The organism is Streptomyces avidinii (assembly GCF_045161815.1).
In the GTDB taxonomy this organism is placed as follows: domain Bacteria; phylum Actinomycetota; class Actinomycetes; order Streptomycetales; family Streptomycetaceae; genus Streptomyces; species Streptomyces avidinii.
The window spans coordinates 8691154-8806165 of the sequence record NZ_CP108863.1 but is presented as its reverse complement, the minus strand read 5'-3'; the positions used below and the strand labels follow the sequence as shown (position 1 = coordinate 8806165).

The following is a 115012-nucleotide window of genomic DNA, read 5'->3' as shown; positions in this document are numbered from 1 at the left end:
GTCAGCCAGGCACGTCCCCAGCTGGCCGAACTGGCCGTCGTCGACGTCCGCACCCCGGGCGAGTTCGCGTCCGGCCACCTCCCGCACGCCGTGAACGTCCCCCTCGACCGGCTCTCACGGAGCCTGCACGAGCTGCGGCAGGCCTCCGAGGCCAAGCCCCTGCTCATCGTGTGCGCGTCCGGTGCCCGTTCCGAGAACGCGGTGGCGACGCTGGCCTCGCACGGCATTCCCGCGTCGAGCCTGACGGGCGGGACCGTGGCCTGGGCGGCCGGCGGTCACGATCTCCATTACCCGGGCAACGGCACCCGGCCGCGGGCGGTGTGGGCGATGGAACGGCAGGTTCGCCTCGGCGCCGGCTCCCTGGTGCTGCTCGGCCTGGTGCTCGGGCTGCTGCTCCACCCGGCCTTCTCGCTGCTGGCCGCGGCGATCGGGGGCGGTCTGGTGTTCTCCGCCCTCACCAACACCTGCGGGATGGCGCTCGTACTCGGGAGGTTGCCGTTCAACCGGCGCGGTGCGGCGGCTTCTTCGGCTTCTTCCTGAGTGTGAGAGCGCCCCTGTCGGCGCGGCCCGACCGGGGCGCGTCTCAGCTCGGCTTGGGCGCGTGCGCCGCCTGGAGGGTGCGCAGGAGGTCGAAGGCGGGCCGGTCCACCGGACGTTGGGTGTTGCCCAGGGCAATGACGGCCAGTTGCTTCTCCGGGTCGAAGCCCGCGAAGGAGGAGAAGCCGCCGGTTCCTCCGTTGTGCCAGATCTGGAGGTGGCCGCCCTGCCGCGCGTGGAGGCGGTGCGCCATCCAGCCGAGGTGCACCCAGGCGAAGGGGCTCGTACGGTGCTCCACGCTCCGGCTCAGACGGATCGCCTCGGCGAGCTCCGCGGGGACGGGACCGGTGTCGAGCTGGGCCCGTACGAAGGCCACCAGGTCGGTCGCGGTCGACCGCAGGGCGCCCGCTCCGGCCAGGTCTGCGAGGTTCCAGGGCGTGGTGGGCCGCCCGCGGCGGTCGTGGCCCTGGGCCGAGCGTTGCGAGCGTTCCGAGCCCGGGTCGTCCACGGTGACGACGGTGTCCATCATGCCCAACGGGGCGCAGATCTCCCGGGTGATGAGGGTCTCGTAGTCCGTTCCGGCCCGGCGGGCGAGGGCCAGCCCGAGCAGTCCGGCCCCGAGGTTGGAGTAGCGGAATCGCTTCCCGGGCGCGGCACCCAGACGCGTACGGGCCAGCCCGGTCAGCAGCACGTCGGCCGTGCAGCCGACGTAGGGGTCCGGCGTCGACGGGCGCAACAGGAACCGGAGCAGCATGCCCCTGGGCAGTCGCGGCAGGCCGGAGGTGTGGGTGGCGAGATGCTGCAGGGAGATCTGCCGGCCGTCCCGTGACGGTACGTGCGTCCCGTCGGGCAGCAGATCACCGAGCGGCTCGTCCAGTCCCACCGCGCCGGCGGACGCCAGACGTGCCAGGGCCAGGGCGGTGAACGTCTTGGTCACCGAGCCGATTTCGAAGAGTGTGTCGGGGCCGGGCACGGTACGTCCGTGGTCCGCCCCGGTGCTGCCCGCGCCCCGGATCTCGACGACGTCTCCCGCCACCACGGCCACCACCGCGCCGACGCCCTGCTCGGCCAGCCGGTCCGCGGTCTGCTGGGCGAGGGTTCCGAGTTCCTGCGGTTGTGCTTGTGCATGTGCCATGACCGACATCCTGCTGGCGCTCTGCCCTCTGCCCGTGCGCCCTGATGATGATTTCCGGCTCCCGCCACTGCGACCTGAGCGGTACGGGACGCCACCGGCCAGGTGGACGCATCGGCCGGTGGCGGCCGCCCGGCGCTCTCGGCCAGGGCGACGGCACCGAAACGTCAGGACCCCCGGGGCAGCGGGAGCAGCGCCCGGGCGAGCTCCGGAGCATGGGCGGCGAAGGGGCCGAGGTCGGTGGCGCGGGCGTAGGCAGGGTGGTCTCGATAGGTGTCGAGCCGGTCCAGGGCGCGCAGGCCGTAGTACGCGGACGGTTCCGCCGCCGCAGCGCGTGCCGGGTGGGCGGTTCCGGCGGCGACGGCCGGGAGGATCTGCTCGAAGAGCGCCTGGCAGGCGCGGATCCCGCGGAGCATGACCTGGTGGTAGCGGTCCTCGGGCCCGATGGGGAAGCGGTGTTCGGCCAGGACCTGACCGGTGTCGATGCCGGCGTCGACCTCGTGCGCGGTGGCGCCGTACTCCGTGTCGCCGTGCAGCAGCGCGAACAGGACGGCTACGGAGGGCAGTCCGCGATGTCGCGGCAGCAGACCGTTGTGGATGTTGACAATGCGCAGGCCGTCGGCGCGGAGCAGGGGCTCCCGGAAGATCTGCCGGTTGTTGAGGGACCAGACGATGCCGTCGGTGCAGGCCCGGGCCAGCGCGGCGGCGTGTGCGTTGATGTCCGCCGCCGCGAGGTGGGGTGCGTCGGCGGCCGCGGCGTCCAGCGGGTCGGCGGAGCAGACCAGGTCGACCGGGTGGCCGCGGGTGGCCGCGTGGGTGACGGCGCGGCGGAGCAGGGCTCCCTCTCCTACGAAGATCATGCGGCGGCCTCCTCGCGGGCGGTGGTCAGGTGTTCGCAGACCTGTTCGAGCGTCAGGTTTCTTACGAGGCAGTCGAGACGGCCTGTGAACCGCTGGGCCTGGCCGGGGGTCAGCAGGTCCGAGGAGACGGCGGTGAGCATCTCGACGAGGGCCAGGGAATCGCCGCCGAGGGCGTGGAAGTCGGAGTCCGCCGACAGCAGCGCGCCGTCGACGCCGAGGATCTCCGCCCAGTGGTGCCTCACCCGCGCCTCCAGGGTGACGGGGAGGGCCGCGACCGGCGCGCTGTGGGCGAAGGGGTCCGGAAGGGCGTCGAGATCGGCCTTGCCGCTGACCGTGCTGGGCAGCGTGTCCATCACGAGGACATGGGAGGGAACGAGGTAGGCGGGGAGTGTGCGGGTCAGCTCGGTGCGCAGGCTGCGGGCCAGATCCGCGCGCACCGCGGGGTCGACGGCGGCGTCCGGCAGTACGTATGCGCAGAGCACGGCCGCCGTGGAGTGCGGGCGGCGACGGGGCACGACGACGGCGCGGTGGACGGTTGCGTCGGCTTCGAGGGCGGCGACGACCTCCGCCGGGTCGACGCGGTGCCCGGCGATCTTCACCTGCTCGTCGATGCGCCCGGCGAACTCGACGGCGCCGTCGGCCAGTCGGCGTCCGAGGTCACCGGTGCGATAGGCGCGCACGCCGTCGGGGCCGGTGGCGAAGGGTGAGGGACGGCCGTCGGACGGCCCGAGGTAGCCGCGGGCCACCTGGACCCCGCGTACGACGATCTCGCCGGTGCGGCCGGTGTCGCCCGGTCCGGTACCGATGCATTCGCCGTCGTCGGCTACGAGGTCGACCCGGGCGTACGGGCCGGGCAGGCCGATCGGGACGGTGGCGCCGGACTCGCCGCCGTCCACAGTGTGGGCGAGCACGGCGACGGTCGCCTCGGTGGGCCCGTACGCGTTGATCACCCGGCAGTCCGCCCCGAAGGCGGCGTGTGCGGACCGTACGGCGGTGGGGGTGAGGGGCTCGCCGCCGAGCAGCAGGGTGTGCAGGCGCTGCGTGGACGGTCCACCGCTGCCTGCGGCGCCGAGCAGGGCGAGGTGGGAGGGCGTGAGGGCGAGGGTGTCCGCGCCGTGCTCGGCGACGAGCTCGCGCAGGGCGGCGGGTGAGGGTGCGCCGGGGGCGAGGACGACCGTACCGCCGGCCAGCAGCGGCAGGAAGAGGGGGAAGCACGAGATGTCGAATGCGTAGGAGGAGGCGAAGCCGAAGCGCGTACGACCGGTGACCCGGCAGACACCGGTCATCCAGCGGACGAATCCCATGAGGCTTCCGTGCTCGATCTGCACGCCCTTGGGGCGGCCGGTGGAGCCGGAGGTGTGGATGACGTACGCGAGGTCCTCGGGCCGTACCTCTGCTGCTGCGGCGGTTCCGGCAGCACGGGTCTCGCGGGCGTCCTCCGCATCGGTGTCCTGGCCGGGGCCAGGACCGTCGAGGAGGTCTTCGACCGCGAGCAGGGTCCCGGGCACGAAGGGGGCGAGCTCCCCGGCCAGGTGTCGCCCGGTCAGGCAGAGAGCGACGCCGGATCCCTGGAGGATCTCGCTGATCCGTGCGCCGGGATGGCCGGGGTCGAGCGGCACGTAGGCGGCGCCCGCCTTGAGGATGCCCCACAGGGCGCACACTCCGGCGGACGTGCGGTCGACGACCAGCCCCACCAGGTCCTCGCGCCCTACGCCGCGCCGCGCGAGCCGGGCGGCGACGGCGTCGGAGCGCCGGTCGAGTTCGGCGTACGTGACCACGCCCTCGGGCCCGTCCAGCGCGGGCGCGTCGGGGGTGCGGGCGGCCTGGGCGCGGAAGGCGTCCACGACGGTGAGTCCGGCGACCGCCGGCCCCGGGACGGCCGCGGGAATCGGGTCCGGGACGGCCGGATCCGGCTGCGCCGCCTGGGGTGCGGTACCCGTGGCGGAGGCGTCCGCTCCGACGGGACCGTGCGCCGGAATCGGCGCCGACGCGACCGCGGGTGCGGTCGCCGGAGCGGCCGCCCGGCCGTCGGCACGGGTGGCAGTGGCGGTGGCGGTGCCCGTGCGGAGCAGCGCCGGCGTCGCAGACCGGGCTTCGTACGACACCCCGAGCACGCCGCCCGCTTCGGCGTCCGGCCCGGCCCGGCGGGCCCCGGCGGCCGTGTCCTCGGGTTCGAAGCCGGCCAGGACCGTGTCCAGCAGCTCCGCGGCGCGGGCGGCGAGGTCCCGGCCCCCGCCGCGGACCCCGAGGGTGATCTCGGTCGCCGTGCCGCTCTCGGCGGCGACCAGGGAGAGCGGGACCAGCGGGGCATGCACCGGCAGCGCATAGACCGTGGACGCCGTGAATCCGCCGCCGGAGAATTCCGCCAGGTCCAGGCGGCCGAGGTGGGAGACGACGGCCGAAGCGAGGTGCCGGTCGGTACGTGACGCCACGGCCTGGGCGGTCCGCAGCAGACCGGCGGTCACGGGCAGCGGCAGGGGCGCGAGGGCCGTCTCGAAACCGGCGGCGAGTTCGCGGCGCTCGGCCAGGGCGCTCAGCAGGCGGGTGTGCGCGGTCGTCCAGTCCGTCCCCGGGCGCAGGTCCAGGAACAGCGGCAGGCTCAGGTTGCCCGTGGCCGCGATCCCCGGGCGGTGGCGGCGCAGGTCGACGGGGACCATGACACGGGTGTCGAGCCGTGCGGCGTCGGTCAGTGCCTGGGCGAGGCGGGCGGTGAGCGCGGGATGGCGGCCGGGCAGGGTGCGGCGCAGCCACAGCGACCGGAGCGGGCGGCGGTCGCCGCTGCCCGTGCCGAGCGGGGAGCGGCGGGGAGGACTCGGCGTGGGCCGCGGCCCGGCGCTGCCGAGCCGGCGCAGCAGCCCGGCGTCGGTGTCCGCGTCGAGCGCGGGCCGGGCGGGCTCGCCGCGCAGGGCCCGGAAGACCTCCCGTACCCAGGTCAGGGCGCCGTGACCGTCCATCAGGGCGTGCGAGGCGCTGAACACGACGGTGGTGGGCGCCTTCCCCTCCACGCCGGGCACGATCAGCACCTCGCAGCCCGGCGGTTCCGCTCGCCGCGACGGCCCGGCGGGCAGCTCGACCGTCCCGGGCGCCGAGTCGGCGTACGCACCGGCGCGCGGTACGTCGTACCGCACCTGCGGCAAGGGCCCTTGGGCGCTCCACATCGACCCGGCGCGCACGAGCCGCGACCCCGGGCAGGACGCGGCGGCCCGGACCAGGGCTGCCTGGATGTGCTCGGGGTCGGGTACGCCGTCGCCCTCGACGACGATGCGCAGGGCCATGGCCCCGCGGGCGTCACCGGCGGCGAGGTAGAGGCGTTCGGTGGGCGATACCTGACGCCGGTAGCGGGCGTCGGTACCCGCCCGGGTGTCGGCACGGATGTCGGCACCGGCACGGGTGTCGGTACGGATGTCGGCACCGGCCTGATCGGATGTCATGACTGCGTGCTCCCTTGTTCGGTGTGGTCGGGTGCGGGTCCGGCCGATGCGGTGGTGCCGGTCCAGGCGGCCGGGCCGGCGGTCCAGGCCCCGACGCCGCCCACCGTCGTCACCCACTCCTGCAGTCCTCGCAGCCCGTCGGCCCGGGTGCGCGGAGCCGCGTAGCCGAGGTCGCGCCGGGCGGCACCGGTGTCGTACGTCGCCGAGCGGGTCAGCAGCGCCATCATGTAGCGGCTCAGGGGCGGAGCCTCGTCCGTACCGCCTCCGCCTCCGCCGGCACTGCCGCTGTCCGCGGACCGGCGGCGCAGGTGCCAGCCCGTCTCGACCGCCGCGGCCATCGCGCGGCCGAGGACGAGCGGGATGCGCGGGGCGGGCGGCGGGCAGTCGAAGAGGGCCCCGACCCGGGCCAGGAACGGCCACAGGTCCGTCTCCTCGCGGTCCACGACGAAGTAGGCCTTGCCGCCGACCCGCCCGGCGGGCGCGACCGCGGCCCGCATGCAGGCGTCCACCGCGTTGTCGACGTGGCAGAGCGAGACCAGCACCCGTTTGCCGCCCGACAGGTCGGGCAACCGGCCCGCGTGCATGGCGTCGACCATGCGCGGCAGGAATCCGGCGTGGTCGCGCGGCCCCCAGATGCCACGCGGCCGTACGGCGCAGGTGGTGAACTCCGGCCCGTCGGCCGCCCGTACGTACTGTTCGGCGATCGCCTTCGTCTCGCAGTAGTGGTTGAACCACCGCTCCGGGTACGGGGTGCTCTCGTCGATGCCGAGGCGGTCGCCCTCCCGTACCCGCATCAGCGCGCTCGGGCTGGAGACGAACACGAACCGCCGTGCGCCCGCCGACCGCGCTGCCGCCAGCAGCCGCTGCGTGCCGGTGACGTTGGCGGCCTCGAACTGTGCACGGCTGCCGTGGTCGACGACCCGGGCCGCGCTGTGCAGGACGGTCTCGCAGCCCCGTGCCGCCCGCCCGAGCGAACCGTCGTCGGTGAGGTCGCCGGTGACGACCTCGACGCCGGGCAGGGAGCGCAGCCGTACGGCATCGCTGCCGGGCCGGACGAGGGCGCGGACCCGATGGCCCTGGCGCAGCGCGCCGTCGACCAGGTGCCCGCCCAGGAATCCGGATGCTCCGGTGACCAGGATCATCACAGTGCCCGCCACCAGGTCGCGCCGTACAGCATGGTGCGCCCGACCACGGAGGCGGTCCCGTGTCCGGCCGCCCGGCCGCGCGGCAGCGCGAGCGGGATCTGCGCGGCGTGCACGCCGATGCTGAGGAACGCGTCGACCCACCACAGCCACCGCAGTACCGGGAGGTCGGGGACTCCCGCGGTCGCGGCCCATACGGCCCCGCCGACGAGGTACGCCCATCCGGCGAGCGGCACGAGCCGGGCCGCACGCCGACCGGGGGACGACGCGGACCGGGCCTGCTGCCGCTCGGCCCAGCGGGCCAGCTCCTCGCGGCCGATCTTGGCGTTGTGCCGGATGTCCACGGGGAAGGCGGGGTGGTGCAGGAACTCCTGGAGGCCGGTGGTCGCACCATGCGCCTCGGCCATCGTGCGCAGCTCGGCCACGAGCTCCGTCCACGCGGTGTCGTCGAGCGCCGCCCCGCCCTCCCCGGGCTCGGTCTCCACGCAGATGACGGGCCGTTGCGCGCCGGACGGCCCGATGCCGACCAGGGCGGTGCGCCGGACCTGGGGATGCGCGTTGAAGACTCCTTCGCAGCGCACGGTGTGGAGGTCCCGGTAGCCGGTACGTACCCGCTGCGCGGCGCGGCCGCAGAACCACAGCCGTCCTTCGGCGTCGAGGTGGCCGACGTCTCCGGTCCGGTGCCAGATGCGGGAGGCTTCGCCGCCCGGGCGTTCCTCGGTCACCTTGTGCGCGGCGTCCGACTGGGGTGCTCGGTGGTAGCGGCTGCTGACGGATTCGCCCTGGACCAGGATCTCCCCGACGCGCCCGGTCGGCAGGCTCGTTGTGGAGTCCAGGCGGGCGAGCGGGCCGTCGGTGACGGGGACGATGGTCACACGGGTGCCGGGGACGGGCCGGCCGACGCAGGTCCCTTCACCCGCGGCGGCGCGGGCCACCGTACCGCCGTCGGCTCGGTCGATGTCGACGTCGTCGCTGCCGTCGCCGTCGTCGCCGAGGATCTCGGCCGCCTCGATCGAGGTGATCGGCAGTACCTCTGTGGCCCCGTACGTCACATGGATCTTCGCCTTCTCGTCGAGTACCCGGCGCAGCGCGGCCACGACCGCATCGGGCACCGGGGCCCCGCCGGAGACGACGCAGCGCAGGTCGGGCAGCGGGTGGTGGCCGCCGGCGGGTCCGGTGAGGTGACCGGCCAGGTTTCGCAGCAGGGCGGGCGAGGCGAACATCGTGGTGACGCGGAATCGTTCCAGCGCGTCCACGAGCAGCTCCGGGTCCGCCTGGGCGACCCGGGCGGGAGCCAGCGGCGCGAGGACCAGGGTGGATCCGTAGACGAGGTCGAGCACTCCGTAGAAGGGCAGCGTGACCAGGGATACGTCGTCGCGGGTACGGCCGTGGACGGCTTCTATCTGGCGGGCGATGGACAACGCCATGCGGTGGGTGTACTCGACTCCCTTGGCGGGGCCCGTGCTTCCGGTCGTGAAGCCGATCATCAGCAGGTCGTCCCCGCCGGTCAGTGCCGTCTCGTCCGCGTGCCTCCCGGTTGCGGGGGTGGTGCGCAGCGCGGAGAGGGTGTGGCCGCGGCCGAGCCTGCGTCGTCCCAGGGTGACGGGCACGCGTACCCCGGCGAAGGTACGGCGGCCCAGGACGCGCACGAGCTGCGCGAGGGGCGGCCCGATGAACGCCTCGGCGCCCACGGCCCGGTAGCAGTGGAGCATGCGCCGTACGCCCATGCCGGGATCCACGACGACGGGCACGGCCCCGACCCGGAACAGCGCGAAGCAGAGGGCGAACAGTTCCGGCCCGGGCGGGGCCATCAGCACCGTCCTGGTGCCTCGGGTGATCCCGGCGCTCAGGAATCCGCGGGCCAGTTCCTCGACCGTCTGCTGCAACTCGCCGTAGGTGATGGTGGTGTAGCTTCCGGACCCACCGGAACTGCCGGAGCTGCCGGAGCTGCGTCCGTCGGGGTGGATGACGGCCGGCTTGTCGGGAAAGGCGCGGGCGTTTCGCTCGAGCCACCCGGCCACGCTGTCCATGTCGGTGGCCGGTCGCTCCACGGCGGCTCCGCCGCCGGTCGGCCTCGTCCGCGGCACGGAGCTCACCACCCCTCGGGCCGGTAGAGGACACAGGCCGCGCTGGGGCCGGCGCCGACCGATACGAACAGGAACTGCTCGTAGTCGTCGCGGTGTACGCCGTCCAACGCCCGGAGGTAGCCGAGGACCGGCGCCGCGGTGTGCGGCTCGCCCTTCACCCCGGCGCCCTCGGCGGTCGCGGACGGGCCGATCACCAGCGTCCGGTCGAGGTCGATGCCGATCTCCTGCGCGTAGTCGGCGGCGGCACTCGCCGCGAACTCGCTCAGCCGCTCCGCGTGGCCCGGCTCGCGCCGGACGGTGATCGTGGTCCGCCCGTGCCGGCCCATGGTGTCGGTGTCGAGGTAGCCCTCGACATCGGTGGACCGGTCGGCGGTGTAGTGGCGTACCGGCCCGAACCCGGCGTGGGGGTCGGCGCTGCGCTCCAGCAGGAGGGCGCCGGCCAGGTCCGCGTACGGGTAGCCGGTGTCGCGGTCCGCGTCGCCGCCGGGGTGGACATCGGCAGCGGTGATCAGCAGCCGCTCGGTGCTTCCCGTCTCCAGCAGGGCCTGGCCCACCTGGACGGCATTGAGTACGCCGCAGGCTCCGTTCATCAGGTCGAAGGAGAAGCCGGCGGCCGGTTCGGGGTCGGCGATGTAGTCGAGGTTGATGCCGACCTCCTTCTGGACCAGGGCCGACATGGCCGGTTCGAAGGTGTTGTGCTCGCGGTAGACGCCGACGTTGATGAGCACGCCGATCGAGGATGCCGACACCCGTGCCCGGGCGAGGGCGCCGCGGGCGGCCCGGCCTGCGAGGTCCACGACGGAAGTCGGGGAGGACGTGTCGGGCAGGGCGGTACCGGCTGCTGTGATGACCATGCCCATGGCTCAGACCCCCACGTTCGTGAGCGTCGCGGACAGGGCACCGGTGACCACACCGGAGGCGGCCGGCACCAGCAGGTACTTGGCCCCGGGGCGGGCGCTGCCCGCCCTGAGGTGCTCGCACAACGTCAGAAAGTGCGAGGTCGTGGCGGTGTTTCCGTACCGCTCGACCACAGCGAGGGACTCGGGCATGGGGGCGCCGAATTCGGCCTCGGCCGTCTGGTTGACGTAGTCGATGAAGCGGGTGCCGACCTGGTGCTGGATGACGTAGTCGAACTCCTCACCGGCGAACGTCCGCCCCCTCTTGGCCAGGAAGTCCCCGTGGAACCTCGGCCACAGCTTGAGCCGGTCGCGGTTGTGCATCTTCTTGTTGTCCGTGTAGAGGGCGATGCCCGGGGTGCGGTCGCTGGGCATGCCCATGCACAGGTGGGAGTACTCGGAGCAGGTCATCAGCTCGATGTAGTGGATACGGTCGGCGTCGTCGGCGGAGACGTCGAGGACGACTGCGGACGCCGAATCCCCGACGGAGAGCGAGGCGAACTGCGGGTCGTAGGAGTCGGTCATCTCGCGTGCGGCGGTCTGCGCGACGCGGGTGGCCTGCTCGCCGCTGACAACCAGGCCGCGCCGCACGGCACCGGAGCGGATCATGCGATCCAGCAGCCACACGCCGGTCATCATTCCGGCGCAGGCGTTGGAGACGTCGAAGTGGATGGCGGAGCGGGCGCCCAGCTCCCTGGCCAGCATCGCGGCGAAGGACGGTTCGAAGGTGAAGCGGTTGCCGTCCTTGAAGCGGGTGATCGAGGCGGAGATGACGATGTCGAGGTCTTCGGCCCGGTAGCGGGAGGACTCCAGCGCGTCCCGGGCGGCGGACAGGGCCATCCCGAACGAGTCCTCGCCGGCCGCCGGTTCCGGGTCGTGGACCCGTCGCTCGGCGATGCCGGTGATCTTCTCGATGTCCACCTCCCCCAGCCCCTGGACCAGGGCGGCGAGTTGGGGGGTGGTCTGGACTGCTGCCGGAAGGTAGACGCCTAAGGCTTCTATTCGGCTGTATGCGGTGGCGCTCATGTGTGGTGTTCTCCGTAGTCGGGCCACCGAGGACATGGGAGTGCCAGGGCGGTGGTTGACCGAGGGATTCAAGGGATGCCCGGGGAATAACGGACAGTCAAGTTACCGTAGCGTACGGAGATGTCGCCGAGATGTCAGGGCTTCGCAAATCCGGAACATACGGTCGAATATCGGCCACCCGTCCGTCAGCCTGACATCAAGCAGAACCAGAGCCTCCGACCCGCTCAATGGCACCCACACCCTCGAAAACCTGTCCGGAACCACTCGGTCCACTCGTCGGCGCAGCCGGGCGGAGCTCACCGCCAGCGCGCGCAGCGGAGGACCGCACTGCGAGAATGCGCACGCCGACCAGGCGATCTGAGTACGCGCACCCATGCGGACCGGGCGCGCCGGGCGGTGCAATGGGGCCATGAACACGCCGCCTCCTCTCGTACCTCCGGCAACACGCCCCTCGGACCTGCCGTGGTGGCCGGTGCCGGCCCTGTTCAGCGTGCTGGCGGTACTGGGCGGTGCGTGGGGCTATCACTCCTCGCCGATCGTCCACGGCCCGGCCTGGCTGGCCCTGCCGTACGCCGTTCCGTTGGCCCTGCTGGCAGCCTCCTGGCTGCCGCCGTCCCGCCCGGGCACACGGGTCCGCAGCCTGGTCCTCGGCGGGTTCGGCGCTCTCATGGCCCTGACCTGTGCGCACCTGACGACCGTTGTGCTGTACACGGTTGCCTTCGTCCTGTGGGCCTTCCAGGGAGGTGGCTGAGGCTCCCCGGAGCAGCGTCGGCACCCCGCTCCGGGCGAGGGACCGACGGACCGGTCCGGATCACTCGGGTGGGTCCTGCCGTGCCCTCGCTCCCCTGGTCCCGCCTCCCTACCTAAATGACTGGCACGCATCATCCGGCAGCGGGATGATCCCGGAACGTCCAGGCCGTCGAAGGAAGAGCCGTGATGACCGTTGCCGCGTCCGAGCCGTCCGAGCCGTCCGAATCCGAGCCCGAGGTCCGCGTGGCGGGCGGGGCGCTGCGCGGTGGCCGCGAGGCGGGGGTCGCGGTCTTCCGTGGCATCCCGTTCGCCGAGCCGCCGGTCGGCGCGCTGCGTTTCGCCGCGCCGCGGCCCGTGCGGGGATGGGACGGGGTGCGCCCTGCGGTGTCGTACGGCCCGCCGCCCCCTCAGGGCGGCCATTTCGGCATGGACGCGCTGGCGCGGGACGCGGCGGGCCACGACTGGCTGACGGTCAACGTCTGGTCGCCCGAACCGAGCCCCGGCGCAGGGCTGCCGGTGATGGTGTGGATCCAGGGTGGTGCCTACTCGATCGGCATGTCCGGTCTACCCGAGTACGACGGCGGCCGCCTGTCGCGTGACGGCGGTGTCGTCGTGGTGACGTTCAACTACCGTGTGGGGCTGGAGGGTTTCGGGCAGATCGAGGGGGCGCCCGCCAACCGGGGCCTGCTGGACCAGGTGGCGGCCCTGGAATGGGTGCGCGCCAACATCCGGGCCTTCGGCGGTGACCCGGACCGGGTCACGGTCTTCGGCCAGTCGGCGGGAGCCGGATCGGTCGCCGCGCTGCTGGCGATGCCGCGCGCGGCCGGGCTCTTCGGCCGGGCCGTGGCACAGAGCGTGCAGGGAACGTACTTCTCGCCGGAGCTCGCCGCCGACATCGCCGCCGCCTGTGCCGCCGAGCTGGGGATGGGGGCCACGGTGGCCGACCTGTCCGGGGTGGACCCCGTCCGGCTGTCAGCCGCCGGTGATGCAGTCGGCGCCAAGATGGACCGGTGGGCGGATCGCTGGGGGCCGGTCGCGCACCGGGCGATCCCGTTCTCGCCGGTCGTCGACGGGGACGTCCTGCCGGTCACGCCATGGCAGGCCCTGGCCGACGGAGCCGGCCGGGACGTCCAACTCCTCGTCGGCCACACCCGCGACGAAACACGGCTGCTCGCCGCGCTCGACGGGCTGCTCGGCCAGGTCACTCCCGAGCAGGCGGAGAGCGCCCTGGATGTCTTCGGCCCCGGCCGGGACGCCGCACGCCGCTACCGCGACGCGTTTCCCACCGCGGGCCCGGACGAGCTGTACGAGCTGGTCACCTCCGACTGGCTGTTCCGCATGCCGTCCCTCCACCTCGCCCGGGCCCGGACCGCTGCCGGCGGCCGTGCCCACCTCTATGAGCTGACCTGGTCCGCCCCGGGCATGGGCGGCGCCCTCGGTGCCTGCCACGGCCTCGACGTGCCTCTGGTCTTCGGCAACCTGGACCGCGGCCAGCCCGCCGTGCTGATCGGCGAAAGCCCGTTCCCCGAGGCGGAAGAGCTGTCCGCACGGATGCGGGCCGCCTGGACGGCGTTCGCCGCCCACGGCGACCCCGGCTGGCCCGCGTACGACACGGAGCAGCGCCTCGTACGGCTCTTCGACACCCGGCCGGCCCTCGCCGCCTACCCGGAGGAGGCGTCCCGCCTGATCTGGCAGGACCACACGTTCCCGGCCCTGCCGCTGCTCGGCAGGTAGCAGCGGCCGTGGGGCCCCTCGCCTCGAATCAACCTGCATAGAATGCCCGTGTGATCTTCATTGTGGTGAAATTCCCCGTCAAGCCCGAATACGCCGACGCGTGGCCCGACAAGGTCGCGCCGTTCACCCGCGCCACCCGCGCCGAACCCGGGAACCTTTGGTTCGAGTGGTCACGCAGCCTGGAGGAGCCGAACACCTACGTCCTGGTCGAAGCCTTCCAGGACGACGCTGCCGAGGCGCACGTCTCCTCCGACCATTTCGCCGCCGCGCTGGAGACCATGCGACCGATGGTGACCCGTACCCCCGAGATCGTCAGCACCACCATCGAGGGCGCGACCGGCTGGAGTCGGATGGGCGAGCTCCAGGTCGACTGACGGGTCGCCGGCGGCGCGCACGGTCCGACGGTGGGCGCGCAGGGGCGCGGACCGAGGTCGTGCTGCGCCGCCCCTTCGACGAACCGAGCTCCCGCCCTCCACTCAGCGGGAGCCTGATGGGCTGCGGTATCCGGGTGCGCGACCATCACGTCGATGGGCATCTGCTGAGAGTGGTCGGGAACGGTCCACTGTGGCGGCCGGAAGTCGTGGACTCGTTGGAATGCCAACGACCGCTCGGTCAGTGGACTTGGATACCGGCGCCGTACGGCTTGCCACCGCTGTGGCAGATCGCCGTGCTCGTGGTGCCCACCCGCCGCCACGTCGGGTCGTAGACCGTGTAGTCCCTTGCGAGGGGCCTGTCGCACCGGGTGTAGACGCGGAACTCCCCGGTTCCGTTGGTGCAGGTTCCTGCCGCGGTGGTGCTGGATTGGTACCAAGTGCGGCAGTCGTACGGATCGGCGGCCGCCGGGGTGGCACCCGCGACCGCCAGGCCGATGCCCACAACCATGGAACTGATCAGTGACAGAACGCGTTTCATCCTGGCTCGTCCCTCCCCATGACCGGTCTCTTCGAGTTCCGGGTCCGCTCTCCACTATCGGGGAACGCACAGCCCGCCTTCAACCTCCGGGAGCGGCCGAACGGCGCCGTACCTGTACGTGACCCAGCAGCGCCGACGGGCTTCGCGCGGCTCGACCCTCGCCGCTCACGGGGCGGACAGGCGGCGGGCCGTGAGTTTGCCGTCGGGGGTGAGGGTGAAGACGGTGGGCTGCATCATGCCGGTCGCCCGGGCCGTCTTCCCGTAGGCATGCAGGGTGAGGTCCTCGGCCTTGCCGAAGTGGATCTCGGCCTGGGCCGCGTCGCCCCAGGTGTTGACCCGTACGTGCGTCGACCAGGCTTCGATCCGCGTGGCAGTCCAGGGACCCCAACTGCGCTCGGGGAGGAGGCCGGCCGCGCGGCCCTCCCGGACAGCGACCACGGCCCCGGCCCCCAGCAGCACCACGAGGGCGACGGCGAGGGTGCCGGCGAGGCGGAGTGCGCGGGCGGAAGCGCGGGGGCGGCGGGACAGAGGCGGCACGGCGGGGTTCTCCTGTCGGAAGGCCGGTCGGGACCGCCGGGGACGGTCTTCGCCCGGGAAGAGGCGGACGGCAGCGGAGGCGTTCCCTCCGCCGCGCCCCTCCCTCGCTGCCCGGGCCCGCGTCCACGCGCCCGCTGCGACCTCCCGCGTCCCAGCCGGGACGGGTATGCCGCGGCGGGCGTCGCGTACCGAAGGGCTGCCGCACGAACGGAAAACCGCAGGTGGGTGCCTCACCGGGCGCTCCCTGACGGAAGACACACTCCCGCGCCGCCTTCGAGCACCCGTTGACAGTAGGGTGGCCCAGGTGAACATTTCCTCGAACCCGCGTTCCTTCCGGCTGCTCGTGACGGGCGGGGGGACCGGCGGTCACACCTATCCGGCTCTGACGGCGGTCCGTACCCTGCAGGCCCGTCTCGCGGCAACCGGCAGCACACTGGATGTCCTGTGGATCGGGACTGCGGACGGCCTTGAGGCGCGTGTCGCTCCGGCGGAGGGCATCGCGTTCAGGACGGTGGCGACGGGGAAGATCCGCCGCTCGTCGAACCCGCTCAAGATGCTGTCCGCGGCGAACGTGAAGGACATGGCGCGGGTACCGCTCGGTGTGGCGCAGGCGCGGGCGATCGTGTCGGAGTTCCAGCCGGATGTCGTGCTCGCGACGGGCGGGTACGTGGCGGTGCCGGCCGGGCTGGCCGCGCGGCTGTGCCGGCGTCCGCTGGTCCTGCACGAGCAGACGGTCCGGCTGGGTCTGGCCAACCGGAAGCTGGCGAGTTCGGCGACGCGGATCGCCGTGTCCTCCGACTCGTCGCTGCCCCTGCTGCCCGCCGAGGTACGGGACCGGGCGGTCGTCACGGGGAACCCGGTACGGCCGGAGGTCCTGACCGGCCACCCGGACAAAGCGATCGAGGCGCTGGCCCTGCACGGGTTCGACCGGCGGCTGCCGACGGTCTACGTCACCGGCGGCGCGCAGGGTGCCCAGCAGATCAACGGCGTGGTCCGGGACGTGCTGCCCTGGCTGCTGAGCCACGCGAACGTGATCCACCAGTGCGGCCCGGCGAACGTGGACGAGCTCCGCAACGCCGCCGCCGCTCTGGATCCGGTCCTGGCCGGGCGGTATCACCTGACCGGTTTCGTGGGGCCGGAGCTGCCGGACGTGCTCGCGCTGGCCGATGTGGTGCTGTCGAGGAGCGGGGCCGGAACCTTGGCGGAGCTGACGGCGCTGGGGAAGCCGGCCGTGTTCGTGCCGCTCGCCACGTCGGCGGGGAACGAGCAGGCGCACAACGCCCGGCACCTGGCGGACGCGGGAGCTGCGGTGGCCCTGCTCGGCGAGGTCACGGCCCAGGCCCTTGGAGATGCGCTCGGCCCGCTCCTGACCGATCCCGGTCGGCGGGCGACGATGGCGGAGCGGGCCCGGGCGTACGGGAGGCCGGACGCCGCTGACCGGCTGGTGGACGTCCTGCTGTCCGCGGCGAACGGCTGACCGACCGGGAGACCGAGCCCAGCAGCGCGACGTCCGCGTACTCGGCGACCTCGACGCCCCTCGGCGAAGGCCTGCGGGACGTGCGGCGAGCACGGTCAGCAGCCCGGCTCGGGACGGGCGCTCGCGGAGGGGACGGTGCCTGCAACCTGTCGCCGCTTTGTCCAAGGCAGGCACTTTTCCGGACAGCCTTGGACAGGGTGCGGCCACCCGGTTGGCGGTCGCCTGTCGCGACCACTGACGAGGGGCAACAGGGGCATGCGCATCATCGAGGGAACACCACAGGAGATCGTGGACTTCGAGCGCCTTGCCGGCACCGGCTCCCAGATCGCACCCGTGGTGGACGCCGCGCCCTCCCCCGAAGAGGCCGGGTCAGAGACGGAAGGCGCTACGGCCACGCTCAGCGGAGCGGCGCCTCTGGCGGCGGCGGATCACGTTGCTCTGATGAAGTTCATCTATGGACGCGCGGGCGACGACCACGAACGCACGGTTCAGACCGAACGGTTCATCATGCGGCTGCTTGCGGAGGAGAAGGTCATCGTGGCCTTCGGCCGCTCCTCCAAAACGCTGGACGGCCTCGCCGACTACCTGATGATCCGCGACAACGGCCCTCAGCGCTACGGAGCGGTCGCCTACCTGCGACCCGGCAACGGGGGCATGACGGTACGCCTCGGCCCCGACGACCTCGAGAGCCTCGGCTTGGGCGAGCACGCCGAGCGCCACATCCAGCCCCGCAACGTCGCCGCGTCCGACCCGTACAAGCTCAACTGCCCTCTCGCCGACGCCGGGGCCGCCGCCGTCGCCCTCAGGCTCGTCCGCGCCGCGCTGGAAGCCGTGCGCAGCGAATGACCCCGGTTGCCGGCGTCCATGGACCGACCGGCCGTCAATGCCGGCCGACCGGCTTCCTGGGCAGGGAGCCGGTGACGCGGGCCCGGTCGGGGAGGCCTCTGTCACCCGCCGGTCCTCGCCCTCGGTTCGACGTGGAGAATGCCACGGTATGAACTCTCAGTCACTGTGGGCCCCTTGGGCCGGACCACTGCGCGTCGTGCGGGGGTACCCGCGCCGTGCGCCGCTGACCCTCGCCTATGTCTGCCTGCTCCTGGTAGGCCACGCCTGGGTCATGTACGGGTTGTCCACCGATCGGGCGGACAGTGTGTTGGGCTACGTCAGCACCAACCTGGACAATCTGCAGGACCATCCGTTGTCCGCGCTGCTCGGCAGCGTGCTGTTCTTCGACGGTACGCTCACGGATGTCGCCTCGACCGACTTCATCGGTACGTTCATCACCCTGGGCCTCGGTGTCTGCTGCTTCCTGGCCTGGGCGGAGCACCGGTGGGGAGCGCCGCGCGCCGTAGCCGTGTTCCTCGGCGGGCATGTCGCGGCCACCCTGCTCACCGCTCTCGTCATCACCGTCGCGCTGCAGCACGGCTGGTATCCGGCGGACGTGCGGCAGGCCTTGGACTTCGGGGTCAGTTACGGCGCCCAGACAGTGCTGGCGATCGGCACACTCGCCCTGCCGCGCCTGGGCCGCCTCCCTTGGGCCGCCTTCGTCCTCGCGTGGCCTCTCGGCGGTGCCGAATGGACGACCGGGCCGCTGCCGGACTTCACCACGATCGGCCATCTCACAGCAGCGGTCCTCGGCTTCGGGTTGTTGGGTGTTCCGGCCTTCAGGCGGCAACGGGTCCGCGCCGCCCGGCTGCCGTCCGCCGTGAGCGACACCGAGCCGCACCGAGGCTCCGTTGCGGAACCGGCATCACCGGCAGCCGGAGCAGACGCACCTCCATCGGCCTGAGCACCGGCTGGAGGCTCCACGGCCGTCGATGCCCGTCCCGACGTCGTTGACGACCACCCGGGCGCCGCGCGCCGCGAGGAGCAGCGCGTATTCCCGACCCGGCCCGCGGCCCGCGCCGGTCACCACCGCCACCCGGCCCTCGTAACGAAGTGAGTCCTTCGAGTCCATCGTCAACCCTCCCCCCGGAACGCACAGTCAGGGCCGCCGCCGGGCGAGCAGCCACCCGGCCGTCGCACGGCGGCCTCCAGTGGCAACGTCCGCGTCCGACCCGCACGAGTGCCGCGTCAGCCGCATCGTTTCTCCCGATCACCGATCACCGACCACCACCCTGCCGTCCGCATCCGGCCCCCGACAGGGAGCGCGGACACTCACCCGACGCACCCGCGCACACCACGCGTGCCACCGAACGCCCAGCACGCGCTGTTGCTCCCCCGACAACGCAGCACGGCGGGACCACTCGAAACCACTCGGGACGTCCGTGGTGACGGCCGTCGCGTGCGCCGGGCGTGCTGTTGTCCTTCCGAGCCGGACCGTGGTGCGCCGGGTGAGAAGTGCGCTGCCGTTTCCGGGCGTGGCCGGTTTCGTTTGGTGGGGTGTTGATCAACCCGTTCACCTCGGAGATTCCTTTTCCTCTCTCGTCCCCGCAGATCCGCCCGCCGAGCTGGTGGCGGCCCGGCTGCGTGACCCGTACCCGTATTTCGCGTGGCTGCGCCGCTGCGCGCCCGCCCATGTCGAACGGCGCGTGGGCCGGCCCGCGCTGTGGCAGGTCTCCCGCTATGACGACGTACGGGCCCTGCTGACCGATGCCTGCCTGAGCAAGCACCCGGGCCGCGTCCCCGGATACGTGCCGGGGCCGGCGGGGCTGAACCGGCACCTGGTGCACGCCGATCCGCCGGACCACGCCCGGCTTCGGGCGCTGGTGAACTCGGCGTTCGTACCGCGCCGGATCGCCTTGCTGGAACCTTTCATCACTCGGGTCGCGCACCGGTTGCTGGACCGGGTCGAGCACAGCGTGCACGTGGACCTGATCGCGGACTTCGCGGCGCCGCTGACGTTCCGGATGATCTGCGCGATTCTCGGAGTCCCCGACCGTCTCGATACGGCGGCGACCCGGGAGACCCTCATGTCCACGATCGCCCCCGGCGCGTCCACGGACGCAGCTCGCGCGGAACGGGACCTGCACGCCCTGCTCGACGCCCTGATCGACGGGAAGCGGTCCGGGGGCGAAGGCAGCGGGGTCGATCTGCTGGGCGCTCTGGTGCGGGCGGGCGACGAGAGTGGGGCGATGAGTGAGGAGGAGCTGCGCTCGACGGCCTACCTCCTGCTGCTGGTCGGCGACGACACCACGATGAACCTGATCGGGAACGGGATGCTCGCCCTGCTGGGCCATCCCGAGCAGGCCGCGCGGCTTGGCGCGCCGGACCCCGGTCCGGGATTCGTCGCCACCGCGGTCGACATGATGAACACGCATTCCACGGATCCGGTGCTGACCTCGTCGCGCGACGGCGTCCTGGTCATCACCCTCAACCGGCCCCACGTCCGCAACGCCATCGACCAGGCCCTCGCCGACGCCGTCGATGCCGCGCTCAGGATGCTGGAGGACGACCCGCGATGGGAGGTCGGCGTGCTGACCGGGGCCGGCGGCCACTTCTGCTCCGGCATGGACCTCAAGGCCTTCCCCACCGAGGGCGTCCCGCGGGTGGCCGACCGGGGACTGGCCGGACTGACCCGCGCCCACCGGTCCAAGCCGGTCATCGCCGCCGTCGAAGGGGCCGCGGTCGCGGGCGGCTTTGAACTCGTCCTCGCCTGCGACCTCATCACCGCAGCCGACGCGGCGTTCTTCGCACTGCCCGAAGTCGCCCGCGGGCTCGTCGCCTCCGAGGGCGGAGCGATCCGTCTTCCCGGCCGCGTCCCCCATCACCTGGCCATGGAAATGCTCCTGACGGCCTCCCCGCTGACGGCTCCGGAGGCCGCCCGTCACGGGCTCGTCAACCACCTCACGGGCGAAGGCAAGGCTCTGGACGGCGCGCTCGCCCTCGCCGGACGGATCCGCGCCAACTCCCCGCAAGCGGTCCGCACCACGCGGCAGGTCGTCCGGGTCACGCGGGACCTCGACGACCACTGCGCGTTCACCGCCCAGGACCCGCTCACCGGCCCCGTCTTCCACACCGACGCGGCAACCGAAGGCGCCCGGGCGTTCTGCGAGAAACGAACCCCCGACCGGACGCCCTGACCCGGTCCTCGTCAGCGCGCGGCGGCGCGGGCTCCGGCCTGGGCCCCGGCCCGTGCCTGGGCCTCGGCCTCGGCCTCGGACTTGAGGTCGTGCAGCCACGCCTCCAGACCTTCGCGGAGGAGCCGGGTCGCGACGGGGACGTTCGCCTCGACCTGGGCGCCGGTGTGGGTCTCCTCGGTCCGCACGAGGACACCGCCCCTGACCCTGGTGAAGGTCCATACGTGGACGCCTTCGATACGCAGTCCTTCGCCGACCGCGGGACCGGTCCAGCGAAGGCACGCGTCACGCTCGATCTGACGGACGGTCGACGTGATCTCCAGGCTGGTGGCGGGAGTTGACGGGTTGGGAGGGATCGGCATCGTCCACCGGAACGCCGAGCCCTTACGGAGGGGGCCGTGGTCGAGCCGCTGCACGGACTCGACGGGGGTCTGCCAGGACGGCCAGCGCTCCACATCGGTCTGGATCTTCCAGACCGTGCGCAGCGGGGCAGCGATGACGACCTCGGTCCGGTGGCGGACGAGGGCGTCCGGGTCGACTCCCCGGCCACGACAGGTGAGGGGCGTGTCCGGACGGGAGGCATGCGGGGCCGGGGAGTTGGCGGCCCCGGCGGCCCCGGCGGGCGCGGCGGCGGCACACAGGAGGCCGAGCACGAGCGGGACGGATAACGCAGCGGTGCGGGCGCGGGACATGTAGTTCTCCTCGGTCGGTTGCGTGACCGTCACTCGATTGAGAGAGAGTCATGTTCTCGTTAGAAGTTGTAACGCTCCTGCGAGTGACGCGTCAACAGGTGCGTGATGACTTCTCACCAATTCGTGAGGGTGTAGCCAAATGGGTGAGGTGGGGGCAGGCCATGGTCACGACAGGCACGAGGGCTTCGCGGGATCGCTAACGGGCCCAGGTCACGGCCGAGATCACGGGCGCGCCCGGCCGGCCGCCCTCGCCCACGCCCTGCGGGACTGAGCCATGACGGATCCTCAGCCGTACTGCCCGGTCTCCGGCACGCGCCCGTCCCGGGCCGCCGCGCGCCCGAGGACGCCGCTGCCGTCCCTTTCGGGGGGACCTTCAGCCGACCCGCTCACGTACACAGGACTCGGTGAGGACCTCGCAGGTGCACCAGCCACCGGTGCACGGGGGCCGTACTCCGCGCCGTAGGGGGCCGAGTACGGCCATGCGGTCGAGGATCTCGGCGGACCGGGCCGATGCGGGTCGACGCGGCGCGGCGCCGGTGGGCGAAACCACGGCCGAACCTCTGCGGCTCCTCAAGTCCCTTGCTGTGCACGGAACACGACGGCCACGATGACCCGTATGACTGGATTCCTGCGCATGAGCACCGAGCACAATTTCGTCCTGCTGATCCGTGATGCGGACACGATCGCGGCATCCCTGCACCAGGCGCTGAACGACGCCTCACCCGAAGAGCGCCCGGGCCTGGAACGCGCAGCCGCACTTGTCGAGGCCGCCGCCACCGCCGGCGAGACCCAGCTGCGCGCCCGCTGGGTCCGGTCCCGGCTGGCCGCCGTCGGATTCACGGGAGACATCGGTTCGGTCGCCGCGGTGAAGGCGTTGCGGAAGGCGGAGCCGAAGCTGAGCCTGCTGGCCGCCGTGGAACTGCAGAAGGACGCGGTGGCTCATCCCGAGTGACGGCGGGAGTTGACGTTTCGCTGCACGGGAACCAGAAGCCGTGCCGCGACCGGCTCCCACCGGGGTAGCTCGCCGCCCTCCTTCCGCGGACGCCGTCACGTGGTCCCGTCCGGGCGGCTCTCCCCCGCCGCGGCCCGTTGACACGCCCTGGGCACAAGCGTGGAACCTGCCCGCCGACCGTCCCCGCGGCGAACAGCGCCCGCACCGCGTCATGCCGCATCCCGGACCGGCCGCCACCACGCCCGGAGCGGCCGGTCCCGCCGGGGCCAGCCGCTGCGGGCTCAGCTACGGACGGGGCGAGGCAGGCCGGACTCCTCCCACGCCGAGAGTCGCGCCCGCGCCAGCTCCAGATAGCGCGGATCCAGCCCGGGCAGCACCCTCAGCACGGCCACGAGTTCCACCCCCACCTCCACCACCGCTTCCCTCTGCGCCAGCCGCGTCCAGCAGTACAGGGCGCCTGCCGCCGCCGCGAGCACCTCCGGCTCATCCCCGCCCCGCCCCGCCAGCCGAACCCGGCACGCCCCCATCCACAACCGCGCCGCCGGCCCGAAATCGCCGGCCATCCGCGCCAGATCCGCACGGATCTCCACCCACTCCACCGCCTGCGACGAGGACCCTCCGTACACCCCCCGCACGTACTCCTCCCAGGCCCCTGCCAGAGCAGCCGCCTCACCGTGCCGGCCCTCCGACGCCAACGCGTGGATGTAAGGCCGCGGATCCCCTCCCGGCGCCACCGCCGGGACCACGGCGGGATCCCCGACCGGAGTCGCGCCCGGAACGACGTCCGGGGCCGGACCGGCATCCGAAACCCGGACAGGGGCGGAGCCGGGGTGGGAAGCGGGGTACGGGACGGGCCGGGTCTGCCGGTACTCCCCCTCCTGCGACCGCAACTCCTCCTGCTGTCGCAGTGGTTGTGACATCGGCCGCTGCTGCTGCGGTGGCGGGCCGGGACGCATGCCCAGCTCGCGGGCGGTCGGCAGGACCAACGCACCCGGCGGCAACCCCGCGGCCCCCGCCGCGAGCGCATGCAGCTGCACATCCGAGGGCCGCACCGGAGAACGCCGCAACTGATCGATCCACTGACGCGTGTAGCCGCTCACCAATCCGTCACCCGCCGCGAACCCCGGCGGGCACACCACCCCGTACACGTCCGCACCCGGCGAAACCGGCAGACTGCCGGACTCCCGCAGCAACGGCCACGCGTCCCGGTCCGCAGCGAGATCCAGGAGCACCGTGGTCAGACCCGCCGGACGCGCCCGCAGCTCACCGCCCAACCACTCCCAGGGCACCGCCGTATAGCGCACGGCCGAGGCCGTGGTCCCCGCCAACGCGAAGTACAGACGGCGCCCCCGCCGATCCGCCGTCAGCCGGCCCGACAGATACACCAGCAGCGGACCCGGGGCAGCAGCCGCCGAACGCAGCCGCGCCAGAACCGTGTTCGGATCACGCGACCCGTCCAGGCACACCGTGTCGGTCGGCACCTCACTACCCAGCAACACCGAAGCCGGCACCATCGCCAACGCCGCCAGATTCGCGCTGGGAACCAGCTGCACCGCCCGACGGCGCGCCGCCACATCCCCCGCTATCAGCAGAACATGCCCTCGCCGCCGCCCCGGCCCATTCAGATCCATGAACAGACCGTATCCACTTCACACCCCACCCCGGGAACACCACCGCCCCCAATCCCCCCGCCCCGCACCAGGAGACGGAACCGGCCCGGACCGAAGCCGTGTGCGTCGGGCCGGAGAACGCCGCTCATCCGGCGGGCCCGGCGGCTGGGAATGTGACCATCCCATGATTCACTCGTTGTCCGCATCGTGGGACTACGAAAAGGATCCAGGGCCTCCGTGCGGCAGGCCGAGGCCGTCATCGTCGAGCGTTACCCCCAACTCGTGCGTCTGGCCTACCTCTCGCTGCCCACCTCCCTCGACCGGCACTCGCGTGTGCTGCGCGCCCATCGGGCCGTCCAGCAGGCCCTGCGCTCCGCCGGCCGCGGCAGCCACGGCGTCGGCACCGGCGCCGGTGCCGGCCCCGGTGGTGAGGACCGGCTCGACACCCTGACGGCCGTACGGGCCGAAGTGGTCCGGCGTGTCAGTGGGCCGGGGAGCCTGCCCCTGCCGTTGCCGCCGTGGGTGTGGGGGCTGCGGATGTGGCCCGCGGCGGAGGGCCTCGACGAGGTCGCCCGTACCCTGGCCGCGCTGGCCCCGCCCGCCCGGGCAGCCCACGTACTGTGCCGGCTCGACGGGCTGGACGAACCCGGCGCGGTACGCGTACTGGAGCACGCCGGCATCCGTGACGCGGCGGCCTCTGTCCGCGAAGCCCTCCGAGTCCCGGCCGGCCCCGTCGACGTCACGGCTCGCGCCGGAGAAGCGGGCCCGTACGCGGCCCTCCCCCACCCCACCGCGCTCGATGCCACTGCGGTCAACACCCGCCCCTCGGACCTGCTCCGCCGCCGCAACCGGGTCCGCGCCGCCTGGGCGGCAACCGGCGTGCTGGTCCTCGGCGCCGTCCTCGGCCGGGCAGCAGCCGACGAAGGTCCCGATCCGACCGCCTCCGGGCCCTACACGGGCTCCCCCGCCGCCCGGACCGCCCTGGACCCCGGCAGACTGGTCCGTGTCCCCGCCCAGGCCTGGTCCGACACGGGCAGGGTGGACTTCACCGCGTGGCCGGCCCGGGGCTCCCGTACGGACGACAGCACCCTCCTCACCCGTGCCCTCGGCACCTGGGCCGCGCCACCCAAGGGCACTGCGGTGACCGTCTCCCCCGCGACCCCGGCCGAACCTCCCGTGCGCCCACCGCACCTGCTGTACGCGGGAGATGCCGACGGCTCCGCAGGGGCCAGGGGCGGGGCCTCCGTCGTCGTCCTCCTCGACGCAGACCGCATCGTCCGGTACACCGAACACGACGGCCGCCGCCGATCCCTCGACGTCTCCCGGGTGGACGACGCCGGCGTCACCACCGCCGCCGCGCTCACTCTCGGCCGAACCGGCGACACGGCGCGGCAGTTGCTCGCCCCCTGGATCACGACCGCCGCCGAACGGGACCTGGCCGCTCCCGCCGGGCCCACCCGCACGCTGCCGATCGACCGCGACGGCACGGTCCTCGCCCGTGTGCCCCGCGCGGACGGACCATGCGGCAGCCGGCCCGTACTGGAGGTCGCCTCCTCGGCGCGGATCGTGGAGAAGCACTCCTTCCTCCTCGCCGACCTCGGCGGCCTGCTCCCGGTCCACCTCACGTACACGCCGCTCGCGGAGGGCGCCGACGCCGTGCCCGCCCGGCAGCCCCGGGAGGCCACGGGGCCCGCCGCCCTGGAACGCTGGGCGCAGGAGGCCTGCACACTGCAGGGGGTGGACGCTCGCGCCGTACGGTCGGTGAACCTGTGGGACTTCGCCACGGCCGACCTCCCCGAGAACGCCGGACGGGCCGTCTGGTCGTGCAGCCGCGCCACGCACTGGACGGGGCAGGGCGATGTCGAGGTACGCCTGCGCCCGGCCGCCGGGCCGTCGGTGTCCGTGACACGGGCCCGTGCCACCGCCGCCTGCGGCCGCTTCGGGCAGCACGTCCTCGCGGGCACGGTGTGGCGCGCGCCGTCGGGCCGCCCCTACCTGCTCGCCGCGGGCAGCCGCGAGGTCGCGGAGATCACCGCCATCGGTCCCGTCCCCGCCCGAGCCTCCGGCCGCTCCCTGACCACACCCGCACCTGCGACCCAGGCCACCCTGACGGCGCGGCTGCACAGCGGAGCCGTCATCACAGCCCTGGACAGCGCCGGCGGCGGCCGGGACTGACGAGCTCGTGCATGGTTGGCCGCGTCGTGACGCCACCGCACCGCAAGTTCAAGAAGAACCCCCCGGACTGGTGCGCCGGTCTGAGCACCCAGGCCCCGATGGCCGGCGTCAGCGAGAACCTCCACGGTCGGGCCATTGACCAGTCCTCCCCCGCCGCGTCCTCGGCCAGGACCAACCACGGATCATCAAGCCGGAACCGGCGGGTACTGTGCCCGCCGCCGACCACCACCAGCGAGTCCGGCGGCACCCCTGTGAGCCCCGCCGTCGTCGCACAGGCTCCAGCGGCGCGTCCAGGGTCGTGGTGGTCAGTTGCTCGGCCGTCTCGGCCAGGAGTGCTTCCAGCTGTTCGGGTAGCGGGCCCGGCCGCGTGCCGGCCCGGCGAAGACTTGTCGTCAGGCCGGATTCTCGTGCGGCTGGCCTTCCCCCAGGGTCTCGTCGAACAAGCTGACGCCTTTCTCGGCGGCAAGGGCTTGGAGCTTCTCGACGTCGTCGGCGGGGACGCACACGAACGCCCTCGGGCCGCCGTCGCCGCGGCGCAGGATGTAGCTGGCGAGACTGTCGGTCATCCGGTTGCCGTCCTGGTCGTAGAAGAGCCATCGGACGCGCACGAGGTAGATCGTGGCGCTGAGCTGTTCATGGCTCAGGCGCTCGAATCCGACGGAGGCCAGGCCGAGCCTGCGGTAGAGGGCGTAGGACTGTTCCAGCCCTCTGGCCATGGCTTCCCGGGATTCGAGAACGCCCGCGCCCTGCTCGTCGTTGAGGATCATGCCGGGACTTCCCCACAGAGCGGCGGCCGCCTGGGCGTCGTAGGAGGTGAGGGTGCCGGCGTAGCGGTCGAGGTAGTCGTCGATCTCGGCTGCGATGTCGTCCATGACACCCACGCCAGGCGCGGACGCCGTCACGGCCGGGACGGTGCTGTGAGGCGTCCTGCCCGTCCCCGGAAACTGCCTCGAGACGATCGTGGTCGAACGGCCGCCGGTACCGGCACCAGCACTGTCCCCCTGCACCCTCAGTCGGCAGGTTCAGCTGCGGGGGGGGGGGGCACTCGACGGCGGTGACCAAGGGCTGTGCGGCGTACCTCGATGGAAGCGTCGTCGGCTTGCCTGGCCGCGGCGGCGCCGATCTCCGGCCGACCGGCCCAGGTATCGGCAATCTCGTCGATCAGCGCGAGAACGTCGACCGGATCCCGGGCCGGACCGAGCAAGCCGGTGCGCTGTGCTTCCCGAGCTGGTCGATCCTGCCGGGGATGGTGGCCTGCAGGTGGTGCCCCGGGCCCGGGAAGTGCGGTGCGGGGCCGTCGGTGGGGCAGCGGGTCAGGTGCGGCGGGGTTCGATGGTGACCCCGGGTGAGGCGGATCGTACGGCGCTGGCAGCGGGCACGATGCTGCTGCCCATGCAGACGCTCGCGGCGATGACCGAGTGCCGGCCCACGGCGATACCGGGGCCGAGGGTGATCATGCTGCCGGTCTGGACGTGGTCCCCGATCAGGCCTCCGAATCGGGGCGTTGGGCACCGGTAGGGCGGTTCGTCGCCGGTGCCGTGAAGGACGATCTCCTTGACGGGTACGCGCATGTCGTAGTTCCACAGGCTGATCGCCGCGATCACGAGGTTCGCGGACAGGTGGGCTTCGGTCCCGATGATGGAGTGCCCGATGCCGACCTGGTGGCCGAGAACGGTGTTCTCCCCGACGAAGGAGTGGGTGACTTCGCATCCGAAACCGACCGAGACTCCGGCTGCAAGGACGGAGCGCTTGCGGACGGTCGAGAACTCGTGGACGCGGACTCCGGGCCCGATGATGGAGTCTTCACCGATGATGGCGGTGGGGTGGATCCGTGCGGTGGGGTGGATTCGCTCGGGCAGGACCTGCAGGGCGTCGTCGTGGAGGGCCTCCCAGCGGGTGAGGAAGTCGGAGAGCTCGAAGTCGCCGATCTTGGCGTAGCCGGTGGTGTCCAGCCCGGATGCTGCGGGGCTGTGGACGTAGTCACCGATGAGGATGGATTCGGGCATCTGGTTCGCCTCCTGGTCGTCGTCGGGGCGGGCGCAATTCAGGCCGCTTCGGCGGCCTCTCGGCGCAGGAAGTCGGGCAGGGCGGCGGGGGTGTTGTCGAGCCAGGCGACGTAGCGGGCCACGCCCTCGGTCACCGTGATGCGAGGTTCCCAGTCCAGGGCGGCGGTCATGCGGGCCGTGCAGGCCGTTCCGCCGAGCGGGTCGCCTGCGGGAAGCGGGCGGTCCTGGAACTCGGCGTCGGGGTAGTGGTTGCGGATGAGGTGGGCCACGTCGGCGATGGACGTGGCCTGGCCGGTGCCGATGTTGAGGGTCTGGCGGTCTGCGCCGCGGGCGAGCATGGCCCCGATGGTGGCGGCGGCGATGTCTTCGACGTGGACGAAGTCGCGAACCTGTCGGCCGCCTCCGTTCAGGTACAGGGGAAGGCCGAGCTTCGCGCGCATCGCCATCCAGGCGACCACCCAGGAGTGTGATCCCTCCTTGACGGTCTGGGGTTCGCCGTAGACGGAGAAGTAGCGGACCGAGGTGTGAGAGACGTTGGCCTGGCCCAGCACGAGTGCGGTCTGTGCCTCGCCCCAGGCTTTCGTGTTCGCGTACACCGACAGCGGGGCCAGGGGCAGGTCTTCTTGCCAGCGCTGCACGTCGTGGCGCCCCGGGTCGCCGTTGCCGTAGACGGCCGCCGAGGAGACGAACACGAACCGGCGCACGCGGGCGTTGCAACGGCGGACCGCGTCCAGGAGGACCTGGGTACCGGTGACGTTGGTCTCGATCGCGGCCATCGGGTTGCGGGTGCAGGCGGCCACGTCGGCGACGGCGGCGGCATGGATCACGTAGTCCGCTTTCCTGACGATGTGGTCCATGAGCGTGGGGTCGGCGATGTCGCCGACGATGGTGTCGCGGTCGGTGGTGTGGACGTCGAACAGGTCGGCGTAGACGGTGGCGGGGTAGGCGTCGAGCTTGCCCACGGCGAGGACGCGGGCACCGGCCGCGCGAAGCCGGGCGGTGATGCGGGAGCCGACCAGGCCCCCGCCCCCGGTGACCACCACGGTCGAACCGGCAAGGGCAGCGGACAGGTCGGCGTCGGTCAGGCTCACGGTGATCTCCTCGGATGCAGCGGAAGGCCGGGTTGCGGGGAGGGTGCGAACCGGGCCGGCTCGGGACCGCCTCCCCGGCGGGCGCCGCCCGGGGCAGGGGTGGGCTCCATCGGACGGACCGGTGGCGCAGCCCCCGGGCGGCGTGATGAACAGTCAACTCGCCAGCACCGAAAGTGAGTACCGTGGGCGAAGCGGCAACCCGTTCAACCCGTTCAAGATCGATTCCGAGGGGGCCCGACGTTGGCAGAGGACCGGACGCCGAACCGCGCGTTGGCGGATGTGATCGCCGAGTCCGGGGCCACGTACTACGCGCTGGCCAGGGAGATCCGCTCGGTGGCGGCCGAGGCCGGCCAGCGGTTGAGTACCGGGCCGTCGGCCGTCGCGTACTGGGTCGCCGGGGGTACACCGTCCGGCCGGACGCCGTTCTACATCGCCGAGGCCCTGACGAGAAGGACGAAGCGGCGGGTGACGGTGGCCGAGATCGGTTTAGGCTGCGAAGTCGGCGGGGCCATGGAAGGAGATCCACTGGCCGCCATCGCCGATCTCGGGAGATCCGTCATGCAACGTCGCCGCGACTTCCTCGGTGCCGCGTTCACTGCCGCCGTCGTCGGCCTGCCGCTGGCCTACGACCACGAAGCGGTCGCCGCGACGCTCAGGGCGGCCGAGACCGGCAAAAGCGTCGGCCCGACCGAGGTGACAACGGTCCAGCAGCTGACCGAGACGTTCCGCAGCGTGGACGAACGCATGGGCGGCGGCCACGGCCTGACCACTGTCACCGCCTACCTGACCGACACCGTCGCACCGATGCTGACCGCCCGGTTCCCCTCCACCACGGTCCGCTCCGAGGCGTTCGGGGCTGCGGCCCAGCTGGCCTGCCTGGTCGGCTGGAAACACCACGACCTCGGGCGGGAGGGCGCCGCCCAGCACTACTACCTGCTGGGCTACCAACTCGCCTGCGAGGCCGACCCGAACGGCCACGCCGCGTGGATGATGCGAGCCCTCACCCACCAGGCCCTGGACCTGGGCCACCCCGGCTCGTGCCCCGAGCTGGCCGAAGCCGCGCTGCACCGAGCTGCGGGGAAGGTCGACCGGCAGACCGAGGCGCTGCTGTTGGTGACGTGCGCCAGGGCGTACGGGGCCAGCGGCCAGGCAGCGAAGGCGGCCCGTGCACTGCTGGCGGCCGAGGACGCCGTGACGGACACCCGCGACCCGGTCCCGGCCTACGCCGCCGCCTCGGGGCCGGTGGCGGCCACGGTCGCCTCGCACATGGGCAGGACCCTGACCGCGATGAAGGACCACACGGCGGCCGAACGCCACTACCGGCGGGCCCTGGCGGGCCGCACGCCCGGCACGTACCAGCTCAAGCACGGGCTGACCATGGCCAACCTGGGGAAGTCCGTGGCCGGGCAGTACCGGCACGAGGAAGCCGTCGGCCTGTGGGCCCGGTCGCTGGACTTCATGGGCGGCGTGGTCTCCGACCGCAACCGACAGGCGGTCAGGGAAATGCAGGCGGCTGCGGCCCGGTACCGCAAGCGGGGTGTGGCCGGCGCGGCCGGCCTGAGCCGGCGTGCCACCGAACTCCTCAGCAATCAGGTGTGAAAGGAACAGACAGCAGAATGCCGAAGATCGGGGTTGTGGTCCTGACCATGGGCGACCGGCCCGCGGAACTGGGAGCCCTGCTGGCCTCCGTGACCGCTCAAGAAGGCGATCCTGCAACCGTCGTGGTGCTCGGCCAGGGCGTGAAACTCCCACCCCTCCCGGACGATGTCGACGGTGTGGAGCTGCCGGAGAATCTGGGCATCCCCGGCGGCCGGAACGCCGGCGTGGACCGGCTGCGCAAGCTGGGCGGCGTGGACGTCGTGGTGGTCCTGGACGACGACGGCCTGCTCCCCCGCACCGACACCTTCCAACTCATCCGGGAAGCCTTCGCCGACAGGCCGCGCCTGGGTGTCGCGGGCTTCCGCATCGCGGACGAGACCGGAGCGAGCCAGCGCAGGCACGTCCCCCGTCTGGGTGGCAAGAACCCGCTGGTGTCCGGGCCGGTGACCACCTTCCTCGGCGGCGGCCACGCCATCCGCATGAGCGTCATCGACGAGGTCGGCGACTTCCCCACCCAATTCTTCTACGCCCACGAGGAGACCGATTTCGCCTGGCGGGCCCTGGACGCCGACTGGGAGATCGACTACCGGGCGGACATGGTGCTGCAACACCCCCGCACCGAGGCATCCCGGCACACGGTGTACTACCGCAACACCGCCCGCAACCGCGTCTGGCTGGCCAAACGCCACCTGCCCGCCATCCTGATCCCGGTCTACCTCGCAACCTGGGCCGCGTACACGCTGGTGCAGCGGCCCCCGCTGTCCGGCCTCACGGCCTGGTGGGCCGGCTTCATCGAAGGCCTCCGGGTGCCGTGCCCGCCGAGGCGGCCCATGCGGTGGCGGACGGTATGGAAGATGACCCGACTGGGCCGCCCTCCGGTGATCTGACACCACGACCGCCACCCGTTGTTCTGTGCTCCCCGCGCCCTCAGGCTGTCACTCCGTCCCTCCCATGGCCGGGCCCAGCTGGATCTCACACCACTGTGCCGAGCGGCTGCGGGGGATCACCCGAAATCTCGGAGCGCTTCACGCAGAGCCAGATGGAACAGTTCCCATTCGTGTCTACCAGGGCTTTGATCTCACCGCTTTTCCCCATGCTCGGCAGCTTCGGAGAGGAAGTAACCGCATCGAATTTCACCCTATGTGGATTCAGTCGAATCTGGCCAGCCCTCTTCGACTCGAATACAGCGGCACTCGTCTTATTGGCTTTCGTGGTCGCGGTGAGACCGTGGCCTTGGAGGCGCACGAAAACACCACCCGCTCCAGTGGACGAGCTGGCCGTGGCAGTCAGCCCAGGTCCCAAGGATCCGCCTTCGAATACACCGCCTGCTCCCGAAGAGCTTTTGCCGAACACACCAGGTGCTCCGCCGTCGAACGTGTCGGGAGGCTCTCCTGCACCTGAAATCCCTTCGATGGCGATTCCGTTGCCCGTCACGCCCCTGACCGCTGGGCCTTCCGCGACCTCGACATTCACTGGGCCGTCAGACATAGGTGTGACCCTTCCCCATTCGCATGACTCAGCGACTCAAGTACCGCACCCCTGCACCGGAGTGGCAATCCAGCGTCAGCCATACCAGCACAGTGCCGGCCTGCTGGCCGCCGGGATCAGAGAGTCTCGGAATTGGTGACGGCCGCTTGCTGCAGCGGAGGACAAGACCGCCGCTGCCGGCCCGGGTGGCGCGCTGTCTCCCGGCTGCGTCGGAGGCGGCAAGGTGGGACGGTGGAAAGGCGGTCGCCGTCGGGCGTACCGAACCGCCGGGGGAGTTGGTACAGCCTTGGACGCCCCCCTGTGAGGATATTTGGGGTGTCGCTTCGGGCAGTGGCCTGACTCGCGATACGACTGGCCCTGGTGCCTTGAGTTCGATCTGTCGGCCACTGCTCGAGGTGGTACTCGCTGCTGCCGGGCAGGGGCCGTGTCCCGATAGGGGCCGTCGCGACAGGCACCGTCACAGTCTTGACCGCTCCCGGCCCGGCGACGGCCACCGGTTCCCGAGGCGATCAGGAGACAGGCGACCTTGACCAGCAATCACGCAGTCCACCGCCCCGTGTCACGTTCCGGCGGACACCGAGGACGTCCTGCTCGGCGTGGATACGCATCAAAGACGTCCACGCCGCAGCCGGCATCACTGTGCTCTGCGCCGCCGTGGGCGGTCGCAGCTTCCCCGCGACCGCCCACGGCTACCGGCAACTCCGCGACTGGGAACGGCCATTCGGCGTCCTGCGGCGGGCCGGCGTCGAGTGCACCGGCTCTTACGGAGCCGCTCTGACCAGTCACCTGCGTGCCGAGGGCATCGAGGTGACCGAGGTCAACCAGCCGACAAGGCCGCCCGACGCCGTCACGGCAAGACCGATGCCATCGACACCGAGGCCGCAGCCCGCCCGTGCTGACTGATCAAGTCCAGGACCCAGGTGATCAACCAGCTCAAGAGCATCCTGGTCTCAGCGGACTCGGCCCTCCGCGAGTCGTTCGCCGGGCTGAGCAACCCGCACCTGTTCAAGCGGTGCGCCAACCTCGACCCCTCATGTGAGGGGGCCGGCCGGGGCCGCTCGTCACACCTTGCGGCTGCTGGCCCGCCGCATCCGGCACCTGCCCGAGGAGATCGACGACCTCAACAAGCGGATAGCCGAGGCCGTCGAAGTCAGTACGCCCGCCCTGCTGGAAGTCCGCGGAGTCTCAGCCGTCTGCGCTGGGACGACCGCACCCGCGACTACCTGCAACGACGTCTGACCGAGGGCAAGACACGCCGCGAGATCATCCGCTGCCTCAAACGCTACGTCGCACGAGAGATCTACCGACTTCTCGTCTCCGCGCCCACTCCGGCTGACCAGACAGGAACCGCCGGCGCCGCTACTTGACGTCCATAGGGACATCAAGCTCGCCGTCCGCTATGAGGCGACCGTCCTGGTCGCAGTCCTTACGAATGGCTTTGACCGGAGCCGGCCTTCCCGTCCTCGTTCACCAGTCCCGGCCGGCGGTCAGCTCCTCCCCATCCGCGTTCGTGAACCCGTATGCCGACGCGACGAGACGGAACTCGTCACAGATCCACTCACGCGCAACCGTCTCGATCCCGCTCCCGGCCGCCACGAACTCCCTGTCCAGCAGGTTGAACTCCTCCGTCGCAGCCTGGGTGAGTGCATACACGCTCGCCAGGTCCGACGGCTGCTCTGCCTCAATGCACTCGCACAGCCGCAACAGGATCGCCTCCCCCTGGCCGACCAGGTGATCAGGGAAGTACGAGTCGTCGTACAACTCCCTCAGGAACGCGTGTCCCGCTACCTGCTGGTTTGTGATCGGCATGGCACTTCCCTACCTCCGCGAAAGCTGACGCGCCGATCATGCACAGCACCACTGACAACGCCCCCCATGAATGCCAGACCCCACGCGACCATGACTTTCACAACAGGCCCTAATACTCCAGCCTTAGATCGCGATTTTGCTGGTTGAGAGCGTCTCGGGCATGCGACGGCCACCAGTGATCATCGGCCCCGCGCGACTTGTCCGGTCGGGCGGGCCGTCTCACGTCCCGGGTTGGTCCGATTGGTCGGATCTGCCGGTGGGTCGTGCCGGGGCGTCCCGGGCGGCGGCAGAGCCGAGGCTATGAATGAAATCGCATGACCGTTTCATCACCGGACCCTCCATGAGCGTCAACATCAGGAGCCACACGATGCGCCCCATCAGATCGGCCTGTCTCGGAACGGCCACTGCGCTGGTCACCCTCCTCGCCTGCGCCCCTCTCGCGGCCGCCGCGACGGACAACGATTCCGCTCGTGACAAGGGCAAACACCAGGTCATCACACTCATCGGCCGGCTCGCGGAGCAGACGCGCTTCCCCGTCAACCCCGGCGGTCCGGCCGCCCAGGGTGACCGGACCGTCGTCCGCTCGATCCTCTCCGACCAGGCCGGCAACCAGGTCGGCGAGACCGGCGGCTTCTGCACCACCACCCGGGCGGCGCTGCCGGGGGACAGCGGCGGAGCGGAGGAGTGCGTCGTGACCTACACCCTCCCGGACGGCCAGCTCACCGTGCAGGGGATGTACTTCGGCATCCTCAACCCGGGCCCTCCCCCCTCCTTCGACAACGCGATCACCGGCGGCACCGGGAAATACGACCGGGCTCGTGGCTCGGTCCACGCCGACACGATCGGTACGGGCACGAGGCGCTTCACGATCGACCTCTACCTCTGACCGACCCTGCCCCCGCCCGGTGAGAAGGCCGGACCGTCCACGGAACGGCCCACCAGCTCGATCGGTCCCACTGGCGACGCTGCCACCAGGCTCGTTCCCGGGGGCGGTGCTCGCTCACGCCTTGCAGGGAGGCGGGGTCGGGGTCAGTCCGTCGAGTGCCGCGGCCGACGGGACTCGGCCCCGGCCGCCACCGCACGATGCCGGAACGCAGGAATACCGCCTGGCGTCGGGTCGGGTTTCCTTGCGGCACTTCGTTCGACGGCGATCACGCCGGCCGGACAGCGATGCGGTGTCCGGCAGCCCGTGGGCGGCGCGGGTGATGAAGGTGCGGGTGTGCTCCGGGCTCAGGGCCCCGGCTCCGCAGGTGGTCGAACAGGGCGCCGTAGTGCCAAACGTCGGATCGTTTCGCCAGGTAGAGGTCACTGGTGAAGCGCTCCAGATACACCATCCCCGTTGGGCTCCCGCACTGTGCGGGAGCGCCTGCACGGTGATGTGCGGCTGCTCGCCGAGGCGGTTCAGGTGGTCGAGTTGTTCGCGCATGATCTCGCGGCTGCCGACCACACTGCGCAGTGCCGATTCGTCCAGCACGACCCAAAAGCGGAAAGGCCGGGCCGGGTGGTGGACGCGAGACTGGCGACCCAGCCGCACTACGGCCGGACGTACGGCCTGCGGCGGGCTGCCACACGGCGCTTGGGCTCGTCGGGGGCAGGCCTTGGTTCCCGGCGTGGCCGCCCTTCGTACCGGCGCTAACGTGGCGCCGCGTACTCACCGCCGCCCCCGCCGCCCCCCGCGACTCGGCGCCTGACCTGGTCCTCCTGGGCGAGACGCCGCAGCAGCTCGAACACCGGGGCGCAGATCGCGAGGACGACGACCGCCCGCTCGGCCAGCGACACCGGGTCGTCGATGTCGGCCGCGCGCTCCAGGTCCAGCAGAGCCACCTGCTCTGCCAGCCGCGCGTAGGCGGCGAGCTCCCCCGGGGCGTACTGCGCGTCCAGCCTCCGCAATTCCTTCAGCGCCGTCGTCAGCGCCTTCACGTGCGGTGACGTACCCGGCGCCTGCCAGTCCAGGGCCGCGAGCAGCTCCGCCACCTCGGCTCCGGCGGCCGCCTCACCCTCGGCCTCCTCGCCAGGGTCTGCGTCGTGCAGGGACGCGACCGGCACCGGGAGCGCGTAGCTGACCGCGCCGAGGGCGCCCTCGGCGCTGTGGGCCTGGTCGACGGCCCCGAGCACGTCGCGGGTAGCGGCGATGGACAGGCCGCCGAGCGTGGTCAGCGCCTTGATGAGCCGCAGCCGCTGCACGTGCTCCTCCCCGTACTCGGCCAGGGTCGCGGCCGTCGCCCGCCCTGCGGGCAGGAGACCCTGCCGCAGGAAGTACTTGATGCTGGCGACCGGCACGCCGGTCCGCCGGCTGAGCTCCGAGATCTTCATGCGGCTTCCCTCCCGGTCGTACGGCCCGGTACTCGGCATCGACGATTGGACACCACAACAAGATACTGCCACTATCCAGTAGCTGGATACTTCAAGTATCCAGTTTCACGAATGCAGCCGCACCGGAGAATCGATGCCTCAGCCCACGCCGCCCCCCTCCGTGCTCCGCCGACCTCAGCTGTGGATCGGAACGGGGCTCATCGCCGCAGTGGTCTCGATGCTGTTCGCCCTGCTCTACGTCGGCGGCAACGTCAACCCCAGGGGCAACCTGCGCGACCTGCCCGTGGCCGTGGTCAACGCCGACCGCGGCGCCGACGCGGGCGGCCGCCATGTCAACATCGGCGAGCAGGTCGTCTCCGGGATCCAGCAGGCGGCCAAGGGCGACAGGAGCATCGACTGGCAGTTCGTGAACCGCGAGGAAGCCGACAAGCGGTTGGGCAAGGGCAAGGTCTTCGGCGCCCTCGTCATCCCCGACGACTTCTCGGCCACGGTGACCGGGCTCGCCGCCCCGCAGCCCGCCCCCCAGGGCAAGGCAACCCAGCCGACCCTGACCGTGCTGACCAACCAGGCCGCCGGCAGCATCGGTTCCTCCATGGCATCGCAGGCCGCGCAGAAGGCCGCCCACGCTGCCTCCGCCAAGCTCGGCCAGGAACTGCTCAAGCAGGCCGGAGCCCAGAAGACCCCCCTCCCGACGGCCGCCCAGCTCAAGCTGGCCGACCCGGTGACCGTTTCCGTCGCCGACGGCCACCCCGTCGGACCCCGCAGCGCCATGGGCCTGAGCGCCTTCTACTACGCGCTGGTCCTGGTCGTCTGCGGCATGCTCGGCGCCAACGTGGTCAACTCCCAGGTCGACACCGCGCTCGGCTACCTGCACACCGACTTCGGTCCCTTCCGCAAGCGCGAACCCGTCCAGCACACCAGCCGCGTCCGCACTCTGGCCATCGGCATGGCGCTCATGCTCGGTCTGTCACTGGTCATGGGCACCCTGGTCGAGGTCGCCACGGTCGGCATCCTCGACATGGACGCCTCCCACCTGGACCAGCTGTGGCTCTACTCGGTCGCCACCATCGCGGTCGTCGGCATCGGCAGCCTGGCCCTGTTCGCCGCCTTCGGCACCCCCGGCATGCTGCTCGCCACCATCGTCTTCGTCGCGATGGCCGTCCCCTCCTCCGGCGCCACCGTGCCCGTCCAGGCACTGCCCGGGTTCTTCCGCGCCCTCGCCCAGTTCGAACCGCTGCGCCAGATCACCGAGGGGCTCCGCTCCCTGCTCTACTACGGGGCCCAGGCCGACGCGGGCCTGACCCGGGCGTGGGCATCGATGGGCGTCGCCCTCGTCGCAGCGCTGATCTTCGGCTTCACGATCACCCACCTCTACGACCGCAGGGGGCTGCACCGCATCCCCCGTCCCGAGGCCGAGATCGAGGTCGAGATCCCCGCCCGGACCCCGGAGGCCCCCGAGAGCCCTGCGCCGGCCACAGCCTGAGCCCCCTCGGCCCGCCCGCTCTCGCCGTCTGCGCCCTGCCCGCTCCTCTCCCCCGCACCGACAGCACACTCCGCGCCCGCAGGGCCAGTCCGTAACTGCCGGGCGTGGGTAATGTCGGCACAGCTTGCCGGATGGGCCGGACCACAGAACAGGCTCCTGCCGCTGGCGTCGGTAAGAACCATGGCCTTGACGGCGTTCTGCTTGTTCTTGCCGGAGATGAACTTCTCCCGGTCCTTGCAGCCGACGGCGGGCCTGAGAACCCGGATCTCGGTGCCGTCGATGATGTCGGCCGCGATGGTGCAGCCGCGGGTTTCGAGCAGTGGCCGCACGTCGCCGATCGCCCGGGTGATCGTGGAACGGTCGACGCCGAACCAGCACGCCGGCTCGTCGTGAGTGACACCGTGGCGAAGGTGGACGAGCGTGGCCAGGAGCCGGTCGATGAAGGCCAAGGACGGTCGACGTGACCGTCTGGTCGAAGCAGAAGTTGGCCGCGATCTTGGCCCACCGCAGCGAAGCTGCACGGGAACGGTCCCTTCCCCGAATCCTGGCCCGCCTGTCAGCCCCGGCACGGGAGTCGATCAACGCGCCGGAGTTCTACACCCGTCTCGATGCCGCGCCTGGGCCCGTTGGACAGCGACAGCTCACCGTGTGACATGCCACCGGGGCACCTCTGATCAATGGGCCGGTGCACCGGAGTTGCTCCCCGCCGACGCGCCTGCTGCCCTGGCTGCCGCGATCGTCCGTGCGAAGCTGGGGTGCTCCGCAGTCAGGGCTGGGTCAGGCATATCCCCGTGGTCCGGGTGATCGCGGGGAGATCACCCGGGACCTCGCCGCGACCGTTCCCCTGCCGGACAGCGCGCCTGACCGCTACGGTGGTGGCATGGCTCGGGAAATCCGTATTGAGATCAGCGACGAGAAGTACGCGCAGCTGGAGCGTGCCGCGGCGGAGAAGCGGCTGCCGGCCGAGGCGTACGTCGGCGAGGTGCTGGACGCCGACCTGACCCGAGGCCGTTTCGTGGAGGGCGCGCGGTCCTTCATCGGCCAGCACGCAGAGGGCTTTGCCCAGCACTTCGGCGGCCCGGCCGACCACAGCGCCACTGCGGCCTGAGCCCGCGGCATGGGCATGTTCCTGCAGATCGATCTGGCCTGGCTGCTCGACATCGCGCATCAGGAGCTCCCCGGCGACCCTGAGGTCGTGGACTGGGGAGCCCTTGAAGCCGCCCGGGCACGGCACGGCTTCCGTGTAATGGACACACAGCCGGTCTACGGCCAGCCCCACCACCGGGCTGCTGCGCTGCTGCAGCAGCTCGTACGCGTCCCGGCGCTGGAGCACTCTAACGAGCTGTTCGCGGCGGCGGTGGCTGCTGCGTATCTGAATGCTTCCGGGCTGCCGGTCAACGTGACGACCAAGGAGGCCGTCGACCTCGTCGAGCGGGTGGCTGGCGGCCAGGTCGATGTCCGGGAGATCGCGTCTTCCCTTAAGAACTGGACGCGCTAGGCCGTCTCTTTCGGATCTTGTCGGCCGAGCCCGCGGCGTCCAGTGCCGTGGATCGCAAGGCGGAGGGTCGTCCTTGTACTGGACGTACCGGGGCGGGCCCGACAACGCGGCGAGGTGCGGTGCCGGGCGTCGCGGGCCCGGCAAGATCCGAAAGAGACGGCCTAGTGCCCTGACCACATGGGTTCGCCCCGTTGAGCCCTCGCGGGATGATCGCGTCATGAGTGACATCGTGTTGATGTCTGACCTGAAGGTCACCGCCATGCCCGTTTCGGAGTGCGGTGAGCGTCTCGTGGACGTTCGCGCCGCCGGTTCGCCAGTGGTCGATGCACCACCGCCGTCAGCAGAGCCGTCTTGCGCGGTTCCGGTGCCTGCTCGATGGTCGGCGCCTTGCTCGGCTGCCCGCACCGGGCCAGCGTGTTCAGCCGGTTCACCGGCACCCGCGACAGGTTCACCCTGCCCAGGCGGAACGCGGAGACGTACAGTCGCCGCTCCGCCTCGTGCGGCCTCCGGCACCTGCCGGGCCAGACCGCGACGCCCGGCAGCAGCACCTGGTGCCGGCGCAGCCGCGTCACCGCGTGGTTGAACAACGCCACCGGCCCCTCGGCGTGCGTCCACGCCCTGCCGTACAGGTACGTCCTGAACTCCCGCGGTCCGGTCGCCGTACTCCCGGTACCCGAACCGCCAACGGATCTCCTGCGCGTGGTCGTAGGGCGTCATCCGCCGCTCCGGGTACGACTTCACCTACGTGGTGTCCTCGGTGCCGAGCTGCCCGGCCAGGTAGTCCACGACCTCTCACGGCACCGGCCGGCGGATCGTCCCCGAGGAACGTGTCGATGTAGGGGACGGTGCCGATCTGCAACGCCATCCCGGCCGATGCCCGTCCGACCGTCGCAACGCGACCAGATCCCGGCAGTCGTCGTCCAGGAAGAAGAACCGCTACAACTCCGGGCGCGTGGGCACCTCGCCGAAGGCCCTGTAGGCAGCGGCTTGCTCGTCACTCAGAAATTCCACCGGCACAGCCGGACCGTGGCGAGCCCCCCGCACATCGAGCTTCTCCGAAGGCTCCCGCCAGGGCATTCCCTCTGGTAGCAGCCATGATCATTCTCAACGCCACCTGTACCGCACGTACTCACACCCGCTCTCCCGGCCCAGCTCCTCGGCGCGGTCCTCGGGCATGTCCTCGCGGGCCAGGTCGGCGGTCAGCCGGAAGGGCCTGACGTGGACGTTGGAGCGGCACGTGCTCTCCACGCGCGGAGCGGCACAGGTGCAGCGCCGGCGTCCTCCCGGCCGCCGGGCGTGGCCGGCATCAGGAGTTCGGGGCGGAGGTGCACTCCCCCCTCCTGCGCCCGCTCCCACCACCTCCACGCGCCGAGGCCCGGCGCGCGGGTACCTGGGCGTTGCGGAGGATACGGACACCGCCGCGGCATAGGCGGCCGCGGCCCCGCAGGGCTCTCACCGGGCCCGCACGACGGCAACGCGGAGGGGAGCGGGGCGATCGATTGCCCTGCCTGAATGGCGCTGTGTGCGGCGGAACTTCCCGAAACGCGGGCCTGGCGCGGGCCGGGTGTCGTGCGCAAGGATCACGGCCGCACCCCGCCCTTCCGTGTCTCTTCCCCGGCACGACGCGTCCCTCACAGGAGGATATCCATGTCCCGCCGCACACCCCGCGGTCTGAACGCCGTGGCCACCGCCACGGCCACCGCCGCCCTGACCCTGGTCGCCCTGACCGGACCGGCCTCGGCGTCCGGGTCCGCGCCGGCAGCAGCGCTGCCCCAGGCCCGCATCTTCATGGTCAACCCCGTTCAGTCCTCGGGGGATCAGACTTTGACCGACGCCAAGGACTCTGCCGACGGCGTGCCCGCCTCGGCCTACACCACGGCCGTGCTGCGCAACCTGGACGCCAGCGGCCGGCTGTCGGGCAAGTGGGCGTACGTCAGATCGGACACCGGCGCCTCGGCGAAACCCGCGGACGCGACCGCATACAACCGCACCGACGACCAGTTCGAGCAGGTCATGGCCTACTTCTGGGTCAATGAGACCCAGGAGTACCTGCAAGGGCTGGGCTTCGGCACCGAACTGCCCGGGGTCAACGACCGGGCCCAGCCGGTCCGCATCAACCAGTGGGGCGCGGACAATTCCTTCTTCTCGGACAAGAAGAGCGAGATCCGCTTCGGCAAGGGCGGTGTCGACGACGCCGAGGACGCGGAGGTGATCATCCACGAGTACGGCCACGCGGTGCACAACGCGCAGGTCCCCGGCTTCGGCACCTCTCCCGAGGCCGGCGCGATAGGCGAGGCCTTCGGTGACTACCTCGCCGTCGAGGTCGGCGCCCACGCGGACGCCGTGTACGGCTGGCCGCGGCGGGCCGATCTGGCCTGCGTCGCCGACTGGGACGCGGCCTCCTACAGCGACGCCCCGCACTGCCTGCGCCGCATCGACGGGAACAAGGTGTACGCCGACCTGGAGGGCGAGGTCCACGCGGACGGGGAGATCTGGTCCCGCGCCCTCTTCGACATCCGCAACGCCCTGGGCGCCCGGACCGCCGACCGCATCATCGTCAACGCCCAGTTCGGTTTCGCGCCGGACACGTCCTTCAAGGATGCGGCTCTGACGACGGTTTCGACCGCCCAGCGGATGTACGGCGCGAGCGCCGCGGACGCGGTGCGCGCCGCGTTCAAGGCCCGGCAGATCCCCGGTATCCAGTAACGGCGGGCCGCTTCCCCGGACTCGGTGAACACCGCGTCCGGGGAAGCGGAATGTTCCATTTTTGGTCGCTCAGCGAACATCGCTCCCCTCTCTCCGGACAACAGCTGGTCAAATTCTTGTTGCATACCTGTCAATCCACCGCTCCTTCCTGGCAATCTCAACCGCCTGCCCCCCACGGCAATTGAAGGAGCACGAGTGACCCTCCCCACATCCTCATCCCGCGCCCCCCGCAGCCGCACCCGAGTGCTGCGCGCCGCCGCCGTCGTCGCCTCGGCGGCTATGGTCGCGATCTCCGTCCAGAGCGGATCCGCCAACGCCTCGGCCGAGCGCGAGGCAGGAGCCACCGCTCTCGCCCTCACCGCCGACGCGCGCGTCCAGGCGATCACCGCGGCCCAGAACACGGCGGCCGACACCGCGCGGGCCATCGGCCTGGCCGACGAGGAGCGCCTCGTGGCCCGCGATGTGATCAAGGACGCCGACGGCACGGTGCACACCCGCTACGAGCGCACGTACGCCGGGCTGCCGGTCCTCGGCGGAGATCTGGTGGTCCACCAGAAGAAGGACGGCAGCCGCAGGACCACCAAGGGCATCGAGGCCCGAATAGCCCCGGCCGCCGCCCGCTCCTCCCTCAAGGCCGCGCCCGCCGGTGCCCGCCAGGTCGTGTGGGCCGCGAGCGGCAAGCCGGTCTTCGCCTACGAGGCCGTCGTCACCGGCACCCAGCACGACGGAACCCCCAGCGAGCGCCACGTGATCACGGACGCCGCCACCGGCGCCGAGCTGTACTCCTACGAGGCCATCGACACCGGCACCGGCACGAGCCAGTACTCCGGCTCCGTCACGCTGGACACCACGCAGAGCGGGGCGTCCTACAGCCTGACCGACGGCGTCCGCGGCGGCCACAAGACCTACGACCTGAACGGCGGCACCACCGGCACCGGAAGCCTGTTCACCGACGCCGACGACAAGTGGGGCGACGGGCTGCCGTCGAACCGCCAGACGGCCGCCGCCGACGCCCACTACGGCGCTGCGGTGACCTGGGACTTCTACAAGTCCGAATTCGGCCGCAACGGCATCGCCGGGGACGGCAAGGCCGCCTACTCCCGCGTCCACTACGGCAACGCCTACGTCAACGCCTTCTGGTCCGACGCCTGCTTCTGCATGACCTACGGCGACGGCGCCGCCAACCAGAAGCCGCTCACCTCCCTGGACGTCGCCGGCCACGAGATGAGCCACGGCCTGACCGCCGCCACGGCCAAGCTGAACTACAGCCGCGAGTCGGGTGGCCTCAACGAGGCCACCAGCGACATCTTCGGCACGTCGGTGGAGTTCTTCGCCAACAACTCGGCCGACGTCGGCGACTACCTCATCGGCGAGAAGATCGACATCCGCGGCAACGGCACGCCGCTGCGCTACATGGACAAGCCCAGCAAGGACGGCGCCTCGGCCGACTACTGGTCCAAGACCGTGGGCCGGCTCGACGTGCACAACTCCTCGGGCGTGGCCAACCACTTCTTCTACCTGCTCTCTGAGGGCAGCGGCGCGAAGACGGTCAACGGGGTCTCGTACGACTCGCCCACCTACGACGGTTCGACGGTGACCGGGATCGGCCGGACCAAGGCCTACAAGATCTGGTACAAGGCGCTCTCGACCTACATGACGTCGACCACCAACTACGCGGGGGCGCGCACCGCGACCCTGCAGGCGACGGCCGACCTGTACGGATCGACCAGCGTGGAGTACCAGCAGGTGGCGGCCGCCTGGAAGGCCGTCAACGTCAACGGCTGAGCCGGCTCCTGAGCGGTACCTCGCCCCGGTCGTGCCGGCCAGCGGGACCGCGATCACGGCCGCCGCACCGGCCCGACTCCGAATCGGCGGGCGGCGACGCAGGTCGTGGACCTCGTCCTCACAGAGGACTGCGCATACATGGACGCCCCGCCGGATGCCGTGGAGATCGAGATCGTCACGCCCCTGGCGGCGGTCAGCCGGGCCCTGGATGAGGCGCACGCCGAACGAACTGAGGGCGGCAGTGGGGTTGGTTGTTCCTGTCATGCGCTCTTCCCGTGGCACGCGAGATGCGAGGAGACCTCGCCGAGGCGGTCACCGAACTCCGCTCCAGCCTCCGGAGTACCGTGCCCGCAAGTCTTCGGCCAGGCTCCTCGGGGGTAGGCCCACGGCTCAGGCTGGGCGAGAATGCGTGCATGACGACTTGAAGAGCACCGGCCGGGCGGCACTACTGGCGCAAGGTCGGGACCTGGGACACGGTCCCTGACGGGGACCGGCGAGTGTGCGCCGCGTGCGGGACGCCCGTCCGCTCCTACCAGTACCGCTTCTATCCGCCGGAGTCCACGCTGTTCGAGCGCTGCATCGGGCTCGCCTGGTGTTCGGGGTGCCGGATCTACTGGGGAAGCATGGTGTACGTCTCCCGCGAGCAAGTCCTCGTCGACGCCCTCGTTTCGCTCCCCTGCGAACAACGAGAACGGATCGCGCGGTCGGAAACACGGTTGATCCAGTTCTTGGACCGTCAGCGCCGGGGCAGCGGAGGCTAGGGGCCCTCTTGCGTTCCTTGACGGGGTACGGCATCGATTCGGTCGCGTGTCCGGGACGTCGTGACGTCGGGGAACCGGCCGCTGCGGCATGTCCCGTCGGGGCCGACGGGCAGACCGTCTAAGGCCGTTCGAAGAACTGGAGCACACCGCCGATCGAGAAGCTCAGGGCGCCGGTCAGTGTCGCCCAGTTGGCGATACCGACGCTGACCAGGTCGCCGGTGCCGGGGCGGGTGAAGGCGGCCACCGCCGAGATCATGAAGAGCAGCGAACCGAACTGGTTCACCGCGACGATCCACCACCCGAGGCTGCGCGAACGGAAGCAGATCCGGGAGCGATGGCAGATCTCGACGAACGCGAGATGCCCCGAGATGAGGAACAGTACGCACCCGATCACGTCGGGGGTCCAGATCAGCCGGTTGACCTGCTGGACGGTGAGGCCCTGCAGGAAGGAGTCCAGCAGGTTGATGCCGAACACCAGCGTCCCGACGAACAGGACGAACGTGCTCAGCCAGTCCAGCCGCATCGGCTCGTACCCCCACCACCTCCAGTCGGCCGTGCCGAGGAACCGGCCTTCCGGGGCGTTGCGGGGCGCGTTCAGTACCTGCAGGAGCGAGACGTAGCCCCCGGTGTTGAAGAACAGCCCCCCGGCGAAGTAGACGCAGGCACTCTGGAACGGATCACCCCCACCGAACTGGGCGATGGCCGCGCCGAGCGCGAAGAGCGCCCCGCCGATGGCGAACGCGCTGGCGGCGATGGCGTTGATCCTGCGCAGACGGCGCAACGACTCCGGACCTGCGGGCGAGGGCCGGTCGGCCGTATCCCCCGGGCCACGGACGGACAGTGTGCCGCGCCTGCGCGCCAGGCGCGAGTCCCAGACCACCGTCTCGCCTTCGGGGCGCTGCCAGGTGAGCCGGGTGGTGAACGGTCCTGCGCCTTCGACACGCTGCTCGGGCTGTCCCACGTCCTGAGCCTAGTGTCGAGGGCGGCTTCGGACGGTGAGCGAAACGTACCCCCTTCACGTTCCCGTGACCGTCGCCGCAGCCGCTGTCGTTGCCCGGTGCGGCATGTTCCAGCCTGTGGCGAGCTTCGACGGACGGAGGCTGCTTCCGCCTCCGAAGAACTCACAGAACTTCATGATCAGCGGGTCCCAGCCGAACGGGTCCACGTAGTGAGTCCCGGGGATGACCAGCTCCTCCTCGACATGGGCGCGCAGCACCTCGACCTGAAAGGCCGTGGCGTCCGGATCGTGGCCGCCGAAGGGGTGAGCGGAGACCAGCCTGCACTCCAGCTGGACGGGGCACTCCGCGACCCTGGGGGCCCGTACCAGGTCCGATGCCTGCTCGGTCAGCCGCGCGGCCGCGAACTTGTCCGGCTCGTACCGGTAGCCCTGCTTCGCCTTGTAGTCGGGCATGTCCGGCTTCCCGGTGGTGAGCGCGATCCGGTCGACGGCATCGGCCATCGCCGACGAGGGCAGGTTGAGTACGCACTCGCCCTCCCGCAGCAGGTTCGCTGTCGTCCGGGCGTTGTTGCCCAGCCCGAGCATGCAGAACTGCCCGAGCCACCACGCGGAGGACATCGGCGCCAGGTTCGCCGTCCCGTCCTCGTTGCGTGAGCTGATCAACACCACCGGAGTTCCGAAGTACAGGACCTTGAGCCCGGGGACCACATGCATCTGCTGCGCCTTTCGCGGTGTGTCGGTCAAAGGGACGCGCTCGCGATCAGGAACGCGAGCCGTCACCGACTCTCTCGTAGGCGGGCACGGTCTGGCTGGCGGGAATACGACCTCGCGTTCGGCGGTGGATCAGCTGCCGGTGATCCACCGCCGGACGAGGCATCGAGGTATCCGGCCGCCGAGCTCAACCGGACGGCGTGACCGGTGACCGCACGCCGAACCACTGCTCGGCGCCGTACTCCTCGAACCGCTCCACCTCCGTGAACCCCAGTTTCGCCGCGAGGCGCATCGCGCGGTCGTTGGCGGTCCGGGTGCAGAGGACCACCGGCTCGCCGGGGAGCGCGTCGGCGAACCAGTCGAGGGCCGCTGCGCACGCTTCGGCGGCGTACCCGCGTCCCCATGCCTCCGGCAGGAACATGTAGCCGAGTTCGGCCTCTGCGGCATCGGGACGGACGTGCCCCGGACGCTCCGGGTCGCGCCGATCGAGCGTGATCATGCCGATCATCGCTCCTCCGGCATCGACCACGAAGAAGCCGGGGCGCCGACCGGGCACCTCGGGCACTGCGCGTTCGAGCTCGTCACGCGGCCGGGGGCCGCCGATGTAGGTGCCCACCTCCGGCGACGCGAACAGCTCGATGAACGCCGCACGGTCCCGGGCCTCGGACTCGCGGAGGAGGAGCCGTTCGGTCCGTAACGGGGCAGGTGGCCAGGCCACAGGTCCAAGTTCGATCATGATGGCCAACCTATCGCAGGCCCGCGGGAGTGTGTCCCTGTATCAACTGCCCAACGGATTGCGGGACTTCTGGTTCGCCGGCCCGTCGCCGACACGGACCTGCCGAAAGTCGCTTGGTCCGCTTGTCGGACACGCCTACCCTCTGGCCCATGATCCGGACGAGGCAGGGCGAGTTGCGCAGCTATCAGGTGGGACCGGTGCGCGCGGAGCTCCGCGCGCTGACGGTGAGCGACGACCGTGAAGGCATGCTCGAAGGGACGCCGCACCTGCACCGCCGCTTTCGCCTGATGAGCATCGAGAAGGCGATGGCGCGGACGCCGCATCTGTATGTGCACGATCTCGACCGCATCCGAGCCGATGCGGAGAAGCGGGTCGAGGAGTGGCTGCCGCGCGAGGCGGTTCAAGCTCGACTGACGTCATGGTGGACGCCCGAGGACGTGGCAGCGCATGGGCATACGGAGCTCTCGGTGATGTGGTTCCAAACGGCCGCACACGATCCCTTTGCCCACCTGGCCACGATCGTGCGTCCCCTGGACTGGACTTCACTTGCCCAGTTTGTCCCGTTCGAGGAGTAGATACGTAGGGGATGTGCGGCTCACAGCCATTCGTTGATGGCCGCTCGGCTGCAGCAAGCCGATCGACTTCGGGTGCGCGGCCGGACGGATGCCGGCGCGGCCGTACGACGAAGGGTCAGCCCCAGGGGTCCTGGTCGATGACTCCTGGTGGGGCGTCGTTCAGCATCTGGTCGAGGGTGCGGGCGAGGCCCTGCGCGTCGTCCACGTGCGCGATCCACCGGACGCCGTCGAGGACGCCGGCCGGATCAGCGGTGGCGACGAGAGCGTCGAGCATTCCGCGCAGGTCGTCCGGAACGGGGTCGTCCACGAGGCAGAGCCAGGCGAGCGCTGCGGCCACCCGGACGTCCGCGGGCTGTGCCGGGTCGAGCCACAGGGAACGGGCCCAGGCCGCGGCGCGGAGGTCTGCGTGCTCGCGGGCGAGTTCGGCGACGGCCAGGACGAGGCTCGCGCGGCCCCCGGGAGTCTCCTCGACGGCCAGGCGGGCGCGGAGGGCGTCCGAGATCCGGTCGGCTTCGCCGGTGGCTGTGGCCAGGGCGTAGCAGGCGGAGGTGCGGACCTCGGGGTCCGGGTCGTGGAGGAGCGGGAGGAGCAGGTCGACGTCGGCGGTGAGGGCGTTGCGCGACGCCTCGGTGGACCAGTTCATCGCGTAGCCGGAGCAGTCGTGGAGCAGGTCCTGCGTGGCCACTTGGAGGAAGGTGCCGCGGGTGCCGTACCCCCAGTGCGCGCGGCGGGCCGCCGCGGTGGCCAGGCCGAGTGTTTCCGCGCGGTGGTGCGCGGTCGGGTCGGCTGCGACGCGGAGGAGGAACGGCACGGCCAGCGGGGCCGCGGAGCCGACCGTGCCCTGGTGGACCAGGCTGCCCCACAGCTGACCGAGCGCGTTGCCCGCGGCCGTGACGTCCGGGGAGCGCAGCCGGGCCAGGCGTTCGGATACGTCGTCGGCCGGGCCGTAGGCGTGCCCGAAGCGGCTCCAGGGCACTTCGTCGAGGCGGAACCCGTCCTTGACTGCCTGCGGCATGCTCGCGATCACCGCGCGCACGTCGAGTGGAGTCCCTTCGTACGGCTCGAGCCCGTTCCTGCGCACCTGCTCGTGATCGAACACCAGCTCTCCAGCCCCCGTCACACGCCTCCCCTTCCCCTCTGGTCCCCTTCTACCACGGGTTCAGTGTTCGAAGATCGAGCACCCGAAACCGAGCCGGGTCGAGTGACGAGCGGGCCAGGCATTCGGGTCGTTCCGGCATGGTGCCTGGCCGACGGAGCGGTGTGCCGAGATGCTGGGGCTGAACGAGGCAGGAGAAACCGTGGACGAACCCAGCATCCAGGGTGCCCGGAGCTCGGCGCCCACCGGTACGAGCCGTGGTGTTGCCGGCCAGCCCGGGGTCATCGGCATTGCGCTCGGGGCGGTGCTGACAGCCGTACTCGCGCAGGGTTCGTGGCAGTGGTTCGCCACGTACATCGGCGTGACCCTTCTTACCGTGCTCTTCACCCTCTACCCGCTTCCCCAGTGGACGCCCACGCCCGGCCTCCGATCTGTCTACGTGGGCAACCTGGTGGCGTATTCGCTGGTCGTCGGCCTGTGCGTGGCGATCACTCTGGCCCCCGTGCTGCAGCGCTGGTCGTGGCTGTTCCCGATGCCGGGGACGCGCGCCAGGTGTCCCGCCCTGGGCAGGTACGAGAGCCTCCGGACCGAGGCGGCGCTGGCGAACCTGGCCGGTCGCGACGCTACCGCCCTGGCACGCGCTCAGGAGGTCCAGAGCCATATCGCCGTTGCGGACTGCCTGTCCGCCACCACGACGCTGTGGTTGCCGGTCTACGCGGCCGGGGCGGCCCTGCTGGTGGGGCTGGGTGCCTATTTCGTCGATCGGATGCGGGCAAGGAACGCATAGCCCTGGTCCGTAGCCACCAGCGGTGGCCGCCTCCGCAGTGATCAAGGCACCGTGCCCGGGCGGCGAACCCGTCGACCTCAGGAAGCCCCGTCGTCTGTGCCGGTGTGGTCGAGGATCGCGGCGACGATCGTCGGCCAGTCGGCTCGTTCGACCCCGTGGCCGGCGTCCGCCAGAGCCAACAGCCCGGCGGCCGGGATCTGTTCCGCGAGTGCCTCGCCGTGGCGGAGCGGGAACATCGGGTCGGCCGTCCCGTGGATCACCAGCGTGGGCACCGCGATCGAGGACAGGGATGCCCGCGGGGGCTCGCCGTCCGGAAGGGAGTCGTGGTTGCGCGCCGCGCCGAAGTCGTCGGCGCGCTCGACGTCGCGGCGTACCAGGCCGCGGGCGGCGGTCTCGTCGAAGGGGCGCCGGCCACCTGCGAGGACGCGCGCGTAGGCGACCTGATGGTCGATCACCGACTCGGCATCCGCCCAGTCCACATGCGCGGTCGAGACGAACCGCATGAACTCCTCGGTCGGCGCGGGCAGGTCGTGGTCGCGGTCGCCGGGCACGGCGGAGGACGTGCTGATCAGTACGAGGGACAGGACGCGCCGGGCGTGGTCCAGTGCGAGCAGCTGCGCGAGCGCCCCTCCGGCGGATACGCCCACGACATGAGCGGCCGGGATCCCGTGGGCGTCGAGCACGCGGACGGCGTCGTCGACCAGGTCCGCGCCGCTGTATCCGGGGCGGCCCGGCTCGTACGTGACCGATCTACCGGTGTCGCGGTGGTCGTAGCGGATCACGAAGCGGCGGCCGCCCTCGGCGAGCATCCGGCAGAAGTCCTCCTCCCACCAGAGCATCGAAGCCCCCGTCCCCATGATGAGCAGTACGGGCGGATCCGACGGGTCGCCGAAGGATTCGGTGCAGAGTCTGATGCCTTCCGTCTCGATCATGCGCTCAGCCATCGTCGTCGCCTCGCCTCGACTCGCCTCTCTTCACCTCTTCCTGCCCATGGTGCCCGGGTGTGCAGGAATCGGTGGCGCGGACGTGCCTGCCGGGGGAATCGTGGTGCGGTGTACCGGTCGCCCCGGTCATCGGGCCCCGCCCACCGGTACGCCGACGATCGGAGTCACATGCCCCTGCTCGAACCGGTGGTCCACGGCGGCCCCCGGCACACCGTGCCGGTCGACGTCCACCTCGTCCTGCGCCGCGACGGCGGATCCGGCCCCGAGGTGTTGTTGTCGCGCCGGGCCGGGCCGGTGTACGCCGCCGGGTTGTGGCACCTGCCCTCCGGGCATCTGGAACCGGGCGAGGACATGGTCGAGGGGGTGATCCGCGAAGCCCGTGAGGAGACCGGCGTCGTCATCGCGGCCGCGGATGTGGCCGCCGCGGTCACGGTCCATCATCGGCCTCCCCAGGGTGCCGGCTCGCGGATCGGTGTCCTCTTCGAGGTACGGCGATGGTCGGGAGCGCCCCGGGTGCTGGAGCCGGACCGGTGCGACGGGATGGGCTGGTACCCGCTGGACGGTCTGCCGGATCCGATGGTGGCGTACTGCCGGGCCGGCCTGGACGCCTACCGCGCCGGTCTGCCCGCCGCCGTGCACTTCCAGCAGCCCGGCGACCCCGTCGCGTACGCGGCGGACGCTGTCGACCGCACGCGTCTCGTGGCGGGGCCGCCGCCCGCGGTCGGGGTGGGGTTGCCGCCCCGGCTGCGGGAGTTCGCCGAGTGCGCCGTCGGCCGGATCGCGGAGGCGGCCGACGCCTCCTGGGCCCGCGCCGGCAGCCGGGTATGGCGCCTCACCGGTTCCGGCGGCGGCATCTGGTACCTCAAGCAGCACCGCGGGCCGGCCTGCCACGACCGGGAGGTGGCCGCGTACCGCGCATGGGTGCCCGTGCTCGGGCGCGGGGCTCCCCGGCTCGTCGCGGCCGACCCGGCGGCGCGGGCCGTCGTCGTCACCGCGCTGGCGGGCCGGTCACCGCACGGGGCGGTCCTGGACGCCGCGGCCGAGGTCCGCCTCCACCGGGAGCTGGGCCGCCTGGCCTCCGTCCTGCACCGCTCGTCCCCGGAGCGGCCCGCCGGACCGTCCACCGCCGCGGGCACGGTGAAGCGTCACCTGGAGGAGGCCCGGCCCTACCTGGCCGCCGGGGACGAGGAGCTGGTCCTCGGCCTGGTCCGCGCCTACGAGGACCTCCCTCGGCCCGTGCTGGTGCCCACGCACGGGGACCTCCAGTACCGCAACGTGCTCCTGGGAGACGACGGCGAGGTGGCGCTGTTCGACTTCGAGCGGTCGGAGTACGCCACCGCAACCCGCGACATGGTGCGCCTGAGCGACACCTGGACCGGCCGGCCCGACCTGCGTACGGCCTTCCTCGACGGGTACGGCAGGGCGCTCACGCCCGCCGAGGGACTCCGGCAGGACTGCGAGGCCGCCTTCGACGCGGTCTCCGGAATCGCCTACGGCGCCGGCCACCAGGACCCCGAGGTCGCGGAACGCGGCCACCGCACCCTGCTGCGGCTCCACGCCGCCCACCGCCCGGAGTCCGGAGCTTGGAACCCGTAAGCCCATAGCCCGGAGCCCATGGCCCGGAGCCCGGAGCCCCTCAGAGGGTTTCGCTCAGCGAGTCGGCCAGTCGGCGCCGGGCGGCGCGTGCCGCCGGTAGTGCCGCCGCCACCACCGCGCCCAGCACGGACCCGATGATCACGGTCGCCATCACCGGCAGAGGAGGCAGCTGGGCGATGCCCGCGCCGATGCCGCTCGACGCGCCCTGGGTGTCGACCAGCCATCTCCCGGACAGCAGTCCCAGGGCCGTGCCGGCCACGGCGGACGCCAGTGCGGTCAGTCCGGCGGCGGTCACGATCATCGAGCCGATCTGCCGTGGCGTCAGCCCCATCGCCTTCAGTGCGAGCAGGTCTCGGCCCCGGTCGCGGACACCCGTACTGATCAATGTCAGCAGTTCGGTCAGGCCGATCAGGGCCAGGACCGCGATCAGGGCGGCGATCACTCCGCGCGCCGGTTCCAGCCGGTCGACCGGGTTCGGTGTCTCCCGGACCTCCAGCGTTCCTCCCGCCGTCCCGGCCAGCGCGGCGCCGACCGCCCGGGGGTCCGCGCCCTCGCGCAGCACCAGGGCGTGGAAGTCGGAGCGCAGTTCCGGGTCGCGCTCGCGCAGTGCGTCGATGGTCGTGGTGATCACCCGGCCGCCGGACTCGGGTTCGATGGTGCGGCCGACGACGTGCAGGATCTGCGGCCGTCCCTCGACGGTCATCCGGACCCACGCGCCGACCCGCACCCCGAGGAGGTCGAGCAGCCCCTGCCCCGCCACCGCCTCGTCGGGACCGCTGACGGCACGTCCTTCCACCACCTCGGAGGGGTAAGGGTCCCGGGCGGTACCCAGCCCTCGGAGCGTGATCGTTCCGGTCTGCCCCGGCACGAGCGCCGCCATCTCGGCCCCCGGGTGGACGCTGGCGACGTCCGGGACGGCCGCGAGGGCCCTCTCCAGTTCTGCTTCGGACGACGCGGCCGGCTGTCCGGCCCGTACGGTCAGTGCCGCGGGCAGTCCCATCTGTGCGGGGCGGCTGCGGAACTGGTCCAGCGTCGACCAGGCGACGAGCGCGACGGTGATGAGGAGCAGCGGCAGGGCGAGCCGGGCCACGGGGACGAGGGTCCGGCCGCGCCGCGGGAAGGCCGCGCGCCACCCCAGGACCAGGGCGGGGGGCACGCGTACGCCGAGGGCGCGCCGGCCGAGCGCGGTCATCGGGGCGGCGGACGGCTGTGCGGCGCGGGCCACGGGCACGGGCGGGACCCGTCCGGCACGCCAGGCCGAGAGTCCGGTCGCGGCCGCGATCAGCAGCACCGCTCCGCAGGGGACGCCGATCATGAGTGCGGTGTGGCCGGGCAGGTCCTGCCAGACCGCTGCCGCCTCGCCGATCCGTCCGGGTATCCGGGCGCCCAGCAGGGCGATCGCCGCCGTGCCGAGGGCCACGCCGAGGAGTGCGAAGGCCAGGTGCTGGACGAGGAAGCCGCGGGCCACCTGGCCGGGGGTGAAGCCGACGGCCTTGAGGATCGCGATGTCCCTGAGCTGGCCGCGGACCCGGGCTCCGATGGCTCCGGCGGCGGCGAGCGCCGCCGCGAGCAGCGCACCGAGCCCGAAGACGGCGAACATCTGCCCGAGCAGCCGGTCGTCGCCGCCCGCCTCGGCGCGTGCCTGCTGCCACTTGGTGACCTGGGCGACCCGGTCGGCCCCGAGGACGGTCACGGCGCGCTGGACGGTGAAGTCGGTGTCGTCCGGGTCGGCCAGGCGCAGGCCCACGCTCTGCCCGGTGTCTCCGTGGGCGATCCCGTCGAGGGTGCCGGACAGCACCCAGCCGATGCCGGGGCCGCCGCCCGGGTGGTAGCGGGGTTCGGCCGCCTCGGCGATCCCGGTCACCCGCAGTGCGTGCGGGGCGCCGTCCGGGCCGGTGACCCGGATCGTGTCGCCCGGTTCCGCCCATAGCGCCCGCGCGACCGAGGCCTCCAGTACGACGGCCCCGTTCCCGGTACCGGCCCCGGCACCCGCCCCGGCGTCGGCGCTGCTCCCCGCCTCGTCGGGCCCGGTGAGCCAGTTGCCGGCGGTGACGAGCGGCCGCCCGGTCTCCGGGGGCGCCGCCTCGGCCGCTCGCAGCGTCACCCCGACGCGGGCGCCGCGCGACTCGACCGTCGTCGCCGCCGTGCGGTAGGGGCCGGAGAGGGCGGCGACCCCCTCCACGCGGGACAGGGCCGCCATGTCCGCCCCGGCGCGGGTGTGCAGCCAGATGTGCGCGCCGTGGGACTGGTTGAAGACGCGCTGCCAGGGGTTCGCGGCGTAGCTGAACAGCGCGCCGGCGAGCAGGAGCGAGGCGATGATCCCGGCGCTGGCCAGCACGACGAAGAGGGCTTCGCCCCGGTGTGCGCGGAAGTCGGCGTGTGCCCAGCGCAGGGTGGCCCGCACGGTCACCGCTTCGGTTCCGGTTCCAGGTCCAGTACGCCCGAGACGCCTCGGGCGGGCGGGCGGTGTCCGCCGCCCAGGTGCGCGTCGTCGGCTATCCGCCCGTCGAAGAAGCTGATGACACGGTCGGCGGCGCTGGCCATCCGGGCGTCATGGGTGACCATCATGATCGTCTGGCCGCGCTGGTGGAAGCGGGAGAGCAGCCGCAGCACCTCGCGGGTGCCCTTGCTGTCGAGGCTGCCGGCCGGTTCGTCCGCGAGCAGCAGCGCGGGGTGGTTGACCAGGGCGCGGGCGAGCGCGACGCGCTGCTGTTCGCCGCCGGACAGTTCGCCGGGCATGGACCGTTCCCGGCCTTCGAGGCCGAGGTCGGCGAGCAGTTCGGCCCGGGATGCTCGGGCGGCCTTCGGGGAGGCTCCGGCGAGCAGGGCGGGCAGTTCGACGTTGTCGGCGACGGTGAGGTTGGAGACCAGGTTGAAGAACTGGAAGACGACGCCGATGCTGCGCCGCCTGAGGACCGCCCAGCGGGCCTCGCGGTAGGTGTCGACGCGCTCGCCGCCGAGCCACAGCTTCCCGCTGTCGGGCCGCTGGAGGCCGCCTATCAGGTGCAGCAGTGTGGACTTGCCGGCTCCGGACGGTCCGGTGACCGCGACGAACTCGCCCGGCTGGACGGACAGGTCCACCCCGCGTACGGCGTGCACCGGTACGCCTTCGCCGTGGTGCGTCTTGGTCAGTCCCTCGGCCCGCACTATGGGCTCGCCGGGAGCGGCGGTGGTGGCGTCGTCGCTCATTCCAGCTCCTCCTGGCAGCGTTCCAGCCAGTCGAGGTCGGCCTGCAGGTGCAGCATCGCGCCCTCGATCAGCAGTTGGGAGATCTTGTTGTCGCGGTCCTCCGCCGCGGCCAGCTTGGACAGGTCCCGCATGGTGTTGAGGTACTGCCGCCGCTGCTTGTTGATCAGTGCGACCGGATCGGCCAGACCCGACTGCGGTGCGAGGGCGAGCTTCATGAAGAACTCGTCCCGTACCCGGGGCTCCTCGGCTGTTTCCTCGAACCAGGCCTGCACGGCCTCGCGCCCGGCGTCCGTCAGCCTGTACGTGCGCTTGTTGGGCCGTCCCGACTGCTCGACGTCCTCGCCCTCGATCAGGCCGCTCTTCTCCAGCCGGCCGAGGGTGACGTAGATCTGGCCGACGTTGGGCTGAGGGTACGCGGCGCCCAGGAGCTTCTCAAGGTCCTGCTTCAGCTCGTAACCGTGCGCAGGGCTACGGGTGAGGAGCGCAAGGAGCGCCAGCCGCACTCGCTCCCCCTCCTTCCCGCTCCGTAGTCAACGGTTCACTCGACAGCGGGCCGAGTTGCGCCGCCGTCCGTCTCGTCTGCCTGGGCGTCTAGTATCGCCCATGCCTAACGGGTATATATAGGCCACGATGGTCGGCGGCGCAGCCGGATCGTGCACTGGGAGGAATCTATGCGGTGGATGCGTGCCGCGGGTAGAGCTCTCCTGGTCGGGGCGGTCGTACTGGCGGGTTACACCGGTTTCGGCGTCCGGACCGACGCGGGAGCGGCCTCCGCGGCGTTCGGGACGGCTTCCGGGGACCGCGGGCCGCTGACGCTCGTGACGGCGGGCGATCTGACGGACTACCTCCCCCCGCTCCTCGACGACTGGAACGAGGCCCATCCCGACGAGCGGGTCACGCTCGTCGAGCTGCCCGACTCCGCGGACGAGACCCGGGCCCAGATGATCAGCGAACTGCGATCGGGCCGCGACCGGTTCGACGTGCTGAACATCGACGTCGCCTGGACGTCCGAGTTCGCCGCGGCCGGGTGGATCTCCCCCCTCCCGCGTGACCGCTTCCCGCTGGACGCCTTCCTGCGTCCGGTCGTCGACACCGCGACCTTCGAGGGCCGGCTGTACGCGGTCCCGTACGTCACCAACGCCGGGCTGCTGTACTACCGCAAGGACATCCTGGACCGGGCGGGCGAGGAACCACCGCGCACCTGGTCCGATCTGGTCCGCCAGGCGCGCACGATCGCCCCGCAGTACGGACTGGACGGTTACGCCGGCCAGTTCCTGCCGTACGAGGGGCTCACCGTCAACGTCACGGAGGCCGTGCACTCGGCGGGCGGATCGGTCCTGCGCGACGACGGTGCCCGGGTGAGCGTGGACTCCGACGCGGCGCGCGCCGGGCTGCGGTTCCTCGCGGACGGTGTACGGGACGGCTGGATCTCCCGCGACGCGCTCGGCTACAAGGAGGAGGAGTCGCGGCAGGCCTTCCAGGACGGCCGGCTGCTCTTCCTGCGGAACTGGCCCTATGTGTACGCGGACGCGAGCGCGGCGGGGTCGGAGATCGCGGGCAGGTTCGGTGCCGTACCACTGCCCGGACCCGACGGGCCCGGCACCAGTGTGCTGGGCGGGTCCAACCTCGCCGTGAGCAGCCATGCGCGGCATCCGGCATCGGCGGCCGACCTGATCTCGTACCTCACCAGTGAACGGGTCCAGCGGCAGGTACTCACCAAGGGCTCGCTGCCGCCGGTGCGCGCCGCACTGTACGAGGATCCCGAGCTGGTCCGCGCGTATCCGTACCTGCCCACGCTCCGCCAGAGCCTGCTGTCGGCGGTGCCGCGCCCCAAGAGCCCGCGCTACGACCAGGTGAGCCTGGCCGTGCAGGCGGTGGCGCAGGACGTGATGGCGCTGCGCCAGACGCCCGAGGAGGCGACGGCGCGGCTCGCGCGCGAGCTCGGGGCCATTTCCCGCAAGGGCTGAGCGCACTCCGCCGTCCCTCCTTTCCGTACTGCCTCAAGGGTCTCTACTTACATGTTAAGTAGAGACCCTTCGTCGTGCATGTGGGCTTTTCCGTACAAACCACCCCAGCTTTCCACTGTTTCTGGACACATCGTTGACACCTTCCAGTCGCTGCTACTTAACATGCATGCATAACAGCGCACCGATCCGGAGCGCTCTCGCATTCAGCAGACAGGTCGACGCGAGATGCTCAGCACCCTTCCGGCCGACACCGGCCATCCCTCCCGCACCGCCGCCGCACCCGCCCCCTGGTGGCGTGACGCGGTGATCTACCAGGTCTACGTCCGCAGCTTCCTCGACAGCACCGGGGACGGCATCGGCGATCTGGCCGGCGTCCGGGCCGGCCTCCCGTACCTGCGCAAGCTCGGTGTCGACGGCATCTGGCTCAGCCCGTTCTACCCGTCGCCGCAGCACGACCACGGCTACGACGTGGCCGACTACTGCGGTGTCGACCCCGTCTACGGCGACCTCGCCGAGTTCGACCGCTTGGTGGCCGACGCCCGCCGCCTCGGGCTCAGGCTGCTGCTCGACATCGTCCCCAACCACTGCTCCAGCGAGCACCCGTGGTTCCGGGACGCGCTCGCCTCGGAGCCCGGAAGCCCGGCACGCTCCCGCTTCCACTTCGCGCCCGGCCGCGGCGCGGACGGGGCCGAGCCGCCCAACAACTGGCGCGCCATGTTCGGCGGCCCCGCCTGGAGCCGGATCACCGAGCCCGACGGCACCCCCGGAGAGTGGTACCTGCACCTCTTCACGCCGGAGCAGCCCGACCTGAACTGGCGCGACCCCGCCGTCGGCGACGACTTCGAGCAGGTGCTGCGCTTCTGGCTGGACCGCGGGGTCGACGGCTTCCGCATCGATGTCGCCGCCGGACTGTTCAAGCACCCCGCGCTGCCCGACTCGGACGATCCCGGAGCCGACGAGCGGGCCCGCGACGCCGTCAACCAGCTGGCCTGGAACCAGCCCGAGGTCCACGACGTGTGGCGGCGCTGGCGCGCGGTCTGCGAGGAGTACACCGCCCGGGACGGCCACGAGCGGCTGCTGGTCGGCGAGGTGTCCGTACCCACCGCCCGCGAGCACGCCGAGTACGTCCGCCCCGACGAACTGCACCAGGCGTTCTTCTTCGACCTGCTCAGCGCGCCCTGGGACGCCGACGCCTTCCGCGCGACGATCACCGAGGCGATACGCGACATCGCCGGTACCGGCTCCACGGTCACGTGGGTCCTCAACAACCACGACCAGGTCCGCACGGTGACCCGCTACGCGGGCGAGCCCGGAGTCGAAGGCAGTGGACTGGGCGCCGCCCGCGCCCGCGCCGCGGCCCTGCTGATGCTCGCGCTGCCCGGCGCCGCCTACGTCTACCAGGGCGAGGAACTGGGCCTGCCCGAGGTCCTCGACCTGCCCGACGAGGTGCTCACCGACCCGATCTTCCTCCGCACGGGCAGCCGCAAGCACGTCCGGGACGGCTGCCGCGTACCACTCCCCTGGTCCGGGCACGCGTCACCGTTCGGGTTCACCCAGGACGCCGGCGGCGCCAAGCCGTGGCTGCCGCAGCCCGAGTGGTTCGCCGAGCACGCCACCGACCGTGCGCTGGCCGACACCCGTTCCTTCTGGCACCTCTACCGCGACGGCCTCCAGCTGCGGCGCACCCTGCCGCAACTCGGTGACGGCGCCCTGCGCTGGCTGGACGCGCCACCGCAGGTACTGGCCGTCGTCCGGGGTGACGGCCTGGTCTGCGCGGTGAACTTCGGCTCGGAGCCGGTGCCCGCGCCGGTCCCCGGTACGCCGCTGCTCGCCAGCGGCCCGTGCCCCGACGGCGTACTCCCCGCGGCGACCGCCGCCTGGTGGACCGCCGAATGCCCGGCCCCCTGACCTCACCTTCCCGCTCCCCCTCCGCACCCCCGTCCTTCCTCTCCGCGCGCAACCCCTCGACCCAAGGACCTCTCATGCGACGAACCAGCACGACGACCCGGCGGACCGCGGCCACCGCATCGGCCGCCCTCGCTCTCGCCCTCGGTGCCACGGCCTGCGGCGGCGGCACCACCGGACCCGCCGGCGGCGGTGAACTGAGCGGTCAGACCGTGACCGTGGCAGGCGTCTGGACCGGCAGCGAGCAGCAGAACTTCAAGAAGGTGCTGGACGCCTTCACCGAGAAGACCGGCGCCAAGACGGTCTTCGTGCCCTCCGGCGACAACGTCTCCACCTTCGTCGGAAGCAAGATCGAAGGCGGCAACGCACCCGACGTGGTGATGGTTCCCCAGGTGGGCGTGCTCCAGCAGTTCGCCAAGGAGGGCTGGCTGCTCCCGCTGTCCGAGCAGACCGCCCGGAGCGCCGGATCCACCCTCGCCCCGGTGTGGCGCAACTACGGCACCGTCGACGGCGCGTACTACGGCCTCTACTTCAAGGCCGCCCACAAGTCCACCGTCTGGTACGCCCCCGAGGCCTTCGCCCAGGCCGGGGTCAACGAGCCCAAGAGCTACACCGACATGCTGAAGGCCGGCCGCACCCTCGCCGACTCCGGCCGCCCCGCCTTCGCCATAGCCGGCGAGGACGGCTGGACCCTGACCGACTGGTTCGAGAACATCTACCTCTCCCAGGCCGGGCCGGAGAAGTACGACCAGCTCGCCCAGCACCGGATCAAGTGGACCGACGAGAGCGTCGTCAAGGCGCTCACCACCCTCGGAGACCTGTTCAAGGACAAGCAACTCGTCGCCGGCGGTGCCCAGACGGCTCTCGGGACCGACTTCCCCACGTCCGTCGCGCAGGTCTTCGGCCCCGAGCCCAAGGCGGGCATGGTCTACGAGGGGGACTTCGTCGGCGGTGTCGCCAAGGACCAGTTCGGCAGGAAGCTCGGGACGGACGCCAAGTTCTTCCCGTTCCCCGCGGTCGACGGGGGCAAGGCTCCGGTCGTCAGCGGCGGCGACGCGGCCGTCGTCCTCAAGGACGGGAAGAACAGCAAGGCCGGAATGAAGCTGGTCGAGTACCTGTCCGGCGCCGAGGCCGCCGAGGTCTGGGCGCGCGCGGGCGGCTTCCTGTCCCCGAACAAGGAGGTCGGCATCGCCGCGTACGGGGACGAGATCACCCGCGGCACCGCCGACTCGCTCATCGCGGCGGGCGACTCCATCCGGTTCGACATGTCGGACCAGGCCCCCGCCGCGTTCGGCGGTACGAAGGGCGCGGGCGAGTGGAAGCTCCTCCAGGACTTCCTGCGCGACCCGTCGGACCCGCAGGGCACGGCCGTGAAGCTCGAGGCGGAGGCCGCCAAGGCCTACGGGAACTGAGGCGGCCCCCATGGCTGACACCATGACCGCCCGCGACCTCGCCCGCGCCGGCGCCGCCCGGGCTCCGGCCGACGGCCGGCGCCTGGCCCGGCGAAGGAAGCGCCGCCTCGCGGTGGTCTTCGTCCTGCCGGCCCTGCTGCTGCTCGGCGCGCTGGTCGTCTACCCGGTCCTCTTCTCCTTCGGCCGCAGCCTCTTCGACGCCGATGGCGACCGGTTCGTAGGAGCCGGGAACTACGTCGCGATCGTGCAGGACCCGGCCACGCTGAAGGCGATCCGCAACAGCGCCATCTGGGTCGTGGTGGCCCCGACCCTGCTGACCGGGCTCGGGCTGATGCTCGCCGTGCTCACCGAGAAGGTGCGCTGGGCGACCGCGTTCAAGCTGGTGCTGTTCCTCCCGATGGCCGTGTCGTTCCTCGCCGCGGGCATCATCTTCCGGCTCGCCTACGAACAGGACCCGGACCGGGGCGTGCTCAACGCCGCCGTCGTCGGCGTCCACGACAGCTTCGGGGACGCTGCCGCGTATCCGACGGCCCGGGCCCGGGAGGGCCAGGGCCTGACGGGCAGCGCGGGCGGCCCGTACAGCACCGAGAAGACCCTGCACCCCGGCCGCTCGGTCAGTCTCGGCCTCATCGGGGTGGCACCCGACGCGGTACCCGCCGGAGCCGAGGCCGCGGCTGCCGCGGCGCCCGCCACGGACGGGATCGGGGGCGTCGTCTACCTCGACTTCGCCCCCGGTGGCGCCGGAGTCCCGGGCCGCGTCGACGCCGGCGAGAACGGGCTGCCCGGCATGACCGTCGAGGCCGTACGGGACGGCCGGGTGGCCGCCACCACCGTCTCGGCCGACGACGGGTCCTTCCTCCTCACGGGGCTCGCCGACGGCGAGTACACCGTCAGGCTGCCCGCGGCCAACTTCGCGGCCCCGTACCAGGGGGTGAACTGGCTCGGTCCGGCGCTGGTCACACCGGCCATCATCGGCGCCTACCTGTGGGTGTGGACCGGCTTCGCGATGGTCCTGATCGGCGCCGGCCTCGCGGCCATCCCCCGGGACGCGCTGGAGGCCGCGCGTATGGACGGGGCCTCGGAGGGCCAGATCTTCCGCAAGATCACCGTGCCCCTGCTGTCGCCGGTGCTCACCGTCGTCTTCGTGACCCTGGTGATCAACGTGATGAAGGTCTTCGACCTCGTCTACATCATCGCTCCGGGACCGGTCCAGGAAGAGGCGAACGTGCTGGCCACCCGCATGTGGCTGGTGTCCTTCGGCGGCGGCAACGACCAGGGGCTCGGCAGCGCGCTCAGCGTGGTGCTCCTCCTGCTGGTCGTCCCGGCGATGGTCTTCAACATCCGGCGCTTCCGAAGGAGTGGAGCATGAGCGTCCGCACCACCTCAGGGCGCCGGCGGCAGGGGCACCGGCACGGGCACCTGTTGTCGCGCCTGCTGAGCAACTCCCTCGTCCAGGGCGCACTGATCCTGGTCGCCCTCGTATGGATCACCCCACTGGCGGGTCTGCTCCTGTCCTCCCTGCGCTCCGAGGGGGACAACGCCTCCGACGGCTGGTGGACGGCCCTCACCGACCCGTCCCAGCTGTCCCTGGACAACTACGGCGCCCTCCTCGAGGACTCCGGTATCGCGGCGGCCTTCGGGAACACCGTCCTGATCTCCGTGCCCACGACCGCCCTGGTGGTCGCCATCGCGGCGCTGGCCGGATACGCCTTCGCATGGCTGGAGTTCCCCGGCCGGGACGCCGTCTTCCTGGTGGTCGTCGGACTGCTCGTCGTACCCGTGCAGATCGGGCTGCTGCCCGTGGCCAAACTCTTCGGCACGGTCGGCCTGTTCGGAACGGTGGCGGGCGTCGTGATCTTCCACGTCGCCTACGGCCTGCCGTTCGCGATCTTCCTGCTGCGCAACTATTTCGCGGAGATACCGCAGGAGATGCTGGAGGCCGCCCGGATGGACGGCGGCAGCGAGTGGCGCATCTTCACCCGGCTGGTGCTGCCGCTCGGCCGGCCGGCCCTCGCGAGCCTGGCCATCTTCCAGTTCCTCTGGGTCTGGAACGACATGCTCGTGGCACTGCTCTTCGCGGACAGCGGGTCCCAGCCCCTCACCGTCGCCCTGCAGTCCCAGATGCGGCAGTTCGGCAGCAACATCGGTGTCCTCGCTCCGGGGGCGTTCCTGTCGCTGGTGGTCCCGCTCATCGTGTTCTTCGTCTTCCAGCGGCACTTCGTCCAGGGGGTGATGGCGGGCTCGGTGAAATAGCCGCCGCCTCTGCGCACGAGGGGGCGCGGGCCCCTGCTGCCGGTCCTGCGACCGGCAGCAGGGGCCTGCCTGCACCGCAGCGTCCGCCCGTCCGTCCGTCCGGCCATCAGTCCCCCGTCCCTCCGTTCTCAACAGGGCGAACGGGGTCAGCCTGAGCGGCGCTGCCACTCCTCGGCGAGCAGCCGGTAGGAGCGGACCCGGTCGGTGTGGTCGTGCGTGATAGTGGTGATGAGCAACTCATCGGCCCCCGTTGCCTCCTGGAGTCGGTCCAGATGGTCGGCGACGGTTCGTGGGGAGCCGACGAACTGGGTTTCCACCCGGTCGGCGACGAGCTTCCGGTCCGCGTCGGTCCAGGGCAGGGCGCGTGATTCGGCAGGGGTGGGGAAGGCGATGGCGCCTTCGGCCGTTCGGATGCTGCGCACCCAGGGTGCGTACCCGGTGGCCAGTTCGCGGGCGGTCGCGTCGTCCTCGGCGACGACGACATCGGCGGACACCGTCAGGTACGGCCGGTCCAGTTCGGCGGAAGGTTTGAAGGCGGCCCGGTAGCCCTCGGCCGCCTCCAGTACCGAGGCCGGGCTGACGTGGTAATTGGCCGCGAACCGGAGCCCATTGCGGCCCGCGGTCTCGGCGCTGACCCCGCCGCTGCTGCCCAGGATCCATACCTGTACGTCGGCCCCCTCGCCGGGGACTGCGTGGGCCTCGACCCCCTCCGGGGAGCGGTACTCGCCCCGCAGCAGCGCGAGTACGTCGTCGACCTGCTCGGCGTAGTCCTGCGGACGGGCTCCGGGCAGGTTCAGCAGCTTCTGCTGGAGGGCGACCCGCGGATGGCCCAGGAGGTGGGCGAAGGAGAAGGGTTCCGGGATCCGCAGCCCGTTCGGGGTGTACCCCTCGAACGGAGGGAACGGCGAGGTCCGCTGTGGCGGCCGGCCGGCCGAGCGGCCCAGCCCGAGGTCCAGACGGCCGGGGTGGAGCGCGTCGATCAGGCCGAACTCCTCGACCGTGGACAGCGCGGTGCGGTGCCCGAGTTGGACGGCGCCGGAGCCGAGGCGGATGGCCGTGGTCGCGGAGGCGGTCAGGGCGAGCACGACCGCCGGGGAGGTTCCGGCGACGCCCGGGTTGAGGTGGTGCTCGGCGAACCAGTAACGGGTGTAGCCGAACGCCTCCGTCTGCCGGGCGAGGTCGATGCTGTGGTGCAGGGCCTCGGCGGCGGTGGAGCCGGACGACACGGGGACGAGGTCGAGGACCCCGAGAGGTATGCCGGGCATGGCCTGGCTCCTTAGTGGTCGGGGAAGGCAGGGTCGGGGATCTCGCGGCGCAGCACCGGGGCGATCTGCGACTGGAAGAGTTCGAGGGAGGCGCGGTGCTCCGCCGGGGTGAGCCCGCCAGGCTCCGCCTGGAGGTGCAGGACCGTGTGGCCGAAGGCCTCGTGGTAGCGGTGGACCTTCTCGATCACCTGCTGGGGACTGCCGATCAGTGCCGAGCTGCGCTCGACGAAGTCCTCCAGCGTCGGGAAGACGGGATCCATACCCTGCTGCTCATGGGCGGCGAGGTACCGGGCGAACGCGGGCCGGTACGCCGCCACCGCCTGCTGCGAGGTGGGGGCCGCGTGGTAGCCGGCCGTACCCGCGCCGACGACGGCATGCGCCGGATCGTGCCCGTAGTGTTCCCAGCGCTCCCGGTAGTGGCGGATCAGTGCGGCGTACGGGCCGATCGGATGGGTGACGTTCGCCGAGAAGAGCGGGTCTCCGTAGCGCGCGGCGAGTTCGACGGACTCCCTGCTGGTCGCACTTCCGTGCCAGACCCGCAGGGCCGGCTGGAAGGGTCTCGGCAGCACCTCGGCGCCGGCCAGTGAGGGGCGGAAGCGCGGCTCGGCGCTCACCTTGTCCTCGCGCCAGATGCGCCGGAACAGCTCGTAGCCCTCGGCGTTGCGCTCCCACTGGTCCTCGGGGGTGACGTGGAAGAGCTCGCGCTGGGCCGTGCCGTTGCCCTTGCCGATCATCAGCTCCAGGCGGCCGTCGGAGAGGTGGTCGAGCGTCGCGTAGTCCTCGTACGCCCGCACCGGGTCCAGCAGGCTCAGGGTGGTCACGGCGGTGAACAGCCGGATCCGGCGGGTCAGCGCGGCGATGTGGCCGAGCACCACGGGCGGCGAGGACGACAGGAACGGCCGCTCGTGGCGCTCGCCGACCCCGAAGCCGTCGAAGCCGAGCTCCTCCGCGAGCAACGCGGCGGCGACCACCTCGCGGAACCGCTCACGTGTGGGTGTCGGGGCGCCCGTCACCGGGTCCGCGGAGTCCGTGATCAGGGTGATGGCCAGGAACTTCACGAGGCCACGGCCCGCTTGCCGGAAGCCGGCTGCGGCGCTGCGAGGCCGAGGTGGTCGCGCAGGGTGGTGCCGGCGTACTCGGTACGGAAGACGCCCCGTTCCTGGAGCAGCGGGACGACGGTGTCGGCGAAGTCGTCCAGGCCGCCCGGGGTGATGTGGGGGACGAGGATGAATCCGTCGGCCGCGTCCGCCTGCACCAGTGTGTCGATCTGCTCGGCGACGGTGGCGGCCGAGCCGACGAAGGTCTGGTCGGCGGTGGTGGCGATGACCAGCTCGCGGATCGAGAGGTTCTTGGCCTCGGCCAGGGTGCGCCACTGCCGGGCGGTTTCGAGCGGGTCGCGGAACTGGCGGACGCTGGCCCGTCCGAGGGCGACGGTGTTCTCGCCGGTCGCGGGGTCGATGTCGGGCAGCGGACCGTCCGGGTCGTAGGCGGACAGGTCACGGTTCCAGACGTGCTCCAGGTACTTGATCGCGGTCTGCCCGCTGACCTGGAGGCGGCGTACCTCGTGGGCGATCTCGTGCGCGTCGGCGTCGGTGTCGCCGAGGACGAAGGTGGCCGCGGGCAGGATCTTCAACTCGTCGTGCGTGCGGCCGTACTTGGCGAGCCGGCCCTTGACGTCCGCGTAGAACGCCCGCCCCGCGTCGAGGGTCCCGTCCCGGCCGAAGATCGCGTCGGCGGAGGAGGCGGCGAACTCCCGGCCCTCGTCGGAGTCGCCCGCCTGGAAGATCACCGGCCGGCCCTGCGGGCTGCGCGGCACGTTGAAGCGGCCCTCGATGTCGAAATGCCGCCCGTGGTGGGCGAAGGCTCCCGTCGGCCCGTCCCCGAGGAAGGCGCCCGCATCTCGGTCGGCGAGGATCTCGGTGCCGTCCCAGGAGTCGAAGAGCTCGGTGGCGGTGGCCAGGAACTCCTGGGCGCGGGAGTAGCGGTCCTCGCGCGGCAGGAATCCGCCGCGGCGGAAGTTCTCGCCGGTGAAGGCGTCCCAGGAGGTGACCACGTTCCACGCGGCGCGGCCCTCCGAGAGGTGGTCGAGCGTGGCGAACTGGCGGGCCACCTCGTAGGGTTCGTTGAAGGTGGAGTTGATCGTGCCGGTCAGGCCGAGGCGCTCGGTGACGGCGGCCAGGGCGGCGAGCACGGTGAAGGTGTCGGGCCGGCCGACCACGTCCAGGTCGTATATGTGCCCGCCCTGTTCGCGCAGCCGCAGGCCCTCGGCGAGGAAGAGGAAGTCGAATTTCGCGCGTTCGGCGGTCCGCGCGAAGTGGACGAACGAATCGAAGTCGATGTGACTGCCGGCGGCCGGGTCGCTCCACACAGTGGTGTTGTTGACGCCCGGGAAGTGGGCCGCGAGATGGATCTGCTTGAGCGGTTTGCTGCTCATGGTGCGTCCTTCCGGATGGTCCGGGGTCAGGCGGCGGGGTGGGCGGTGTAGCGGTTGGCCGGGCGGTCCAGCCCGAGCAGGCCGCGCAGGGTGCCGGCCTCGTACGCCCGGCGGAAGGCCCCGCGCCGCTGGAGCTCCGGCACCAGCCCCCGGGTGATCGCGGGCAGGTCCTGGGCGATCACGCCCGGCCGCAGCAGGAAGCCCGACAGGCCCGCCTCCCGCCGCTCCAGGAGCAGGTCCGCCAGCTGTCCGGGACTCCCGGTGAAGACCGTGCCCCGGCCGCCGTACGGGAGTCCCGCGAGCGCGTCGAGGCGCTCCAGGCGGGCGGCGGCCGCCGGGGCGTCCGCGTCCAGGAACACCGTGAGGTCCCCGAAGAGGTGCAGCGGGTCCGCCGCGGGCCCGGTCGTCCCCCGGGCCCGCCGGATCGCCGCGACGGCGGCCCGCGTACCGTCCGCGTCGTGCGCGGCCACGTACCCGATGTCCGTGGACCGGGCGACGAGCGCGTACGAGGCCTCGCCGTCGCCGGACGCGCCGACCACGGGCTGTCCCTGCGGCGGGCGCGGGGTGATCGACGGCCCCCGGACGCTGAAGTGACGGCCCTCGAAGTCGATGTAGTGCAGCTTGTCGCGGTCGACGAACCGGCCGGTGGCCACATCCCGGATCTCCGCGTCGTCCTGCCAGCTGTCCCACAGTCGCCGGACCACCTCGATATGGTCGGCGGCCTCCGCGTGGAGCTCCGCGTCGTCGAGCGGGCCGGTGCGCCGCCCGAAGTGCCGTGCCTCGTGGGAGAGTCCGGACACCTGGATCCACAGGCCGGCGCGGCCGCGGCTCACGTGGTCGAGGGTGGCGATCGCCTTGGAGATGTGGAAGGGCTCGGTATGGGTGGCCGTCACGGCCGGGACCAGTCCGATGTGCCGGGTCAGAGGTGCGACGCGGGCGGCGGTGAGCACCGCGTCCAGCCGCCCCCGGACCCGGTCGGTGCGTCCGTCGGGCCCGTCCGCCGAGGACGACTGCAGGACGAGGGCGTCCTCGAAGGTGACGAAGTCGAGCAGTCCGGCTTCGGCCTCGGCCACGGCGTCGGCCCAGTACCGGGCCGTGAGGAGCTCACCGGGCCGGGCACCCGGCTCGCGCCAGGCGGCCGGGTGCCGCCCCGCGCCGTCGAGCGCGACGGCGAGGTGCAGCGGATCGGAAGATCCTGATGCGATGGTGAATGCAGGTTCGGGCGGGGTTGAGGACACGTCGAATTACGCCTTCCTGATCGGCCGCGCGAAAAGGAGGCCGATACACGTCGCCGAATATGAGGACGTTATGAGAGGTCGGGCGGGCGGGGAGAGCACGCCCGTCGCCCATATCCCTTCGAGACGCTACGCCCGATAGCGGTGCCATACAATGACCTGAATATTAAGAGAAGTTGGCAGCGGTGTTGCCGGGTACGCGGACGGTCATGAAGGACGGGCGGCGGCGCAGGGTGAAGCCGATCGACTCGCACAGCTCGACGGTGCGGGGCAGGAACGGGCCGGGCTTCCTGAGCCCGATGTCCGGAGAAGCGTGCGGCAATTTCATCCGCCGTACACACAAAGCCTTCCGGTGAAATGAAACGGCCTTTGCGGTGACGGCAGAAGCAGAATCCGCGGCCGTCCCCGTGGGCTACTGGTGGTGGGGAACGAACTTGTAGCCGACGCTGCGCACGGTGGAAATGCGGCCCCGGTAGGTGGGACCGAGCTTGCGGCGCAGGCGGGCCACGTGGACATCGACCGTGCGGCCGTCGCCGATGTTCCCGTAACCCCAGATGGCCGAGATGAGGGCATCACGCGTGTGGACCGTGCCCGGATGGGACACCAGATGGGCCAGGAGTTCGAACTCCAGGTAGGTGAGATCCAGTTCACGCCCGTCGACCTCGACCAGCCGGCGCGCGTGGTCCACCCGGATCGCGTCGTCGAGCCGGACGGGGTCGGGGTGCGGTGCCGGTGCCGGTGCCGGCACCGGCTCACGGGCCGGAAGCGTCCCGGGGTCGGCGGAGCGGATCTCCGGACGTATGCCGTGCGCTTCCATGAGCGCCACGGGGTCGACGTCCGCCGCCAGGTACACGAGATATCCGACGCGGCCGCCATGGGTCACGAAGGCGCCGGGCGGACGGTCACCGACCAGTTGGAGGCGCGGGGCCGAGGAACGACGGATGGCGGGTGCGGGAACGGCAGTGGTCACGGTGAGCCCCTTCGGCTGCGCGGATCGAGGTACGGATACCGGGTGTTCGAGCACGACAGGGCTTGGGGTTTCCGTGACGGAGTCGACCGCGAGGGTCGGCCCGGCACGCGCCGGTCGGACCCGCACGGCTCGAAGGGCCGGAGGCACGGAAGGCGCGGCGCACGGAAGGAAGCGGCAGCCGGATCACCGGCGCGCTTCGAGAAAACGCCCTGTCGCAGAAGCCCTAAACGGGTCGGCAGACGGCGCTGGCTACGCGACGGAAGTCAACGTGCCTGCGGCGTACGAGCAACGGCTGCGACGGGGACATGACGACATCGTGAAGTGCGCGGCGGGCATGCGTCAATACTTCCCTACTGATTCCATAGGAAATATCCGGGCGAGGGGGCCCGGCCTGCCCCTGACCTGCATCGTCTCGCATCTCAAGAACCAACTGTCCATCATTCGGTCGTGCTCTTGTCGGGAAGGTCGCTTGGCGCGAGTATCCCTATCAATCCGATGGGAAAGGTGGGGAATCGGTGAAGCGGATCCGGCCGGGACGCTGATGTGCTCGGCACCCGCCGGGCTCGGGCCGGAACACCGCCACCGCCCGAGCGGCATCCGGACCGGCGCGGCGAAACGGTCAGGCATCCCTCCCACCTCTCCCAGCAACCGGCCGAAGCCACCGACAACGCCCCGGAGTAGCCGACATGACCACCGCCATCCCCCATGGCACCGCTGTCCGTCCAGCCCCCGCGCCACACAGCGGTACCGGGTGCTGCCGGTGACGCCCATGCGGACGACGCCCGGCCCCTCCGGCCTCGGATCCGCCGACGAGCGGCGGCGCGCGCTCCTGCGTACCGCCCGTGATGTGGCGGACGACCTCGCCGCGGACGCCATCGTCCGCGATCAGGCGGGCAGACCGCCGTTCGACGAGGCGGCCCGGCTGCGCGAGGCCGGCCTGCCGGCGGCCCTCACCCCGCCCGGACCCGGCCGCGGAGTGGACTGGGGTACCGGATGCGCCGTCGTACGGGAGATCGCCGCGGCCGACAGCTCTGTCGGCGACGTCCTCGCCCGCCACTACGCACACGCCTGGAGCGGACGCTTCTACGCGAGTCACGAACACGCGACCGCCCTCGAGGAGGAGTCCGTGCGCGAGCAGTGGCTGTGGACCGGATCGGTCGGCACTCCCGCACCCCACGGGGTCTCCGTGGGACCGGACCTCACACTGAGGCCGCGCGCCACCGGCTACCTGCTGGACGGGCGCCGGTCCGTGGACACGGCGGTGGCGGCGGCCGACCAGATCGTGGTCGACGCCGTCTGCGCCGCGACCGGTGACGTCCTGGTCGTACGGATCCCACCCGGCGCACAGGGCGTGAGCCTCGAACCGGCCCACGACCGCCTCGGGCAGCGGGTCGCCGGCGCGGGCGAGGTCGTCCTGAACAGGGTCACCATCACTCCGGGGCACGTGCTGGGGCGCCGACCGCACGACGAGGAGTCGACAGCGCCGTTCACGGCGCTCGCCGAGCCGGCGCTCCGGCTCGCCCTGTGCCACGTCGGCCTCGGCATCACCGAGGGCGCCCTCACCGAAGCACGCGATCTCAGCAGGGGCGGCCGCGCACACCGGCTGCCCGGTGAGGATCCGGACCTCTTCCTGACGTACGGGGAACTCGCCTCTGCCGCCCAGACGGCCACCGCCGTGGTCGACCGGGCGACGGAGGTGATGGCCCGGGCCCTCGCCGCGGGTGCGCAGCTCGATGCCGAGGTACCGGCGGGCGTCGCCGCCCTGGTCGCCACGGCCGAGACCGTGATGTCGAGGGCCGCCCTGCACATCACAGCCCGGGTGCTGGAGCTCGCCGACGCCCCCGGCCTGGACCGGTTCTGGCGCAACGCCCGGGTCCTGACAGCCCACCGACCGGTCGCACACCGCCTGCGCTCCATCGGCGAGCACTACCTCAACGGCTCCCACCACCCGGTGGCGGCAGCCTTCCTCTGACCGACGGGGCACCGCTCGGGCCGCGGATCCGCGGCCCGAGCCCTCCGCCCGCCGGGCGAGGCCACCCGCCCGGCAGCCCGCGGCCACCTGCGGCCGACGCCGGCCGAATCCATGCCGGATAATGTCCCTATGCGGATCTCAGCCAGGGCGGACTATGCGGTACGTGCCGCGCTGCAGCTCGCCGCGTCACAGGATGACGGGCCGGTGAAGGCCGAAGCCATCGCCGACGCCCAGGACATCCCGCACAAGTTCCTCGAGGGCATCCTGAACGACATGCGCCGTGGCGGTCTCGTGCTCAGTCAGCGCGGCGGCAACGGCGGCTACCGGCTGGCCAGGCCCGCCGAGTCCATCAGCATCGCGGATGTCATCCGCGTCGTGGACGGACCGCTCGTCTCGGTGCGCGGAGTCCGCCCGCCCGACCTGTCCTACACCGGCCCCGCCGAGTCACTGCTCCCCCTGTGGATCGCGCTGCGGGCCAACGTGCGCGAGATCCTCGACGGCGTGTCCCTCGCCGACGTCGCGTCCTGCGACCTGCCCCCCGATGTCTCGGCGCTGGCCGATACCCCCGGGGCCTGGACCAATCCCTAACCTCCCCCACCTGCGCGTTCTCACATAGCGAGAGCCAAGAGTCCACCATGCGGTCACCCTCTTGGGGCGGGTGTCCACCTCTGCCAAGATGCCTACCAACCAGGTGGGAAAACTAGGATTCAGGGAGGTGGCCGTGCGAACACCGCATCACGCAGGCCGGATTCCGCCTCTGACCTCCCGCCGGCACATCGACCTGGTCCGCACGTCCAGCGCCATCTGTCAGCCCTGCTGACAGCCTTCGCCGGGCCCGGCTCCGCGTAGTGCGCCACCGGGCGCCGTCCCGGTCCGCTCTCCGGCGGACGGTCGGGTCCCTCGGCCGACCTCACCGACCGCGTGCCTTCGAACGCGGGCGTCCGACACCTCTCCGTAGCTCGGCCTGCGACCGCGATCCCGCAGGCGCCGGCCGGGAGCGGGGTGTCCTGTGTGCCGATGGCTTTGCGCCGCCCATCTCCGTATCTCTCTGAACACCTTCCGTGAAAGGACACTCCCGTGTCTGCCGCCAGACCGATCACCCTCCTGCGCGCCATCGCCGTCACAGCGGCGCTTCCCCTGCTGCTCACCGCCTGCGGCTACGGTTCCGAGGCGAAGAAGGACGAACCGAAGGCCGCGGACGCCGCCGACGCCGGCAAGAAGCTCTCCGCCGCCGAGGTCCGCATCGGGTACTTCCCGAACCTGACGCACGCCACCGCACTCGTCGGCCTCCAGGAAGGCCTGATCGAGAAGGAACTGAACGGCACCAAGGTCAAGCCGCAGTCCTTCAACGCCGGCCCGTCCGAGATCGAAGCCCTCAACGGCGGCTCTCTCGACATCGGCTTCATCGGCCCCTCCCCCTCGATCAACGGCTACGTCAAGTCCAAGGGCTCCAACCTGCGGATCATCTCCGGATCCGCCTCCGGCGGCGTCAAGCTCGTCGTCAACCCCGACAGGATCAAGAGCCTCGACGACCTCAAGGGCAAGAAGATCGCCACCCCGCAGAAGGGGAACACGCAGGACGTCGCGTTCCTCAACTGGATCTCCGAGAAGGGCTGGACGGTCGACCCCGAGTCCGGCAAGGGCGACGTCTCCGTCGTCCGCACCGACAACAAGGTCACCCCCGATGCCTTCAAGCAGGGCTCCATCGACGGCGCCTGGGTCCCCGAACCCACCGCCTCCAAGCTCGTCTCCGACGGCGGCTCCGTCCTCCTCGACGAGACCGCCCTGTGGCCCGACAAGAAGTTCGTGATCACGAACATCATCGTGTCCCAGAAGTTCCTCAAGGAGCACCCGGACGTCGTCGAAGCGGTCCTCAAGGGCACCGTCAAGACCAACGAGTGGATCAACGCCAACCCGGACAGGGCCAAGGCCTCCGCCAACGCCAAGCTCCAGGCCGACAGCGGCAAGGCACTCGACGCCAAGGTCATCGACCCCGCGTGGCCCAGCATCGCCATCACCGACGACCCGCTGGCCGCCACCCTCAAGACCCAGTCCGAGTGGGCCGTCAAGGCCAAGCTCATCGAGCAGCCCGACCTCGCCGGCATCTACGACCTCACGCTCCTGAACAAGGTGCTCAAGGCCGCCGGCAAGCCCGAGGTCTCCGACGCCGGACTCGGCACCAAGTAACCCCGCAATCCAGCAACCCCAGGAGGTGACGACCATGGCCGGTTCGTCACTATCCTGGGGCTTCGGCGTGCGGGAAGTCCACCCTGCGCGACGCCGCGGTCAGAGGACCTTGGAGAGGAAGGCGCGGGTGCGGACGTGCCGCGGGTCGTCCAGGACGGCCGCGGGCGGCCCCTGTTCGACGACGGCTCCGCCGTCCATGAACACGACGGTATCGGCGACCTCGCGGGCGAAACCGATCTCGTGCGTCACGACGATCATGGTGGTTCCGGCGCGGGCCAGGTCCTTGATGACGTCCAGGACCTCACCGACCAGCTCCGGATCGAGGGCCGAGGTCGGCTCGTCGAAGAGCAGTACCTTGGGCTCGAGGGCGAGCGCGCGGGCGATGGCCACGCGCTGCTGCTGCCCGCCGGACAACTGCAGCGGATAGGCGCCGGCCTTGTCGGTGAGACCGACGCGGTCCAGCAGCCGGCGGGCCGTCGCCTCCGCCTCCTGACGCGGGCGGTGCAGCACGGAGACCGGGGCCTCGACGAGGTTGTCCAGTACGGTGAGGTGCGGGAAGAGATTGAAGGACTGGAAGACGAACCCGATGCGGGTGCGCTGTCGCAGAACCTCCTTCTCCTTCAACTCGTACAGCTTGCCGCGGGAGCTGCGGTAGCCGATGAGGTCGCCGTCGACGCTGATCCAGCCACGATTGACCTTCTCCAAGTGGTTGATGGTGCGCAGGAGCGTGGACTTCCCCGACCCGGAAGGGCCGAGGATGACGGTGACTTCACCGGCGCGGACCAACAGGTCGACGCCGCGCAGCACTTCCTGTGGCCCGAAGCTCTTGTGAACACCGCGCACCTCGACCATGACGTCACTCACGGAATCTCCCCTCACGGGTGCTCGGCCGGGTTGACCTGCGACGTCTCGATCGCGGAGGCGGTGGTACCCCACTTCTTGAGGATCCGCGCGTAAGTGCCGTTCCTGATCAGCTCGTTGACGGCGGCCTGGAGGGCGGGGGTGAGCGGGGAGCCCTTCTTGAAGGCGAACCCGACGTCGAGGCGGTGGTACTCGCCGAGGAAGGCGGTCTGCGCGGCGGGCTGTGCGCCCTGGTGGCGCAGGCCGTTGATCGTCGACATGACGACGTCGATCCGGCCCTGCTGGAGGGCGGTGGTGACGGCCCCGGTCTCGGAGAAGACCTTCACCTCGTACGGCTTCTTGCCGGCGGCGGCGCAGACGCCCTTCTGCCCGGTGAGGGTCTTCTCGAACGTCGTGCCCGCGCCGGTGCCGATGGTCAGTCCGCACAACTGGGTGAGGTCGGAGACCTGCGTGGTCAGGGTGGTGTTGCCCGTCCTGACCGCGAACCCCTGCCCGTCGTTGATGTAGGTGACGAAGTCGATGGTCTTCAGGCGTTCGGTGGTGACGCCGAAGTTGCCCGTGCCGAAGTCGTACTTGCCGCTGCCGAGGGCGGGCAGGATGGTCTCGAAGGAGGCGTCCTGGCGCTCCAGCTTCACGCCGAGCACCTTGGCCACCGCCTCGGCGATGTCGATGTCCTGGCCCGCGGGCGGTTTGTCCTGCCCGTTCGGGTAGTACGCCGCGGGAGGGGCTCCGACGGAACTGCCGACCCGCAGGGTGCCCGTCTTGCGTACCTCGGCGGGCAGCAGGGCGGCGACCGAGTCCACGGGCCGTACGCCCGCGACGGGGTCGTCGGCCGGCGCGGAGGGCACCTGGGCACCCGGGACGGCCGGTGCTCCGCCGCCGGAGCCGCAGGCTGTCACGGCCAGGAGGGGCAGCAGGGCGAGGGCGGCGGCGGTGCGCAGGCGGGTGGGGATCCCGTTCCCGGGGAGGCTCACAGCGGGAAGACCTTTCCATTGCGGGGCGTGGTACCGAGGTGCGGCAGGGTGCCCGGGCGGGACGTGCGTGCCGGGGAGGTCACCCGCGCACCGCCGTGAGGGGCTGGTGGGAGTCGTCTGCGAGGACGTGTGGGTCGATGAGGGCGTGACGACGCGGAGCGTCGGGAGGGTCGGTACGGCGGCAGCGCACGCCCCGGCTCGCAGCGGTGCGCCTGTACGGCTCACGGCCCGCGTCCGGTGGTGGTGCGAAGGGAGATCTCGGCCCGCGACGGGGTTACCGAGGGAGGGAAGGGCCGATCAGACAGCCCACTGCCGCGTCAGGCGCAACACGCCGCGGACCACACCCGACCGAAGTCGATGTAGTCGCGCGAGACAAGGCGCTGACGGGCATTCATGTGACTACTTGAGCAGTACAAGCGGCTCTTCGTCAAGCAAAGGCCGGATGCCGAACCGCCTCGGCCGCCCGGGCCCCGCGTGGTTGACAGGGCCGGGCCGTAAGCGCTTACGATCGGCCACGGAGCGGCCCCGCCCATACGGCAGGCCCTCTGCCCGCGTTGAGGGACGCGGTGGGCGTGACGACACGAGTACCCCTTTCCCGGCAGCACCGCAACCGCACGGATCCCGTGCCGTACTTCCGCGTGCCGTGCCGCCGGGTGGTCGTCCACACCCGCACCCCTCCCTGGAGACCCTCCCCATGGCCACCCCGCCCGATGTCACCGATCACGCCGACGTGCCCGACACCACCACCACCGCTGCCCGCGCCGGGGCAGCCGCCCTCCTGGCGAAGCCTTCCGGGGCGCACGGCATCCCCGGGACCGAGCTGCCGCCGATCGTGCCGCGTCGGCACATCGGCCGCCGGCTGTCCGCCGCCGCCGCACTGCTGGTCCTCGCGCTGGTACTGGCCTCCGTCATCCGCAACGAAGCCTTCCAGTGGGGCGTGGTGGGACGGTACTTCACCACCGCCGCCGTGCTCGACGGGCTGCTGCTCACCCTGTGGCTGACCGGCGCGGTGATGGTGCTCGGGTTCCTGTTCGGCACCGTGCTGGCGGTCATGCGCCTGTCGGCCAACCCGGTGCTCCGGACGTTGAGTTGGGGATACGTGTGGATCTTCCGGTCCACACCGCTGCTGGTACAGCTGCTGTTCTGGTTCAACATCGGCGCCCTGTACCCCACGCTCGGCCTCGGTATCCCGTACGGACCCCAGCTCTTCACCATCGAAACGGTGAACCTGCTCGGCCCGACCCTCACCGCCGTCATCGGCCTGACCCTGCACGAATCCGCGTACGCCGCCGAGGTGGTGCGCGGCGGCATCCTCTCCGTGGACCCCGGCCAGACCGAGGCCGCCCAGGCACTGGGCCTGAGCAGGCGACGCACCCTGCGCCGGATCGTGGTTCCCCAGGCGATGCGGTCGATCGTGCCGACCGCCGGGAACATGCTGATCGGCACGCTCAAGGGCACCAGCATCGTCAGTGTGCTGGCCGTGCACGACCTGCTGTACTCGGTACAGCTGACCTACAACCAGAACTACCAGGTGATCCCGCTGCTGATGGTCGCCACCCTCTGGTACATCGCCGTCACGACCGTGCTGAGCGCGGGCCAGTACTACGTCGAGCGGTACTACGCGCGCGGAAGTTCCCGCGGCATACCGCCCACGCCGCCGCAGCGGCTGCGCATCCGGCTGACCTCCCTGCGCGCCCGGCTGCACACCCTGACCGCCCCGGGGAGGGTCCGTCCGGGATCCGGTCCGGTTCCGGTTCCCGTTCCAGAACGTAGCGACGCGGACCCGGGAAAACTGCTCCGCAATTGACAGTTGGGGGCCGACCGCAACGGTGTGCGGCCGATGATGGCCCCGACATGGCCGATGCCCGTGCGGGGATGCGCTCCTGTCCGCAGCCTGCGTGGCGGAGCGGACGGTGGTTGCGGGCTGCCGTGTTCACACTGCTCAGCGCGGCGCTGGCGGTCGTAGGCCATCACCTGGCGGCGCAGGACACGGTTTCCTGGCGGCGGGCGACGGTCGGGGTGCTGGCCGCCTTCGCTCTTTCCTGGCCGGTGGCCCGTCGACCCCTGCCCGGCCGGTACGTGCTCGCGGCGACGGGGCTGGCACAGCTCCTCCTGCACGGTGCTCTGTCCCTGCAGAGGCAGAGGCATGTACGTGACGGGCATGCCGGAGCACACGACGGTGTGCTGGAGGTCGGGCACACCTCGCACCATGCGGCGTGGGCCATGACGGCTGCTCATTGCGTGGCCGCATGCGTGATGGCCCTGCTCATGCACCGGGCGGATCAAGTGCTGAGCCGTGTGCCGGAGATGGTGGGCCGCTGGGCCCAGTCGGCGGTTGCGGCTGCCGTCGCGGCTTTCGGTGCCGGCCGCCGGCCATGGTTCCGGCCCGGCCTGCGGTCGGTGATACCCGCCCCGCTCAGCGGGCTTGCCGTACGGCCGACGGTGATGACGATGCTCTGTCACGCGGTGGTGCGACGGGGGCCTCCTGCCGGATGCGCAGGAGACGCTCCCCCAATCCTGGCCGGCCCCTCACCCGCACGGTGAGGACCGTCCCGCGTACCGAGAGGGTTCCTCCATCATGAACGGATCACACATCCGTCTCCACCTGCGCCGGCTGGCCTTCGTGGCCGTTGCCTCCCTGGCGGCCCTGGGCGTGGCTGCCGGGCCGGCCGCCGCGCACGCCGAGGTCACGGCCTCCGATCCGCGCGCGCTCGCCGAGAACGTCACGTTGTCCTTCACCTCCGAGGCGGAGTCGGACACCGCGGGCATCGCGGAGTTGCGGGTCGTACTCCCGAAGGGCATCGCTCCGGACGCCGTGACACTCAAGGACGCTCCCAAGGAGTGGAAGCTGACGGCCACCCCGGACGGGTACGCGATCGGTGGCCCGGCCCTGGCCACCGGCACCGATGCCGAGTACAGCATCACCGTGCGCCAGCTGCCCGACGAGAAGTCCCTGGCGTTCAAGACGCTGGAGACCTACAGCGACGGAACGATCTCCCGCTGGATCGAGGTGCCCACCAGCGGCGAGAAGGTCGACAACCCGGCTCCGTTGCTCGAACTGAAGGCGGCGGCCCCCGGTGCCAGGCTGATCGCCCCGAGTCCGACGCCGTCTCCGGCGCCGAGCACCGTCCCCTCTGCCCAGGTGTTGGCGGCGACCCCGGCGGCTCCCGTCGAGGCGGCGAGCGCGGAGGAGGCCGGCAGCAGTACCGGCACCGTCGTCGGCGTGGTCGCGGCCGTGCTCCTGCTCGTCGCTGCCGGCGCCTTCTGGTGGATGCGCCGCAACAGTGGCGGGGCCTGACAGGAAGGGCGGCCGGGGCCGGGGCGTCGCACGCGTGTGGCGGCCCCGGCACCGGCACCGGTCTCCGCTCCGTCCCCGCGATGGCTACGTGATGACCAGGTGATGACTACGTGATGCGGACGGTATCGCGCACGGTGACCTGATCGATGTCGGTGGTGCGCACGGTGACGTTCAGGGTCCAGACCCCTGGCATCGGCAGCCGCAGGTCGTAGGCCGCCCAGTACCCCTTCTGATTCTTCAGCTTGGCGTCCAGCGGGCCGATCCCGAGGTCGTCCTGGGTAAGGGTGAGGCGGAGTTCGGGGACGGTGGCGAGGCCGCCGTCCGCGGTGAACACGATGGCCTCGACCGTGTTCTCGCCGACGCGTCCCGGCGCGAGCGTGATCTGCACCGTGCCCCTCTTGTTGGCCGTCCCCATCTCGAACGGGACTGTGACCACCTTCGCCTGTGGCTCCTGCGCGGTGGCCGTCGGTGCCCTGTCGGCGGCGGCGCGGCTGGGCTGGGTTCCGGTGAGCAAGGTCGTGATCGCCAGGACCACGACACCGAGTACGGCCTCGGCGGCCACCGTGCGGCGCAGGCTGCGCCGGTACCCGTCGGTCTCGGCGGCGGGCGGCTCGGTGTCGTCGCCCGGCTCACCCCCTGCTGGTGTACCGGATGTGCTGCCGGGTTCTGATCCCGTGGGGGAAGGCGGCGCACCGACCGTCTGTACGACCCTGACCCGCTCGGGCTCGGGCACGGCCGGCGGTTCCGCGGCCGGGGACGACCCCTCGTGGACGAGGCGGGCTGTCCAACGGCGGGAGAAGTACGCCACCCCCAGCACGAGAACCACTGCGGCGATCTTCACGGCGAGGATCCTGCCGAACGACGTGGTGGAGAGCGCCTCCCACGAGCCGACCTGCCGCCAGGACTGGTACGTCCCCGTGCCGACCAGCACGGCAATGGCGGTGAAGGCCAGGGTGGAGAAGCGCCCGATCGCGGATGCCGGGACAGCACTGCTGCCGGGCTCTCGGCGCCGGAGGAGGATCGCCAGCGTGATCAGGCCGCCCAGCCAGACCCCCATGGCCAGCAGGTGCAGCACGGAGACGGGAATGGCCAGCGGCACCTGGATGCCGGCGGAGGCATGTTCCGCGGAGGCCCAAGTGAACGCCAGGGCCAGGGCGAGCGCTGCCCCGGCCAGGCGGACAGGGGCGCCGACGTCATCCGGCACCTTTCCGTCATCGTGCCGGTCGAGTAGTACGGCCAGCCGTTTCAGCAGCACCGCGGCACCGGCGAGCAGAACAAGCCGAGCGATCAGTGCGATCCCGGGTCTCCCGGTGACGGTTCGGCCCAGCCGCGACAGGTCGAACGCGGAGGTCAGCGCGCCGGCCGTCTCGTACGGGCCGCGGAGCAACAAGAGGGCCACGGTCGACGCCGCCAGTGCCACCCAGCCGACTGCCAGCAGTCTGCGCACGGCACGAACCGCGCCTGCGGTGGGCCAGCACACGAGGACGAAGGCGGCAGCTCCGACCAGCAGGGCCAGTCCGCTGTAGGCGACATAGCGCAGGAAGCCGTACAGGCGCCCGGCCGCCGTGTCCTCGAGGGATCCGGTCGCCACCACGACGGTGGTGTCGGACGGTTTGCCGATGGAGAAGATGAACGCGCCCGAGATCGGGTGGCCATCGGCGGAGACGACGCGCCAGGCCACCGTGTAGGTGCCCTGGGGAAGCTCGTCGGACAGCTCCACCCGTGCGGTGTTGTCCTTGCCGTCCACGTGCTGGGCCGGGCGTGGGTTCGCCCGCTCATTCTCCGGAGACAGCACTCTCAGTGAGTCGTCGGAGAAGCTGACCGACTCCGTGAAGGTGAGTGTGACCTGTTGCGGAGCCGCCTGGAGGACGCTGCCGTCCGCAGGGTCGGAAGCGCTGAGGCCGGCGTGCGCGAAGGCCGATCCCGCCCCGCCGAGGACCAGGGCGAGTACGGCTGCGACCAGCGCGAGGACGGTCAGGGACGTCCTCGCGGCAGGCGATCCGGTGTGCATGAACAGTCAGTCTCCGAGGTGGCGGTCGTCAGCGGTGCACCGCAGCCCGCAACTCGGCCGTTCGGAGCAGAAGTTGGAGGGTCGGGCCCACCGGGACGACAGGACGGACTCTGGCAGGGCTGGAGGTCATGAGGAGATGTGGACGATAGTGCTGCCGGCCTCGGGACGGAGCTGGTTAAGCAACTTCGGCTAAAGGACGGCACGGAAGGGCCCCGCTCGGAGTGCATTCCTGTAGGCGGCCGGCGCGCTCCGGCCGCCGGTCGTCATGTTCCGCCCGCCCGGAGCAAGCGCCGTTCGGTCGGGGCTCAGGGGCTGACGGCACCCCCGAGCAGCGTGAGCGCGGTCTCGCGCAGGCGGGCGTCGGCGCCGGCGGTCCGGCGGCCGGTGATGCCGGAGCGGAACAGGGCGGCCCCCTCCATCAGCATGACGAACACCTCGGCCCTGTGCTGTGCTTCGGCCTCGCTCAGGCCCGGCGCGTGGTCCCGGACGAACGCGGCGACGTGCGTGACGTACTGGTCGTAGAAGGCGCGGACCGCCGCGGCCGCTTCCTCGTCGTGGGCCGCCAGTGCCCACACCTCGGTGAACAGCAGCACCAGGCGCGGGTCGTCGTGGTCGGAGAGGACGGCGTCGAGCAGGGCTTCGCGGTCGGCGCCGTGTGTACGCGCGACGGTGAGGGCGGTGACCCGTTCCAGGGACGAGGCGAGGATGCGGTCGAGGAGCGCCGACAGGAGGGCGGAACGGGCCGGGAAGTAGTACTGGAGGTGGCCCAGCCGGACGCCGGCCTCCTCGGCGACGGCCCGCAGGGTCAGTTCGGACCCGCCGGAGCTCGTGAGGACGCGCTCGGCCGCGTCGAGGAGAGCCGTACGCCGCTGGCGGCCCTTGGAGGTCGGTCCGGCTGCGGCGCTCATGCGGCGGCCCGCGTTCCGGCCCGCCCGCGGCCCGTGACGACGGCGTCGTTCTCATCGAGGGCGAGGCCGACCCCGTGTGCGGTGAGCAGCTCGGCCACGCGGGCGGGGTTCGGGTGCTGCTCGGGGAACACCACGCCCCGGGGGGCGGGGGAACCGTCGGTCCCGAGGACGCGGCGCAGGCCCAGGACGGCCCCGACCGCCGTCAGGTGGTGCTGGCCGAGCGGGTCGGTGACGGTCGCGGTACGGGTGTGCCCGCGATGGGTGACGTCCACGCGCAGCCGGGCCGTTCCGCCGTCGCCCGGCGAGTGGAGCAGGGCCCTGCGTGCGGGGGCCCAGCGTTCCCCGCCGGCCCATCGGAAGAATCCTGTGCCCCGCAGGGCGAGGAGGGCCCGGGTCGCGGCCGGGGAACTGAATCCGATGCGGGTGGCTGCGGTGGTGGTGCCGAGGGTCAGCGGCAGGGTGAACTGTTCCGGGGTGTCGATGCGGGCGACGCGTACGGGTGTTCCGTCGATGCGGACCGTACGGGACTCCGTCATCGGGGAGGCGAGCCGGCGCCTCCCGCCGTCCACCACCTCGAACGCCACACCCAGCCGGTCCATGAACTCGACGGAGTCCGCCCCGGCCCGGTCGGCCATGTCCCACCGCACGGCGATCTCGACCTGCTCGGCGCCGCCCAGCTCCTCGGCCAGCGCGGCCGCCACCAGGCTGCTGACCCCGCCCATCCAGGCGGAGGACAGCAGCACCGGGGCGGCCGGACGGTGCAGGGCGGCGACGGTGACGGCCCGCTGCAGGCGGCCCGTCCACCGGGTGATGTCGACGTAGGGCACACCGGCGGCCGCGGCGGCGATCAGCACCCGGTCCTCGGGGTCGTTGACCGAGCTGATGACAGCCCGGACGCCCGCCCGGAAGGGGGAGGGGTCCGCCAGGTTCCAGGCACGGACCTCGCCCCCGACCTCGGCGGCCAGCGCCTCGCCCCGGTCGGGGTTGCGGCCGGTGAGCAGGGTGGGGGTGTCCACAGCCAGGATGCGGGCGATCTCGGCGCCGACGGTGCCGTATCCGCCGGTGATCAGTACCGGGCCGGAGGGGTCCGGGCGCAGCTCGTCGTGCGGTTCGGTGATCATGTCCCAGAGTTTAGGTCAGATGACCTAAAAATGCGATCCTCCTTCGATTCGTGCGGAGCCGGTACCGACTCCCGCGCGGGCGGCCCGCAACTCGCGGCGCAGCCGGGGAGGCACGCTGAGCCCTCCGGGTGACGGTCCGGCAGCAGAAACGATCACTTGTGCGGCGCGGGCGAACAACCGTGCCGGGGCCCGCAAGGATCAAGAAGCCAAGATCCTCTTTCTTCGACGGAGAAGCAGCATGGCTGTGCGCTCCGCTGGTCTCCTTCGAAGCCTGACGAGAAGGACTTCATGAGCAGCAGCACCGACATCCAGGCACCCTCCGGGCTCCTGGCCGACATCAAGCACCGATCCGACGGCCACCACCAGGTGTTCGGCATCCACCTGCGGTGGCAGATCGGCGACAACCGGCCCGACCACGGGGCCTGGCCCCCGCCGTCCGACTGGAACGAGGGCAACGCCCCCTACCCGCACGTCTACGAGGTGTGGATCAACGGTCAGGCACGGCAGACGGTGTACCTCCACTGGCCGGCCTGGGACTGGTCCCCGTCCAACTCCCACTGGGTGGACCTGGGCGAGGAACCCGACCCCCAGTACCGGGTGAAGATCCGGGCCAAGGTCGACGGCTCGTTCACCGCGTTCACCAACGAGGTCACCGTGGCCACGAGCGCTGCGGTGCCCTGGTCCGCCCCTCAACAGGCTCGGGGCGCGCAGTCCGGCGCCACCCCCGCTCCCCGACACGGCACGATGAACGACCCGCGCAGCCGGGCCGCCGCCGCGATCAGGGACGAGGACCCGTCTGTGATCTGTGCGAAGGCCCGGGCCGAGAACACCAGCACCACCTGGCAGGAGGTGCTGCCGGGGGCGGACCGGATGCTGGCCGACTACCCCTGGAACCACGCCCTGCGGTATCTGGAGTACCGGAAGTTCTTCGAGGGCAACACCGTCGCGTCCACCGGGAACCCGGCGTTCGCGGGTCTCGACCTGGTGCCCGGCGCGGATCTCGGCGACTGGCCCACGACCCGGCTGGATGCCTCCGCCGAAAGCCACACGTTCTCGTACGACTACACGGCCTATCACACGGACGAGACCTGGTCGCACCGCTGGTTCCTCACCCGCGACGGGTGGGATCCCCGCCGCGGACTCTCGTGGGAGGACCTGGAGCCCGTTCCGTTCCTGGTCGAGGTCCAGGGGGCGCACCGTGAGGAGGACTCCACCCATTGGGAGTTCGCCACCCTCCCGACCCGGAGCGGGCGGGCCGCGATCGTGCATGTCTGGGGCGGTCACGGCGGCCCGGACACCCCTGACGGCGCTAACGGCGGCAAGTCCGGGGAGTTCTTCCTGTCCGTGTGCGACGTGGTATTCCACTGACGCCTTCCGGATCCACCTGCCCGGTCGGGGGCCGCGGAGCGGGTGAGGTTCCATGAGCGGGGCGGCCGCGCGAAGCCGCGGCCGCCCCCTCGCGTCACCCATGACGCTCACTGTCGGCGACGCGGTGAGGGCAACGGCAGGGAGAACCAGACCGCCTTGCCCTCCGCTGTCGGTAGGGTGCCCCAGGATCTGGCGAGGGAGTCGACGAGGAGCAGGCCCCGGCCCGATTCCGCGTCCGGGGCGGCGAAGCGGGCCTGGGGAAGCACCGGGCTTCCGTCGCAGACCTCGACGCCCAGTTCTCGACCGGCCTGCCGCAGCCTGAGCCGTACGGGCCCGCTGCCGTGGCGGACGGCGTTGGAAAGCAGCTCGGAGGCCAGCAGGCAGGCCGTCTCACACAGTTGCTCGTCGTCCTTGCCCCACTCCGCCAGGGTGGCGCGCAGGAAGCGGCGGCCTTCGGCCACGCTGCTCGGGGCGGCGTCCAGGACGACGCTCCGCGCGGTGGCGGGTGTTTCGGGGATGCGGACCAGGAGCAGGGTGACGTCGTCCGGGTTGTCGTTGGCATCCGGGAGCAGATCCGTCAGCAACCGGTCCGCCGCGCCCTCCAGGGATGCGGTCGTCGCGAGGCTCTTCTCCAGCGCCGCGGCGAGCCCGTCGACCTGCCCTTCGATGTCGCTGCCCGGTGTCTCCACCAGGCCGTCCGTGTACAGCGCCAGCACCGAGCCCGGCTCGACGGCGTGCCGACTCTCGTGGTGGGGCACCTCGCCGACCCCGAGCGGCACGCTCACCTCGACCGGCAACCGGCTCACCTCGCCGCCCGGAGCGGCCAGCAGGACCGGCAGATGGCCGGCCGAACAAACGGTGATCTCGGCCGCGTCCGCGTCCACGACGAGGTAGCAACAGGTGACGAACTGGTCCGGGAGTTCACTGACCACCGCGTCGAGGGCACGCATCAGCTGCCAGGGCGGCATCCCGGTCTTGGCCAGCGCGTGGGAGGCGGACCGCAGTTGCCCCATGACCGCAGCAGCGTCCAGCCCGCGCCCCATCACATCGCCGATCATCACGCCGACGCGGCCGCCACCCAGCGGGATCAGGTCGAACCAGTCCCCACCCACACCGGCGCCCTGCCGGGCGGGGAAGTAGCGGCTCGCAGTCGGCATCCCCGGCACGTCCGGCGGTGAACCCATGAGACTGCGCTGGAGGGTGAGAGCGACGTGGCGCTGCTGCTCGTAGAGCGCGGCGAGCATCTCCTCGGCGGCCTTGCGCTCCGTGACGTCGCGGATGGCCGCGGAGACGAGCGTCCCGTCGGGGGTCTCCAGGGGGCTCAGGCTGATCTCGACCGGGAACTCGCGCCCGTCCCGGCACAGCCCGTACAGCTCAAGCCCCGCCCCCATCGGCCTGACCTGCCGGTTGACGAAGTAGCCGTTGCGGAAGTCGGAATGGTGGCCGCGGAACCGGTGGGGTACGAGCACCTCGACGGGCCGCCCCAGCAGTTCCTCGCGCGCATATGCGAAGAGCGCCTCGGTCTGGGCGTTGACCAGCTGGATGATGCCCCTCTCATCGACGATCACCATCGCGTCGGGGGCCGCCTCCAGGAGGGCCCGGAACCGTTCCTCGGCTGCCCGGCGCTCGCTGACGTCCCGCACGGCCGCCGAGATCAGCAGCCCCTCGGGGGTCTCCAGCGGGCTCAGGCTGATCTCCACGGGAAACTCGCGCCCGTCCCGGCACAGCCCGTACAGCTCCAGCCCCGCCCCCATCGGGCGCACCTGGCGGCTGGCCGCGTAGCCCAGCCGGTGGCTGGGATGCTGACCGCGGAACCGCTCGGGAACCAGCACCTCGATGGGCCGCCCCAGGAGTTCCTCCCGCGGGAAGCCGAACAGGGCCTCGGTCTGGGCGTTGACCAGGCGGATCACCCCGGCGTCGTCCACGATCACCATCGCGTCCGGTGCCGCTTCCAGCAGAGCCCTGAAAGGCTCTTCGGTCGTCGCTGCCATGCTGCGCCTCGCACTCGCCGGATCCCGCAGAGGGGGACATCCGACCATGCGGCCGAAAACCCCACCCCTGCTTGACCGGAATCCATCCACAATTGACCGGCTGCGAACGGACCCGCGGTACACCAGCGGGGCATGCCCGGGGATCAACCGGTGAGCAGCCCTCACCGGCGCCCCGTTCAGTGCGGTGACGGTTTCGGGTCCAGGGCGTTGCCGACGGCGCAGCCGCCCTCTCCGGGCATTCGCTGGATCCGGGGCGGCACCCACACCTCGGTGGCGCCGGGGCCCACGCGGGCCAGCAGACAGTCCTGTGCGTCGAAGCCGTTGCCCTGCACCGACAGGAGAACGCCGACCCGGCCGCCGTCCGCCTTCACCTCGGTACGGATCGCCGGATCCAGGTTCAGAGCGGTGAGCGTTCCCCGCACCTCGGCCTCGTCCACCTGACCGTCCTCCGGCACCCGGGGAAGTTTCGCGCGGAGCTCCTCGTACGGCAGCCTGGGCGGTTCGGGCGGCGGAGCGAAGGTCAGCGCAGGCCCGTCCGGGCAGTCCACGTCACGGGGATCCTCGTCCCACTCCGACTCGGGTGACACCCGCAGCGTGAAACAGCGCCGCACGACGACCTCCTCGGGCGCGAGCCACCCCCCGGACGCCGAACCGGACGTACGGACGACCACGTCGACGCCCTTCCCGGTGCGTGTCGAGGTACCCGTCACCCGCAATACCTCGACCCCGTCGACGCCGGAAGCGGAGCGCCCGACTTCCTCCGCCGTGCGCGGACGCTGACCGTAGAGACGCCGGCCCGCCTTCCTGGCCACCTCCCGTGCAGCGTCCGTCGCCTCGTCCTCGGAGGACTGCACCACCCCGCAGCCGACGGTGAGCAGCAACAACGTTACGAGCAGCAGCAGTCGACGCATGCGCCCACCCTTCCGGCGCCGCGCGCGGCGGGCAACCCCTCGCATACTCAGACCGGAGTAGGTGATCGTACTCAGCTGATGCGGCGCCGGACGGCCCGTTCCGGCCGCTGCTCTCGCGCTCGGTCGACCTGCCGGACCGGCTCTGCTCCGGTTTGGACCAGGAAGTCGGTGAGTACTTCGACGAGCCGTTCGGGCTGGTCCTCAGGGATGAGGGTGGACGAGTCGGCGATCTCGATCAGCCGGCCCTGCGGGTACAGTTCGGCCAGGCGGGGACCGTGCTCACGCGGCATCAATCGGTCCTCGGTGGCCCAGACGACCAGTACCGGGCGGTCGAAGTCACTCAGCCGCTCGCTCCAGTCGAGCAAGGTCCTACGGTCCGGTGCCCCGGTGGCGAACTTGGCGAAGTCCCTGCGAATGGCCCTGCTTCGGGTGGCAGGAGCGAACCAGTCGTCCATGATCTCGTCGGGGATCCCACGCAGGCTCATCCCGCCGTATCCGCCCCGGTTGTGGCGGAACGCGGGAATACGCATGAGCCTCGTCAGGAGCCGCACGCCGCCGGGAACCCTGCACACCTGGGCCATGGCCTTGGCCGGCCCCGGGGGAAAGTTGTCGAAGGCCTCGCAGGCCACCAGCACCAGGCGCGCGATCCGCCGGGCCCGCCCTTCCGACACCAGGAACTGGCCCCCGCCCCAGTCGTTGAGCACGAGGGTCACCTGATCCAGAGCGAGCTTCTCGATGAACTCGCCCAGGAGCAGGGCGACACCTCGCTGGGACAGGTCGGCATCCGGATTCATCGGGAGACGGTGACCGCCGAGGGGCAGCGTGGGCAGGACGCAGCGGTATCCGTCCAACTGTGGGACAACCTTGCGCCACTGGGTCTCGTTCATCGGCAGGCCGTGGCCGAACACCAGCACCGGCCCTTCACCGCCGGTGTCCTGGTAGTCGATCGGCCCGGACGACAACTCGATCCTCGGCATCGCTACCCCCACTTGATGGATCGTTCCACTGTAATCCTGGAGCGGAGAGGCGGACGCACCGTTCGGCTCGATCCACCACTTCTTCCCCGGCGGCAAGCAGCAACCGGCCGAGAACATGATCCGAGCCGACCGGCCGACCTGGACGCCGACCGCCCTTCGGGTCGGTCATCACGGAAGCACGGTCACAGCCTCGACGGAAGAGACACACCTGGACGGCCTCGCTCTGCGACCCAGTGTCACCGTTCGGATACTTTGGGCTGACGCAGGCCGACCTCGGGGAGTGAAAAGTCAAGATGGCGACGGTGCTGGTGACGGGCGCGACAGGGAACGTCGGTGCGAAGGTCGTCGCGGAGCTGCGTGAGCGGGGCATTCCGGTCCGTGCCTTCGTCCGTGACCCGGATCGTGCGGCCGCCGTTCTCGGCGGTGAGACCGAGCTGGCGCACGGCGACTTCGCCGAGCCGGCGTCTGTCCGGCGGGCACTCGACGGTGTCGAGCGGATGTTCCTCCTCTGCGCGAACGACCCCAGGCAGGTGGAGTACGGGACGAACGCGATCGACGCGGCAGCGGCCGCGGGTGTCCGGCAGGTGGTCATGCTGTCCACGATCGGGGCAGGGGTCGGTTCCCCGACGGTCTTCTTCGACCAGCACGGCCGTATCGAGGAGCACCTGCGCGGCTCGGGCATCCCGGCAGTGGTGCTGCGCTCGAGCCACATGATGTCGAACATCCTCGGTTCTGCCACGACCGTCCGGCAGGCCGGCCGCTTCTTCCTCCCCGCCGGTGACGCGCGCATCGCGATGGTCGATCCGTATGACGTCGCCGGCGCCGCTGCCGCGGTGCTGGTCACGTCCGGGCAGGACGGCCGGACTCATGTCCTCACCGGGCCGGAGGCGATCACCTACGCCGAGGTCGCGCGCCTGCTGTCGAGTGCCCTGGGCCGCCCGATCGAGTACGTGGACGTTCCGGACGACGCGGCGATCGCGGCGATGGCCCAGGCCGGCCTGCCGCAGTGGCTCGCGGAGCAGGTGGTGGCCGTTTTCGAGGCGCTGCGCGGCGGTGAGAACGCGACAACCACCGACTCGGTACGGGAACTGACGGGCCGTGAGCCGCGCGGCTTCGACCAGTTCGCCCGCTGGGCGGCCCCGTTGCTGGCCAGCGAATAGCACGCCCTCAGCGCCGGCAGAAAGCTACGAAAGCCCCCTGGGCACTGCGCCGTGGCTTGCTGCGCACAGGGGCGGCGCTTGATGCGCATCACCCTCGCCACGACGAGACTCCCTCGTCAGGCTCAGGGGGGCATTTCCGGCGTGTCACGCGGGCTGCGCGGCTCCGATCCGGAGGTCCTCGGTGAGAGTGGCTGTCCGGTGGGCTCGGCACGGCTGTGGGCGGAGGATTCCTGATGGGTGAGAGCGTCAGCGGGCAACCGCCGGGCGGCACCCCACGGCACCCGCACAGTCACGCGTCCGGGAGCGACGACGGCGCGTCGGACCATGGTCCGGCGGGGAGGGCCGCCACGCCCGGGAAGCCTGGTGCCGCCGAGGAGACGGGGCCCGGGCCGGTGGCACGGTTGCGTGCGGTCGTGAAGTCCGCAGGGTCCGCGGGGCCTCCCCCGGGGCCGGCGCGGCCGGAGTTCTGGCGCAGCCCGCTCCGGGGCCCGTGGCTGACCGCGGTGTTCGGGCTGGTCCTGCTGTTCGGGATCACGGTGCTGTTCGTGACGGGCCTGCTGTCGTACGCCGCGTACAACCCGGATCTGGCGGCGGTCAACGACCAGACTCCGGACAAGGGGTGGCTCGGCTTCTACCTGTTCTCCTGGCCGACGTCGCCGTACTGGCTCTACCGGCTCACCCAGGGCGTCCACGTGACGCTGGGGATCGTGCTGGTGCCCGTGCTGCTGGCGAAGCTGTGGTCGGTCATTCCGAAGCTGTTCGAGTGGCCCCCGATCCGCTCGGTGAGCCACGCCGTCGACCGCCTGTCATTGGTCCTGCTGGTCGGCGGCGCCGGCTTCGAGTTCGTCACCGGCATCCTCAACGTGCAGCTGCACTACATCTTCCCCGGCTCCTTCTACACGCTGCACTTCTACGGAGCCTGGGTGTTCATCGGCGCCTTCGTGGTGCACGTGACGTTCCGGCTGCCCAGGGCCCTGCGTGCCGTCAGGCGCCGTCTCGGCGAGCCCGCCGCGGGTGCCGAGGAGGCGGCCGGGCCGGACGCGCCGCGCCCCTCGGCGCCGACCATCTCGCGCCGGGGCGCCCTGGCCATGGTCGGGCTCGGTTCGGTGGCGCTGCTGGTGGTCACGGCGGGGCAGAGCATCGGCGGGTGGTGGCGGAACACCGCGCTGCTGGCCCCTCACGGCCGGGACCCGGGCTCGGGCCCGAACGGCTTCCAGATCAACAAGACCGCCGCCTCGGTCGGCATCCGGCCCAGCGACATCGGTCCCGCCTGGCGGCTGACCGTACGCGGCGCCGGGCGGCAGGTCGACCTGACGTACCAGCAACTGCTGGCCATGGCGCAGCACGAGGCGGCCCTGCCCATCGCCTGTGTGGAAGGCTGGTCCACCACCGACCAGCAGTGGAGCGGGGTCCGGCTCACCGATCTCGCCGCCCTCGTCGGGCTCGGCGTAGGCACGCCCGAGGTGCTGGTGGAGTCGGTGCAGCGGGGCGGCTCCTTCCGTTCGGCGGTGCTGCGTGACAACCAGGTCCGCGACGGCCGCTCGCTCCTGGCCGTCCGGGTCAACGGGGCGACGCTCTCGCCCGACCACGGCTTTCCGGCGCGGATCATCGTCCCCGGGGCGCCCGGGGTGCACAACACCAAGTGGGTCACCCGTCTGACGTTCGGAGAGCCGGCATGAGCGCTCCGACCGCCTTCCGCCGCCGCTACGGCGCCTCCCCGCTGCACCTGCTCCTCGTCCTGGCCTCGTTCGCCCTCGCGCTCTACGCCGGACTGCGCCTGTTCGAGGGGGACACCGTCGGCGTTGCCCTGTGGTTCGTCGGGGCGGCCCTCCTCCACGACCTCGTACTGCTCCCCCTGTACTCGCTCACCGACCGGGCGGCGCAGGCCCTGTTCACCCGTGGCCCGGAGGACGGCCGGCCCGCGCCGCGGGTGAGCGTGAACCACGTCCGCGTGCCCGGGTTCGTCTCCGGTGTCCTGCTGCTGGTCTGGTGGCCGCTGATCCTGGAACAGGTCGGGCACTACACCGCCGCGACCGCGCTCCCGGCGGACGGCTTCCTGGCCCGGTGGCTGCTGATCACCGCTGCGCTGTTCGCCGCCTCGGCCGTCGTCCTGATCGTACGGACGCGGCAACGGACCCGGCAACGTAACCGGGCTCAGCGGCAGGCGCGCAGCGCGACGAAGTGACGGCCTCCGGTACTGGTCCACCGCTCGGCCCCGGCCCATCCCTGCGACACTGCCCGGCGGTTCAGCGCCGCGGCGCCGACCATGGCCCACGGCATCCGGCTTTGCGGTCAGGGCATCCTTGGGCGGTGTCTTCGGTATCAACAGCCTCAACAGCCCGCCCCTGATGGGCGGATGGTCGTATGCGGCGACGACGGGCTGGCCCGTCGGCTGGCCTCCGAGCTGCGGGAGGTCTACAAGGAGGGGGTGACGCTCGTAGCGCCCGCCGCCCGCGACACTCCGCCCAGTGTCGGCCGTGCTCCCGGGGTACCGGGGCGCGGGCTGCTGGGGCGGGTCCCCCTGCCCCGGGGACGGACCGCGGGCGGCGGGCCGCCGGCGGTGCGGGAGCTGCAGGTCCTGGACGCGGCGGAGCCGGACGAGGGGGTACTGGCCGCTGCGGGGGTGGCCGGGGCCGCCGCCCTGGCGCTCGTCTACGAGGACGACGACACCAACGTCCGGGCCGCCCTGGTGGCACGCCGGCTCAACCCGAGGCTGCGGCTGGTGATCCGGCTCTACAACCGCAAGCTCGGCCAGCACCTGGAGGAGCTCCTGGACCAGGCCGCGATGGTGGCGGAGCCGGGTATCGACCTGCGGGAGCTGGACTCCTCGACCACCGTGCTCTCGGACGCCGATACGGCCGCGCCCGCGCTGGCCGCAAGCGCCGTCGCGGGTACGAGCAAGGTGGTCCAGGCCGACGGTCTCCTGCTGCGCGCGGTGGAGCGTACGCCTCCGGGGAGAGGCGAGGTGGCCGACCCCGGCCTGTGCACCCTGGCGCTCCTGTCCGCGACGACGAGTGACCCGGCAGGCGCCGAGGGCGCGGAATCCAGCGGGGACCGCGGCCCGCAGCTGCTGCCGGACGACCGGGCCGTCGCCGCCGCGACGGGGCGAGGCATCCTGGCCCTCGAAACGGTCACGCACACGGGCCCGACCCGGAGGAGACAAAGACTCGGCGCCGGGGCGCTCCCGGTCGCCTCCTTGTTCTCCCGGCGGCTGCGCTGGTCCATGGCCGGGATGGTCGCCGCGGTGGCAGCTCTCGCCGTCGCGTCGCGGGTCACGACCGGCGACCATCCCCTGCACGCCGCGTACATCACCCTGCTCGACATCTTCGCCATCAACGACCCCGCAGTGGGAGACCCCACCCAGCGCCAGGTCCTCCAGATCCTGGCCGGGTTCGTGGGCCTGCCCCTGCTCCCGGTGCTGGTGGCTGCCGCTCTGGAGGCCCTCGGGGCTTTTCGCACGGCGACCGTCCTGCGCAGGCCCCCGCGCGGGCTGTCGGGCCACGTGGTCCTGCTCGGGCTCGGCAAGATCGGCACGAGGGTGCCGGCCCGGCTGCGGGAACTGCAGATCCCGGTCGTGTGCGTGGAATCCGACCCGCAGGCACGCGGCCTCGCGCTGGCCCGCACACTGCGGGTGCCCGTGATCATCGGCGACGTGACCGACGAGGGCGTACTGGAGTCGGCGCGTGTCCACCGGGCCCACTCCCTGCTCGCCCTGACCAGCTCGGACACCACCAACCTCGAGGCCGCCCTGTACGCCCGCAGCGTCAAGCCGAACCTGCGGGCCGTACTGCGCCTGTACGAGGACGGGGCGATGCCGGACCTCGCCTCCGCCCCCGCAGAAGGGACGTCGCGGCAGTCGGGGCTGGTCCGGGACCTGCACCCGGGGTACGTGCTCAAGCCGGAGGACCGCGTCGTGCTGGCCGCCACCCGGCGGGGGCCGGCCGTACTCCTCGGACGTGGGGAAACCGTCCTCCGCCGACCCGATGGCCGGATCTGAGACAACCTCGTCATTGCGGACACGGGGGCGCAGGAAAGAGGATCAGTGCATGCCCGCACCCCACCGTGTCGTCATCGTCGCCTTTCCCGGCGTGGAGCTCCTGGACGTCACAGGACCCGCCGAGGTGTTCTCGGTCGCCTCCCGTGTGACCGCGGACGAACACCCCCGCTACACCGTTGAGATCGCGACGGCGGACGGCGGCCCCGTGACGACCTCCAGCAGTGTCCGGCTACTCGCCGACCTGCGGCTCGACGAGGTGACCGGCAGGGTCGACACCCTGCTGGTGTCCGGCGCCGTCACCCACCCGAAGGAGGGCGGCGCTCGCGCCGTCGTCGATCCCGTGGTCACGGACTGGCTCCGTACCGCGGTGCCCGAGGCCGGGCGCACCGGTTCGGTGTGCGCCGGCGCCCATCTCCTCGCGGCGGCAGGCCTGCTGGACGGCCGGTCCGCCACAACGCACTGGCTCACGGCCGCGCAGCTGGCTGCCGAGCACCCCGAGATCAGCGTGGACCCCGATTCGATCTTCGTTCGCTCCGGTTCGCTGTGGACCTGCGCCGGGATCACCTCGGGGATGGACATGGCGCTGGCGATGGTGGCCGAGGACCACGGACACGCCTTGGCGCTCGCCACCGCCCGCATGATGGTGATGTACGTCAAACGCTCCGGCGGACAGAGCCAGTTCAGTGTGCCGCTCTCCGTCCAGGAGCCCACCTGCGACCGCATCGGCGAACTCCGCCAGTGGATCACGGAACACCCCGAGGCGGACCTGTCCGCCGAGGCGCTCGCCCGGCGCGTCAGTCTCAGCCCACGCCATTTCTCCCGGCTCTTCGCGCAGCGCACCGGCACCACGCCCGCCGCGTACGTGGAATCCGCCCGGCTGGAGACCGCCCGCCGGCTCCTCGAGGAGAGCGACGCCGGTCTGCCGCAGATCGCCGCCACCAGCGGGCTCGGCTCCCTCCAGACCCTCCACCGGACATTTCAGCGCCAGCTGGGAACCACACCGGCCGAATACCGCCGCCGTTTCCGCTGAACCCGACCCGCTCCGCCCCGCCCCTGACCCCGTTCTTCCCCTTCGCCCGACCGCCCACCGACCGGCGGACGCCGAGGCACGCCCACGCGCGGCCCCGTAGCCGAAAGGCCCCCATCCCCATGTCCCGCACGAAGATCATTCCGATACCGGTGCTCGGCAAGCACACGGTCAACGCCTACCTCCTGCTCGGCCGGCGCCCCGTACTCGTCGACGCCGGAACGCCCGGCAGTGGAAGGCTGATCCGCGACCGGATCGCCGGTCACGGTGTCGACCCCTCCGACCTCGCCCTGATCGTCATCACCCATGGACACATCGACCACTTCGGCTCCGCCGCGGAGCTCCATCGCCTCACCGGCGCACCGGTCGCCGGCCACGTCGCCGACCTCGACCCCTTCCGCACCGGCCGGGCTCGCATGCCCCACCTGCCGACCGGCCCCATGGGCCGCCTGATGAACCGCAACCGCAAACTGCACGTCCCGACCGATCCGTTCGAACCCGGGATCCTGATCCACGGTGAGACCGACCTGACCGACTTCGGGCTCGACGCCCGGATCATGCCCACCCCCGGCCACACGGCGGGCTCCGTCTCCGTCCTGACCGAAGGCGGAGACCTCGTGGCGGGCGACCTCGTGGCCAACTCCTTCATGGGCCTCATCCCCGGCAAACCGGCGAACCCGCCCTTCCACGACGATCCTTTGCACAACCTGGCCAGCCTGCGCGCCATGCTCGCCCTCGACCCCACGAAACTCCACGTCGGCCACGGCGTCCCGCTCGACCCCGAACGCGTCCGCCGCTGGGCGGAGCGGGAGCAACGGCGTCTCTCCCGCCGGGCGAACCGGGGCCGCCTGCGAAGCCGCACCATGAGCTGACCTTCTCGTGGCCGCTGACCGTTCCCCGACGGGAGAAGGGCGCCCCGCCACTGCTGTGCGGTGGCGGGGCGCAACGCAGCGCAACGCAGCGCAACGCAGCGCAGGCAGTGAGGCATCAACGGCCTTGGAGGGACCTGACGTTGTCGCCGAAGGTCCAGCCCTTTGAGCCGTCCCAGTTGACCGACCAGGTCATGAGCCCCTTCAGCGAACCGCCGAAGGCGTTCCACGACTGGCTGACGAGACTCGGCGCCATATAGCCACCTCCCGCACCCGGCTGGGCCGGCAGGCCGGGCACCTGCTTGTCGTAGGGCACCTTGATGGTGGTGCCCTGGATGACCAGGCCGTTGTTCAGGCATGTGGTCTGCGCGGTGAAGCCCTGGACGGTACCGGCCTGGTACGAGTCGCCGGAGCAGCCGTACATGCTGCCGTTGTAGTACTGCATGTTCAGCCACCACAGTCGCCCGTTGTCGGCGTACTTCTTGATGATCGGCAGGTAGGAGCCCCAGATGGATCCGTACGTGACGCTTCCGCCGGTGACGTACGCGGTTTCGGGAGCCATGGTCAGGCCGAAGCCGGCGGGCATCTGAGCCAGCACGCCGTCGATGATGCGCACGAGGTTGGCCTGGGAGGCGGACAGCGTGTTGATGCTGCCGCTTCCGGAGAGGCCGGTCTCGATGTCGATGTCGATTCCGTCGAAGTTGTACTTCTTGAGGATCGGGACGACGGTCGCCACGAACCGGTCGGCGACCGCGCTGGAGCTCAGGTCGATGCCTGCGGCTGCGCCGCCGATCGACATCAGGATCGTCGCCCCGGCCGCCTTGGCCCGGCACATCTCGGCGGGGGTCGAGACCTTGACGTTGACGTCCATGCCGTCCTGCCACAGGACGGTGCCGTCCGAGAGGATCACCGGGAAGGCGGCGTTGATGACGTTGTAGCCGTGTGCGGCGATCCGGCTGTCCGTGATGGGGACCCAGCCCATGCCGGGGTGGACGCCGTTCAGGGCACCGTCCCAGTTCTCCCAGTATCCCTGCAGGACCTTCCCCGACGGCCTGGGCTTCGTGGGGCAGGTGTCGCCGGGCGACGTCGTCGTCGGTGTGGGTGTCGGCGTGGGCGTGGGCGTCGGTGTCGGCGTGGGGGTGGGCTTCGGCGTGGGGGTGGGCGTCGGTGTCGGTGTGGGTGTGGGGCTGGTGCCGCCGGGGCCCGCGAGCGAGACGTCGTCCGCGTAGTACGCGGGCTGCCCGTACCAGCCGTGCAGGTAGACGGTCACCGAGGTGGTGGTCGGCCCGGTGGTGAAGCCGACGCTGAGCCGGCCGTACGACGGTGTGTTCGGGGTCCAGGTGGACGGGGCTCCGGTGGTACCGGTGCCGGTGGCGCCCAGGTAGACGTAGCTGCCCTGGACGTAGGCGCTGAGCGTGTACTGGGAGTTGGGCTGCACGCTGACGGTCTGGGTGCACCGGGCGTTGTCCAGGCCGGTCGGCGTGGCCTTGAGCGCGGCGGCACCGGAGTGAACCGGGCTGGTGACGGTCGTGCCGGATCCGCCGGAGCAGGTCCAGTCGGAGAGCCCGTTCTCGAAGCCGGAGTTGGCCACCGACTCGGTGGTAGCGGCCCCGGCTGTGACGGAGCCGGCCACGGCGATGCCGGCACCGATGAGGGCGGCGGCGCTCACCCCGGCGAGGGAACGCATCAGGATGGTCGGTCCCTGCTCGGCATGGCGGGGCCGGCGGCCTCCGCCGCGGCCAGGAGACGGGCAAGGGCCCGTAGGGCCCGACGGATGTGGAGTACGTGACCTCCGACGGAACATGCTGTGCTCCCTTCCCGCCGAGCGCCATGGTCGTGACCGGCGCGTGGGGCGTGACGCCCGGCTCGGGTGAGGTGGGGGACATGTGGGGCTGTGCCGGACCGGATCGTAGGGACGGCAACAAGGCCCGTCAATAGGTCTGGACCAATGACCGGGGCGCGGCTCGGGCGCCGGTGATCCGGAGCGGGACACTCCGGGGAGTCGGACCAACGCCGCCACTCGCGCCGGCCATCCGGCCCGTGCGGACATCGCCCCCGGCCGACCGGGGCTCGATCAGGCCTGCGGCCTGCGCAGCAGCGGGGGCGCGGGGTTGGGCAGGGTGGCCGCGGCCCCCAGGCCGCTGCGCGCCGACGCCCTGCGCACAGCACATCCGTCGGTGCCGCCGTCGCCGCCCTGATCCCGGCCCCCGGGCCGGAGCGCGGCGTCGTGAAGGACCCGGCGGGCCCGGCACCCGAAGCCGCCCGCGCGACCACGCACCCGTAGCGACTCTCTCCCCCGGCCACGCCACTCGTGCGCCCCGGTTGATCGTCCCGGGGCGGGGTAGCGGAGCGGCATGGCCACCGAGAACGCTTCCGCCCCCGCGACCGGCTACGTGCAGCCCGAGTTCGACGTCCCTGCGCTCACCGAGGTGCTCGACGGCGAGTACGCCGGGATCCGCGACCTCGTCCGTACCAACCTTGCGACGTACTCCTCCGTCCTGGAGGAGGCTGACGGCCTCGACATCGACGCGTACCGCGAGCGGGTGCGCGAGGTCGTCGTCGGGTTGGCCGCGACGGGCCAGACCGGCATGGGCTTTCCCCCCGAGTACGGCGAGGGCGGCGACATCGGGGCCTCGATCGCCGCGTTCGAGACGCTGGCCTTCGGCGATCTGTCGGTCCTGGTGAAGGTCGGGGTGCAGTTCGGGCTCTTCGGCGGCGCGATCCTTCATCTGGGCACCGCGCGCCATCACGAGGCGTACCTGCCGGGCCTGATCACCGGGAAGCTCATGGGCTGCTTCGCGATGACCGAGACCGGGCACGGCTCCAACGTCCAGGCGCTCGGTACCGTCGCGACGTACGACGCCGCGAACCGGGAGTTCGTCATCACCACCCCCGACGACCCCGCCCGCAAGGACTACATCGGCAATGCGGCCCGCCATGCCGAACTGGCCGTCGTCTTCGCCCAGCTGGAAGTGGACGGCCGGTCCCACGGTGTACACGCCTTCGTCGTCCCCGTCCGGGTCGGCGGCGAGACGGCGCCCGGTGTCCGGATCGAGGACGACGGCCGCAAGATGGGGCTCAACGGCGTGGACAACGGCCGCATCCGGTTCGACGGCGTGCGGGTGCCGCGCGAGGCACTGCTCAACAGATTCGCCGACGTCACCCCCGAGGGCGGCTACGAGAGTGCCATCGACAACCCCGACCGGCGCTTCTTCACCATGCTCGGCACGCTGGTGCAGGGCCGGGTCAGCGTTGCCGGCGCCGGGATCAATGTCGCCAAGGTCGCCCTGGCCATCGCCACGAAGTACGCCGTGCGGCGCCGGCAGTTCGCGGCGGGCACGGGCACCGAGGAGCAGGTGCTCCTCGACTACGGTCTGCACCAGCGCCGCCTGCTGCCGCTCATCGCCCGGACGTACGCCTTGCACATGGCGCAGGACGTCGTGCGCACGCAGCTGCACGAGGTCTTCTCGGGCACGGAGGACGACGCGCGGGCGCGGCGCCGGCTCGAATCACGGGCTGCCGGCATCAAGGCGCTCGGCACCTGGCACGCCACCCGGGTCGTCCAGGAGTGCCGCGAGGCGTGCGGCGGCGCCGGCTATCTCGCCGTCAACCGGTTCGCCGCACTCAAGAGCGACAGCGACGTGTTCACGACCTTCGAGGGCGACAACCACGTCCTGTTGCAGCTCGTGGCCAAGGGGCTGCTCACCGATCACGCGAGCGAGTTCGAGGACCTCGACCAGCTCGGTATGGTCCGCTACGTCACCAACCTCGCCGTGGAAACGGTCATCGAGCGGACGTCGGCCCACAAACTGCTCGAGCGGGTACGCGACCTGCTGCCCGGCGGCGACGCATGGGACCGGGAAGCCGGCCTGCTCGACCCGGAGTACCAGCTCGCCATGGTCCGCTTCCGTGAAGACCGATGTCGTCGAGCTGCACCTCGTTGCCCGTCCGCTCGTTCACGCGCCGGTTGCGGATCCGGTCCGCGGTACCGTGCTCGAGCCGATGGAAGCGGATCGTATGGCTGTCGGTGGCCGTGTAGAGGCCCACCGGCAGGCCGACCAGGCCGAACGAGAGAGTTCCGGCCCATACGGGACGAGCCATGATCGCCACCTCCTCCAGTCACCCCCTGCCCCTGTCCCCTGCACCTACCCCGCTCAGGGCGGAGAGCCCCCTCGAACGATCGAACGATCGAACGGGTCGATCGGCTCCCGACCGTGGCGGCGAGCGGCCCGGTCACCCTTCGCGACCGCACGGGACACGGCGCGTTCCGATCGACCACCGAGGGGGCGGGCGGCACGTGACGGCGCGCCCAGGACGCCGGAACGCGTGGAATGTCCGAGGCTGGGCAGTCGAGAGGATATCTGCCTGAAACGGACATGAAGGACAGTCGTGGCTGCGAGCGGAGCACGTCCCATGCATCAAGCCGGTTCCGGACCCGACCCTGCCGGCGGGCCGCCCGGCGCCACCGCGGACGGCGCTCACCGTTCGAGGGTCGCACTCCGGGTCAACGGCACGGACCGTGATCTCGATGTGGACCATCGTGTCACCCTCCTCGACGCCCTGCGCGAGATCCTGGGGCTGACCGGGACGAAGAAGGGCTGCGACCACGGGCAGTGCGGCGCCTGCACCGTCCTCGTCGACGGCAGGCGCGCCAACAGCTGCCTGCTGCTCGCCGTGGCCCAGGACGGGGCCGAGGTCACCACCGTCGAAGGTCTCGCCGACGCGGACGGCTCGCTGCACCCGCTCCAGCGGGCCTTCCTCGCGCACGACGCCTTCCAATGCGGCTACTGCACGCCGGGGCAGCTCTGCTCCGCCCTCGGCGTCCTCGGAGAGGCGGCCGACGGGCACCCCTCGCACGTCACCGGCACCGCGACACCGGAGGGTCCCGTCACCCTGACCGCCGAGGAGATCCGCGAGCGGCTCAGCGGAAACCTCTGCCGCTGCGGTGCCTACAACGGGATCGTCGAAGCCGTCGCCGAGGTGGGCGCCGAGATGAACGGCGCCGATGTCACCGCCCCTTCCGCGCCGGCAACCCCTCCGAGTCCGGATGTGATCGCGTGAAGCCCTTCGCCTACGTCCGGGCCACCAGCCTCCAGGAAGCCGTGGACGCCCACGCCCGCCGACCGGGCTCGCGCTACCTCGGCGGGGGCACCAACCTCGTCGACCTCATGAAGCACGATGTCGAGACGCCGACCGCCCTCATCGACATCTCCCGGCTCCCGCTGAACCGGGTCGAGGAACTGCCCACGGGAGGTCTCCGTATCGGAGCCACCGTGCCCAACGCCGACCTGGCCGCGCACCCCCTCGTACGGAGCCGATATCCCGCACTGTCCCAGGCCCTGCTCGCCGGTGCGTCCGGGCAGCTGCGCAATGTGGCCACCACCGGCGGGAACCTGCTCCAGCGCACCCGGTGCCCGTACTTCCAGGACGTGTCCAAACCCTGCAACAAGCGCGAACCGGGCACCGGCTGCGGCGCCCTCGACAGCACCCACCGCGACCTCGCCGTCCTCGGCCACTCCGAGCACTGCGTCGCCACGCACCCCTCCGACATGGCCGTGGCACTCGCCGCGCTGGATGCCGGAATCGAGCTGTACGGCGACGCGCAGGGGCCCCGGCACGTCGCGGCGACCGCGTTCCACCGGCTGCCCGGAGCGCAGCCCGAGCAGGACACCGTCATCCACCCCGGGGAGATCGTCACCGCCGTGGTCCTGCCCCCGGCGGCCCCCGGCGCCGTTTCCCTCTACCGCAAGGCCCGCGACAGGGCCTCGTACGCCTTCGCCCTCGCCTCGGTCGCCGCCGTACTGGAACTCGCCGACGGCCGGGTGCGGCACGTCGCCCTCGCCTTCGGCGGGCTCGCCCACCGGCCCTGGCGCGCCACCGTCGCCGAACAGCTGCTGACCGGTGCGCCGCTCACCGACGAGAACGTGCTCCGGGCGGTGGACGCCGAGCTGGCGCAGGCACGGCCGCTGCGCGGCAACGCGTTCAAGGTCGGGCTCACCCGCAACCTCGCCCGTGACGCGCTCACGACCCTGGCGCGCGCCTGCGCCGGGGAGCCCCCCGCGCGACTGCCGTAGTCGCCCGCCGCCCGCCGTCCGCCGTCCGCCGTCCGCCCGTCACCGATTCGACCAGACAGGGAGCGCCATGCACCCCACCGACGCCCTCGGCAGCCCCGTGCCCCGGCGGGAGGGACGCGAGAAGGTCACGGGTGCCGCCCGCTACGCCGCAGAGCACACCCCAGCCGGCTGCGCCTACGCCTGGCCGGTACCCGCGACCGTCGCCAGCGGGCGCGTCACCGCCGTCGACGACACCGCGGCCGCCGCCCTGCCCGGCGTCATCGGCGTCCTGACCCCGGTCAACGCGCCGCGCCTGGGCGCCTCCGAGGACCCGACGCTGCAACTGCTCCAGGACCCGCGCGTCCCCCACCGCGGCTGGTACGTGGCCCTCGCGGTCGCCGACACCCTCGAAGGGGCGCGCGCCGCTGCCTCCGAGGTGCGGGTCACGTACGCGAGCGAACCGCACGACGTCACCCTCCGCGCCGACCACCCCGACGCCTACACCCCCGAGCAGGCCAACGGGGGGCACCCCGGCCACCGGGAGCAGGGCGACCCGGACACGGCCCTGTCCGCCGCCCCCGTACGGGTCGACTGCGCGTACACGGTGCCGCCCCTGCACAACCACCCCATGGAACCGCACGCCGCCACCGCCGACTGGGACGCCGGTCGCCACCACCTGACCGTGCACGACTCCAGTCAGGGGGCGGGAGCCGTCCGCACCGCGCTGGCCTCTCTGTTCGAGCTCCCCGAGGACGACATCACGGTCGTCTCCGAACACGTGGGCGGCGGTTTCGGTTCCAAGGGCACCCCGCGCCCCCACGTGGTCCTCGCCGCGATGGCCGCGCGCCACTACGGCCGGCCCGTCAAGCTCGCACTCCCCCGCGGCCACCTGCCCACGACCGTCGGCCACCGCGCACCCACCCTGCACCGGATCTCGCTGGGCGCCCGCGCCGACGGAACCCTCACCGCCCTCACCCACGAGGTCACCACCCATACTTCGCGTGTCCGCGAGTTCGTCGAGCAGGCCGCCGTGCCCGCGCGCGTCATGTACGCCGTACCGGACGTCCGCACCACGCACCGCGCCGTCGCCCTCGACGTGCCGACCCCGTCGTGGATGCGCGCGCCCGGGGAGGCCCCGGGCATGTACGCCCTGGAATCGGCGATGGACGAGCTGGCCGACGCCCTCGGCATCGACCCGATCGAGCTGCGGGTACGCAACGAACCCGCGTCCGAACCCGACAGCGGCCGTCCCTTCAGCAGCCGCCACCTGGTGGAGTGCCTGCGCGAGGGCGCCGAACGGTTCGGCTGGGCGGGCCGCCGGACCCCGTGGCGCGAGGGCCCGTACCTCATCGGCGCCGGGGTGGCCTCCGCCACCTACCCCGTACTGGTCGCCCCCTCCACCGCCCGTGCTCACGCGCGTCCCGACGGCGGCTACCTCGTCGAGATCAACGCCACCGACATCGGTACGGGCGCCCGTACCGTCCTGGCCCAGGTGGCCGCCGACGCCCTGCGGGTCCCCGTCGGCCGCGTCGCCGTCACCATCGGGCACACCGGGCTGCCCGCGGCGTCTCTCGCCGGAGGCTCCTGCGGCACGGCGTCCTGGGGATGGGCCGTCCACGACGCCTGCGCCGCCCTGACCGCACGACTGGAGAGCCGCCGCGGGCCACTGCCGGCCGAGGGCCTGTCCGCGTCCGCGGACACCACGCAATCGGCCAAGCAGAAGTCCCCCTATGCCCGGCACGCGTTCGGCGCGCACTTCGCCGAGGTCCAGGTCGACACGGTCAGCGGAGAGGTACGGGTGCGACGCCTGCTCGGCGTCTACGCCGCCGGCCGCATCCTCAACCCGCTCACCGCACGCTCGCAGTTCAAGGGCGGCATGGTCATGGGACTCGGCATGGCACTGACCGAACACAGCACCGTGGACGCGGCATTCGGCGATTTCACCGAGAACGACCTGGCGGCCTATCACGTTCCCGCGCACGCCGATGTGCCGGACATCGAGGCCCACTGGATCGACGAACACGACAAGCACCTCAACCCGATGGGCAGCAAGGGAATCGGGGAGATCGGCATCGTCGGCGCGGCCGCCGCCATCGGCAACGCCGTCGCCCGTGCCACGGGGCACCGTCTGCGCGAACTGCCCCTGACGCCCGACCGCGTGCTGGCCGCGCTGCACGGGAACGCCTGAGCACTCGACCGCTCACGGCCCGTCCGGCCCGCGGGCTGCGGGTGCTCCCGGCGGCGCGTGCGCGGGTCGTGATCGCGGCGCGCCGTGGCCCGGGCGGGTCGGTGGTGGCAGAGGGAGAACGCGCGCCCCGGCCCGGGGTTGACCCGACGTTGTCACGAAACGGTCATCATTCGGTCCCATTCCGATGAAAAGCGGAGGCAAGTATGCCGCTGCAGAACGTACTTCCCCGCCCCGTCCGTACGGAGCCACGTGAACCACCGGAAACCGAAGCCACAGCTGATGTCGCGCCGCACCGCCCTGGCATGTACCGGGGGCGGACTCACCGCCACCGTCCTTGCGGGTGCCGCCGCCTTCAGGGGCCCCGACCCACGCCCCGCCCGAGCAGTGGATGTGCAGGAACATGAGCAGGAGCAGGGCGAGGGCCGTGCGGGAGCGCCTGCCGAGAACCCTCCCTTACCGGGGCAGGCATGGATGCCGGACGCCACCCGCAAGCCGCTGTCGGTGAACTTCACGCCGGGCGGGCTCACGGAGATGCGGGGACTGATCCTGCACGTGCAGGAGGGCGAGAACTCGCTCCACGAGCGCTTCAGCGACCCCTCCGTCAAGTCTTCCTCGCACTTCTGGGTCTCGCAGTCCGGCGAGATCGAGCAGTACGTCTCCGCGTCCGACCGGGCATGGGCCCAGGGCACCGGGAACCCGCTGTGGCTCTCGGTGGAGACCTCGGGGTTCGCGCGCCGGCCGCTCACCGCGCAGCAGGTGGAGGCCGTTGCCCGGATCTACACCTGGGGCGTGGCGCAGCACGGGTGGCGCCTCGAACAGGCCTCCACCCCGCTCGGCCGGGGTTTCGGCATACACAGCATGGGAGGCCGGGAATGGGGCGGCCACGCATGTCCCGGCCCGCTCCGTGCGGCACAGACGGGAGAGGTGCTCTCCACCGTCATCCGCATGCGCCCCCGCTAGGCCGTCCCTTCCGGATCTTGCCGGGCGGATCCGGATCAGGCCCGCGGCAACTCATCGGTCGGTAGAGATCCGCTTGCGGAAGACGTGGTAGGTCCAGCCCTGGTAGACGAGGACGACGGGCAGCAGGACGAGGGCGACGACGGTCATGACCTTGAGTGCGTAGGGGCCGGACGCGGTGTTGTGGACGGTCAGGTCGAAGGCGCTCTTGGTGCTGGAGACCATAACCCTCGGGTAGAGCTCCGTGAACAGCGACGCCACGGTTGCGGCCATCGCGACAGTGGTGCCGCTGAAGGCCCAGCCGTCGCGGCCGCTGCTGACGGCCCAGGCCGCGGCGGCGACGGCCAGGACGGCAGCGAGTTCGACGAGGTTGACGAGGATGCCCCCGTCGGCGATGGAGCGTGTCCAGAAGACGAAGGCGAGGACGACCAGGCCGGCGGGCAGGACCATGCGACGGGCGAGCCGGTGCGCCCTTGCGCGGATCTCCCCGCTGGTCTTGAGGGCGAGGAAGGTCGCGCCGTGCAGGAGGCAGAGCACGGTCAGGGTGATTCCGGTGAACACGCCGTAGCCGGTGAACAGGTCCGCGAAGGTGCCCGCGTACTCCTGGTCGCCGCCGATGGGTACGCCGTGCAGCAGGTCTCCGAGCGCGATGCCGAGGACCAGGGGAACGGTCAGGCTGCCGGCGGTGAGCAGCACGGTCCAGGTCCGTCGCCACCCGGCGCCGTCGACGCGGTCGCGGTACTCGATGGCGATGCCACGGACGATGAGTCCGGCCAGGAGGAGGACGAGGGCGAGGTAGAAGCCGGAGAAGAGGGTGGCGTACCAGCCCGGGAAGGCGGCGAACATCGCGGCGCCCGCCGTGACCAGCCAGACCTCATTGCCGTCCCACACCGGTCCGATGGTGTGGAGTACGGCCCGTCGGCCTGCTTCGTCGCGGGAGAGCAGTCCGTGGAGCATGCCGACGCCCAGGTCGAAGCCCTCCAGAACGAAGAAGCCGATCCACAGTACGGCGATGAGGACGAACCAGAGGGTGGTGAATTGCATCGCGGGCCCTTCGGCGGCTCGGGACCTCAGTAGGTCATCTCGTGGGCGGGCTGGTCGTCCTGGTCCGTCGGGTCGGTGCCCTTGCGTGCGTGGCGTGTCATCAGCACGGCGGCGACCACGGTCAGTGCGGCGTAGAGGAGGAAGAAGGCCACGATGCTGATGGCCACCTCGGTGGTGCTGACGGAGGAGGAGACGCCGTCCTTCGTCAGCTGGAGGCCCTGCACGATCCAGGGCTGGCGTCCGTTCTCGGTCAGGAGCCAGCCGGCGGTGTTGATGGCGAACGGCAGCGGCACGGCCCATACCGCTGCGTTGAGGAACCAGCGCGAGTGAGCGAGTCGTTTGCGCCGCAGCAGCCACAGGCCCCACACGCCGACGAGGAGGGCGAGTACGGCGAGGTAGGCCATGACGCGCATCGCCCAGTACTGGATGAATACGTTGGGCACGTAGTCGCCCGGGCCGTACTGCTGCTGGTACTGGCTGTTGACCTCGTTGAGGCCGAGGACCTTGCCGTTCCAGTGGTTGGTGGCCAGCAGGGACAGCAAGTGGGGGATTTCCAGGATCTGCGTGGGCGTCTGGTCGTTCTTGCCTCCGCCGATCTGGAACAGGGAGAAGGAGCAGGGCTGGCAGGTCTCCCACTGGGCCTCGGCGGCGGCGATCTTCATCGGTTGGTACTTGCCCTCGGTCACGCCCAGTTCGCTGCCGACGAGCATCGCGAACAGCAGGGCGGGCACGAGGACCAACAGCGACAGGCGGGCGGACAGCCGGAAGGCCGCGCCCGAATGCTCGGTCGTGTGCGGGCCGCCCCCGTCGTCGCCACCGTTGCCGGCGCCGTTGTCGGCGCCGGCCCTGTCGGCGCGGAGGTCGTTGCGCAGGTGCCATGCGGAGACGGCGAGCATGACCATCGAACCGGTGATGAGCGCGGCCAGCACCACGTGCACGTAACCGCGGAGGAAGACCGGGTTGGTGAACAGCGCCCACACATCGTTGAGCTGTGGTCGACCGGTCGACGGGTCGATGGCGTAGCCGACCGGATTCTGCATCCAGGAGTTCGCCGCCATGATGAACAGCGCCGACAGTGCGCTGCCGGCTGCCACGGCCCAGATCGTCGCCAGGTGGACCCGCTTGGACAGCTTGTCCCAACCGAAGATCCACAGGCCGAGGAAGGTCGATTCCAGGAAGAAGGCCGCGAGGCCCTCCATCGCCAGTGGAGCCCCGAACACATCGCCCACCGTGCGGGCGTAGCCCGACCAGTCCATGCCGAACTGGAACTCCTGGACCAGACCGGTCACCACGCCGACGGCGACGTTGATCACCAGCAGGGTCCCGAAGAACCGCGTCAGCCGCAAGTACTCGGCCCGACCGCCCCGGTACCAGGCGGTCTGGAGCAGGGCGGTCAGCAGACTCAGCCCGATGGTCACCGGGACGAACAGGAAGTGGTAGATCGACGTCATCGCGAACTGCAACCGCGCCAGATCCAGCTGACTCATGTGTCCACACCCATCACGGCGAAGCAGGCTGATCCTCAGCCGCCCAGGCAAGCAGACCCGCGCCGCCGCGGCCTGCGCGCCGCACCCCCCGGGTCACCTCGGTCATCCGAACGGCTCAGCCGATCGCTTCCGGAGGAGCCGGACGGCCCTCCTCGCGGCTCCAGACCCGGTAGGCCTCCAGAGCCGTGGGCAGGGTGGGATAGATGCGGCCCGCGCCCACCGAGACGGTGAGCCCGTAGGCGTCCAGGTCCTCGCGGAGTTCCTGCTTGACCCGGGCCAGAACGAAGACGATTCCGCGGTGCTCCAGTTCCTGGCGGAGTTCGTCCACGGCGTCCAGGGCGGTGATGTCGACCTCGACGTTCGCCTCGGTGTTGAGGACGAACCAGCGGGCCGGCGGACTCTGGGCGTCGACGGCCGCCAGGGCCCGGCGGAGGAAGTTCTCGGCGTTGGCGAAGAACAACGGTGAGTCGTAGCGGTAGATCAGCAGCCCCGGAACGGTCCGCGCCGTCGGGTAGTCGTCCACGTCGTGCATGCCGGCGAGCCCGGGCACCATGCCTTCCACGGCATCGTGCGGACGGGCCACGCGGGCCAGCAGCTCGACGACGGACAGCGCCACGGCGACGAGGACGCCGTAGAGGATGCCGAGGGCCAGCACACCCGCGAGACATCCCAGGGCCAGCAGGAATTCGCGTCGCCGGAAGGCCGCGAGGCGCCGGAACTCGCCCACCTCGATCAGGCGGACGGCGGCGTAGACGACGATGGCACCGAGGACGGCGCTCGGGGTGCGGGCCAGCAGGGGGCCCAGGAAGAGCAGGACCAGCAGCACCGCGAGGGCGGCGAACAGGGAGTACACCTGGCTCCTGGCCCCCGAGGACCGGGCCAGGGCGGTCCGGCTGGCGCTGCTGCTGACGGGGAACCCGTGCAGGACGCCCGCTCCCAGGTTCGCCGCCCCCAGGGCAAGGAGTTCACGATTGGGGGCCAGCGCTTGCGGATCCGCCCGGCCGGCGAAGGCGCGGGCGGTCAGGATCACGTCCGAGTATCCGACCAGGAGGACGCCCAGCGCCGGGAGCACCAGCTGCGGCAGGTCGCCGAGCGGCGGAAACTCGGGCAGCGGCAGCCCGGAGGGTACGGGTCCGATCACGGGGATCCCGTACCTGTCGTCCAGTCCGAACACCGCCACCACGGCGGTGGCGAGGACCAGGGCGAGCAGGGGACGCGGAACGAGGCGCCCGTACCTCGGCAGAGCGAAGAGCACGACGAGGACAGCCGTGGCCAGGCAGACGGTCGGCCAGTGGACGTGCCGGAGGTTCAGGACGAACGAGGACAGCTTCGGCAGGAAGTCCGTGCCTGTCGTGCCTGCTCCGGTGAGCCTCGTCAGCTGGTCGACGACCATGATCAGGGCGACACCCGCGAGGTAGCCGACGAGTACGGGCCGTGAGAGCAGGTCCGCGAGGAAGCCCAGCCTCACGGCCCAAGCCACCAGGCACAAGAGGCCTACCACCACGGCGAGGGCCGCCGCGAGCACGGCGTACCGGCCCGGGTCCCCCGCGGCGAGCGGTCCCAGAGCAGCGGCGGTCATGAGCGCCGTGGTCGACTCGGGTCCGACCGACAGCAACCGGGAGGATCCGATCAGGGCATAGAGCACGATGGCGGGCAGCACGGCCCAGAGCCCTGCGACGGGCGGGAGCCCGGCCACCCCCGCGTACGCCATGACCTGGGGCACCAGATAGGCGGCGACGGTGACACCGGCCAGCGCTTCCCGACCGAGCCAGGACCGGTCGTACCCCTGGAGGCCGGGAGGCATCAGGGACCGTCTTTCACGCACGGACATCGGGCTCCTCACTGACGGCGCGGCGCCTCCGGCAGCGCGCACCGGGCACCCGCCGCAATTCAGTCGTTCCCGAGAGTGGCCGCGTGGTCGGGCACGGCGGTCTGAAGCTCCTTGGACGGTCGTTCGTAGCCCGTGGAAGCGGGACGGGGCGGCAGGGTCAGCGACGGCAGGGCCACGTCCGTGTAGGGAACCGAGGACAGCAGATGGGCGGTCATGTTGACTCTGGCGCTGCGCTTGTCGTCGCTCTCGACCACATACCACGGGGCGTCCGTCGTGTCCGTGTGGACGAACATCTCGTCCTTGGCGCGGGAGTACGCCTCCCAGCGCGTCAGGGACTCCAGATCCATCGGAGAGAGCTTCCAGCGCCGCAACGGGTCCTCCGCACGGCGGCGGAAGCGTTCCTCCTGGACCGCGTCGCTCACGGAGAACCAGTACTTGCGGAGCAGGATCCCGTCCTCGACCAGCATCCGCTCGAAGGCCGGGCACTGGCGAAGGAAGCGCTGGTGCTCGGCCGGCGTGCAGAAGCCCATGACATGTTCCACGCCGGCGCGGTTGTACCAACTGCGGTCGAACAGAACGATCTCCCCGGCGGCGGGCAGGTGCTCGACGTACCGCTGGAAGTACCACTGCGTGCGCTCCCGCTCCGTCGGAGTGGGCAGAGCCGCGATGCGCGCGACGCGGGGGTTGAGGTGTTCGGCGACGCGCTTGATCGTGCCTCCCTTGCCCGCCGCGTCCCGGCCCTCGAAGACGACGACGAGGCGCGCGCCTTCCGCCCGCACCCATTCCTGGAGCTTGACCAACTCCGTCTGGAGCCGTAGCAGCTCGCTCTCGTAGACCGCCTTCTTCAGACCCACGGCCGTCCCCTCCTCCTCGTCGTCGTCCAGTGCTGAGATCAAGTCAGTCACGGCAGCCATCCGCGCGCAACGATGTCCTGCGGGCCGGGGCGTGTCGCTACGCTGGCCCCCGGACGGCAACGGCAGGCGGAGGGGAAGCGCGTGAGTGTGGGGGATCCGTTGACGCAGGTGCCGCGGATGCGGCTGGACGAGCTGCTCCACGAACTCCAGGTGCGCATCGACGCGGTGCGCGGCACCCGCGACCGGGTGCACAGCCTGCTGGAGGCGGTCGTATCGGTCGGGCGGGAGCTCGATCTCGCCCAGGTCCTCCGGCGGATCGTGGAGGCGGCCGCGCTGCTCGTCGACGCCGAGTACGGCGCGCTGGGCGTCATCGGCCCCGACGGGCGGACGCTCTCCCAGTTCCTCACGGTCGGACTCACCGAGAAGGAGATCGCCGCGATCGGCCCGCTGCCGGCCGGCCACGGCCTGCTCGGGGAGGTCATCCACCACCCGGAGCCCCTGCGCCTCACCGACCTCGGCGCGCACTCCTCCTCCCACGGCTTTCCGGCTCACCACCCGCCCATGCGCACGTTCCTGGGCGTGCCGATCCGGGTCCGCGACGAGGTGTTCGGCAACCTGTACCTGACCGACAAGCGTGGCGGGATCGATTTCGACACCGAGGACGAGACGGTGATCTCCACCCTCTCGGTGGCGGCGGGCGTGGCGATCGACAACGCCCGGCTGTACGAGGGCTCGCAGCGCCAGCAGCGGTGGCTCAGGGCGAACGCGGAGATCACCGAGAGCCTGCTGTCCGGCAGTTCGCGCCCGGCGGTGCTGGAGCTCATCGCCCGCCGCGCGCAGGAGATCACCGCGGCGCGGCTCGCCGACATCTCCATGCCGGTGGCCGGAGCCGAGGGCCTGGTCGTCGAGTTCGCGGTCGGCGCCGACAGCGAGGCCCGGCTGGGCCTCGTCGTCCCCCTCGCGGGAACGCTCTCGGGAGCCGCACACCGGACCGGCCGGTCCGTTGCGTCCCTGCACGCCTGCGACGACGACCGGTTTCCGGCCGATGCCCAGGTACAGGACGGACTGGGCCCTGCGGTGGCGGTCCCCCTGGGCACCGCTGCCGGAGCGAGCAGGGGTGTCCTGCTGCTCGCGCGCCCGTGGGGAGAGCCGGCGTTCGGCGAGGGCGAGCTGGAGCCGCTCGTCGCCTTCGCCGGTCAGGCGGCGCTGGCCCTGGAGCTGGCGGAGCGGCGACGGGACGCCGAGCAGATCGCCCTGCTGGAGGAGCGCGACCGGATCGCCCGTGACCTGCACGATCTCGCCATTCAGCGGCTCTTCGCCACCGGTATGACGTTGCAGAGCGCCGCTCGTCTCGTCGAGCACGAGGGTGCCGCGGAGCGGGTCGGCCGTGCGGTCGACGACCTGGACGAGACCATCAAGATCATCCGGTCGACGATCTTCGGGCTCCGTACGAAGGACCGTGAGAGCGGCCCCGGTCTGCGGGCCCGCGCCGCCCGCGCCGTCGGCGACGCGGCCACGGCCCTCGGCCATCCGCCGCGTCTGAGCATGGAGGGCCTGCTCGATACGGACGTGCCGCCGCAGATCGCCGACCACGTCATGGCGGTGCTCGGCGAGCTCCTGAGCAACGCGGCCCGCCACGCGCGGTCGACCCGGGTCGGCGTGATCCTCAAGGCCGGACCGGGGGAGATCACGCTGACCGTCTCGGACAACGGCAGGGGCATTCCCGCGCAGGGACGCAGGAGCGGCCTGCGCAACCTCGCCGAACGGGCCGAGGGCTTGGGCGGAACCTTCACCGTCGATGCGCTCGAGGAGGGTGGCAGCAGGCTCGTCTGGCGGGCGCCGCTGCCCACCGGGAGCTGACGCCACGGTCACGACCGGTCCCGGGGAACGACCGGCGCGGGCCGCGTTCCCTCCGCCTCCAGCCTGAATCCGGTGACGAGATCGGGGCGGATCCGTAGAGCGCCGGCCATGGGCTGTGCCACCCAGGGGCGCAGAAGTTCCGCGTAGCGGTCCAGTGCGCCGGCATCGGCCACCGGGCTCGCGTACCCGGTGACGACCACGCTCCACCCGAGGTGCGTGTCGGGGTCTATGACATCCGCTTCGTAGGCGACCACCAGACCGGGAACGTCGGCGGGTGCCACGAGGGAGGCGAGCGCACCGTCGTCGTGGATCCGGATGATGATGTCCCCGTCCTCGACGAGGTGGTTGACCGGACGGACGGCGGGCAATGCGTGCTGCGTGAAGACGATGCGTCCCAGGGACACCGTCGCCACCAGCCGGAGCGCCTCGGCTCTGTCCAGCTCCCGCATGCGCCGGGCAATCGTCCTATCACGCACATGGCCGTCGGCGTGCAGTGTGCCGTCCTGGTCCATGATGCGCACCTTCGTCCAGTTCCAAATCGGTCCTTACGGCTTTCGATTCACCAGCCTCCCTCTCGATCCGGCTAGGGAACCAGGGCCGAACGGTCCACATCAGGGCTCCGGATGCGGACGACGCCACGATCGCCTGACGACGAGCCGAAGCTCTCTGTCGGCACCGAGCACCCGCATGGACTTGATCACCGGGGGCGGCACATCGCAGAGGAGGAGCCGCGTTCCGGCCGTACGACAGCGGCGGTTCAGACGGATGAACAGGTCGATTCCGGCGCTGTCGCAGAAGGTGAGGCCACACAGGTCCAAAACCAGGTTCCGGTGGCCGGCTCGTGCGAGTTCGTGGAGGCGCGGCTCTACTTGCTCTGCCGTGAAGAGGTCGAGCTCGCCGGACAAGGTGACTTCCAGACCGCGGTCATCACGAGTCATGGCCCTCAGGTCGATCAAGGCGGTCGTCATCGGATCCTCCGCGCTGGATGCGGCTCCGTCGAGTCGCGCCGTCCCCGTGCGCAATCAGTTCATCCGGTGGCGCGTGCACCCGGGAAGGTCCGGCAGGCCCTCCGGACAGGGCCGAAGGTCCCTCTTCAGAGGGCCGACCGGGCCCCCCGCCGAGCCGGGCACGGACCGATGAGGGCCGATCGGCCCTGTCCGTTCGGCCCCTCCGGGAGGCAGGATGCCGATGTCCGTGCGCACCGGACGAACCCGGCGAAGGAGTTGCGTCATGACCGACAGCGGTGCCCTCACCCCTGCGAAGACGCCGATCACGGTCTTCCTGCTCGACGATCACGAGGTCGTGCGCCGCGGGGTGCACGACCTGCTGGACGCCGAGCCCGATCTCACCGTGGTCGGCGAGGCGGGCACGGCGGAACAGGCACTGATCCGCATTCCCGCGCTGCGCCCCCGGGTGGCGGTGCTGGACGTCCGGCTCCAGGACGGCGACGGGGTGAGCGTGTGCCGTGAGCTGCGTTCGCGGATGCCCGAGCTGGCCTGCCTGATGCTGACGTCGTTCGACGACGAGGAGGCACTGCTGGACGCCGTGATGGCGGGGGCCTCCGGATACGTGCTGAAGCAGATCTCCGGTACCGACCTGGTCACTGCCGTCCGTACCGTGGCGTCAGGTCAATCCATGCTGGACCCGGGTGCCACGACCCGGCTCATGGCCCGGATGCGCGGCGACGTACCCGAGGAGGAGCAGGTCCCCGGTCTGCCGGGCTTCACCGACCGGGAGAAGGAGATCCTCGTCATGGTCAGCGAGGGACTCACCAACCGGGAGATCGGCAAGCGGATGTACCTCGCCGAGAAGACGGTGAAGAACATCATCTCGCGGCTGTTCGTCAAGCTGGGTGTGGAGCGTCGTGTCCAGGCCGCCGTCATCGCCAGTCACGCGCTGACCCCTCCGGGCCGGTACCCGTCGCCGGCCGCCGAATAGCGGATGTCGTGGCGGGTGGGCAGGGCGGGGTGCACCGTACAGTCGCGCACCCCGCCCCCGACCCTTCCCGCTCCCGCTCTCCCGGCCGGGTCAGTGGTGCGGGACCACCGCGACCGGGCAGGCCGAATGATGCAGGACCGCATGGGCCACGGACCCGATGCGCGTCCCCACCGACGACTCGCGCACCTTGCGGCCGACGACGAGGAGCTGCGCGTCCGACGACGCGGTCAGCAGTACGTGGCCGGCGCTGCCCCGCTCCACGTGCTCGACGACGTCCACCTCGGGGTACCTCAGCCGCCACGGCTCCAGCGCCTGCTGCAGCGCCGCCTTCTCGTACGGTTCCAGACCGCCGAACTGCTCGGCGATCCACATCGAGCCCGGGCTGTAACCGTAGACCGGGGGCAGGCTCCAGGCGCGGACCGCGCGGAGTCCGGCCCTGCGTGCTGCGGCCGCCTCGAAGGCGATGCGCAGTACCTCGGAGGACTCCTCCACGCCGCCCTGCTGGCCCACGACGACCTCGCCCTGCTCCGGCAGGGCCACCGGCCTGCCGTGCGCGGAGCGTACGGAGACCACGGGGCACTCCGCGGCGGCAATCACCTGCTGACCGTACGAGCCGAGCAGGAAGCCGGCCAGGGCGCTGTGCCCGCGGGTGCCGAGAACGAGCAGCTCCGCTCCCTTGGCGGCATGCAGCAGAGCCGGCACCACTGCGTCGGAGAGGACTTCCGCGGTGACGGTGAGCCCCGGGTACCGGTCGGTGAGCTCTCCCTCGGCCTCCTTCAGGATGTCCTCGGCGCGCCGGGCCTCGGTACCGCGGTCCTGGACGAGCGGGAGGGCGAGCGGCTGCCACAGCCAGGCGTGGACCACCCGCAGGGGCAGGTCGCGCCGTACGGCTTCGCGAGCGGCCCAGTCGGCCGCGGCCCGGCTTTCCGGGGATCCGTCCACTCCCACGACGAGGGTGCGCTTCACAGGTCTGTCCTCCGTACTGATGCCGGGGCATCGGGGTCGGCCGGCAGGGGGAGCGGCACCGACCGGGGGAGCCGGCGCCGCTGAACCCACCTTCGCCGCGGCGGTCCGTGCCGTACAGGGGCCGACAGTCCCTCCCCGAGGGCCGGTCCTCCCCTCGCGGACGGAAGCCCGGCGAGTGCAGAGTGTCGGCATCGGCTCAGTCGACGAACGTTCCGGACCGCCGCACGGAGGAGCGGACATGACCGCGTACCCCATCTCGGAGCTCGACGCCCACTGGCGCGCAGCCAACTACCTGGCAGTCGGCCAGATCTACCTCATGGACAACCCTCTTCTGGCCGAACCTCTGCGCCCGGAGCACATCAAGCCCCGGCTCCTCGGCCACTGGGGCACCTCCCCCGGCCTCAATCTCGTGCACACCCACCTGAACCACGTGATCAAGGAGCGATCCCTCGACGCCCTCTGCGTCTGGGGTCCGGGCCACGGCGGACCTGCCGTCCTGGCCAACTCCTGGCTGGAGGGCACGTACACGGAGACCTACCCCGGCATCACGCGGGACGCCGCGGGCATGGGCACGTTGTTCCGGCAGTTCTCGTTCCCGGGCGGCGTACCGAGCCATGTGGCACCGGAGACGCCGGGCTCCATCCATGAGGGCGGCGAGCTCGGGTACGCCCTGTCCCACGCCTACGGTGCCGCCTTCGACCACCCCGGGCTGCTGGTCGCCTGCGTGATCGGCGACGGCGAGGCGGAGACGGGCCCGCTGGCCGCGTCCTGGCACGCGAACAAGTTCCTCGACCCGGTCCACGACGGCGCCGTTCTGCCGATCCTCCACCTGAACGGCTACAAGATCGCGAACCCGACGGTGCTGTCCCGGATCCCCGAGGCGGATCTCGACGCACTGCTGCGCGGCTACGGCCACGAACCCCTTTACGTCACCGGCAGCGACCCCGCCCTGGTGCACCAGGCCATGGCCCGCGCGATGGAGCACGCCCTCGACCGCATCGCCCTCATCCAGCGGGAGGCCCGGACCGCCGACACCGACTCCGGCCGGGAATACCCGCGCTGGCCGATGATCGTCCTGCGCACCCCCAAGGGGTGGACCGGACCGGCGACCGTCGACGGCGACCCCGTCGAGGGCACCTGGCGGGCCCATCAGGTCCCGCTCGCCGGGGTGCGCGAGAATCCCGGGCACCTGAGGCAGTTGGAGGACTGGCTGCGCTCGTACCGGCCCGAGGAGCTCTTCGACGCCGACGGGCGCCCCACCCCGCAGGTCCTCGCCCGTGTCCCCGAGGGCGACCGCCGCCTGGGCGCCGTCCCGTACGCGAACGGTGGCCGGCTGCTGCGGCCGCTGCCGATGCCGCCGCTCGCCGCCCACGCCGTCCCCGTCGACAAGCCGGGCAGCACCCTCCACGAACCGACGCGCGTCCTGGGGCACTTCCTCACCCGGATCATGCACGACACCGCCGAGCGGCGGGACTTCAGGGTCGTCGGACCGGACGAGACCGCCTCCAACCGCCTCGACGACCTGTACGAGGCGACCGGAAAGGCCTGGCAGGGCAGCACGGAGGGCACGGACCGCAATCTGTCCCGGCACGGCCGGGTCATGGAGATCCTGTCCGAACACGTCTGCCAGGGCTGGCTGGAGGGGTACCTCCTCACCGGCC

General features: G+C 71.5%; 98 protein-coding genes and 3 pseudogenes (2 of these 101 running past the window's edge). 48 read left to right on the top strand and 53 right to left on the bottom strand.

Annotated features, from left to right (window positions below):
- Window positions 1-540: the 3' portion of a rhodanese-like domain-containing protein gene (locus OG373_RS40100; protein ID WP_405443849.1), read on the top strand. 24 nt of this gene lie to the left of the window's left edge; 540 of the gene's 564 nt are visible here — the last part of the coding sequence; its start codon lies off the left edge, out of view; its stop codon occupies window positions 538-540.
- 43 nt (window positions 541-583) lie between these two features.
- Here OG373_RS40100 and OG373_RS40095 read toward each other — a convergent pair whose 3' ends face one another.
- The 7 genes from OG373_RS40095 to OG373_RS40065 all read right to left on the bottom strand — a co-directional run bounded on the left by OG373_RS40095 (window position 584) and on the right by OG373_RS40065 (window position 11111).
- Complete coding sequence (locus OG373_RS40095) at window positions 584-1672, bottom strand: serine hydrolase domain-containing protein (protein ID WP_405443848.1); 1089 nt, start codon at window positions 1670-1672, stop codon at window positions 584-586.
- A gap of 164 nt (window positions 1673-1836) precedes the next feature.
- On the bottom strand, window positions 1837-2529 hold the full coding sequence (locus tag OG373_RS40090; protein WP_405443847.1) for a formyltransferase family protein: 693 nt from the start codon (window positions 2527-2529) through the stop codon (window positions 1837-1839).
- Entirely contained in the window at window positions 2526-5960 is a 3435-nt protein-coding gene (locus tag OG373_RS40085) for an amino acid adenylation domain-containing protein (RefSeq protein WP_405443846.1), read from the bottom strand. The genes OG373_RS40090 and OG373_RS40085 overlap by 4 nt, the downstream gene beginning before the upstream one ends.
- The gene (locus tag OG373_RS40080; RefSeq protein WP_405443844.1) at window positions 5957-7117 is read right to left on the bottom strand and encodes an NAD-dependent epimerase/dehydratase family protein; all 1161 of its coding nucleotides are present in this window, start codon (window positions 7115-7117) and stop codon (window positions 5957-5959) included. The genes OG373_RS40085 and OG373_RS40080 overlap by 4 nt, the downstream gene beginning before the upstream one ends.
- Window positions 7102-9153, bottom strand: a complete 2052-nt coding sequence (locus OG373_RS40075) for a fatty acid CoA ligase family protein (protein ID WP_405443843.1) — start codon at window positions 9151-9153, stop codon at window positions 7102-7104. Before OG373_RS40075 ends, OG373_RS40080 begins: the two co-directional genes overlap by 16 nt.
- Window positions 9154-9194: 41 nt before the next feature.
- Entirely contained in the window at window positions 9195-10043 is an 849-nt protein-coding gene (locus OG373_RS40070; RefSeq protein WP_405443842.1) for a hypothetical protein, read from the bottom strand.
- A gap of 9 nt (window positions 10044-10052) precedes the next feature.
- The gene (locus OG373_RS40065) at window positions 10053-11111 is read right to left on the bottom strand and encodes a 3-oxoacyl-ACP synthase III family protein (RefSeq protein WP_405443841.1); all 1059 of its coding nucleotides are present in this window, start codon (window positions 11109-11111) and stop codon (window positions 10053-10055) included.
- Between the two features lie 409 nt (window positions 11112-11520).
- On the opposite strand from OG373_RS40065, the gene OG373_RS40060 reads away from it, so the two are divergent.
- The 3 genes from OG373_RS40060 to OG373_RS40050 all read left to right on the top strand — a co-directional run bounded on the left by OG373_RS40060 (window position 11521) and on the right by OG373_RS40050 (window position 13969).
- Window positions 11521-11862, top strand: a complete 342-nt coding sequence (locus OG373_RS40060) for a hypothetical protein (protein ID WP_405443840.1) — start codon at window positions 11521-11523, stop codon at window positions 11860-11862.
- A 185-nt stretch (window positions 11863-12047) separates the two neighbouring features.
- Window positions 12048-13595 carry a carboxylesterase/lipase family protein gene (locus OG373_RS40055; RefSeq protein ID WP_405443839.1) on the top strand — a complete coding sequence of 516 codons (1548 nt, stop codon included), beginning with the start codon at window positions 12048-12050 and terminating at the stop codon, window positions 13593-13595.
- Between the two features lie 50 nt (window positions 13596-13645).
- Window positions 13646-13969, top strand: a complete 324-nt coding sequence (locus OG373_RS40050) for a putative quinol monooxygenase (protein ID WP_405443838.1) — start codon at window positions 13646-13648, stop codon at window positions 13967-13969.
- A gap of 238 nt (window positions 13970-14207) precedes the next feature.
- On the opposite strand, the gene OG373_RS40045 is transcribed toward OG373_RS40050, so the two are convergent.
- Together OG373_RS40045 and OG373_RS40040 are read right to left on the bottom strand one after the other, a co-directional pair.
- Entirely contained in the window at window positions 14208-14507 is a 300-nt protein-coding gene (locus tag OG373_RS40045) for a hypothetical protein (protein WP_397739499.1), read from the bottom strand.
- A 165-nt stretch (window positions 14508-14672) separates the two neighbouring features.
- On the bottom strand, window positions 14673-15044 hold the full coding sequence (locus tag OG373_RS40040; RefSeq protein WP_405443837.1) for a hypothetical protein: 372 nt from the start codon (window positions 15042-15044) through the stop codon (window positions 14673-14675).
- A 304-nt stretch (window positions 15045-15348) separates the two neighbouring features.
- On the opposite strand from OG373_RS40040, the gene OG373_RS40035 reads away from it, so the two are divergent.
- The 4 genes from OG373_RS40035 (at window position 15349) to OG373_RS40020 (ending at window position 20543) form a co-directional block, all read left to right on the top strand.
- Complete coding sequence (locus OG373_RS40035) at window positions 15349-16521, top strand: UDP-N-acetylglucosamine--N-acetylmuramyl-(pentapeptide) pyrophosphoryl-undecaprenol N-acetylglucosamine transferase (protein WP_405443836.1); 1173 nt, start codon at window positions 15349-15351, stop codon at window positions 16519-16521.
- 255 nt (window positions 16522-16776) lie between these two features.
- On the top strand, window positions 16777-17367 hold the full coding sequence (locus OG373_RS40030) for a hypothetical protein (protein ID WP_405443834.1): 591 nt from the start codon (window positions 16777-16779) through the stop codon (window positions 17365-17367).
- Between the two features lie 148 nt (window positions 17368-17515).
- Entirely contained in the window at window positions 17516-18310 is a 795-nt protein-coding gene (locus OG373_RS40025; RefSeq protein ID WP_405443833.1) for a rhomboid-like protein, read from the top strand.
- Between the two features lie 664 nt (window positions 18311-18974).
- The gene (locus OG373_RS40020) at window positions 18975-20543 is read left to right on the top strand and encodes a crotonase/enoyl-CoA hydratase family protein (RefSeq protein WP_405443832.1); all 1569 of its coding nucleotides are present in this window, start codon (window positions 18975-18977) and stop codon (window positions 20541-20543) included.
- Between the two features lie 11 nt (window positions 20544-20554).
- Here the strand turns inward: OG373_RS40020 and OG373_RS40015 are convergent, their stop codons facing one another.
- Window positions 20555-21232: an SRPBCC family protein gene (locus OG373_RS40015; protein ID WP_405443831.1), complete on the bottom strand. Its 678-nt coding sequence runs from the start codon at window positions 21230-21232 to the stop codon at window positions 20555-20557.
- A gap of 616 nt (window positions 21233-21848) precedes the next feature.
- Here OG373_RS40015 and OG373_RS40010 point away from each other — a divergent pair.
- Complete coding sequence (locus OG373_RS40010) at window positions 21849-22184, top strand: hypothetical protein (RefSeq protein ID WP_405443830.1); 336 nt, start codon at window positions 21849-21851, stop codon at window positions 22182-22184.
- 281 nt (window positions 22185-22465) lie between these two features.
- Here the strand turns inward: OG373_RS40010 and OG373_RS40005 are convergent, their stop codons facing one another.
- Window positions 22466-23815 carry a hypothetical protein gene (locus tag OG373_RS40005; protein ID WP_405443829.1) on the bottom strand — a complete coding sequence of 450 codons (1350 nt, stop codon included), beginning with the start codon at window positions 23813-23815 and terminating at the stop codon, window positions 22466-22468.
- A 216-nt stretch (window positions 23816-24031) separates the two neighbouring features.
- On the opposite strand from OG373_RS40005, the gene OG373_RS40000 reads away from it, so the two are divergent.
- On the top strand, window positions 24032-25969 hold the full coding sequence (locus OG373_RS40000) for a hypothetical protein (protein ID WP_405443828.1): 1938 nt from the start codon (window positions 24032-24034) through the stop codon (window positions 25967-25969).
- Window positions 25970-26361: 392 nt separating this feature from the next.
- Here OG373_RS40000 and OG373_RS39995 read toward each other — a convergent pair whose 3' ends face one another.
- From OG373_RS39995 to OG373_RS39980, 4 genes are all read right to left on the bottom strand, one after another.
- A complete protein-coding gene (locus OG373_RS39995) occupies window positions 26362-26841 on the bottom strand; it encodes a hypothetical protein (protein WP_405443826.1) in 480 nt (159 codons plus the stop codon).
- A gap of 137 nt (window positions 26842-26978) precedes the next feature.
- The gene (locus tag OG373_RS39990; protein ID WP_405443824.1) at window positions 26979-27173 is read right to left on the bottom strand and encodes a hypothetical protein; all 195 of its coding nucleotides are present in this window, start codon (window positions 27171-27173) and stop codon (window positions 26979-26981) included.
- A 109-nt stretch (window positions 27174-27282) separates the two neighbouring features.
- Complete coding sequence (locus OG373_RS39985; protein ID WP_405443822.1) at window positions 27283-27975, bottom strand: transferase; 693 nt, start codon at window positions 27973-27975, stop codon at window positions 27283-27285.
- 38 nt (window positions 27976-28013) lie between these two features.
- Window positions 28014-29066, bottom strand: a complete 1053-nt coding sequence (locus OG373_RS39980; protein ID WP_405443820.1) for an NAD-dependent epimerase/dehydratase family protein — start codon at window positions 29064-29066, stop codon at window positions 28014-28016.
- 240 nt (window positions 29067-29306) lie between these two features.
- Between OG373_RS39980 and OG373_RS39975 the strand changes: the two genes are divergently transcribed.
- From OG373_RS39975 to OG373_RS39965, 3 genes are all read left to right on the top strand, one after another.
- Window positions 29307-30665: a tetratricopeptide repeat protein gene (locus OG373_RS39975; RefSeq protein WP_405443818.1), complete on the top strand. Its 1359-nt coding sequence runs from the start codon at window positions 29307-29309 to the stop codon at window positions 30663-30665.
- Window positions 30666-30682: 17 nt separating this feature from the next.
- Window positions 30683-31552: a glycosyltransferase family 2 protein gene (locus OG373_RS39970; protein WP_405443817.1), complete on the top strand. Its 870-nt coding sequence runs from the start codon at window positions 30683-30685 to the stop codon at window positions 31550-31552.
- 1669 nt (window positions 31553-33221) lie between these two features.
- Window positions 33222-33392 carry a hypothetical protein gene (locus tag OG373_RS39965; protein WP_405443816.1) on the top strand — a complete coding sequence of 57 codons (171 nt, stop codon included), beginning with the start codon at window positions 33222-33224 and terminating at the stop codon, window positions 33390-33392.
- Window positions 33393-33620: 228 nt separating this feature from the next.
- On the opposite strand, the gene OG373_RS39960 is transcribed toward OG373_RS39965, so the two are convergent.
- Window positions 33621-33962, bottom strand: a complete 342-nt coding sequence (locus tag OG373_RS39960; RefSeq protein WP_405443815.1) for a DUF5713 family protein — start codon at window positions 33960-33962, stop codon at window positions 33621-33623.
- 367 nt (window positions 33963-34329) lie between these two features.
- On the opposite strand from OG373_RS39960, the gene OG373_RS39955 reads away from it, so the two are divergent.
- Window positions 34330-34848: an allene oxide cyclase barrel-like domain-containing protein gene (locus tag OG373_RS39955; RefSeq protein WP_405443814.1), complete on the top strand. Its 519-nt coding sequence runs from the start codon at window positions 34330-34332 to the stop codon at window positions 34846-34848.
- 114 nt (window positions 34849-34962) lie between these two features.
- Here OG373_RS39955 and OG373_RS39950 read toward each other — a convergent pair.
- Together OG373_RS39950 and OG373_RS39945 are read right to left on the bottom strand one after the other, a co-directional pair.
- Window positions 34963-35514, bottom strand: a pseudogene (locus tag OG373_RS39950) (Scr1 family TA system antitoxin-like transcriptional regulator); the annotation flags it as partial.
- An 80-nt stretch (window positions 35515-35594) separates the two neighbouring features.
- Complete coding sequence (locus OG373_RS39945) at window positions 35595-36275, bottom strand: MerR family transcriptional regulator (protein ID WP_397739134.1); 681 nt, start codon at window positions 36273-36275, stop codon at window positions 35595-35597.
- Between the two features lie 133 nt (window positions 36276-36408).
- On the opposite strand from OG373_RS39945, the gene OG373_RS39940 reads away from it, so the two are divergent.
- A complete protein-coding gene (locus tag OG373_RS39940; protein ID WP_405443813.1) occupies window positions 36409-37758 on the top strand; it encodes a YhgE/Pip domain-containing protein in 1350 nt (449 codons plus the stop codon).
- On the opposite strand, the gene OG373_RS39935 is transcribed toward OG373_RS39940, so the two are convergent.
- Complete coding sequence (locus OG373_RS39935; protein WP_405443812.1) at window positions 37647-38279, bottom strand: transposase family protein; 633 nt, start codon at window positions 38277-38279, stop codon at window positions 37647-37649. The genes OG373_RS39940 and OG373_RS39935 overlap by 112 nt on opposite strands.
- A gap of 359 nt (window positions 38280-38638) precedes the next feature.
- On the opposite strand from OG373_RS39935, the gene OG373_RS39930 reads away from it, so the two are divergent.
- Both OG373_RS39930 and OG373_RS39925 read left to right on the top strand, forming a co-directional pair.
- A complete protein-coding gene (locus OG373_RS39930) occupies window positions 38639-38866 on the top strand; it encodes a hypothetical protein (RefSeq protein ID WP_397739140.1) in 228 nt (75 codons plus the stop codon).
- Window positions 38867-38881: 15 nt separating this feature from the next.
- Entirely contained in the window at window positions 38882-39256 is a 375-nt protein-coding gene (locus OG373_RS39925) for a fic family toxin-antitoxin system, toxin component (RefSeq protein ID WP_405444375.1), read from the top strand.
- Between the two features lie 251 nt (window positions 39257-39507).
- Here OG373_RS39925 and OG373_RS39920 read toward each other — a convergent pair whose 3' ends face one another.
- The gene (locus OG373_RS39920) at window positions 39508-39843 is read right to left on the bottom strand and encodes a hypothetical protein (RefSeq protein WP_405443810.1); all 336 of its coding nucleotides are present in this window, start codon (window positions 39841-39843) and stop codon (window positions 39508-39510) included.
- 517 nt (window positions 39844-40360) lie between these two features.
- Window positions 40361-40504, bottom strand: a complete 144-nt coding sequence (locus OG373_RS39915; protein ID WP_405443808.1) for a hypothetical protein — start codon at window positions 40502-40504, stop codon at window positions 40361-40363.
- A gap of 399 nt (window positions 40505-40903) precedes the next feature.
- On the opposite strand from OG373_RS39915, the gene OG373_RS39910 reads away from it, so the two are divergent.
- Window positions 40904-41962: a M4 family metallopeptidase gene (locus OG373_RS39910; RefSeq protein WP_405443806.1), complete on the top strand. Its 1059-nt coding sequence runs from the start codon at window positions 40904-40906 to the stop codon at window positions 41960-41962.
- Between the two features lie 279 nt (window positions 41963-42241).
- Window positions 42242-43747, top strand: a complete 1506-nt coding sequence (locus tag OG373_RS39905) for a M4 family metallopeptidase (protein ID WP_405444374.1) — start codon at window positions 42242-42244, stop codon at window positions 43745-43747.
- Window positions 43748-44626: 879 nt separating this feature from the next.
- On the opposite strand, the gene OG373_RS39900 is transcribed toward OG373_RS39905, so the two are convergent.
- The 3 genes from OG373_RS39900 to OG373_RS39890 all read right to left on the bottom strand — a co-directional run bounded on the left by OG373_RS39900 (window position 44627) and on the right by OG373_RS39890 (window position 46913).
- The gene (locus OG373_RS39900) at window positions 44627-45469 is read right to left on the bottom strand and encodes a hypothetical protein (RefSeq protein WP_405443804.1); all 843 of its coding nucleotides are present in this window, start codon (window positions 45467-45469) and stop codon (window positions 44627-44629) included.
- Between the two features lie 54 nt (window positions 45470-45523).
- Window positions 45524-46180: a flavin reductase family protein gene (locus OG373_RS39895; protein WP_397739150.1), complete on the bottom strand. Its 657-nt coding sequence runs from the start codon at window positions 46178-46180 to the stop codon at window positions 45524-45526.
- Between the two features lie 184 nt (window positions 46181-46364).
- A complete protein-coding gene (locus OG373_RS39890) occupies window positions 46365-46913 on the bottom strand; it encodes a GNAT family N-acetyltransferase (RefSeq protein WP_405443802.1) in 549 nt (182 codons plus the stop codon).
- 149 nt (window positions 46914-47062) lie between these two features.
- Between OG373_RS39890 and OG373_RS39885 the strand changes: the two genes are divergently transcribed.
- Window positions 47063-47488 carry a hypothetical protein gene (locus tag OG373_RS39885; RefSeq protein ID WP_405443800.1) on the top strand — a complete coding sequence of 142 codons (426 nt, stop codon included), beginning with the start codon at window positions 47063-47065 and terminating at the stop codon, window positions 47486-47488.
- Window positions 47489-47603: 115 nt separating this feature from the next.
- Here the strand turns inward: OG373_RS39885 and OG373_RS39880 are convergent, their stop codons facing one another.
- Window positions 47604-48608, bottom strand: a complete 1005-nt coding sequence (locus tag OG373_RS39880) for a hypothetical protein (protein ID WP_405443799.1) — start codon at window positions 48606-48608, stop codon at window positions 47604-47606.
- 148 nt (window positions 48609-48756) lie between these two features.
- On the opposite strand from OG373_RS39880, the gene OG373_RS39875 reads away from it, so the two are divergent.
- Window positions 48757-49371 (top strand): hypothetical protein, encoded by a 615-nt coding sequence (locus tag OG373_RS39875; RefSeq protein ID WP_405443797.1) that lies wholly within the window; start codon window positions 48757-48759, stop codon window positions 49369-49371.
- A gap of 77 nt (window positions 49372-49448) precedes the next feature.
- On the opposite strand, the gene OG373_RS39870 is transcribed toward OG373_RS39875, so the two are convergent.
- Window positions 49449-50315, bottom strand: coding sequence for an alpha/beta fold hydrolase (locus OG373_RS39870; protein WP_405443795.1), 867 nt, complete (start codon window positions 50313-50315; stop codon window positions 49449-49451).
- Window positions 50316-50483: 168 nt separating this feature from the next.
- On the opposite strand from OG373_RS39870, the gene OG373_RS39865 reads away from it, so the two are divergent.
- Window positions 50484-51911: an NUDIX domain-containing protein gene (locus tag OG373_RS39865; RefSeq protein WP_405443794.1), complete on the top strand. Its 1428-nt coding sequence runs from the start codon at window positions 50484-50486 to the stop codon at window positions 51909-51911.
- Between the two features lie 40 nt (window positions 51912-51951).
- Here the strand turns inward: OG373_RS39865 and OG373_RS39860 are convergent, their stop codons facing one another.
- The 3 genes from OG373_RS39860 to OG373_RS39850 are packed head-to-tail and all read right to left on the bottom strand — an operon-like array spanning window position 51952 to window position 55603.
- A complete protein-coding gene (locus OG373_RS39860; protein WP_405444372.1) occupies window positions 51952-54315 on the bottom strand; it encodes an FtsX-like permease family protein in 2364 nt (787 codons plus the stop codon).
- Window positions 54316-54317: 2 nt separating this feature from the next.
- Window positions 54318-55100, bottom strand: coding sequence for an ABC transporter ATP-binding protein (locus tag OG373_RS39855; protein ID WP_397739162.1), 783 nt, complete (start codon window positions 55098-55100; stop codon window positions 54318-54320).
- A complete protein-coding gene (locus tag OG373_RS39850; protein WP_030389516.1) occupies window positions 55097-55603 on the bottom strand; it encodes a PadR family transcriptional regulator in 507 nt (168 codons plus the stop codon). The genes OG373_RS39855 and OG373_RS39850 overlap by 4 nt, the downstream gene beginning before the upstream one ends.
- Before the next feature lie 168 nt (window positions 55604-55771).
- Between OG373_RS39850 and OG373_RS39845 the strand changes: the two genes are divergently transcribed.
- The 5 genes from OG373_RS39845 (at window position 55772) to OG373_RS39825 (ending at window position 62637) form a co-directional block, all read left to right on the top strand.
- Window positions 55772-57067 carry an ABC transporter substrate-binding protein gene (locus OG373_RS39845; protein ID WP_405443792.1) on the top strand — a complete coding sequence of 432 codons (1296 nt, stop codon included), beginning with the start codon at window positions 55772-55774 and terminating at the stop codon, window positions 57065-57067.
- A gap of 225 nt (window positions 57068-57292) precedes the next feature.
- Complete coding sequence (locus OG373_RS39840; RefSeq protein ID WP_405443790.1) at window positions 57293-58975, top strand: glycoside hydrolase family 13 protein; 1683 nt, start codon at window positions 57293-57295, stop codon at window positions 58973-58975.
- Between the two features lie 74 nt (window positions 58976-59049).
- A complete protein-coding gene (locus OG373_RS39835; RefSeq protein WP_405443788.1) occupies window positions 59050-60384 on the top strand; it encodes an ABC transporter substrate-binding protein in 1335 nt (444 codons plus the stop codon).
- Window positions 60385-60406: 22 nt separating this feature from the next.
- Window positions 60407-61753 carry an ABC transporter permease subunit gene (locus OG373_RS39830; RefSeq protein ID WP_405444370.1) on the top strand — a complete coding sequence of 449 codons (1347 nt, stop codon included), beginning with the start codon at window positions 60407-60409 and terminating at the stop codon, window positions 61751-61753.
- Window positions 61750-62637 carry a carbohydrate ABC transporter permease gene (locus OG373_RS39825; protein ID WP_405443786.1) on the top strand — a complete coding sequence of 296 codons (888 nt, stop codon included), beginning with the start codon at window positions 61750-61752 and terminating at the stop codon, window positions 62635-62637. The genes OG373_RS39830 and OG373_RS39825 overlap by 4 nt, the downstream gene beginning before the upstream one ends.
- A gap of 146 nt (window positions 62638-62783) precedes the next feature.
- On the opposite strand, the gene OG373_RS39820 is transcribed toward OG373_RS39825, so the two are convergent.
- From OG373_RS39820 to OG373_RS39790, 7 genes are all read right to left on the bottom strand, one after another.
- Window positions 62784-63902 carry an LLM class flavin-dependent oxidoreductase gene (locus OG373_RS39820; protein WP_405443785.1) on the bottom strand — a complete coding sequence of 373 codons (1119 nt, stop codon included), beginning with the start codon at window positions 63900-63902 and terminating at the stop codon, window positions 62784-62786.
- Window positions 63903-63913: 11 nt separating this feature from the next.
- Window positions 63914-64960 carry an LLM class flavin-dependent oxidoreductase gene (locus tag OG373_RS39815; RefSeq protein WP_405443783.1) on the bottom strand — a complete coding sequence of 349 codons (1047 nt, stop codon included), beginning with the start codon at window positions 64958-64960 and terminating at the stop codon, window positions 63914-63916.
- Window positions 64957-66336 (bottom strand): NtaA/DmoA family FMN-dependent monooxygenase, encoded by a 1380-nt coding sequence (locus tag OG373_RS39810; RefSeq protein WP_405443781.1) that lies wholly within the window; start codon window positions 66334-66336, stop codon window positions 64957-64959. The genes OG373_RS39815 and OG373_RS39810 overlap by 4 nt, the downstream gene beginning before the upstream one ends.
- Before the next feature lie 26 nt (window positions 66337-66362).
- Window positions 66363-67574 carry an LLM class flavin-dependent oxidoreductase gene (locus tag OG373_RS39805; RefSeq protein WP_405443779.1) on the bottom strand — a complete coding sequence of 404 codons (1212 nt, stop codon included), beginning with the start codon at window positions 67572-67574 and terminating at the stop codon, window positions 66363-66365.
- A 163-nt stretch (window positions 67575-67737) separates the two neighbouring features.
- The gene (locus tag OG373_RS39800) at window positions 67738-67893 is read right to left on the bottom strand and encodes a hypothetical protein (RefSeq protein WP_405443778.1); all 156 of its coding nucleotides are present in this window, start codon (window positions 67891-67893) and stop codon (window positions 67738-67740) included.
- Window positions 67894-67983: 90 nt separating this feature from the next.
- Window positions 67984-68541, bottom strand: coding sequence for a winged helix-turn-helix domain-containing protein (locus tag OG373_RS39795; protein ID WP_405443777.1), 558 nt, complete (start codon window positions 68539-68541; stop codon window positions 67984-67986).
- A gap of 223 nt (window positions 68542-68764) precedes the next feature.
- Window positions 68765-68848 carry a putative leader peptide gene (locus tag OG373_RS39790; protein WP_351157052.1) on the bottom strand — a complete coding sequence of 28 codons (84 nt, stop codon included), beginning with the start codon at window positions 68846-68848 and terminating at the stop codon, window positions 68765-68767.
- Between the two features lie 462 nt (window positions 68849-69310).
- On the opposite strand from OG373_RS39790, the gene OG373_RS39785 reads away from it, so the two are divergent.
- The 4 genes from OG373_RS39785 (at window position 69311) to OG373_RS39770 (ending at window position 72700) form a co-directional block, all read left to right on the top strand.
- Window positions 69311-70513 (top strand): acyl-CoA dehydrogenase, encoded by a 1203-nt coding sequence (locus OG373_RS39785; RefSeq protein WP_405443775.1) that lies wholly within the window; start codon window positions 69311-69313, stop codon window positions 70511-70513.
- A gap of 129 nt (window positions 70514-70642) precedes the next feature.
- Window positions 70643-71101 (top strand): RrF2 family transcriptional regulator, encoded by a 459-nt coding sequence (locus OG373_RS39780; protein ID WP_405443774.1) that lies wholly within the window; start codon window positions 70643-70645, stop codon window positions 71099-71101.
- A gap of 88 nt (window positions 71102-71189) precedes the next feature.
- Window positions 71190-71333: a putative leader peptide gene (locus tag OG373_RS39775; protein WP_405443773.1), complete on the top strand. Its 144-nt coding sequence runs from the start codon at window positions 71190-71192 to the stop codon at window positions 71331-71333.
- 257 nt (window positions 71334-71590) lie between these two features.
- Window positions 71591-72700, top strand: a complete 1110-nt coding sequence (locus OG373_RS39770) for an ABC transporter substrate-binding protein (protein ID WP_405443772.1) — start codon at window positions 71591-71593, stop codon at window positions 72698-72700.
- Window positions 72701-72799: 99 nt separating this feature from the next.
- Here the strand turns inward: OG373_RS39770 and OG373_RS39765 are convergent, their stop codons facing one another.
- Both OG373_RS39765 and OG373_RS39760 read right to left on the bottom strand, forming a co-directional pair.
- On the bottom strand, window positions 72800-73552 hold the full coding sequence (locus OG373_RS39765) for an amino acid ABC transporter ATP-binding protein (RefSeq protein ID WP_405444369.1): 753 nt from the start codon (window positions 73550-73552) through the stop codon (window positions 72800-72802).
- Window positions 73553-73575: 23 nt separating this feature from the next.
- Window positions 73576-74535 (bottom strand): ABC transporter substrate-binding protein, encoded by a 960-nt coding sequence (locus OG373_RS39760; RefSeq protein WP_405443771.1) that lies wholly within the window; start codon window positions 74533-74535, stop codon window positions 73576-73578.
- Between the two features lie 694 nt (window positions 74536-75229).
- Here OG373_RS39760 and OG373_RS39755 point away from each other — a divergent pair.
- Entirely contained in the window at window positions 75230-76342 is a 1113-nt protein-coding gene (locus OG373_RS39755) for an amino acid ABC transporter permease (protein WP_405443770.1), read from the top strand.
- A 771-nt stretch (window positions 76343-77113) separates the two neighbouring features.
- Entirely contained in the window at window positions 77114-77833 is a 720-nt protein-coding gene (locus tag OG373_RS39750; RefSeq protein ID WP_405443769.1) for a DUF1775 domain-containing protein, read from the top strand.
- Window positions 77834-77939: 106 nt separating this feature from the next.
- On the opposite strand, the gene OG373_RS39745 is transcribed toward OG373_RS39750, so the two are convergent.
- The 3 genes from OG373_RS39745 to OG373_RS39735 form a co-directional block, all read right to left on the bottom strand.
- Window positions 77940-79844: a copper resistance CopC/CopD family protein gene (locus OG373_RS39745; RefSeq protein WP_405443768.1), complete on the bottom strand. Its 1905-nt coding sequence runs from the start codon at window positions 79842-79844 to the stop codon at window positions 77940-77942.
- Between the two features lie 305 nt (window positions 79845-80149).
- On the bottom strand, window positions 80150-80752 hold the full coding sequence (locus tag OG373_RS39740) for a TetR/AcrR family transcriptional regulator (RefSeq protein ID WP_405443767.1): 603 nt from the start codon (window positions 80750-80752) through the stop codon (window positions 80150-80152).
- On the bottom strand, window positions 80749-81873 hold the full coding sequence (locus OG373_RS39735) for a saccharopine dehydrogenase (RefSeq protein WP_405443765.1): 1125 nt from the start codon (window positions 81871-81873) through the stop codon (window positions 80749-80751). Before OG373_RS39735 ends, OG373_RS39740 begins: the two co-directional genes overlap by 4 nt.
- A 288-nt stretch (window positions 81874-82161) precedes the next feature.
- On the opposite strand from OG373_RS39735, the gene OG373_RS39730 reads away from it, so the two are divergent.
- Window positions 82162-83241 carry a lytic polysaccharide monooxygenase auxiliary activity family 9 protein gene (locus tag OG373_RS39730; protein WP_405443763.1) on the top strand — a complete coding sequence of 360 codons (1080 nt, stop codon included), beginning with the start codon at window positions 82162-82164 and terminating at the stop codon, window positions 83239-83241.
- Window positions 83242-83348: 107 nt separating this feature from the next.
- On the opposite strand, the gene OG373_RS39725 is transcribed toward OG373_RS39730, so the two are convergent.
- The 3 genes from OG373_RS39725 to OG373_RS39715 all read right to left on the bottom strand — a co-directional run bounded on the left by OG373_RS39725 (window position 83349) and on the right by OG373_RS39715 (window position 87120).
- Window positions 83349-85232, bottom strand: a complete 1884-nt coding sequence (locus OG373_RS39725) for a PAS domain S-box protein (protein ID WP_405443761.1) — start codon at window positions 85230-85232, stop codon at window positions 83349-83351.
- Window positions 85233-85408: 176 nt separating this feature from the next.
- A complete protein-coding gene (locus tag OG373_RS39720) occupies window positions 85409-86143 on the bottom strand; it encodes a translation initiation factor IF-2 (protein ID WP_405443760.1) in 735 nt (244 codons plus the stop codon).
- A 71-nt stretch (window positions 86144-86214) separates the two neighbouring features.
- Window positions 86215-87120 carry an alpha/beta fold hydrolase gene (locus OG373_RS39715; protein WP_405444367.1) on the bottom strand — a complete coding sequence of 302 codons (906 nt, stop codon included), beginning with the start codon at window positions 87118-87120 and terminating at the stop codon, window positions 86215-86217.
- A 293-nt stretch (window positions 87121-87413) separates the two neighbouring features.
- Here OG373_RS39715 and OG373_RS39710 point away from each other — a divergent pair, with 293 nt between their 5' ends.
- From OG373_RS39710 to OG373_RS39685, 6 genes are all read left to right on the top strand, one after another.
- On the top strand, window positions 87414-88280 hold the full coding sequence (locus OG373_RS39710; protein ID WP_405443759.1) for an SDR family oxidoreductase: 867 nt from the start codon (window positions 87414-87416) through the stop codon (window positions 88278-88280).
- A gap of 413 nt (window positions 88281-88693) precedes the next feature.
- Window positions 88694-89959 (top strand): molybdopterin-dependent oxidoreductase, encoded by a 1266-nt coding sequence (locus OG373_RS39705; protein ID WP_405443757.1) that lies wholly within the window; start codon window positions 88694-88696, stop codon window positions 89957-89959.
- Window positions 89956-90465: a hypothetical protein gene (locus tag OG373_RS39700; RefSeq protein ID WP_405443755.1), complete on the top strand. Its 510-nt coding sequence runs from the start codon at window positions 89956-89958 to the stop codon at window positions 90463-90465. The genes OG373_RS39705 and OG373_RS39700 overlap by 4 nt, the downstream gene beginning before the upstream one ends.
- A gap of 171 nt (window positions 90466-90636) precedes the next feature.
- Window positions 90637-92277 (top strand): potassium channel family protein, encoded by a 1641-nt coding sequence (locus OG373_RS39695; RefSeq protein ID WP_405443754.1) that lies wholly within the window; start codon window positions 90637-90639, stop codon window positions 92275-92277.
- A gap of 49 nt (window positions 92278-92326) precedes the next feature.
- Window positions 92327-93307, top strand: coding sequence for a GlxA family transcriptional regulator (locus OG373_RS39690; protein ID WP_405443753.1), 981 nt, complete (start codon window positions 92327-92329; stop codon window positions 93305-93307).
- Between the two features lie 119 nt (window positions 93308-93426).
- Window positions 93427-94176: an MBL fold metallo-hydrolase gene (locus OG373_RS39685; RefSeq protein ID WP_405443752.1), complete on the top strand. Its 750-nt coding sequence runs from the start codon at window positions 93427-93429 to the stop codon at window positions 94174-94176.
- A gap of 115 nt (window positions 94177-94291) precedes the next feature.
- Here OG373_RS39685 and OG373_RS39680 read toward each other — a convergent pair whose 3' ends face one another.
- Window positions 94292-95860: a carbohydrate binding domain-containing protein gene (locus OG373_RS39680; RefSeq protein WP_405443751.1), complete on the bottom strand. Its 1569-nt coding sequence runs from the start codon at window positions 95858-95860 to the stop codon at window positions 94292-94294.
- 667 nt (window positions 95861-96527) lie between these two features.
- Between OG373_RS39680 and OG373_RS39675 the strand changes: the two are divergent.
- Window positions 96528-98090, top strand: a pseudogene (locus tag OG373_RS39675) (acyl-CoA dehydrogenase family protein); the annotation flags it as partial.
- Window position 98091: 1 nt separating this feature from the next.
- Here OG373_RS39675 and OG373_RS39670 read toward each other — a convergent pair.
- A pseudogene (locus OG373_RS39670) lies at window positions 98092-98274 on the bottom strand (Ku protein); the annotation flags it as partial.
- A 312-nt stretch (window positions 98275-98586) separates the two neighbouring features.
- Between OG373_RS39670 and OG373_RS39665 the strand changes: the two are divergent.
- The 4 genes from OG373_RS39665 (at window position 98587) to OG373_RS39650 (ending at window position 103374) form a co-directional block, all read left to right on the top strand.
- Complete coding sequence (locus OG373_RS39665) at window positions 98587-99234, top strand: 2Fe-2S iron-sulfur cluster-binding protein (protein WP_405443750.1); 648 nt, start codon at window positions 98587-98589, stop codon at window positions 99232-99234.
- Window positions 99231-100247 (top strand): FAD binding domain-containing protein, encoded by a 1017-nt coding sequence (locus OG373_RS39660; protein WP_405443748.1) that lies wholly within the window; start codon window positions 99231-99233, stop codon window positions 100245-100247. The genes OG373_RS39665 and OG373_RS39660 overlap by 4 nt, the downstream gene beginning before the upstream one ends.
- Before the next feature lie 67 nt (window positions 100248-100314).
- Complete coding sequence (locus OG373_RS39655) at window positions 100315-102414, top strand: xanthine dehydrogenase family protein molybdopterin-binding subunit (protein ID WP_405443747.1); 2100 nt, start codon at window positions 100315-100317, stop codon at window positions 102412-102414.
- 471 nt (window positions 102415-102885) lie between these two features.
- Window positions 102886-103374: an N-acetylmuramoyl-L-alanine amidase gene (locus OG373_RS39650; protein ID WP_397732006.1), complete on the top strand. Its 489-nt coding sequence runs from the start codon at window positions 102886-102888 to the stop codon at window positions 103372-103374.
- 51 nt (window positions 103375-103425) lie between these two features.
- On the opposite strand, the gene cydB is transcribed toward OG373_RS39650, so the two are convergent.
- From cydB to ppk2, 4 genes are all read right to left on the bottom strand, one after another.
- Complete coding sequence (gene cydB / locus OG373_RS39645) at window positions 103426-104415, bottom strand: cytochrome d ubiquinol oxidase subunit II (RefSeq protein ID WP_405443745.1); 990 nt, start codon at window positions 104413-104415, stop codon at window positions 103426-103428.
- Between the two features lie 26 nt (window positions 104416-104441).
- On the bottom strand, window positions 104442-105902 hold the full coding sequence (locus tag OG373_RS39640) for a cytochrome ubiquinol oxidase subunit I (protein WP_405443744.1): 1461 nt from the start codon (window positions 105900-105902) through the stop codon (window positions 104442-104444).
- Between the two features lie 115 nt (window positions 105903-106017).
- Window positions 106018-107733 (bottom strand): SulP family inorganic anion transporter, encoded by a 1716-nt coding sequence (locus OG373_RS39635; RefSeq protein WP_405443742.1) that lies wholly within the window; start codon window positions 107731-107733, stop codon window positions 106018-106020.
- A 59-nt stretch (window positions 107734-107792) separates the two neighbouring features.
- Window positions 107793-108587, bottom strand: a complete 795-nt coding sequence (ppk2, locus tag OG373_RS39630; protein WP_405444365.1) for a polyphosphate kinase 2 — start codon at window positions 108585-108587, stop codon at window positions 107793-107795.
- Window positions 108588-108764: 177 nt separating this feature from the next.
- Here ppk2 and OG373_RS39625 point away from each other — a divergent pair, with 177 nt between their 5' ends.
- Window positions 108765-110447, top strand: coding sequence for a GAF domain-containing protein (locus tag OG373_RS39625; protein ID WP_405443741.1), 1683 nt, complete (start codon window positions 108765-108767; stop codon window positions 110445-110447).
- An 8-nt stretch (window positions 110448-110455) separates the two neighbouring features.
- On the opposite strand, the gene OG373_RS39620 is transcribed toward OG373_RS39625, so the two are convergent.
- Together OG373_RS39620 and OG373_RS39615 are read right to left on the bottom strand one after the other, a co-directional pair.
- Window positions 110456-110959, bottom strand: coding sequence for a pyridoxamine 5'-phosphate oxidase family protein (locus OG373_RS39620; protein WP_405443740.1), 504 nt, complete (start codon window positions 110957-110959; stop codon window positions 110456-110458).
- A gap of 99 nt (window positions 110960-111058) precedes the next feature.
- Window positions 111059-111415 carry an STAS domain-containing protein gene (locus tag OG373_RS39615; protein WP_405443738.1) on the bottom strand — a complete coding sequence of 119 codons (357 nt, stop codon included), beginning with the start codon at window positions 111413-111415 and terminating at the stop codon, window positions 111059-111061.
- Window positions 111416-111677: 262 nt separating this feature from the next.
- On the opposite strand from OG373_RS39615, the gene OG373_RS39610 reads away from it, so the two are divergent.
- Window positions 111678-112385 carry a response regulator gene (locus OG373_RS39610; RefSeq protein WP_397731992.1) on the top strand — a complete coding sequence of 236 codons (708 nt, stop codon included), beginning with the start codon at window positions 111678-111680 and terminating at the stop codon, window positions 112383-112385.
- A 90-nt stretch (window positions 112386-112475) separates the two neighbouring features.
- Here OG373_RS39610 and OG373_RS39605 read toward each other — a convergent pair whose 3' ends face one another.
- The gene (locus OG373_RS39605; RefSeq protein ID WP_405443736.1) at window positions 112476-113351 is read right to left on the bottom strand and encodes a universal stress protein; all 876 of its coding nucleotides are present in this window, start codon (window positions 113349-113351) and stop codon (window positions 112476-112478) included.
- Between the two features lie 238 nt (window positions 113352-113589).
- Here OG373_RS39605 and OG373_RS39600 point away from each other — a divergent pair, with 238 nt between their 5' ends.
- On the top strand, window positions 113590-115012 hold the 5' portion of the coding sequence (locus OG373_RS39600; protein WP_405443734.1) for a phosphoketolase. Its footprint extends 938 nt past the window's final position; only the first 1423 of its 2361 coding nucleotides appear in the window; its start codon is at window positions 113590-113592; the stop codon falls past the right edge of the window.

Bases quoted from the DNA above. Each gene is read 5' to 3' on its own strand.
- OG373_RS40055 (WP_405443839.1), top strand. From the start codon at position 12,048: ATGACCGTTGCCGCGTCCGAGCCGTCCGAGCCGTCCGAATCCGAGCCC.
- OG373_RS39735 (WP_405443765.1), bottom strand. From the start codon at position 81,873: ATGATCACCGAACCGCACGACGAGCTGCGCCCGGACCCCTCCGGCCCG.
- OG373_RS39945 (WP_397739134.1), bottom strand. From the start codon at position 36,275: ATGAAGATCTCGGAGCTCAGCCGGCGGACCGGCGTGCCGGTCGCCAGC.
- OG373_RS39995 (WP_405443826.1), bottom strand. From the start codon at position 26,841: ATGGACGACATCGCAGCCGAGATCGACGACTACCTCGACCGCTACGCC.
- OG373_RS39610 (WP_397731992.1), top strand. From the start codon at position 111,678: ATGACCGACAGCGGTGCCCTCACCCCTGCGAAGACGCCGATCACGGTC.
- OG373_RS40045 (WP_397739499.1), bottom strand. From the start codon at position 14,507: ATGAAACGCGTTCTGTCACTGATCAGTTCCATGGTTGTGGGCATCGGC.
- OG373_RS39895 (WP_397739150.1), bottom strand. From the start codon at position 46,180: ATGCATGTGGTCCCCGGGCTCAAGGTCCTGTACTTCGGAACTCCGGTG.
- OG373_RS39960 (WP_405443815.1), bottom strand. From the start codon at position 33,962: ATGCCGATCACAAACCAGCAGGTAGCGGGACACGCGTTCCTGAGGGAG.
- OG373_RS39810 (WP_405443781.1), bottom strand. From the start codon at position 66,336: ATGAGCAGCAAACCGCTCAAGCAGATCCATCTCGCGGCCCACTTCCCG.
- OG373_RS39840 (WP_405443790.1), top strand. From the start codon at position 57,293: ATGCTCAGCACCCTTCCGGCCGACACCGGCCATCCCTCCCGCACCGCC.
- OG373_RS39620 (WP_405443740.1), bottom strand. From the start codon at position 110,959: ATGGACCAGGACGGCACACTGCACGCCGACGGCCATGTGCGTGATAGG.
- OG373_RS39635 (WP_405443742.1), bottom strand. From the start codon at position 107,733: ATGTCCGTGCGTGAAAGACGGTCCCTGATGCCTCCCGGCCTCCAGGGG.
- OG373_RS39775 (WP_405443773.1), top strand. From the start codon at position 71,190: ATGCCTACCAACCAGGTGGGAAAACTAGGATTCAGGGAGGTGGCCGTG.
- OG373_RS39885 (WP_405443800.1), top strand. From the start codon at position 47,063: ATGATCCGGACGAGGCAGGGCGAGTTGCGCAGCTATCAGGTGGGACCG.
- OG373_RS39655 (WP_405443747.1), top strand. From the start codon at position 100,315: ATGCACCCCACCGACGCCCTCGGCAGCCCCGTGCCCCGGCGGGAGGGA.
- OG373_RS39875 (WP_405443797.1), top strand. From the start codon at position 48,757: ATGCTGGGGCTGAACGAGGCAGGAGAAACCGTGGACGAACCCAGCATC.
- OG373_RS39830 (WP_405444370.1), top strand. From the start codon at position 60,407: ATGACCGCCCGCGACCTCGCCCGCGCCGGCGCCGCCCGGGCTCCGGCC.
- OG373_RS39925 (WP_405444375.1), top strand. From the start codon at position 38,882: ATGTTCCTGCAGATCGATCTGGCCTGGCTGCTCGACATCGCGCATCAG.
- OG373_RS40060 (WP_405443840.1), top strand. From the start codon at position 11,521: ATGAACACGCCGCCTCCTCTCGTACCTCCGGCAACACGCCCCTCGGAC.
- OG373_RS39855 (WP_397739162.1), bottom strand. From the start codon at position 55,100: ATGAGCGACGACGCCACCACCGCCGCTCCCGGCGAGCCCATAGTGCGG.
- OG373_RS39715 (WP_405444367.1), bottom strand. From the start codon at position 87,120: ATGCCGAGGATCGAGTTGTCGTCCGGGCCGATCGACTACCAGGACACC.
- OG373_RS39685 (WP_405443752.1), top strand. From the start codon at position 93,427: ATGTCCCGCACGAAGATCATTCCGATACCGGTGCTCGGCAAGCACACG.
- OG373_RS39615 (WP_405443738.1), bottom strand. From the start codon at position 111,415: ATGACGACCGCCTTGATCGACCTGAGGGCCATGACTCGTGATGACCGC.
- OG373_RS39730 (WP_405443763.1), top strand. From the start codon at position 82,162: ATGAGCAGCAGCACCGACATCCAGGCACCCTCCGGGCTCCTGGCCGAC.
- OG373_RS40010 (WP_405443830.1), top strand. From the start codon at position 21,849: ATGACTGGATTCCTGCGCATGAGCACCGAGCACAATTTCGTCCTGCTG.
- OG373_RS39665 (WP_405443750.1), top strand. From the start codon at position 98,587: ATGCATCAAGCCGGTTCCGGACCCGACCCTGCCGGCGGGCCGCCCGGC.
- OG373_RS39845 (WP_405443792.1), top strand. From the start codon at position 55,772: ATGCGGTGGATGCGTGCCGCGGGTAGAGCTCTCCTGGTCGGGGCGGTC.
- OG373_RS39905 (WP_405444374.1), top strand. From the start codon at position 42,242: ATGGTCGCGATCTCCGTCCAGAGCGGATCCGCCAACGCCTCGGCCGAG.
- OG373_RS39740 (WP_405443767.1), bottom strand. From the start codon at position 80,752: ATGAGCGCCGCAGCCGGACCGACCTCCAAGGGCCGCCAGCGGCGTACG.
- OG373_RS39940 (WP_405443813.1), top strand. From the start codon at position 36,409: ATGCCTCAGCCCACGCCGCCCCCCTCCGTGCTCCGCCGACCTCAGCTG.
- OG373_RS40090 (WP_405443847.1), bottom strand. From the start codon at position 2,529: ATGATCTTCGTAGGAGAGGGAGCCCTGCTCCGCCGCGCCGTCACCCAC.
- OG373_RS40025 (WP_405443833.1), top strand. From the start codon at position 17,516: ATGAACTCTCAGTCACTGTGGGCCCCTTGGGCCGGACCACTGCGCGTC.
- cydB (WP_405443745.1), bottom strand. From the start codon at position 104,415: ATGCAATTCACCACCCTCTGGTTCGTCCTCATCGCCGTACTGTGGATC.
- OG373_RS39785 (WP_405443775.1), top strand. From the start codon at position 69,311: ATGCGGACGACGCCCGGCCCCTCCGGCCTCGGATCCGCCGACGAGCGG.
- OG373_RS40095 (WP_405443848.1), bottom strand. From the start codon at position 1,672: ATGGCACATGCACAAGCACAACCGCAGGAACTCGGAACCCTCGCCCAG.
- OG373_RS39780 (WP_405443774.1), top strand. From the start codon at position 70,643: ATGCGGATCTCAGCCAGGGCGGACTATGCGGTACGTGCCGCGCTGCAG.
- OG373_RS39690 (WP_405443753.1), top strand. From the start codon at position 92,327: ATGCCCGCACCCCACCGTGTCGTCATCGTCGCCTTTCCCGGCGTGGAG.
- OG373_RS40070 (WP_405443842.1), bottom strand. From the start codon at position 10,043: ATGGTCATCACAGCAGCCGGTACCGCCCTGCCCGACACGTCCTCCCCG.
- OG373_RS40085 (WP_405443846.1), bottom strand. From the start codon at position 5,960: ATGACATCCGATCAGGCCGGTGCCGACATCCGTACCGACACCCGTGCC.
- OG373_RS39835 (WP_405443788.1), top strand. From the start codon at position 59,050: ATGCGACGAACCAGCACGACGACCCGGCGGACCGCGGCCACCGCATCG.
- OG373_RS39820 (WP_405443785.1), bottom strand. From the start codon at position 63,902: ATGCCCGGCATACCTCTCGGGGTCCTCGACCTCGTCCCCGTGTCGTCC.
- OG373_RS39650 (WP_397732006.1), top strand. From the start codon at position 102,886: ATGCCGGACGCCACCCGCAAGCCGCTGTCGGTGAACTTCACGCCGGGC.
- OG373_RS39755 (WP_405443770.1), top strand. From the start codon at position 75,230: ATGGCCACCCCGCCCGATGTCACCGATCACGCCGACGTGCCCGACACC.
- OG373_RS39865 (WP_405443794.1), top strand. From the start codon at position 50,484: ATGCCCCTGCTCGAACCGGTGGTCCACGGCGGCCCCCGGCACACCGTG.
- OG373_RS39930 (WP_397739140.1), top strand. From the start codon at position 38,639: ATGGCTCGGGAAATCCGTATTGAGATCAGCGACGAGAAGTACGCGCAG.
- OG373_RS39910 (WP_405443806.1), top strand. From the start codon at position 40,904: ATGTCCCGCCGCACACCCCGCGGTCTGAACGCCGTGGCCACCGCCACG.
- OG373_RS39955 (WP_405443814.1), top strand. From the start codon at position 34,330: ATGCGCCCCATCAGATCGGCCTGTCTCGGAACGGCCACTGCGCTGGTC.
- OG373_RS39680 (WP_405443751.1), bottom strand. From the start codon at position 95,860: ATGCGTTCCCTCGCCGGGGTGAGCGCCGCCGCCCTCATCGGTGCCGGC.
- OG373_RS39970 (WP_405443817.1), top strand. From the start codon at position 30,683: ATGCCGAAGATCGGGGTTGTGGTCCTGACCATGGGCGACCGGCCCGCG.
- OG373_RS39870 (WP_405443795.1), bottom strand. From the start codon at position 50,315: ATGGCTGAGCGCATGATCGAGACGGAAGGCATCAGACTCTGCACCGAA.
- OG373_RS40015 (WP_405443831.1), bottom strand. From the start codon at position 21,232: ATGTCCCGCGCCCGCACCGCTGCGTTATCCGTCCCGCTCGTGCTCGGC.
- OG373_RS39725 (WP_405443761.1), bottom strand. From the start codon at position 85,232: ATGGCAGCGACGACCGAAGAGCCTTTCAGGGCTCTGCTGGAAGCGGCA.
- OG373_RS39720 (WP_405443760.1), bottom strand. From the start codon at position 86,143: ATGCGTCGACTGCTGCTGCTCGTAACGTTGTTGCTGCTCACCGTCGGC.
- OG373_RS39985 (WP_405443822.1), bottom strand. From the start codon at position 27,975: ATGCCCGAATCCATCCTCATCGGTGACTACGTCCACAGCCCCGCAGCA.
- OG373_RS40030 (WP_405443834.1), top strand. From the start codon at position 16,777: ATGCGCATCATCGAGGGAACACCACAGGAGATCGTGGACTTCGAGCGC.
- OG373_RS39640 (WP_405443744.1), bottom strand. From the start codon at position 105,902: ATGAGTCAGCTGGATCTGGCGCGGTTGCAGTTCGCGATGACGTCGATC.
- OG373_RS39765 (WP_405444369.1), bottom strand. From the start codon at position 73,552: ATGGTCGAGGTGCGCGGTGTTCACAAGAGCTTCGGGCCACAGGAAGTG.
- OG373_RS40065 (WP_405443841.1), bottom strand. From the start codon at position 11,111: ATGAGCGCCACCGCATACAGCCGAATAGAAGCCTTAGGCGTCTACCTT.
- OG373_RS40005 (WP_405443829.1), bottom strand. From the start codon at position 23,815: ATGGATCTGAATGGGCCGGGGCGGCGGCGAGGGCATGTTCTGCTGATA.
- OG373_RS39710 (WP_405443759.1), top strand. From the start codon at position 87,414: ATGGCGACGGTGCTGGTGACGGGCGCGACAGGGAACGTCGGTGCGAAG.
- OG373_RS39695 (WP_405443754.1), top strand. From the start codon at position 90,637: ATGGTCGTATGCGGCGACGACGGGCTGGCCCGTCGGCTGGCCTCCGAG.
- OG373_RS39625 (WP_405443741.1), top strand. From the start codon at position 108,765: ATGCGGCTGGACGAGCTGCTCCACGAACTCCAGGTGCGCATCGACGCG.
- OG373_RS39700 (WP_405443755.1), top strand. From the start codon at position 89,956: ATGAGCGCTCCGACCGCCTTCCGCCGCCGCTACGGCGCCTCCCCGCTG.
- OG373_RS39750 (WP_405443769.1), top strand. From the start codon at position 77,114: ATGAACGGATCACACATCCGTCTCCACCTGCGCCGGCTGGCCTTCGTG.
- OG373_RS39790 (WP_351157052.1), bottom strand. From the start codon at position 68,848: ATGTCCCCGTCGCAGCCGTTGCTCGTACGCCGCAGGCACGTTGACTTC.
- OG373_RS39825 (WP_405443786.1), top strand. From the start codon at position 61,750: ATGAGCGTCCGCACCACCTCAGGGCGCCGGCGGCAGGGGCACCGGCAC.
- OG373_RS39890 (WP_405443802.1), bottom strand. From the start codon at position 46,913: ATGATCGAACTTGGACCTGTGGCCTGGCCACCTGCCCCGTTACGGACC.
- OG373_RS39745 (WP_405443768.1), bottom strand. From the start codon at position 79,844: ATGCACACCGGATCGCCTGCCGCGAGGACGTCCCTGACCGTCCTCGCG.